Origin of the sequence: Micromonospora sp. NPDC048842, assembly GCF_040649935.1 — a bacterium.
Classification (GTDB): Bacteria; Actinomycetota; Actinomycetes; order Mycobacteriales; family Micromonosporaceae; genus Micromonospora; species Micromonospora hortensis.
The window spans coordinates 56,920-154,410 of sequence record NZ_JBEZGK010000015.1 but is presented as its reverse complement, the minus strand read 5'-3'; the positions used below and the strand labels follow the sequence as shown (position 1 = coordinate 154,410).

89 protein-coding genes, 2 tRNA genes and 1 pseudogene are annotated in these 97,491 nt (G+C 71.3%); 56 read left to right on the top strand and 36 right to left on the bottom strand.

The features are described from left to right. Nucleotides 1–112: 112 nt before the first annotated feature. The 5 genes from AB0C19_RS21875 to AB0C19_RS21855 form a co-directional block, all read right to left on the bottom strand. Nucleotides 113–1,177 (bottom strand): succinate dehydrogenase/fumarate reductase iron-sulfur subunit, encoded by a 1,065-nt coding sequence (locus AB0C19_RS21875; protein WP_238687710.1) that lies wholly within the window; start codon nt 1,175–1,177, stop codon nt 113–115. Further along, nucleotides 1,174–3,102 carry a fumarate reductase/succinate dehydrogenase flavoprotein subunit gene (locus tag AB0C19_RS21870; protein WP_238687709.1) on the bottom strand — a complete coding sequence of 643 codons (1,929 nt, stop codon included), beginning with the start codon at nt 3,100–3,102 and terminating at the stop codon, nt 1,174–1,176. The genes AB0C19_RS21875 and AB0C19_RS21870 overlap by 4 nt, the downstream gene beginning before the upstream one ends. Before the next feature lie 12 nt (nt 3,103–3,114). Continuing rightward, the gene (locus AB0C19_RS21865) at nt 3,115–3,921 is read right to left on the bottom strand and encodes a hypothetical protein (protein WP_112583731.1); all 807 of its coding nucleotides are present in this window, start codon (nt 3,919–3,921) and stop codon (nt 3,115–3,117) included. A 245-nt stretch (nt 3,922–4,166) separates the two neighbouring features. Next, nucleotides 4,167–5,573: a metallopeptidase TldD-related protein gene (locus tag AB0C19_RS21860; protein ID WP_357188064.1), complete on the bottom strand. Its 1,407-nt coding sequence runs from the start codon at nt 5,571–5,573 to the stop codon at nt 4,167–4,169. 58 nt (nt 5,574–5,631) lie between these two features. Beyond that, the gene (locus AB0C19_RS21855; RefSeq protein WP_357188062.1) at nt 5,632–7,068 is read right to left on the bottom strand and encodes a TldD/PmbA family protein; all 1,437 of its coding nucleotides are present in this window, start codon (nt 7,066–7,068) and stop codon (nt 5,632–5,634) included. Between the two features lie 570 nt (nt 7,069–7,638). On the opposite strand from AB0C19_RS21855, the gene AB0C19_RS21850 reads away from it, so the two are divergent. The 9 genes from AB0C19_RS21850 to AB0C19_RS21810 all read left to right on the top strand — a co-directional run bounded on the left by AB0C19_RS21850 (nt 7,639) and on the right by AB0C19_RS21810 (nt 16,598). Continuing rightward, the gene (locus tag AB0C19_RS21850) at nt 7,639–8,694 is read left to right on the top strand and encodes an ABC transporter ATP-binding protein (protein ID WP_357188075.1); all 1,056 of its coding nucleotides are present in this window, start codon (nt 7,639–7,641) and stop codon (nt 8,692–8,694) included. 55 nt (nt 8,695–8,749) lie between these two features. Then, nucleotides 8,750–9,832, top strand: coding sequence for a dipeptide ABC transporter ATP-binding protein (locus tag AB0C19_RS21845; protein WP_357188060.1), 1,083 nt, complete (start codon nt 8,750–8,752; stop codon nt 9,830–9,832). Next, nucleotides 9,829–10,836 (top strand): ABC transporter permease, encoded by a 1,008-nt coding sequence (locus tag AB0C19_RS21840; protein WP_357188058.1) that lies wholly within the window; start codon nt 9,829–9,831, stop codon nt 10,834–10,836. Before AB0C19_RS21845 ends, AB0C19_RS21840 begins: the two co-directional genes overlap by 4 nt. A gap of 11 nt (nt 10,837–10,847) precedes the next feature. Further along, nucleotides 10,848–11,834 (top strand): ABC transporter permease, encoded by a 987-nt coding sequence (locus tag AB0C19_RS21835; RefSeq protein ID WP_328652225.1) that lies wholly within the window; start codon nt 10,848–10,850, stop codon nt 11,832–11,834. 155 nt (nt 11,835–11,989) lie between these two features. After that, nucleotides 11,990–13,732, top strand: a complete 1,743-nt coding sequence (locus AB0C19_RS21830; protein ID WP_357188055.1) for an ABC transporter substrate-binding protein — start codon at nt 11,990–11,992, stop codon at nt 13,730–13,732. Nucleotides 13,733–13,795: 63 nt separating this feature from the next. Further along, complete coding sequence (gene pip, locus AB0C19_RS21825; RefSeq protein ID WP_357188053.1) at nt 13,796–14,749, top strand: prolyl aminopeptidase; 954 nt, start codon at nt 13,796–13,798, stop codon at nt 14,747–14,749. Nucleotides 14,750–14,822: 73 nt separating this feature from the next. Continuing rightward, nucleotides 14,823–15,053, top strand: a complete 231-nt coding sequence (locus tag AB0C19_RS21820; RefSeq protein WP_357188051.1) for a hypothetical protein — start codon at nt 14,823–14,825, stop codon at nt 15,051–15,053. Between the two features lie 76 nt (nt 15,054–15,129). Further along, the gene (locus AB0C19_RS21815; RefSeq protein ID WP_357188048.1) at nt 15,130–15,327 is read left to right on the top strand and encodes a hypothetical protein; all 198 of its coding nucleotides are present in this window, start codon (nt 15,130–15,132) and stop codon (nt 15,325–15,327) included. 857 nt (nt 15,328–16,184) lie between these two features. Next, complete coding sequence (locus tag AB0C19_RS21810; RefSeq protein ID WP_357188046.1) at nt 16,185–16,598, top strand: nuclear transport factor 2 family protein; 414 nt, start codon at nt 16,185–16,187, stop codon at nt 16,596–16,598. 88 nt (nt 16,599–16,686) lie between these two features. On the opposite strand, the pseudogene AB0C19_RS21805 reads toward AB0C19_RS21810, so the two are convergent. From AB0C19_RS21805 to AB0C19_RS21795, 3 genes and pseudogenes are all read right to left on the bottom strand, one after another. Next, nucleotides 16,687–16,845 (bottom strand): annotated as a pseudogene (locus AB0C19_RS21805) (DUF1737 domain-containing protein); the annotation flags it as partial. 28 nt (nt 16,846–16,873) lie between these two features. Then, nucleotides 16,874–17,794, bottom strand: coding sequence for an alpha/beta hydrolase (locus tag AB0C19_RS21800; RefSeq protein WP_357188044.1), 921 nt, complete (start codon nt 17,792–17,794; stop codon nt 16,874–16,876). Nucleotides 17,795–17,921: 127 nt separating this feature from the next. Continuing rightward, nucleotides 17,922–20,066 carry a prolyl oligopeptidase family serine peptidase gene (locus AB0C19_RS21795; protein ID WP_357188042.1) on the bottom strand — a complete coding sequence of 715 codons (2,145 nt, stop codon included), beginning with the start codon at nt 20,064–20,066 and terminating at the stop codon, nt 17,922–17,924. A gap of 87 nt (nt 20,067–20,153) precedes the next feature. Here AB0C19_RS21795 and mshB point away from each other — a divergent pair, with 87 nt between their 5' ends. From mshB to AB0C19_RS21780, 3 genes are all read left to right on the top strand, one after another. Then, a complete protein-coding gene (gene mshB / locus AB0C19_RS21790) occupies nt 20,154–21,080 on the top strand; it encodes an N-acetyl-1-D-myo-inositol-2-amino-2-deoxy-alpha-D-glucopyranoside deacetylase (RefSeq protein WP_357188040.1) in 927 nt (308 codons plus the stop codon). A gap of 17 nt (nt 21,081–21,097) precedes the next feature. Continuing rightward, on the top strand, nt 21,098–21,535 hold the full coding sequence (locus tag AB0C19_RS21785; RefSeq protein WP_357188038.1) for a hypothetical protein: 438 nt from the start codon (nt 21,098–21,100) through the stop codon (nt 21,533–21,535). A 115-nt stretch (nt 21,536–21,650) separates the two neighbouring features. Further along, nucleotides 21,651–22,115: a hypothetical protein gene (locus tag AB0C19_RS21780; protein ID WP_357188036.1), complete on the top strand. Its 465-nt coding sequence runs from the start codon at nt 21,651–21,653 to the stop codon at nt 22,113–22,115. Nucleotides 22,116–22,159: 44 nt separating this feature from the next. On the opposite strand, the gene AB0C19_RS21775 is transcribed toward AB0C19_RS21780, so the two are convergent. Then, nucleotides 22,160–23,131, bottom strand: coding sequence for a GNAT family N-acetyltransferase (locus tag AB0C19_RS21775; protein WP_357188034.1), 972 nt, complete (start codon nt 23,129–23,131; stop codon nt 22,160–22,162). Nucleotides 23,132–23,210: 79 nt separating this feature from the next. On the opposite strand from AB0C19_RS21775, the gene fdxA reads away from it, so the two are divergent. The 5 genes from fdxA to AB0C19_RS21750 are packed head-to-tail and all read left to right on the top strand — an operon-like array spanning nt 23,211 to nt 26,987. Beyond that, nucleotides 23,211–23,537: a ferredoxin gene (gene fdxA, locus AB0C19_RS21770; protein WP_030490464.1), complete on the top strand. Its 327-nt coding sequence runs from the start codon at nt 23,211–23,213 to the stop codon at nt 23,535–23,537. Then, entirely contained in the window at nt 23,534–24,637 is a 1,104-nt protein-coding gene (dapC, locus tag AB0C19_RS21765) for a succinyldiaminopimelate transaminase (protein ID WP_357188073.1), read from the top strand. Before fdxA ends, dapC begins: the two co-directional genes overlap by 4 nt. A gap of 22 nt (nt 24,638–24,659) precedes the next feature. Then, a complete protein-coding gene (locus AB0C19_RS21760; protein WP_357188032.1) occupies nt 24,660–25,679 on the top strand; it encodes a prephenate dehydrogenase/arogenate dehydrogenase family protein in 1,020 nt (339 codons plus the stop codon). Nucleotides 25,680–25,689: 10 nt separating this feature from the next. Further along, a complete protein-coding gene (locus AB0C19_RS21755; protein WP_357188030.1) occupies nt 25,690–26,340 on the top strand; it encodes an SIMPL domain-containing protein in 651 nt (216 codons plus the stop codon). Further along, complete coding sequence (locus AB0C19_RS21750; protein WP_357188028.1) at nt 26,340–26,987, top strand: nucleoside/nucleotide kinase family protein; 648 nt, start codon at nt 26,340–26,342, stop codon at nt 26,985–26,987. Before AB0C19_RS21755 ends, AB0C19_RS21750 begins: the two co-directional genes overlap by 1 nt. Here AB0C19_RS21750 and AB0C19_RS21745 read toward each other — a convergent pair. Further along, on the bottom strand, nt 26,984–27,541 hold the full coding sequence (locus tag AB0C19_RS21745; protein WP_354943066.1) for a sugar O-acetyltransferase: 558 nt from the start codon (nt 27,539–27,541) through the stop codon (nt 26,984–26,986). The two genes, AB0C19_RS21750 and AB0C19_RS21745, sit on opposite strands and share 4 nt — an antisense overlap. Nucleotides 27,542–27,617: 76 nt before the next feature. On the opposite strand from AB0C19_RS21745, the gene AB0C19_RS21740 reads away from it, so the two are divergent. Continuing rightward, on the top strand, nt 27,618–31,037 hold the full coding sequence (locus AB0C19_RS21740; RefSeq protein ID WP_357188025.1) for a S8 family serine peptidase: 3,420 nt from the start codon (nt 27,618–27,620) through the stop codon (nt 31,035–31,037). Nucleotides 31,038–31,088: 51 nt separating this feature from the next. Here AB0C19_RS21740 and dapD read toward each other — a convergent pair whose 3' ends face one another. Continuing rightward, nucleotides 31,089–32,048 carry a 2,3,4,5-tetrahydropyridine-2,6-dicarboxylate N-succinyltransferase gene (gene dapD / locus AB0C19_RS21735; RefSeq protein ID WP_357188023.1) on the bottom strand — a complete coding sequence of 320 codons (960 nt, stop codon included), beginning with the start codon at nt 32,046–32,048 and terminating at the stop codon, nt 31,089–31,091. Nucleotides 32,049–32,126: 78 nt separating this feature from the next. Here dapD and dapE point away from each other — a divergent pair, with 78 nt between their 5' ends. Continuing rightward, entirely contained in the window at nt 32,127–33,200 is a 1,074-nt protein-coding gene (gene dapE / locus AB0C19_RS21730) for a succinyl-diaminopimelate desuccinylase (RefSeq protein WP_357188021.1), read from the top strand. A gap of 50 nt (nt 33,201–33,250) precedes the next feature. Here the strand turns inward: dapE and AB0C19_RS21725 are convergent, their stop codons facing one another. Then, entirely contained in the window at nt 33,251–33,409 is a 159-nt protein-coding gene (locus tag AB0C19_RS21725; protein WP_357188019.1) for a hypothetical protein, read from the bottom strand. A gap of 154 nt (nt 33,410–33,563) precedes the next feature. Between AB0C19_RS21725 and AB0C19_RS21720 the strand changes: the two genes are divergently transcribed. From AB0C19_RS21720 to AB0C19_RS21690, 7 genes are all read left to right on the top strand, one after another. After that, the gene (locus tag AB0C19_RS21720; protein WP_357188017.1) at nt 33,564–34,418 is read left to right on the top strand and encodes a TIGR00730 family Rossman fold protein; all 855 of its coding nucleotides are present in this window, start codon (nt 33,564–33,566) and stop codon (nt 34,416–34,418) included. Then, a complete protein-coding gene (locus AB0C19_RS21715; protein ID WP_357188015.1) occupies nt 34,418–34,963 on the top strand; it encodes a TIGR00730 family Rossman fold protein in 546 nt (181 codons plus the stop codon). The genes AB0C19_RS21720 and AB0C19_RS21715 overlap by 1 nt, the downstream gene beginning before the upstream one ends. Nucleotides 34,964–35,163: 200 nt before the next feature. Next, the gene (locus tag AB0C19_RS21710) at nt 35,164–38,712 is read left to right on the top strand and encodes an ATP-dependent DNA helicase (RefSeq protein WP_357188013.1); all 3,549 of its coding nucleotides are present in this window, start codon (nt 35,164–35,166) and stop codon (nt 38,710–38,712) included. 81 nt (nt 38,713–38,793) lie between these two features. Continuing rightward, nucleotides 38,794–42,267: a UvrD-helicase domain-containing protein gene (locus AB0C19_RS21705; RefSeq protein ID WP_357188011.1), complete on the top strand. Its 3,474-nt coding sequence runs from the start codon at nt 38,794–38,796 to the stop codon at nt 42,265–42,267. A 226-nt stretch (nt 42,268–42,493) separates the two neighbouring features. After that, nucleotides 42,494–42,697 (top strand): cold-shock protein, encoded by a 204-nt coding sequence (locus AB0C19_RS21700; RefSeq protein WP_007464836.1) that lies wholly within the window; start codon nt 42,494–42,496, stop codon nt 42,695–42,697. Between the two features lie 223 nt (nt 42,698–42,920). Beyond that, nucleotides 42,921–44,234 carry a DEAD/DEAH box helicase gene (locus AB0C19_RS21695; protein WP_357188009.1) on the top strand — a complete coding sequence of 438 codons (1,314 nt, stop codon included), beginning with the start codon at nt 42,921–42,923 and terminating at the stop codon, nt 44,232–44,234. Between the two features lie 245 nt (nt 44,235–44,479). Further along, nucleotides 44,480–44,680 (top strand): hypothetical protein, encoded by a 201-nt coding sequence (locus AB0C19_RS21690; protein ID WP_357188007.1) that lies wholly within the window; start codon nt 44,480–44,482, stop codon nt 44,678–44,680. 107 nt (nt 44,681–44,787) lie between these two features. Here the strand turns inward: AB0C19_RS21690 and AB0C19_RS21685 are convergent, their stop codons facing one another. The 4 genes from AB0C19_RS21685 to AB0C19_RS21670 are packed head-to-tail and all read right to left on the bottom strand — an operon-like array spanning nt 44,788 to nt 47,941. Continuing rightward, nucleotides 44,788–45,225 carry an Rrf2 family transcriptional regulator gene (locus tag AB0C19_RS21685; RefSeq protein ID WP_357188005.1) on the bottom strand — a complete coding sequence of 146 codons (438 nt, stop codon included), beginning with the start codon at nt 45,223–45,225 and terminating at the stop codon, nt 44,788–44,790. A 1-nt stretch (nt 45,226) separates the two neighbouring features. Next, nucleotides 45,227–46,111, bottom strand: coding sequence for an ABC transporter permease (locus tag AB0C19_RS21680; RefSeq protein WP_145789226.1), 885 nt, complete (start codon nt 46,109–46,111; stop codon nt 45,227–45,229). Further along, nucleotides 46,101–46,880, bottom strand: a complete 780-nt coding sequence (locus tag AB0C19_RS21675) for an ABC transporter ATP-binding protein (RefSeq protein ID WP_112698544.1) — start codon at nt 46,878–46,880, stop codon at nt 46,101–46,103. The genes AB0C19_RS21680 and AB0C19_RS21675 overlap by 11 nt, the downstream gene beginning before the upstream one ends. After that, complete coding sequence (locus AB0C19_RS21670) at nt 46,877–47,941, bottom strand: ABC transporter substrate-binding protein (RefSeq protein ID WP_357188003.1); 1,065 nt, start codon at nt 47,939–47,941, stop codon at nt 46,877–46,879. Before AB0C19_RS21670 ends, AB0C19_RS21675 begins: the two co-directional genes overlap by 4 nt. A gap of 173 nt (nt 47,942–48,114) precedes the next feature. On the opposite strand from AB0C19_RS21670, the gene AB0C19_RS21665 reads away from it, so the two are divergent. The 4 genes from AB0C19_RS21665 (at nt 48,115) to nudC (ending at nt 52,977) form a co-directional block, all read left to right on the top strand. Continuing rightward, the gene (locus AB0C19_RS21665; RefSeq protein ID WP_357188001.1) at nt 48,115–49,230 is read left to right on the top strand and encodes an LLM class flavin-dependent oxidoreductase; all 1,116 of its coding nucleotides are present in this window, start codon (nt 48,115–48,117) and stop codon (nt 49,228–49,230) included. 10 nt (nt 49,231–49,240) lie between these two features. After that, entirely contained in the window at nt 49,241–50,551 is a 1,311-nt protein-coding gene (locus AB0C19_RS21660) for a pitrilysin family protein (protein WP_112600950.1), read from the top strand. 55 nt (nt 50,552–50,606) lie between these two features. After that, nucleotides 50,607–51,950 carry a pitrilysin family protein gene (locus AB0C19_RS21655; RefSeq protein ID WP_357187998.1) on the top strand — a complete coding sequence of 448 codons (1,344 nt, stop codon included), beginning with the start codon at nt 50,607–50,609 and terminating at the stop codon, nt 51,948–51,950. Nucleotides 51,951–52,017: 67 nt separating this feature from the next. Beyond that, the gene (gene nudC / locus AB0C19_RS21650; protein WP_357187996.1) at nt 52,018–52,977 is read left to right on the top strand and encodes an NAD(+) diphosphatase; all 960 of its coding nucleotides are present in this window, start codon (nt 52,018–52,020) and stop codon (nt 52,975–52,977) included. A gap of 127 nt (nt 52,978–53,104) precedes the next feature. Here the strand turns inward: nudC and AB0C19_RS21645 are convergent, their stop codons facing one another. From AB0C19_RS21645 to AB0C19_RS21635, 3 genes are all read right to left on the bottom strand, one after another. Beyond that, nucleotides 53,105–53,380 carry a hypothetical protein gene (locus AB0C19_RS21645; protein WP_091406149.1) on the bottom strand — a complete coding sequence of 92 codons (276 nt, stop codon included), beginning with the start codon at nt 53,378–53,380 and terminating at the stop codon, nt 53,105–53,107. A gap of 213 nt (nt 53,381–53,593) precedes the next feature. Next, on the bottom strand, nt 53,594–53,833 hold the full coding sequence (locus tag AB0C19_RS21640; protein WP_112583698.1) for a DUF397 domain-containing protein: 240 nt from the start codon (nt 53,831–53,833) through the stop codon (nt 53,594–53,596). Between the two features lie 74 nt (nt 53,834–53,907). After that, entirely contained in the window at nt 53,908–54,888 is a 981-nt protein-coding gene (locus AB0C19_RS21635; RefSeq protein ID WP_357187993.1) for a helix-turn-helix transcriptional regulator, read from the bottom strand. Nucleotides 54,889–55,102: 214 nt separating this feature from the next. Here AB0C19_RS21635 and AB0C19_RS21630 point away from each other — a divergent pair, with 214 nt between their 5' ends. After that, a complete protein-coding gene (locus tag AB0C19_RS21630) occupies nt 55,103–56,470 on the top strand; it encodes an MFS transporter (protein ID WP_357187991.1) in 1,368 nt (455 codons plus the stop codon). On the opposite strand, the gene AB0C19_RS21625 is transcribed toward AB0C19_RS21630, so the two are convergent. Further along, a complete protein-coding gene (locus tag AB0C19_RS21625; protein WP_030337579.1) occupies nt 56,460–56,702 on the bottom strand; it encodes a mycoredoxin in 243 nt (80 codons plus the stop codon). The genes AB0C19_RS21630 and AB0C19_RS21625 overlap by 11 nt on opposite strands. Nucleotides 56,703–56,794: 92 nt before the next feature. On the opposite strand from AB0C19_RS21625, the gene AB0C19_RS21620 reads away from it, so the two are divergent. The 3 genes from AB0C19_RS21620 (at nt 56,795) to AB0C19_RS21610 (ending at nt 59,826) form a co-directional block, all read left to right on the top strand. Then, complete coding sequence (locus tag AB0C19_RS21620) at nt 56,795–58,960, top strand: ATP-dependent DNA helicase UvrD2 (protein WP_357187989.1); 2,166 nt, start codon at nt 56,795–56,797, stop codon at nt 58,958–58,960. A 121-nt stretch (nt 58,961–59,081) separates the two neighbouring features. Next, the gene (locus tag AB0C19_RS21615; RefSeq protein ID WP_357187987.1) at nt 59,082–59,330 is read left to right on the top strand and encodes a hypothetical protein; all 249 of its coding nucleotides are present in this window, start codon (nt 59,082–59,084) and stop codon (nt 59,328–59,330) included. A 130-nt stretch (nt 59,331–59,460) separates the two neighbouring features. Next, nucleotides 59,461–59,826 (top strand): WhiB family transcriptional regulator, encoded by a 366-nt coding sequence (locus tag AB0C19_RS21610; protein ID WP_030337583.1) that lies wholly within the window; start codon nt 59,461–59,463, stop codon nt 59,824–59,826. 332 nt (nt 59,827–60,158) lie between these two features. On the opposite strand, the gene AB0C19_RS21605 is transcribed toward AB0C19_RS21610, so the two are convergent. From AB0C19_RS21605 to AB0C19_RS21595, 3 genes are all read right to left on the bottom strand, one after another. Beyond that, nucleotides 60,159–61,505, bottom strand: a complete 1,347-nt coding sequence (locus AB0C19_RS21605; protein WP_357187984.1) for an AarF/ABC1/UbiB kinase family protein — start codon at nt 61,503–61,505, stop codon at nt 60,159–60,161. Continuing rightward, entirely contained in the window at nt 61,502–62,614 is a 1,113-nt protein-coding gene (locus tag AB0C19_RS21600; RefSeq protein ID WP_357187982.1) for a TOMM precursor leader peptide-binding protein, read from the bottom strand. Before AB0C19_RS21600 ends, AB0C19_RS21605 begins: the two co-directional genes overlap by 4 nt. Nucleotides 62,615–62,850: 236 nt before the next feature. Beyond that, complete coding sequence (locus AB0C19_RS21595) at nt 62,851–63,021, bottom strand: DUF5679 domain-containing protein (RefSeq protein ID WP_167457767.1); 171 nt, start codon at nt 63,019–63,021, stop codon at nt 62,851–62,853. A 513-nt stretch (nt 63,022–63,534) separates the two neighbouring features. Here AB0C19_RS21595 and AB0C19_RS21590 point away from each other — a divergent pair. Both AB0C19_RS21590 and AB0C19_RS21585 read left to right on the top strand, forming a co-directional pair. Then, complete coding sequence (locus AB0C19_RS21590; RefSeq protein ID WP_357187980.1) at nt 63,535–64,068, top strand: M48 family metallopeptidase; 534 nt, start codon at nt 63,535–63,537, stop codon at nt 64,066–64,068. 191 nt (nt 64,069–64,259) lie between these two features. Continuing rightward, nucleotides 64,260–64,868, top strand: coding sequence for a hypothetical protein (locus tag AB0C19_RS21585; RefSeq protein ID WP_357187979.1), 609 nt, complete (start codon nt 64,260–64,262; stop codon nt 64,866–64,868). Nucleotides 64,869–64,950: 82 nt separating this feature from the next. Here AB0C19_RS21585 and AB0C19_RS21580 read toward each other — a convergent pair whose 3' ends face one another. Further along, complete coding sequence (locus tag AB0C19_RS21580; RefSeq protein ID WP_357187977.1) at nt 64,951–66,258, bottom strand: zinc-dependent metalloprotease; 1,308 nt, start codon at nt 66,256–66,258, stop codon at nt 64,951–64,953. Nucleotides 66,259–66,373: 115 nt separating this feature from the next. Between AB0C19_RS21580 and AB0C19_RS21575 the strand changes: the two genes are divergently transcribed. The 6 genes from AB0C19_RS21575 (at nt 66,374) to AB0C19_RS21550 (ending at nt 72,469) form a co-directional block, all read left to right on the top strand. Further along, on the top strand, nt 66,374–67,387 hold the full coding sequence (locus AB0C19_RS21575; protein ID WP_181518365.1) for a PDZ domain-containing protein: 1,014 nt from the start codon (nt 66,374–66,376) through the stop codon (nt 67,385–67,387). 96 nt (nt 67,388–67,483) lie between these two features. Beyond that, entirely contained in the window at nt 67,484–70,468 is a 2,985-nt protein-coding gene (locus AB0C19_RS21570; protein WP_357187975.1) for a UPF0182 family protein, read from the top strand. 190 nt (nt 70,469–70,658) lie between these two features. After that, on the top strand, nt 70,659–71,168 hold the full coding sequence (locus AB0C19_RS21565; RefSeq protein WP_357187973.1) for a SigE family RNA polymerase sigma factor: 510 nt from the start codon (nt 70,659–70,661) through the stop codon (nt 71,166–71,168). Further along, nucleotides 71,158–72,096, top strand: a complete 939-nt coding sequence (locus AB0C19_RS21560) for a hypothetical protein (RefSeq protein WP_357187971.1) — start codon at nt 71,158–71,160, stop codon at nt 72,094–72,096. The genes AB0C19_RS21565 and AB0C19_RS21560 overlap by 11 nt, the downstream gene beginning before the upstream one ends. A gap of 87 nt (nt 72,097–72,183) precedes the next feature. Continuing rightward, nucleotides 72,184–72,257: transfer RNA gene (locus AB0C19_RS21555), tRNA-Met, on the top strand. 135 nt (nt 72,258–72,392) lie between these two features. Further along, a tRNA-Met gene (locus AB0C19_RS21550) sits at nt 72,393–72,469 on the top strand. 118 nt (nt 72,470–72,587) lie between these two features. Here the strand turns inward: AB0C19_RS21550 and AB0C19_RS21545 are convergent. Further along, nucleotides 72,588–76,361: a S8 family serine peptidase gene (locus tag AB0C19_RS21545; protein ID WP_357187969.1), complete on the bottom strand. Its 3,774-nt coding sequence runs from the start codon at nt 76,359–76,361 to the stop codon at nt 72,588–72,590. Nucleotides 76,362–76,524: 163 nt separating this feature from the next. Between AB0C19_RS21545 and AB0C19_RS21540 the strand changes: the two genes are divergently transcribed. Further along, complete coding sequence (locus AB0C19_RS21540) at nt 76,525–76,773, top strand: hypothetical protein (protein ID WP_030336617.1); 249 nt, start codon at nt 76,525–76,527, stop codon at nt 76,771–76,773. Between the two features lie 57 nt (nt 76,774–76,830). On the opposite strand, the gene AB0C19_RS21535 is transcribed toward AB0C19_RS21540, so the two are convergent. Then, nucleotides 76,831–78,150, bottom strand: coding sequence for an extracellular solute-binding protein (locus tag AB0C19_RS21535; protein ID WP_357187966.1), 1,320 nt, complete (start codon nt 78,148–78,150; stop codon nt 76,831–76,833). Nucleotides 78,151–78,288: 138 nt separating this feature from the next. Between AB0C19_RS21535 and AB0C19_RS21530 the strand changes: the two genes are divergently transcribed. Next, nucleotides 78,289–79,122: a phosphoribosylaminoimidazolesuccinocarboxamide synthase gene (locus AB0C19_RS21530; RefSeq protein ID WP_357187965.1), complete on the top strand. Its 834-nt coding sequence runs from the start codon at nt 78,289–78,291 to the stop codon at nt 79,120–79,122. A gap of 15 nt (nt 79,123–79,137) precedes the next feature. Here the strand turns inward: AB0C19_RS21530 and glpK are convergent, their stop codons facing one another. After that, the gene (gene glpK / locus AB0C19_RS21525; RefSeq protein ID WP_357187963.1) at nt 79,138–80,622 is read right to left on the bottom strand and encodes a glycerol kinase GlpK; all 1,485 of its coding nucleotides are present in this window, start codon (nt 80,620–80,622) and stop codon (nt 79,138–79,140) included. 101 nt (nt 80,623–80,723) lie between these two features. Between glpK and AB0C19_RS21520 the strand changes: the two genes are divergently transcribed. Further along, the gene (locus AB0C19_RS21520; RefSeq protein WP_357187961.1) at nt 80,724–81,662 is read left to right on the top strand and encodes a ribose-phosphate pyrophosphokinase; all 939 of its coding nucleotides are present in this window, start codon (nt 80,724–80,726) and stop codon (nt 81,660–81,662) included. Between the two features lie 120 nt (nt 81,663–81,782). Here the strand turns inward: AB0C19_RS21520 and AB0C19_RS21515 are convergent, their stop codons facing one another. Continuing rightward, nucleotides 81,783–82,238, bottom strand: a complete 456-nt coding sequence (locus tag AB0C19_RS21515; RefSeq protein WP_357187959.1) for an ATP-binding protein — start codon at nt 82,236–82,238, stop codon at nt 81,783–81,785. 119 nt (nt 82,239–82,357) lie between these two features. Between AB0C19_RS21515 and AB0C19_RS21510 the strand changes: the two genes are divergently transcribed. Both AB0C19_RS21510 and AB0C19_RS21505 read left to right on the top strand, forming a co-directional pair. Then, nucleotides 82,358–83,482 carry a DUF5931 domain-containing protein gene (locus tag AB0C19_RS21510; protein ID WP_357187957.1) on the top strand — a complete coding sequence of 375 codons (1,125 nt, stop codon included), beginning with the start codon at nt 82,358–82,360 and terminating at the stop codon, nt 83,480–83,482. 23 nt (nt 83,483–83,505) lie between these two features. Beyond that, nucleotides 83,506–84,159, top strand: coding sequence for a response regulator transcription factor (locus AB0C19_RS21505; RefSeq protein WP_196924633.1), 654 nt, complete (start codon nt 83,506–83,508; stop codon nt 84,157–84,159). Nucleotides 84,160–84,166: 7 nt separating this feature from the next. On the opposite strand, the gene AB0C19_RS21500 is transcribed toward AB0C19_RS21505, so the two are convergent. From AB0C19_RS21500 to AB0C19_RS21490, 3 genes are all read right to left on the bottom strand, one after another. Beyond that, nucleotides 84,167–84,739 carry a DUF5709 domain-containing protein gene (locus AB0C19_RS21500; RefSeq protein WP_091406114.1) on the bottom strand — a complete coding sequence of 191 codons (573 nt, stop codon included), beginning with the start codon at nt 84,737–84,739 and terminating at the stop codon, nt 84,167–84,169. A gap of 88 nt (nt 84,740–84,827) precedes the next feature. Next, nucleotides 84,828–85,559: an ATP-binding protein gene (locus tag AB0C19_RS21495; protein ID WP_357187955.1), complete on the bottom strand. Its 732-nt coding sequence runs from the start codon at nt 85,557–85,559 to the stop codon at nt 84,828–84,830. Between the two features lie 59 nt (nt 85,560–85,618). Then, complete coding sequence (locus tag AB0C19_RS21490; protein ID WP_357187953.1) at nt 85,619–86,617, bottom strand: SDR family oxidoreductase; 999 nt, start codon at nt 86,615–86,617, stop codon at nt 85,619–85,621. A 223-nt stretch (nt 86,618–86,840) separates the two neighbouring features. Between AB0C19_RS21490 and AB0C19_RS21485 the strand changes: the two genes are divergently transcribed. Further along, the gene (locus AB0C19_RS21485) at nt 86,841–88,040 is read left to right on the top strand and encodes a glycosyltransferase (RefSeq protein WP_357187951.1); all 1,200 of its coding nucleotides are present in this window, start codon (nt 86,841–86,843) and stop codon (nt 88,038–88,040) included. A 33-nt stretch (nt 88,041–88,073) separates the two neighbouring features. Here AB0C19_RS21485 and AB0C19_RS21480 read toward each other — a convergent pair whose 3' ends face one another. Genes AB0C19_RS21480 through aroA form a run of 4 tightly spaced genes read right to left on the bottom strand, consistent with a single transcriptional unit; the run spans nt 88,074 to nt 92,268 of the window. Next, nucleotides 88,074–88,928 (bottom strand): hypothetical protein, encoded by an 855-nt coding sequence (locus AB0C19_RS21480; protein WP_238688493.1) that lies wholly within the window; start codon nt 88,926–88,928, stop codon nt 88,074–88,076. 59 nt (nt 88,929–88,987) lie between these two features. Beyond that, complete coding sequence (gene hisN, locus AB0C19_RS21475; RefSeq protein WP_357187949.1) at nt 88,988–89,806, bottom strand: histidinol-phosphatase; 819 nt, start codon at nt 89,804–89,806, stop codon at nt 88,988–88,990. A gap of 28 nt (nt 89,807–89,834) precedes the next feature. After that, nucleotides 89,835–90,911 carry a ribosome small subunit-dependent GTPase A gene (gene rsgA / locus AB0C19_RS21470; protein ID WP_357187947.1) on the bottom strand — a complete coding sequence of 359 codons (1,077 nt, stop codon included), beginning with the start codon at nt 90,909–90,911 and terminating at the stop codon, nt 89,835–89,837. A 55-nt stretch (nt 90,912–90,966) separates the two neighbouring features. Continuing rightward, complete coding sequence (aroA, locus tag AB0C19_RS21465; protein WP_357187945.1) at nt 90,967–92,268, bottom strand: 3-phosphoshikimate 1-carboxyvinyltransferase; 1,302 nt, start codon at nt 92,266–92,268, stop codon at nt 90,967–90,969. A gap of 103 nt (nt 92,269–92,371) precedes the next feature. Between aroA and AB0C19_RS21460 the strand changes: the two genes are divergently transcribed. The 8 genes from AB0C19_RS21460 to AB0C19_RS21425 all read left to right on the top strand — a co-directional run bounded on the left by AB0C19_RS21460 (nt 92,372) and on the right by AB0C19_RS21425 (nt 96,846). Next, nucleotides 92,372–93,082, top strand: a complete 711-nt coding sequence (locus AB0C19_RS21460; protein WP_357187944.1) for an SOS response-associated peptidase — start codon at nt 92,372–92,374, stop codon at nt 93,080–93,082. Nucleotides 93,083–93,278: 196 nt separating this feature from the next. After that, on the top strand, nt 93,279–93,671 hold the full coding sequence (locus tag AB0C19_RS21455; protein WP_091406097.1) for a WhiB family transcriptional regulator: 393 nt from the start codon (nt 93,279–93,281) through the stop codon (nt 93,669–93,671). A 51-nt stretch (nt 93,672–93,722) separates the two neighbouring features. Next, the gene (locus tag AB0C19_RS21450; RefSeq protein ID WP_357187941.1) at nt 93,723–94,340 is read left to right on the top strand and encodes an alpha/beta family hydrolase; all 618 of its coding nucleotides are present in this window, start codon (nt 93,723–93,725) and stop codon (nt 94,338–94,340) included. A gap of 235 nt (nt 94,341–94,575) precedes the next feature. Continuing rightward, entirely contained in the window at nt 94,576–95,400 is an 825-nt protein-coding gene (locus AB0C19_RS21445) for a sigma-70 family RNA polymerase sigma factor (protein ID WP_357187939.1), read from the top strand. Nucleotide 95,401: 1 nt separating this feature from the next. Further along, nucleotides 95,402–95,689 carry a mycothiol system anti-sigma-R factor gene (gene rsrA / locus AB0C19_RS21440; RefSeq protein ID WP_030490399.1) on the top strand — a complete coding sequence of 96 codons (288 nt, stop codon included), beginning with the start codon at nt 95,402–95,404 and terminating at the stop codon, nt 95,687–95,689. A 59-nt stretch (nt 95,690–95,748) separates the two neighbouring features. Beyond that, the gene (locus tag AB0C19_RS21435) at nt 95,749–95,913 is read left to right on the top strand and encodes a hypothetical protein (protein WP_210784647.1); all 165 of its coding nucleotides are present in this window, start codon (nt 95,749–95,751) and stop codon (nt 95,911–95,913) included. Between the two features lie 205 nt (nt 95,914–96,118). Next, nucleotides 96,119–96,340: a biotin/lipoyl-binding carrier protein gene (locus tag AB0C19_RS21430; protein ID WP_181518367.1), complete on the top strand. Its 222-nt coding sequence runs from the start codon at nt 96,119–96,121 to the stop codon at nt 96,338–96,340. Further along, nucleotides 96,337–96,846 (top strand): GNAT family N-acetyltransferase, encoded by a 510-nt coding sequence (locus tag AB0C19_RS21425; RefSeq protein ID WP_357187936.1) that lies wholly within the window; start codon nt 96,337–96,339, stop codon nt 96,844–96,846. Before AB0C19_RS21430 ends, AB0C19_RS21425 begins: the two co-directional genes overlap by 4 nt. A 42-nt stretch (nt 96,847–96,888) precedes the next feature. Here the strand turns inward: AB0C19_RS21425 and AB0C19_RS21420 are convergent, their stop codons facing one another. Beyond that, a complete protein-coding gene (locus AB0C19_RS21420) occupies nt 96,889–97,473 on the bottom strand; it encodes a TetR/AcrR family transcriptional regulator (protein ID WP_357187934.1) in 585 nt (194 codons plus the stop codon). Between the last annotated feature and the right edge of the window lie 18 nt (nt 97,474–97,491).

Sequence of the window (97,491 nt, the reverse complement as noted above, 5' to 3'; positions counted from 1 at the left end):
CTTATGCGGGGGGGGGGGGGGGGGGGGGGGGGGGGGGGGGGGGGGGGGGGGGGGGGGCGGTGGGGGGGGGGGGCGGTGGCTCCCGCCACGCCCCCCGTCTCTGTTCAGGTGGTTAGTGCTTGTTGTCCTGCTCCGGGTGGGCGAAGTTGAGGTGCTCCGGAGGCAGCGGGAAGGTCACGTCGTCGCCGAACGGCGACGGCGCGGCGGCCCGGTCGAAGGTGAGTTCGGTCAGCGGCAGCTTGCCCCGGTCGTCGACCGCCGGAGCGGTCGGGTGGGGCACCTCCCGGTGCCAGTTGACGCCGCTCTGCGCCTGCGCCTCAGCCCGCGAATCGTGGGAGCCACCCGCGTGCGAGTGCACCCCACCCCGGGCGGAGCCCGGCGTCGCCGAGCCCTGACGGGCGGTGGTCACGCTGGTCTGGGGCGTCTCGCCCCGACGGAAGATCTTGCTACCAAGCCACACAAGGGGATCGTACCTGCGGTCGACGACCCGTTCCTTCATGGGGATGATCCCGTTGTCAGTGATCTTGATGTGCTCGGGGCAGACCTCGGTACAGCACTTGGTGATGTTGCAGAAGCCGAGGCCCTGTTCGGCCTGCGCGTACTCCTTGCGGTCGGTCCGGGCGTCCAGCGGGTGCATGTCCAGCTCGGCCGCCCGGATGAAGTACCGCGGGCCGGAGAACGCCTGCTTGTTCTCCTCGTGATCGCGGATCACGTGGCAGACCGTCTGGCACAGGAAGCACTCGATGCACTTGCGGAACTCCTGCGAGCGCTCCACGTCGACCTGCTGCATCCGGTAGTCACCCGGGGCCACGTCCGCCGGAGGAGCGAACGCCGGGGTCTCCCGAGCCTTCTCGTAGTTGAACGAGACGTCGGTGACCAGGTCCCGGATGATCGGGAAGGTGCGCAGCGGGGTGACAGTGACGGTCTCGTCGTCGCCGAAGGTCGACATCCGCGTCATGCAACCCAGCCGCGGCTTGCCGTTGATCTCCATGGAGCAGGAGCCGCACTTGCCGGCCTTGCAGTTCCACCGGCAGGCCAGGTCGGGCGCGTCGGTGGCCTGCAGGCGGTGGATGACGTCGAGGACGACCTCGCCCTCGTTCACCTCCACCATGTAGTCCTGGAGGTCACCGCCGCTCTCGTCGCCCCGCCAGATCCGGAACTGACGCTTCCCGCTCATCGGTTGTCCGCCTCTCCAGCGTCGGCAACGAGGGCGTCGAAGTCGGCGATCTCCTCGTCGGTGAGGTACTTGGCCAGCTCGGCCCGGTCGAAGAGGCCGATCAGCTCCGGCCGCATCTTCGGCAGCGGCTTGCGGGTCAGCTGCACTGTGTCGCCGTCCAGCGCGCAGACCAGGTTGACCTGCCGCCACTTCGGCTCCATCGCCGGGTAGTCCTCCCGGGTGTGCCCGCCGCGCGACTCCTGCCGCTCCAGCGCCGCCTTCGCCGTGCACTCCGAGACCACCAGCATGTTGCGCAGGTCCAGCGCGAGGTGCCAGCCCGGGTTGTAGCGTCGGCCGCCGGCCGCGCTCACCTTGGCCACCCGCTCACGCAGCTCGGCGAGCCGGACCAGCGCGTCGGCCAGCTCACCCTCCCGTCGGATGATGCCCACCAGGTCACCCATGACCGCCTGGAGGTCCTGCTGAAGGGTGTACGGGTTCTCGCCGGTGTCCCGTTGCAGCGGCGCGAGGGCGGTCTCCACGGCCGCCTCGACCTCGTTCACCGCCACCTTCGGCCGGGCGGTCAGCCCGTCGGCGTAGCTGGCCGCGTGCCCGCCCGCCCGCTTGCCGAAGACCAGCAGGTCGGACAGGGAGTTACCACCGAGTCGGTTGGAGCCGTGCATGCCACCGGACACCTCACCGGCGGCGAACAGCCCGCGTACGTGGCCGAAGGCGGCACCCGAATCCGGGTCGACCTCGACGCCGCCCATCACGTAGTGGCAGGTCGGCCCGACCTCCATCGGCTCGGCCGTGATGTCGACGTCGGCCAGCTCCTTGAACTGGTGGTACATCGACGGCAGCCGGCGGCGGATCTCGTCGGCCGAACGTCGGCTCGCGATGTCCAGGAAGACGCCACCGGCGGGGGAACCCCGGCCGGCCTTGACCTCGCTGTTGATGGCGCGGGCCACCTCGTCGCGGGGCAGCAGCTCCGGCGGGCGTCGGTTGTTGTCCGGGTCGGTGTACCAGCGGTCCGCCTCCTCCTCGGTCTCCGCGTACTGCTTGCGGAAGACGTCGGGGACGTAGTCGAACATGAACCGCTTGCCGTCGGAGTTCTTCAGGACGCCACCGTCACCACGCACCGACTCGGTGACCAGGATGCCCTTCACCGAGGGCGGCCAGACCATGCCGGTCGGGTGGAACTGGAGGAACTCCATGTTGATCAGCGTCGCCCCGGCGCGCAGCGCCAACGCGTGCCCGTCCCCGGTGTACTCCCAGGAGTTCGAGGTGACCTTGTAGGAGCGTCCGACGCCGCCGGTGGCCAACACGACCGCCGGCGCCTCGAAGAGGATGAACTCGCCCGACTCGCGGTAGTAGCCGAACGCGCCGGCCACCCGGTCACCGTCGAGCAGCAGCTCGGTGATGGTCGTCTCGGAGAACACCCTGATCCGGGCGTCATACGAGCCGAACTCCCGCTGGTCCTCCTGCTGCAGCGAGACGATCTTCTGCTGGAGGGTGCGGATCAGCTCCAGGCCGGTCCGGTCGCCCACGTGCGCCAGGCGCGGGTACTCGTGGCCACCAAAGTTGCGCTGCGAGATCTTGCCGTCCTTGGTGCGGTCGAAGAGCGCACCGTACGTCTCCAGCTCCCAGATCCGCTGCGGCGACTCCTTCGCGTGCAGCTCGGCCATCCGGAAGTTGTTGAGGAACTTGCCGCCGCGCATGGTGTCGCGGAAGTGCACCTGCCAGTTGTCCCGGCTGTTCACATTGCCCATCGCGGCGGCCGCGCCGCCCTCGGCCATCACCGTGTGCGCCTTGCCGAACAGCGACTTGGAGATGATCGCGGTCTTCTTGCCGGCCAGCCGGGCCTCGATCGCCGCGCGCAGACCGGCGCCGCCGGCCCCGATGACGACGACGTCGTAGTGGTGTCGTTCGATGCGAGTGGTTGTGGTCATGTCAGGGGCCCTTTAGTTGATGAACCGCAGGTCGGAGAACCAGCCGGCCGCGAGCGCCATGATGTAGAAATCGGCCAGCGCCAGGGTGCCGAGGGTGATCCAGGCGAGCTGCATGTGCCGGACGTTCAACGCCGAGACGAACGTCCAGGCCTTGTACCGCACCGGGTGCTTGGAGAAGTGCTTGAGCCGGCCGCCGATGATGTGCCGGCAGGAGTGGCAGGAAATCGTGTACGCCCAGAGCATCACCACGTTGAGCAGCAGGATGATGTTGCCCAGCCCGAAGCCGAAGCCCTTCGGCGAGTGGAAGGCGAGAATCGCGTCCCAGGTGTTGATCAGCGAGATGATCGCGGCGGCGTAGAAGAAGTAGCGGTGCAGGTTCTGCCCGAGCAACGGGAAACGGGTCTCACCGCCGTACTCCTTGTGCCCGTCCGGGACGGCGCAGGCCGGCGGCGACAGCCAGAACGACCGGTAGTACGCCTTGCGGTAGTAGTAGCAGGTGAGCCGGAACAGCAGCAGGAACGGCAGGGTCAGCGCGGCGTCCGGGATGATCCACCAGCCGGGCAGGAACCGGCCGAAGTGCGAGGCTTCCTCGACACACCGGTCGGTCACGCACGGGGAGTAGAACGGGGTCAGGTAGTGGAACTGGTCCACCCAGTACCACTTGTGCATGAAGACCCGGACGGTCGCGTACGCGACCCAGGCGCTGAGCCCGATCACGGTGATCAGCGGGGCGAACCACCATCGGTCGGTACGCAACGTCTTCGCCGCGATGGCGGCGCGCGCCCGCGCCCCCCTCGGCCTCGTTGCCGTTGAAGTCATTCGAGTCGTCTCCTCGACGGGCCCGTACGGGCGGGCTGGTCTCTCTCCGGTCGGCACGCGGACCGGCGAACCCGCACCCGCTGCCACGTCATGCGCACACCAACGACCACGCCGGATCGACCGACGCAGCTAAGTGACACACGTTACGCCGATCTCCGCGAGCCGTCCGCGCAAGGGAGTGGTCCGTGTGTCTGGCCTGCGGAAAAGCCCTCGACGCGCCGGTTTGGCGCCCCCGGTCGAGAACGTCAGCCGGAGGCTCCTCCGGTGAAGTGCCAGGACGCCAGCCGCAGCGACGGCGCCGCCCACCAGGCACCGTCCACCCGGTCCGGTTGGCGCACCGCTCGCGCCCCCAGCCCGAGCACCGCCCCCGGCCCGAGCGCCCGCGGGTACGACTCGGTGAACCGCAGGTCACGGACCGCCCGAACGACAGTGCCGTCCTCGATCAGCCAGACGCCGTTGCGGGTCAACCCGGTGACGACGAGGCTCTTCGGGTCGAGCACCCGGGTGTACCAGAGGTCGGTGACCAGCAGCCCTCGGCGTACGCCGGCCACCAACGCGGCGGTGTCCGCGTCGACGACAGCCCCGGCCGCCGCGCCGGTGGTGCTCCGGCCCACCGCACTGGCCGGACCCGCCACCGCGCCGGTGAGCCGCAGGTTGCGCGGCATCGGGCCCCAGGTGGCACCGCCCGCGACCGCGTGCCCGGTGGACTCCACGCCCGCCTCGGCGGCGGTGCGGCGATCGTGCGCCACCGCGCGGGTGGTGCCCGCCTCGACCAGCGTCAGCGCCCGTCGGCCGATGCCCTCCGCGTCGAAGGGCAACCCGGACCCGCCCAGCGGGTCGTCCACCACTGTCACCGCCCGGTCGAACTGGGCGGCGCCCGGCTCGGCGAACGACTGCCGCTCGGCGTACCGCTTGCCGTTGAAGCCGTAGAAGGACAGGTTCTGCAGGAGGTCCGCCACGGCGGCCGGCTCGAACACCACCTCGTAGTGCCCCGGCGGCAGCTCGACCGGCTCGGCCGCCGCCTGCGCCTTGGCGGCCGCCTGCGCGCCCAACTCGGCGCCGTCGAGGTCGGACAGCCGGTCGGCGCTGCGCCGGGCCACCCCGTCCGCGCCATCGCGGCGGGCGATGCCGTCCATCGCCGCCTCCACCGAGCGCCCGTACGCCGAGTGCCCGGCCGAGTTGGCGAACGCCGACGAGCGGTGCGCGGTGCGGCAGTAACCGGCGGTGCTCAGGCCCCCGGCGGCGGCCACGAACGCCCCCACCCGATCGGCCCGCTGATCCGGCTCGGCGTGCGCGGTGGCCTCGTCGATGGGCGGCGCGTCCGGCGTGGGCATGGGCGGGGCCAGCCCCGGCCAACCCGCGTCGGGCGGGCAGAGCCGCGCCGCGGCCAGGGTGCGCTCCACCAGAGCGGACAACCCGTCGGCGGTGACCACGCTGCCGCCACCGGCAGCCGTCCGACCGTCGACGTGCACCCGCAGCCGGACCCCGACGGTCGACTCGGAGACGTTCTGGTGGATGCCCGAGTTGGCGAACCGGGTCAGCGCCAGGTCCGCCCGCGTCACCACCGCCTCGGCCTGCGCGGCCGGCCCGCCAAGACGCCGAACCAGCTCCACGACCTGCCCCGCCAGCTCGACCTCGCTCCTCGCGCTCACGCTGCGCCGCCTTTCGTTCGCGACTGCGGGGCTCGCAAGCCCGGCTCGCTCCTCGCGCTCACGCTGACACCCCGACGCGGACGTTGCGGAACCGGGCCGGCGCGGCCGGGTGGCCGGTGTGCCCGACCTGGCCGGGTTGGCCCTTGCCGCAGTTGGGCGTCCCCCAGGAGACCGTCTCGCTGGAGAGCATGTCCATCGAACGCCAGAACAGCGGGCCGATCCCGGTGTACGTGGGGTTGCGCAGCATCCGCCCCCGCCGCCCCTTCTTGATCTCCCAGCCGACCTCGCAGCCGAACTGGAAGTTGAGCCGCTTGTCATCGATCGACCAGGACCGGTTGAGGTCCATCAACACGCCGTCGTCGGTGGCCGCGATGATCTCCTCCAGTGTGTGCGGGCCGGGTTCCAGGCCGACGTTCGTCATCCGCACCATCGGCAGCCTGGCCCACCCGTCGGCCCGTACGCTGCCGCCGTAGTCCAGGCTGGCCATCGCGGCGGAATCCCGGCCGGCGAGCACACCCACCCAGCGACCGTCGCGGACCGCGTCCCGCTTGACCGCCGGGGAGCCCTCGTCGTCGAAACCGAAGCTGCCCAGCGCCCCCGGGATCGTCGGGTCGATGGTGATGTTCATCAGCTCCGAGCCGTAACGCAGCGAGCCGAGTTGGGCCAGGTCCAGCCAGGACGTGCCGGCGAACGCCGCCTCCCAGCCGAGGATCCGGTCCAGTTCGATGGCGTGCCCGACCGACTCGTGGATCTGCAGGGCCATCTGCTCGCCGCCGAGGATCAGATCCGTCTCGCCGGCGGGGCAGAGCGGCGCGGTGAGCAGCGCCCGGGACTCCTCGGCGATCTGAGCGGCGTGCGCGGCCAGATCCAGCGACTCGACCAGCTCCCACCCTGTGGTGCCGTACTGGCCGCGGTAGCTCGGCCAGGACCGGCGCTGCGTCTCTCCGTCACCGATCGAGGTGGCGGAGATGCCACCGCCGCACTCGCGGATCCGCTGGTCGATCCGGTGGCCCTCACTGGAGACGAACCACTTCGCGGTGTCCCAGATCTGATACAGGCCCTCGGCCAGGTCCGCGCCGTGCTCGGCCATCGTGCGGGTCGCGTCGACAAGCAGATCGCCCTTATTTGACAGGGGCACCCCGAGCGGGTCGATCTGGCAGCCGGAGACCCAGCTCGCGGTTGCTGCCTGGACCGGAACCAGGTCGACCGAGGGGCCCGGCACCCGCGCGCTCGCCATGGCGGTCCGCGTCGCGCGCCGGCCGGCGTCGCGGGCGGCGGCGTCCGACAGATCGGGTACGGCGTGGAAGCCCCAACTCGCCCCGACCAACGCTCGGACCCCGAGCCCGATGCTCTCGTCCTGGGTCAGCTCCTCCACGTCACCGTTGCGCGCGGTCATGGACTCGTAGCGGCGGTGCATCACCCGGGCGTCGGCGTACCGGGCGCCCGCGTCGAGGGCGGCCTGGACGGCGGCGGTGGCCGCGTCGAACTCGGTCATGGACCGACCCTAGGCCAGCCGACCGACACCCGTCAGGCCAGCAGATCCTCCGGCCGAATGGTGCCCCACACCGGATCCGTCGCCCCGCCGCTTCGGAACCACAAGATCGCGCACCATCCTGGTTGTAGTGGTGTCGGCGCGTCGGCGATGCCACTAGATCCTGGTTCGAGCGTGACCTTGGCGGCGGTGGGCGCACCAAACCCCACTCCTACTCTCCGGGGCGGTGTTCGTCGTCAAGATCCGCGCAATATCGGAGACGTTGCTGTCTCCTCGCGTGTCGGAGGCAGCAACATCGGGGAAGTTGCGGAGATCTTGGCGCGGTGCGCGGTGCGCGGTGCGCGGTGCGCGGTGCGCGGTGCGCGGTGCGCGACATGAACGGGCGTGGATGGCGAGGTGACGGGGGTGCGCCGCCGATGCCGACTCGTTACGCTCGGGCCCGCTGACACGTGCCGGCTTTGTAGCTTATTTTCACCCTCGGGACTTTGCTGTAAGTTCTCTTCGTCACTGAGGGAGGTGGCCGTGGACAGCTCGGAACCCTCGCCGTCCGGGGACCCGGACGACCGTCCCGCCGTGCCGGCACAGCGCTCCGACCAGGATGCCTACCTGCGGGTGCGTGATCTGCGGGTCCGGTTCGACACCGAGGACGGCGTGGTGCGCGCTGTCGACGGGGTGTCCTTCGCCGTTGAGCGGGGCCGCACCCTGGGCATCGTCGGTGAGTCTGGCTCCGGCAAGAGCGTCACCTCGCTGGCGATTCTCGGCCTGCACGATCCGAAACGGACCACCGTCAGCGGGGAGATCTCCGTGGGTGGCCGGCAGGTGGTCGGCCTCGCGGACGATGAGGTACGCCGACTGCGTGGCCGGGACATGGCGATGATCTTCCAGGATCCACTGTCGGCGCTGCACCCGTACTACACGGTGGGCCGGCAGATCGCCGAGGCGTACCGGGTGCACCACCCGAAGGCCAACCGGCGCGAGGCCCGTCAGCGGGCGGTCGACATGCTGGACCGGGTCGGCATTCCGCAGCCGGCGCGCCGCTTCGACCAGTACCCGCACGAATTCTCCGGCGGCATGCGCCAGCGGGCGATGATCGCGATGTCCCTGGTCAACGACCCGGCGCTGCTGATCGCCGACGAGCCGACCACCGCGTTGGACGTCACGGTGCAGGCGCAGATCCTGGACCTGCTCGCCGACCTGCAAGCCGAGTTCCACTCCGCGATCATCCTGATCACCCACGACCTCGGCGTGGTCGGCCAGGTCGCCGACGACGTGCTGGTCATGTACGGCGGGCGGGCCGTCGAGCGGGGCAGCGTCGAGCAGGTGCTCCGTGCGCCGCAGCACCCGTACACCTGGGGGTTGCTCTCCAGCGTGCCGTCGCTGCACGGCGACGCGGACGCGGACCTGGTGCCGATTCCCGGCAACCCGCCCAGCCTGATCAACCTGCCGTCGGGCTGCGCGTTCCACCCCCGCTGCCGGTACGCGGACCGCCCCGGCAGCCGCTCCCGCACGGAGGTGCCCGAGCTGCGCGCCGCCGGGGCTGATGGCCACCTGGTCGCCTGTCACCTGAGCGCCGAGGAGCGGGCCACGTTCTACGCCGAGGACGTCGCACGAGTGGGGGTGGCTGTGTGAGGGCGAGGAACGCAGCGCAGCGGAGTACCGCAGTCCCGAACGGAGGACCGTGGAGATGACCGATGAACCACTGCTGCGGGTACGCGGCCTGAGCAAGCACTTCCCGGTACGCCAGGGGCTGCGCGCCACCGGCCTGGTGCGGGCGGTGGACGGGCTCGACTTCGACGTGCGCCCCGGCGAGACGCTCGGCCTGGTGGGGGAGTCGGGCTGCGGCAAGACCACCACAGGTCGGATGCTGGTGCGGCTGCTGGAGCCGACGAGCGGCAGCATCGAGTTCGACGGGCGGGACATCACGCACGCCGGCCGCCGCGAGCTGCGCCCGCTGCGCCAGGAACTTCAGATCATCTTCCAGGACCCGTACGCCTCGCTGAACCCTCGGCACACGGTGGGCCGGATCGTCGCGATGCCGCTACAGGTCAACGGGATCAAGCCGCCGGGTGGGATCAAGGCCCGGGTGCAGGAGTTGCTGGAACTGGTCGGGCTGAACCCGGAGCACTACAACCGGTACCCGCACGAGTTCTCCGGTGGTCAGCGTCAGCGCATCGGCATCGCCCGCGCGCTGGCCCTGCGGCCGAAGCTGATCGTCGCGGACGAGCCGGTGAGCGCGCTGGACGTCTCGATCCAGGCACAGGTCGTCAACCTGCTGCGTGACCTGCAACGCGAGCTTGGCCTGGCCTTCGTGTTCATCGCGCACGACCTGGCAGTGGTCCGGCACTTCTGCCAGCGGGTCGCTGTCATGTACCTGGGTCGGATCGTGGAGATCGGCGACCGGTCGGACATCTACGAGCGCCCGCAGCACCCGTACACCCGGGCGTTGCTCTCGGCGATCCCGGACGTCACCCAACTCGGCCCGGCGGGTCGGATCCGGCTGACCGGTGACGTGCCCACCCCGCTGGACCCGCCCTCGGGTTGTCGGTTCCGCACGCGGTGCTGGAAGGCGCAGGACATCTGCGCCACCGAGGAGCCGGCGCTGATCCCGCGCGACGGTGGTCGGCAGGCCACCGCGTGTCACTTCCCCGAAGGGGAAGCGGTCAGCACGGGCCCCGAAGGGGAAGCGGTCAGCAGAGGCCCCGAAGGGGAAGCGGTCAGCACGGGCCCCGAGTCGACTGCCCAGGTCACCGAGGAGGTGCCGTCGTGAGCCTGTCCCCGGTGGAGGGTGTGGCGCTCGCTGAGATCGAGTCCGGTGGCGACGAGGGCGGAGCCGCGACCAAGGGTGTCGTCGGACGCTCACCCGGTCAGCTCGCCTGGCTGCGGCTGCGCCGCGACCGGACGGCGATGGTCAGCGGCGTACTCCTGATCTTCTTCCTGCTGTTGGGGTTGGCCGCCCCGCTGATCGAGATGGCCTACGGGATCGGCCCGCGGGAGCAGTTCCAGAACATGCTGGACGGCTTCGGCATGCCGCTGGGGTACGCCGGCGGGGTCAGCGGCGAGCACTGGTTCGGTCTGGAGCCGGGGCTGGGCCGGGACATCTTCATCCGGCTGATCTACGGGCTGCGAACCTCGCTGTTCATCGCGTTCGCGGCGGCCCTGATCACCGCGACGATCGGGATCGTGCTGGGCGCGCTCGCCGGCTACCTCGGTGGCTGGCTCGACGCGGTGATCAACTGGATCACCGACCTGACCCTGGCCATGCCCTTCCTGATCATCGCGCTGGCGCTCACGCCCACCATCACGCTGCGCTTCTACGGTGAGCGGGGGCAGGTGTCGTCCGCCTTCGGGGTGGGGGTGCTGATCGCCGTCTTCGCCATCTTCGGCTGGACCAGCACGGCCCGCCTGGTCCGGGGGCAGGTGATCGCGCTGCGCGAGCGGGAGTTCGTGGAGGCGGCCAAGGCCAGTGGCGCCGGGCTGGGGCACATCATCTTCCGGCAACTGCTGCCGAACATCTGGGCGCCGATCCTGGTGTCGTTCTCCCTGGCGGTGCCGCAATTCATCACCAGCGAGGCGGCGCTGTCGTTCATCGGCGTCGGCCTCAGCGACGAGACGCCCAGCTTCGGCCGAATGATCTACCGCAGTCTGGACTTCCTCCAGACCGACCCGGCGTACGTGTTCTTCCCGGGCATCACGATCTTCGCGCTGGTGTTCGCCTTCAACCTCTTCGGCGACGCGTTGCGGGACGCGCTCGACCCGAAGTCGTCCCGGTAGGGGTCAAAATCATGGCGCGATTTCTGCTCAAGCGACTCTTCTCCGCCACGCTGACCCTCTTCGCGGTGAGCGTGTTGACCTTCCTGATGTTCTTCGCCCTGCCGCGCGACCCGGTCAGCAGCATCTGCTCCAAGAACTGCAACCCGGAGCGGCTGGAGCGGGTCCGCGACGACCTGGGCCTGAACGACCCGCTGATCAGCCAGTACGCCGGCTACATGAAGGGCATCGTGACCGGTCGGGACCTGGGCAGCGCCCAGGGTGGCCGGTGCGACGCGCCCTGCCTGGGCTGGTCGTACGTCACCAACGAGGCCGTCTCGGACACCATCGCCCGGGTGCTGCCGGTGACGTTGAGCATCGTGATCCCGGCGGCCATCCTGTGGTTGCTGCTCGGCGTGGGGCTCGGCATGGTGTCCGCGCTGCGGCGGGGCACCTGGCTGGATCGCCTGGCGATCGGCTTCTCGCTGACCGGCGCGTCGTTGCAGCTGTACTTCGTGGGCGCGGTGCTGCTGCTGGTGTTCGTCTACAACCTGCGGCTGTTGCCGGTGCCGAGCTACACCTCCCTCTTCGACAATCCGGCGAAGTGGGCCAGCGGGTTGGTGCTCGCCTGGGTGGCGCTGGCCTTCCTCTTCTCGGCCATCTACGCCCGGTTGTCGCGGGCGCAGATGCTGGAGACGCTGTCGGAGGACTTCGTCCGGACCGCGCGGGCCAAGGGCCTGGCCAAACCGAAGGTGTACGGGCGACACGCGCTGCGCGCGGCGATCACCCCGGTGGTGACCATCGCGGGGCTGGACGTGGGCGGGGCGCTGGGCGGGACGGTGATCACCGAGACGACGTTCGGCATCCAGGGGTTGGGGCGTACGGCGGTGGACGCGGTGCGCTCGGGCGACCTGCCCACCATCATGGCCACGGTGCTGATCGCCGCCGTCTTCGTGGTGCTGGCGAACGTGCTGGTGGACCTGCTCTACGCGGCCATCGACCCCCGGGTGCGGCTGCGCTGACCCGGCGATGTCCAGCGCGTGACCGGCGGCTGGGCTGTGGCGAAATTTATCGACAACTGTTACACAACTCGTAGGTTTTCTTCCTTACGATCCTCGGGACGTCGGCGGTTCTCGCCCCGACGAAATCGCACGGCACATGGTGGAGGGAGTACTTCATGAGACCACGCGTGGCGGTTGCCGCAGGCGGCGCGATCGCACTGGTTGTGGCATTGGGTGCGTGCTCGAAGAACACGGGCGAGGGCACCACTGTCGACACCGAACGGCAGCAGACCGGGGTCATCGCGACCGACCCCAAGGACTCGCAGGGGCCAGCGGCCGAGGTGAGCGGCGCCGCGAAGGGCGGCACCTTCACCATCATCCGGGAGTCGCCGATCTCCCACCTCGACCCGCAGCGGACGTACTCGTTCGCCGGTCTGATGGCCAACCCGCTCTTCGCCCGCTACCTGACCACCTGGAAGGACGACGGCAAGGGCGGCCTGGTCCTGGTGGGCGACCTGGCCGAGACGCCGGGCAAGAACGTCAACAACGACTGCAAGGTCTGGGAATTCACTGTCAAGGACGGGGTGAAGTTCGAGGACGGCCGGCCGATCACCTCCAAGGAGATCGCGTACGGCATCGCCCGCTCCTTCGACCCGGACCTGTCCGGCGGTCCGACCTACATCCAGGAGTGGCTGGCCGACACCCCGCAGTTCGACACCAAGTGGGACTTCAAGAAGAACAAGACGTCGCTCCCGCCCGGCCTGAGCACGCCGGACGCCAAGACGCTGCGCTTCGAGTTCGCCAAGCCCCGCTGTGACCTGCCGTTCGCGGTCTCGCTGCCGACCACCGCGCCGCTGCCGGCCGACAAGGACACCGGCGTCGACCTGGACAAGCAGCCGTTCTCGTCCGGCCCGTACAAGGTCGCCAAGAACCAGGTCGGCGTGCAGATCACCCTGGACCGCAACACCAACTGGGACCCGAACACCGACCCGGTCCGGCACCAGTACCCGGACCAGTTCGTCTGGAGCTTCGGCCCGACCGCGGACGCCGCCAACAACCGGGTGATCGCCGACAACGGCGCCGACCAGAGCGCGCTCGCCTTCAACACAGTGCCCGCCTCGCTGGTCGCCAAGGTGGCCGGGGATGCCACGCTCAAGTCGCGCAGCATCCTCTCCCCGACCCCGAGCGCCAACCAGCTGGTCATCAACAACCAGCGGGTCACCGACCTGAAGGTCCGTCAGGCGCTCAACTACGCAATCGACCGCGAGGGCTTCATCAAGGCGATGGGCGGGCAGACCGTCGCCGCGCCGCTGACCACGCTGATGCCGCCGGCCACCATCGGCTACAAGGCGTACGACGCGTACCCGGCGGGCGCCAACGGCAATGTCGAAAAGGCCAAGGAGCTGCTCGGCGGAAAGACTCCGGAGCTGGTCCTCGGCGTCGCCGACAACTCCACCGAGCAGCAGCAGGGCGCCCAGCTCAAGGCCAACCTGGAGCGGGCCGGCTTCAAGATCACGCTGCGGAACATCTCCGACGACGCGAAGCTCGACGAGATCAAGAAGAAGAACAACCCCTGGGACCTGTACATCGGTAACTGGGCTGCGGACTGGCCGAGCGGGGCCTCGATCCTGCCAGTGCTCTACGACGGCCGCACCATCAAGGCCGAGGGCAACAGCAACCAGGCCTACTTCAACGACCCGGCGATCAACACCGAGATGGACCGCATCTCGGCGCTGCCCGCAGCCGAGCAGGGCCCGGAGTGGGCCAAGCTCGATGAGCGGATCATGAAGGAGCACGCGCCGGTGGTGCCGCTCTTCGTCGACGTGGCCTACAACGTGCACGGGTCCAAGGCGGGCGGGATCTTCATCTCCAGCGTCTTCGGTTACCCGTCGTTCGTGAACGCGCACGTCAAGCCGTAAGTCTCACCGCAGACCAGCAGGGTCCCCTTCCGACAGCGTCGTCGGGAGGGGACCCTGCTGTTCATGGACTGGTACCCGCCCATCGAGCCGTACGACTCCGGGATGCTCAACGTCGGCCACGGTAATGAGCTCTACTGGGAACTGTGCGGTAATCCCGACGGCAAACCCGCAGTGTTTCTGCACGGCGGCCCCGGCGGTGGCCTGCTCCCGGACAATCGACGGTACTTCGACCCGTCCGGCTACCGGGTCGTGCTGTTCGACCAGCGGAACTGCGGTCGCAGCCGGCCCTTCGCGGGCGACCCGAAGACGTCACTGGAACACAACACCACCCCGCACCTGGTGGCGGACATCGAACGGCTTCGCGAGCACTTGGGGATCGAGCGTTGGCTCGTCTTCGGCGGCAGTTGGGGAAGCACCCTCGGCCTGGCCTACGCGCAGGCCCATCCCGAGCGGGTCACCGAACTCGTGCTCCGTGGCGTGTGGTTGGTCCGCAGGTCAGACGAGGCATGGGCGTTCACCCCGGCGGGCGCGGCGCACCTGTTTCCCGCCGAGTGGGCGGACTTTCGTGCTGCGATCCCCGTCGCGGAACAGGACGACCTTGTCGGCGCCTATGGCCGCCGCATCACCGACCCCGACCCCGCGGTCCACGGCCCGGCGGCCCGCGCCTGGATGAGCTGGGAGCTCTCGGCCAACACCCTGCTGCCGATGACGCCGCCCGGCATCGACGACGCCAGCCTGTTGGCGTTCGCCCGCATCACACACCACTACATCAGCAACGGCGGCTTCCTCGCGCCGGAAGGTCTCCTGGCGGGCGTCGACCGCATTCGACACATCCCGACGGTCATCGTGAACGGCCGTTACGACATCAAGACGCCGCCGAACCAAGCCTGGGACCTGCATCGGGTCTGGCCTGAGGCGAAGTTCCACATCGTGGAGGGCGCGGGCCACAGCGGCTCCGAACCTGGCACCCGCAGCCTGCTCATTCAAGCCACCACCCAGTTCCTCGCGCCAAGGTGATCATGACCCGGTCCAGCGGCTCCGGAAGATCCTCAACGTCGGGCTGCACAAGCGTTACGTCCTGCTGTACCGCGTGACGACCTTCACCTTCCCCGACGCCGAGGGCCGGGACATTGTTCGGGCCGACGTGTTCCTCGCCGACCTGGAGAAGGTCGACCTGCCCTGCCAGTTGGTCGCGGAAGGCTCTCGCCAGGGCACGAGCGGGGGACCGGTGGGCTGGGTCTCGCTAACCCCGTACAAAGACATGCAGACCAGTCTTCAAATCCACATCAGCGACAAGCTGAGGTCCCTGACCCGCCCCTGACTTCCGACGTGGCTGACGAGGCCACCGCGTCGCTGCTCGGTCGTGATGCCCAGCCTGCTGACTGGTCGAGCGTCGGGTGGGCATTGCGCGGTTTCCAGCGGCGGCCCGAAGCCGAGGATGCAAGGGTGCGGCTCCGGCGGCCGGCACGCACGCGCCGGTGGTGCCGCTCTTCGTCGACGTGGCCTACAACGTGCACGGGTCCAAGGCGGGCGGGATCTTCATCTCCAGCGTCTTCGGGTATCCGTCGTTAGTGAACGCGCACGTCAAGCCGTAGGTCACACCAAAGGCAACGCGGCAGGTGGGTACGGAGGAGTTCAGCTCCAACGTTCAGGCTGGTGGATCGTCTCGATAGAGGTCTTCTTTCACATCTCGGCCGCCCCACCGGGTCGCGACGAGTTGGGGCCGCGGACCGGTTGGCTTGGGTACCCAGCCGTACCGCCTGTTGTCGGGCGGAGCGTTGTCCCAGTCGGCGATCAACGCGAACGGATCCGGGAGTCGATCAAACTCGTCGTCACAGGTTTCCCGGACGACCGCCGACGGGTAGAAGCGCGTCTCCTGAGCCACCCCGCAGTCGTCCGTCCGGGAGGCGACCAGGGCGCCGCAGCTTTCGCAGGCCACACACGGGCTCCACCCGTCCAGGGACCAGCAGCCGGTGAGAACCAGGTCGTGGACGAATCGCGTGGCCCGTGTATCGCCAGGTGAGAGCACGAAGGTGCCGACGACTTGATCACGGCCATACGCGGCGCCTGCGGCTGGGTCCCTCGATGGTTGCGATCCTCGAACGCGCGGACGACTTCAGTACCGCGACCTGCGAACTGTGGCTGCCGATCGAGCCAGCGTGACATCCCGAGCCTTGATGTTGATCTGAACGAGCCGCGTCGATCGTGCGGGCTTGATCGCGATCAAGGACTGGCCGGAGTTTTTGGTGAAGGCCGCAAGATCACCGTGGCTTGCCGCAGCGCGAACGAGAGATCTTGGACAGTTTCCGTTCCACGCTAACGGAAACTGTCCAAGATTCACGTTCCGGCGTCGCCGGAGATCAGCGGAGATGGGGTACGCCGGGCGACATCCCCGATGACGTACGCGGCGCCCACTACGCGGCGTGGACGCTGATGCGCCAAGCTCACGAGATTGTCGCTGGTGCAGGCTAGGGTCCGCGCCGTGGACGACACCTCGATGACCCGGCAGACCGCCCACGCCTATGTCGATCTTTTGGAGCGCCGCGACTGGCCTGGGTTGGCCGCCCTGCTCACCGATGACGTGGTCTATGAGATGCCGCAGACTCGGGAGCGCATTCGCGGCGCTGACGCGTTCCTACGGTTCAACACCGAGTATCCCGGCGACTGGCACCTGCGGCCGCGACGGGTGATCGCCGATGGTCGCCTCGCTGCCCTGTTGCTCGACGTTCGCGTCGGCGACGAGCAGCAGGACGCGTGCGTCTGGCTTGAGATGTCCGAGCATGGGCTGATCAGCAAGATCACCGACTACTGGCCCGAGCCGTACGACCCGCCCCAGGGCCGGGAACACCTCGTGGAGCGTTGGTGATCGTCAGCCTGCCGCAGCGGGCCAGGTGCCGCGGGCGTGGCGGGTTCACGGCAGATGGGTACGGAGGACGTCGAACTTCAGGGCGTCTCTACCCGGCGCTTCCCTCGGAGCCGACAGAGCGCGACAGCACCAACGCTTGAGCGGCGATGACGCGTTCGCCGTCGAAGGTCAGCGCCGGCGACCCGTGTAGCCGATAGCCCTGATCGAGAAGCGCGCTCACGCGGGCGCAGAATTCAGCATCATCGGGCCACGGGCTGGCCGAGCGGTGCCTGCGGTCAGGAACGACCGATGGAGCGGTCCAGGAAATCGTGGATCATCGGCGCCGCGACGTCGAGCTTGTCTTCCAGCAGGAAGTGGCCGGTGTCGAGCAGGTGAAACTCGGCCGACGTCAGGTCGCGCCGATAGGGGTGGGCACCATCGGGCGGGAAGATGGCGTCGTTCTGGCCCCAGAGGATCAGCGTTGGGGGCTGGTGGTCGCGGAAGAAGGCATGGAATTCCGGGTACAACGTGACGTTGCTGCCGTAGTCGTAGAACAGATCCAGTTGGATGTCCGCGTTGCCGGGGCGGGCGAGCTGCGTGTCGTCGTGCAGCCACATGTCGGGGTCGAGCCGGCTGAGGTCCTTTACTCCTGCCGTGTACTGCTGCTTCACCGTGTCGGAGTTGAGGATGAACGCGATGGCCTGGCGGCGCTCGTCGGTCTTCTCCGCCCAGTAGGCCTTGATCGGATCCCAGAACGGGCTCAGACCCTCTTCGTACGCGTTGCCGTTCTGCACGATGAGCGCGCTGATCCGCTCGGGCCCCTTGAGAGCCATCCGGAACCCGGTCGGTGCTCCGTAGTCGAAGCAGTAGAGCGCGTAGCGATCCACGCCGAGCTGGTTGAGCAGGCCGTTCATCAGGTCGGCGAAGTTGGCGAACGTGTAGTCGAACGTCGACCGGTCCGGGCTGGCGCTGTGGCCGAAACCCGGGAAGTCCGGCGCGATCACCCGGTAGCGGTCCGCGAGCAGGGGGATCAGGTGGCGGAACTGCGCGGAGGACGTGGGGAATCCGTGCAGGAGCAAAACTGCGGGCCCGTCGGCCGGTCCGGCTTCGCGGTAGAAGATGTCGATCCCGTTCACTGTCGCCGTACGGAAGTGCGTGACCGGAAGTTCGCCTTCCTGAACGGCGGCGACCGAGGGTTTCTGCGCGATGCCAACCATCCTGGAGTCCTTTCAGCACAAGGGAAAGCGGTGTATCACCGGGGTAACCACGCCGCCGGGTGCCGCTTCGGTCAGCATGGCATTCGGCAGAGGGCTCGGTGTGCCGAACCCAGTTATCGAATGCTGCTCACAGCAGGTGGGTGCGGAGGAAGTCGAGCTCCAGGGGAAGCAGACGCTCGGCGGTGCCGTTCGCGGCCAGGTGGGTGGCCCCGGTCAGCGGCAGCACGGCGTGCGGTCGGCCGGTGCTCAGCAGGGCCGCGGAGAGCCGGAGCGTGTGCGCGGCCACCACGTTGTCGTCGGCCATCCCGTGCACCAGCAGCAACGGGCGGGCCTGGTCCGGGCCGGTGACCGGCTCGGCGGCCAACTCGACGAGCGAGTGGTGCGCGTAGATGTCCTGGCCGTCTTCCGGCAACCCCAGATAACGCTCGGTGTACGCGGTGTCGTACAGCGCCCAGTCGGTCACCGGGGCACCCGCGATTCCGCACCGGAACAACTCCGGGTGACGCAGCACCGCAAGCCCGGCCAGCCACCCGCCGAACGACCAACCGCGCACCCCGACCCGCCCCAGGTCGAGGTCCGGGTGCTTGCCGGCGAGCGCGGTGAGCGCGTCGATCTGGTCGGTCAGGATCACGTCGGCGACCCGCCGGTGGATCGCCTTCTCGAACGACGGCGCCACTCCCGGTGTACCCCGGTTGTCGATGGTGACCACAGCGAACCCGGCGTCGGCCCACCACTGCCGCTCCAGCCACGCGGCCCGCGCCGCAACGACCTCCTGGTGCCCCGGGCCGCCGTAGATGTCCAGCAGCACCGGCAGCCGCCGACCCGTCACGTGGTTGTCGGGGTAGAGCACCGCCGCCGGCAGCCGCCGGTCGGTCACCCGTTCCAGCAGTGGCAGCGGAGAGTACGGCGGGGTGGCGGCGAACGAGCGCAGCGCGGCGATCTCCTGATCGCCGCGGCGCACCGTCCAGCGCACCCCGGCGTGGTCCAGCGACGCGACGCCGACGGCCAGCACGTCCCCACCCACCGCGGCGGTGTACCAGCCGGAGTCGGTGGTGAGCCGGCGCGCGTCCACCCCACCACCGATGGTGGTGCGGACCCGGAACAGGTGCCGCTCGCTCGGCTCGCCGTCGCTCGCCTCCACCAGCAGGTCGGCCGGGCCGGTGGCGGCCGGAAGCCGACCCACCACCCGTCGTACGTACAGCGACGGCGGGGTGAGCAGGGTGCCGTCCGCGAAGAGACACCGGGCGTCGTACCCGTCGTGGGCCAGCTCCCCACCGACCAGCACCCGGCCGTCCGGCAGGTGCGCGGGGGTGCCGGCGATCGGCTCGACCCAGCGGGGGTCGGCCAGCTCGGCGTGCACCTGCGTCTCACCAGTGCGCGGGTCCACCGCCAGCACCAGCCCGTGCTGCTGCGAGCGGCGCAGCACGGTGATCAACGGACTGCCCTCACCCCAGCTGACCCCGGTCAGGTACGGGTAGGTCTCCCGGTCCCAGTGCACGTCGACCCAGCCGTCGTCCAGGTCCAGCAGGTGCAGGCTGACCTCCGCGTTGGGGCCGCCGGCCCGGGGGTACGCGACGGCGGTCGGGGGGCTCGCCGGCTCGGCCGGGTCGTGCAGGTGCCACCGCTCCAGGCGGGACTCGTCGACCCGGGCGGCGAGCACCGACCGGCCGTCGGGCGCCCACCAGTACCCCCGGAACCGGCCGAACTCCTCCGCCGCGATGTGCTCGGCCAACCCCCAGCTCACGCCGGCGTCCTCGCCGGCCAGCAGGGTGTCGGTGCCGTCGGGGTCGATCACCCGCAGCTCACCCCGGCGCACGCCCTCGGCCGCGTCCGTCACGTACGCCAGCCGCTGCCCGGTCGGGTCCGGACGTGGGTCCAGCACCGGGCCGACGGCCGCCACCTCCACCACGTCGCCGTGCACCAGATCGGCCCGGAACAACCGCCCGGCCAGCGCGAAAACCGCAACCCGGCCGGCCGCGTCCAACGCGTACGAGCCGATGCCGGCGGCGCTGAGCCGCAGCCGCTCGCGGAGCGCGCGTTCGCCGGGGGAGAGGGAACGGACATCCCCGCCCTCGCCGAGCAGGGTGGCCGGGTCGGCGACCAGCCGCTCCTCGCCGGTGGCCGCGTCCAACAGCCAGAGCGCGTCCGCCGGATCCTCGGGCCCGGCGGAGCGCAGGAAGATCACCCGGGAGCCGTCCTCAGCCACCGAGACAGCGCGTGGCGCGCCGTGGCTGAACCGGCGGGTGCGGGCGGCCAGCTCCGGAAAGTCCACAGCCCAAATCGTAGAGCGGGAGCGGGGGTGATGTGGCCGACCTGGGCGGACGCGTCAGCGTCGGCCGGGGGAGAACCGCCAGTTAGAGTGACCGTCGTGACGATGCTGCCCGACCGCCGCCTGCTGCTGGTCCACGCGCACCCCGACGACGAGTCGATCGGCACCGGCTCGACGATGGCCCACTACGCCGCCGACGGCGCGCACGTCACGCTGGTGACCTGCACGCTCGGCGAGGAGGGCGAGATCCACGTGCCCGCGCTGGCGCAGCTCGCCGCCGCCGAGGCCGACCAGCTCGGCGGGTACCGGGTGGCCGAGCTGGCCGCCGCGTGCGCCGCGCTCGGCGTCGGCGACCACCGTTTCCTCGGCGGCGCCGGCCGCTACCGCGACTCCGGGATGATGGGGCTCGCGACGAACGAGCACCCCCGGGCCTTCTGGCGGGCCGACCTCGACGAGGCCGCCGGGCACCTCGTGGAGATCCTGCGAGAGGTACGCCCGCAGGTGCTCGTCACGTACGACCCGAACGGCTTCTACGGCCACCCCGACCACATCCAGGCGCACCGGGTGGCCATGCGCGCCGTCGAGTTGGCCACCGCCGAGGGCTGTGCCCCGCTCAAGGTCTACTGGACGGCCATGCCGCTCAGCGTCCTGGAAGCCGGAATGACGCATTTCGCCGAGTCGTCCGACAACCCGTTCGGTGGCATCGAGGACATCGCCGACCTGCCCTTCGGCACCCCGGACGCTCAAATCGCCGCCCGGATCGACGGCACCGACCAGCACACCGCGAAGGAGGCCGCGATGCGGGCGCACGCCACCCAGATCCCGGCCACCTCGTGGCTCTACTCGATCGCCGGCAACTTCGGTGGCGAGTTCATGGGCGTGGAGTTCTTCACTCTCGCGGTCGGTGAGAAGGGCCCGGGCACTGGGCCGTACGGCTGGGAGGACGACCTCTTCGCCGGCCTGCCCGCGGAGACCGCCCCGGACCGGTCCCCGGTCGCGGCGGCGGGTCTCCGGTGACAGTGCCGGCCGCACCGATGACGGTCGTGGAGGACCAGGAAGCCCCGCCGCCGGCGGGGCCGCCGCCGCGACTGCTGGACCTGGGCGTCCGGCTGGTCGGTGGGATCGTCGTGGTCCTCGCCGGTGTGCTGACCGGCGTACTGGAGCTGCTGCTCGCCACGCTCCGCGTCGGCGGGCAACTGATCGGCGTGTCGGTGCTCCTCGCCATCGGCGCCAACATCGTGCTGAGCTGGTTCGCGTACGAGGCGGTCGGCCGTCGCTGGGCGGTGGCGTTGCCGGCGGTGCCGTGGTTCGCGCTGATGGCGGTCGCCGCCATCCGGACCAACGAGGGTGACCTGTTGCTGGCCGGCGACAACTGGGTGGGGCTGGCCATGATCGTGGCCGGTGCGATGACCTTCGCGGTGATGGGCTTCCGGCAGATCCTCGCCCCACAGCCGCCCATGCTCGGCGGTTGACGCCGGGCTGGTTTCGGGTTGCTGCCGGGTGATGACGTCTCCCAGGTAAGGGTGGTAGATATTCCTGCCAGGGATGCGAACCCCGCGACGGGGCGTATGGCAGGAGGGTCCGGCGATGGACAAGCGGTGGCGTGACATCGGGGTGCTCGCAGCGGCACTCTTCGCGGTCAACGTGGTCGCCCGACTGATCATCCGGTTCGGCTTCGAGGGTGACGACACCGCCGCCGACCGGGTGTCGCTCGCGATGTTCGTGGTGATCGGGCTGATCCTCGCCGTGGTCGCCTTCCGCTGGGGTCGTCGCCGGCCGCTGGCGGGCTGGGCCGCTGACATGGCCCTCGTGGTGCCGGTGGCGATGCTGCTGACCGTGCTGGTCGGGCCCCTGCTGGTCGGTCACAACCCGTTCGACGGCGGCGCGGCGACGTTCTTCGCCCAGATCTGGCTCTACCTGCTCGCCACCGGCGCCGGGTTGCTGATCGGCTACCTGGTGCTCATCGCGCTCGGCCGTGACTACCGCTCTCAGCAGCTCAAGCGGTACGCCGAAGTCAAGGCCGCCAAGCCCCGCCGCGTCGTCCGCCGCTGATCACCGCCCAGCCCGATCAAGCGGTGCCGGGCTCGCCTCGCGGGTCAGTTCGAGGCGACCCGGGTCAGGTAGGTGTGGTGGGTGACGAGGCCGAGCCGCTGGTAGAGCGCGACCGCCGCCGCGTTGCGCTGCTCGACCTGGAGGAACGCGTGCGTCGCGCCGCTGGACGCGCCCCAACTGACCAGTTCGTGGATCACGCGGCTGGCCAACCCCTGGCGGCGGGCCGCCGGTACCACCTCGATCAGGCTGAGGCCCAACCAGCGCCCCTGGCCGGTCACCGTGCCACGGCCAACGGCCACCAGGGCCTTGTCGGCGTACACGTGGGCGAAGCGGACCTGGTCCACGGCGGTGAGGACGTGCCGGGCGGCGTCCGGCAGGCCGCCCTTGCGGCCGGCGGCGATGGCCAGCCACTCGTCGCTGGGCGCGGTGGTCAGCTCGACGACCGCACTGGCCCACCCGTCGGCCTGGCCGGTGGCGGGCGTCGACGCCAACAGGGGCAGCGGCGCGGTCTGCACCAGCGTCGGAGGGCGGGTGCCCCAGCCACGGGAGTCCAGCTCGGCGCCGACCGGAGCGGCGAGGGGCAGCGGTGTGTTGATCAGCGCGGGTTGGCCCAGCTCGGCGTACCAGCGCTCCACCGCGTCGACAGCGGCGGCCAGTGGTCGGTCCGGGTCGCCGATCGGCAGCGCCGAGTTGGCGCGCCCGGTCCAGCCCTCGGCCGACCGGAGCAGCCAGTCACCGAGTCGGCCCCGGATCGGTGCCGGCCACGCCTCGTCGGCGGCCCGCTCCAACGCCACGACCGCCGCGGCGGTCGGCCGACGGGTCGGCGGAACGCGCTTGGCGCGGTGGACCTGCGCCACCGGGACCCGAAGCGGCCCCTGAGCGGTGGCCAGCGTGAGATGAGTCTCGCTCAGCTCCACCAGCTCGCCCAGGGCATCGGAAAATTGCGGGCGGCCCTCGCGAATCCCCACAATCCGGCGGACCACGATCCGGTGTCCCACATCCTGCTGTCGGAGCACGATCGACCCCCTCCCCGGCGAGATACTAGGCTCATACCGTCGCGGGAGATCGCGGCGAGTCTTGCGGAGGAGAAGACCGGTGACCTACATCATCGCCGAGCCGTGCGTAGATGTGCTCGACAAGGCATGCATCGAGGAGTGCCCGGTCGACTGCATTTACGAGGGCAATCGGATGCTCTACATCCACCCCGACGAGTGCGTCGACTGTGGTGCCTGTGAGCCCGTCTGCCCCGTGGAGGCGATCTTCTACGAGGATGACGTCCCGGAGCAGTGGAAGGACTACACCGGCGCGAACTACGAGTTCTTCGAGGACCTGGGCTCGCCCGGTGGCGCCTCGAAGGTCGGCAAGGTGGAAAAGGACGCCACCTTCGTCGCCGCGCAGCCGCCGCGCGGCGAGGGCCACTGAACCGGCCCGCGCCGGTCTCGTCGCGGCTGCCCGAGTTCACCTGGGACACCCTGGACGCCGCGGCCACGTTGGCCGCGGCGCATCCGGAGGGTCTGATCAACCTCTCCATGGGTACGCCGGTCGACCCGGTGCCCGAGGTGATCCGGCGGGCGTTGTCTGACGCGTCCGATGCTCCCGGTTACCCGCTGACCGCTGGCACCCCGGCGCTGCGGGCCGCCATCGCGGCGTGGGTGTCCCGAGCCTGTGGCGCCGGCGTCGACGGTCTCGGCGTGCTGCCGACCATCGGCTCGAAGGAGCTGGTGGCCTGGCTGCCCACGCTGCTCGGCATCGGCCCGGGTGACGTGGTGGTGGTGCCGTCGATCGCGTACCCCACCTACGAGGATGGCGCCCGGCTGGCCGGTGCCACAGTCGTTCGCACCGACTCGCTCACCTCGCTCGGGCCGACCCCGCGGGTGCGGTTGGTCTGGGTCAACTCGCCCGGCAACCCGACCGGCCGGGTGTTGCCCGCGGCGCACCTGCGCAAGGTGGTCGACTGGGCCCGCGAACGTGGCGCTGTTGTCGCCAGCGACGAGTGCTACCTGCCGCTGGGCTGGTCGGCCGACCCGGTCTCGGTGTTGTCTCCGCAGGTCAGCGGGGGCAGCTATGCCGGGGTGCTGGCCGTGCACTCGCTTTCCAAGCGGTCCAACCTCGCCGGCTACCGGGCTGGCTTCGTCGCCGGTGACCCGGCGCTCGTCGCCGAGCTGCTCAAGGTCCGCAAGCACGCGGGCATGATCGTGCCCGCGCCCGTGCAGGCGGCCATGGTGGCCGCCCTGGAGGACGAGCGACACGCCGAGGAGCAGCGGGAGCGTTACCGCGTTCGGCGGGAGGTTCTCACCGCGGCGTTCACCGGTGCCGGGTTCACCGTCGAGCACTCCGAGGCTGGCCTGTACCTCTGGCTGACCAGGGGTGAGGACTGCTGGCAGACGGTCGACTGGCTGGCCCGACGTGGCATCCTGGTCGCCGCCGGCGTCTTCTACGGCCCGACGGCCGGGCAGCATGTCCGGGTCGCCCTGACCGAGTCCGACGAGCACATCGCCGGCGTCGCGGCACGTCTCGCCTGATCGCGGCTCCGGGCGGTCGAGCATGGTGGACAGGCCAGGGGCACGGGTCCGGGCGGCGGTCGTCGGCACCGGCCTGATCGGCGGCTCGGTGCTGCTGCGAATGGTCGCCGCCGGCATCGACGTGGTCGGGTGGGACCCGGACGAGGCCACCCGGCGGGAGACCCGCCGGGTGGGCGTACCCGCGCCGGACCGCCTGGTCGAGGCGGTGACCGACCGGGACGTGGTCTTCCTGTGCGGGCCGCTGCCGACCCTGCCGGCGACGCTGGTCGAGGTGGCGGCGATGACCGGTGAGCGTTGTGTGCTGACCGACGTCGGTAGCACCAAGGAGCAGGTGGCGGCGTTCGCCGCCGCGCAGGGGCTGACGCACCGGTTCGTGCCCGGCCACCCGATGGCGGGCACCGACCGGGCGGGCTTGACGGCCGCGCGAGCCGACCTGCTCACCGGCGCGGCCTGGGTGCTGTGTCCGGCGCCCGGAACGGCCACCACCGCCTTCCGTTGGCTGGCCGAGCTGCTGGTGGAGGTCTTCGAGGCCCGGGTGGTGCCGATGTCCGCCCCGGAGCACGACTCGGCTGCCGCGCTCGCCTCACACGTGCCGCACCTGCTCGCCGGCGCGCTGGCCGGCGCCGTGCAGCGCGCACCACTGCGCGACGCGATCCTCGCGCTCGCCGCCGGCAGCTTCTCCGACGGCACCCGGGTCGCCGGGACCCCGGCCGATCGGACCGCCAACATGCTGCTCGGCAACCGGGATCGGGTGCTGCGTGAGCTGGCCGAGGTCACCGCGTTCCTGGACGATCTGACCGCCGCTCTGCGCGCCGATGACGCCCCGGGGCTCATCGCGCGCTACGACGAGGCGCGGGCCTCCCGGGTGGCGCTGCGCGATCGGCGGTTCGACGCGTACGACAGGCAGTTCCCGGCCGGTGGTGACCACGCCGCAGAGGTGTCCTGGTTGCGCGAGCTGGGCGTGGCCGGCGGCTACCTGACCGGCCTGCACGTCGACGCGGACAGCGTCTCCTACGCGGCGCGGCGCCCCGTCGCTGACTAGGCTGAGGGGCATGGCGATGGACGGTCCGGTGGTGCAGGTGCGCGGCGAGGCGTACCGGGAGGTGCCGCCCGAGCTGGCCCGGTTCGCGGTCACCGCGACAGCCCGCGACCGGGACCGGGAGGCGACGCTGACCCGGTTGGCCGAGCGGGCCGCGGCGGTCCGGGTGCTGCTGGACGGCTCCGGGCCGGCGGTGGCGCGGCGGGAGACCGGCGACCTGCGGGTGCGGCCGGAGACCCGGCGCTCGGGTGAGCGGGTGGTCGCCTGGCACGGCAGCGTCACCACCACCGTCACTGTCACCGACTTCACCACGCTGGGTGAGCTGATGCTCCGGCTCGCCGACCAGGACCAGGTCGAGGTGGCCGGCCCGTGGTGGGAGCTTCGCCCGGACAGCCCGGCCCATCGTGCGGCACGGCACGCCGCGATCAGCGACGCGCTGTTGCGGGCCCGGGAGTACGCGGAGGCGCTGGGCGCCCAGGTCACCTCGTTGATCGAGCTGGCCGACGCGGGCCCCGCCGACCGGCCGATGTTCGCCCGTGCGGCCTTCGCCTCGGGTGGTGGCGCGGGCGGTGGTCCGCCGGAGCTTGAGCTGGACCCGCAGCCGCAGACTGTGCAGGCTGCGGTGCAGGCGCGGTTCACCATCAGCGACCCGGTTCTGGGCTGATGCCGCAGGCCCGGGTGCTGTCCGCCGACGAGTTGGTGGCGCGGGCGTTGGTGCTCGCCGAGGCCGGCCCGCGACAACTGCTCGGCATCGCCGGCGCACCGGGCGCCGGGAAGTCCACCCTGGCGGAGCGGATCGTCGCCGAGATCGGGTCGGCCGCCTGCCTGGTGCCGATGGACGGCTTTCACCTGGCGCAGTCGCAACTGGTCCGCCTGGGTCGCGCCGACCGCAAGGGCGCGGTGGACACCTTCGACGCCAATGGGTACGTCTCGCTGCTGCGCCGGTTGCGCCGGTTGGAGCCGACGTCGGTCTTCGCGCCGGAGTTCCGCCGGGAGCTCGATGAGCCGGTGGCCGGCGCGATCGAGGTGGCGCCGTCGGTCCGGCTGGTGGTGACCGAGGGCAACTACCTGCTGTTGCCGGACTTCCCCTGGCAGGAGATCCGACCGCTGCTGCACGAGGCGTGGTTTCTCGACCTGGACGCCGAGGTGCGGCACCGCCGGCTGACCGCCCGGCACGAGGCGTTCGGTCGGTCTCCGGAGCAGGCACGGGCGTGGGCGCTGGGCAGCGACGAGTCGAACGCCGCCCTGATCACCCCCACCGCCGACCGGGCCGACCTGGTGGTCCGCCTGTCGGATCCGCCGACGGTCTAGCCGAGTTCGCGGACCGGCCGGGCCGGGTTGCCGACGGCCACCACGTTGGCGGGCAGGTCCCGGGTGACGACAGCGCCCGCGCCGACGACGGTGTCCGCGCCGATCGTCACGCCGGCCAGCACGATCGCGCCACCGCCGAGCCACACGTTGTCGCCAATGGTGATCGGCTTGGCCGCCTCCCACTTGTCCCGTCGCGGGCCGGGCTCGACCGGATGGGTCGGGGTGAGTAGCTGCACGTTAGGGCCGACCTGGACGTCCGCGCCGAGGGTGATCCGAGCGACGTCGAGGAAGACAGCGTTGTAGTTGACGAAGCTGCGCGGGCCGATCCGGATCTGCCAGCCGTAGTCGCAGTAGAACGGTGGGCGGATCCAGGTGTCCTCGCCCAGTTCGCCGAGGAGATCACGCAGGGCCGCGATCCGGGCCTGCGGATCGGCCGCGGGACTGGTGTTGAAGCGCTCCATCAGTCGGGCGGCCCGGTCCAGGTCGGCGATGATCTCGGGATCGTCGGCGATGTATGGCTCACCGGCGAGCATCTTGTCCTTCATGGAGGTCACCGCCCGATCATGCCGGCCCGGTTCGTCGGCTCGTGGCGGGTCCGTCATTTTTTGGCCTTCATTTTACATACCCGGTATGCAATTCTGGGTTGTCAATGTGACTCCATCCATCAAGACGCTTGACGAGGAGGATCCGTTGCACCAGGGAAGAAAATTGGCCGCTCTCGGCCTCGTGTTCGCGCTGGCGCTCTCCGCGCCGGCTCCCGCCTCAGCCACGGCCGCCGTGCCCGCCCCACCGGGCGACACCGACCAACAGTCCACTCCGGGTGGACACCCGACCAACCGCTCGACCACTGTCACGCTGATCACCGGTGACCGGGTCACCGTCACCGCGTCCGGTGCCTCGGTCCGGCCCGGCGCCGGCCGCGAGGACGTGCAGTTCCTGGTCCAGCGCGAGCGCGGCCGCCTCACCGTGACGCCGACGGACGCGGTGCCGTTGCTGCGCTCCGGTCGGGTGGACCGGCGACTCTTCGACGTCAGCGGGCTGGTCGAGGCAGGTTACGACGACGCCAACCGCAACACCCTGCCGCTGCTGGTGGAGTACGGCTCGACGGGTACCGCCAAGCGTGCCTCGGCCGCTCTGCCCGGCACGCGGCTGACCCGCGACCTGCCGTTGATTCGCGGTGCCGCCCTGAACAGCGACAAGTCCTCCCTCGGCGCGGTGTGGGAGACGGTCGCCACCGGTCCCGCTGGGGCCCGGCTCGACGCGGCGGGGGGCGTCGAGCGGATCTGGCTGGACGGTCATCGACGGGTGACCCTCGACCACAGCGTGCCGCAGATCGGCGCGCCCGCCGCCTGGGCGGCCGGGTTCACCGGTACGGGGGTGTCCGTCGCGGTGCTGGACACCGGCGTCGACGCCACCCACCCGGACCTGGCCGGCAAGGTGGCCGAGGCGCGCAACTTCACCGAGGTCGCCGACGCTCGGGACACTGTCGGCCACGGCACCCACGTGGCCTCGACCATCGCGGGCAGCGGCGCCGCCTCCGGTGGCAAGTACCGGGGTGTGGCGCCGGACGCGACGCTGCTGGACGGCAAGGTCTGTGAGGACGCGGGCTGCACCGATTCGGCGATCCTCGCCGGGATGCAGTGGGCCGCTGTGGAGAAGAAGGCCGCAGTGGTCAACCTGAGCCTCGGCGGCTGGGACACCCCGGAGGTCGACCCGGTCGAGGAGGCCGTGCAGACCCTCACCGCCCAGACCGGCACCCTGTTCGTCATCGCCGCCGGCAACGACGGCTCGGACGGTTCGGTCGGCTCCCCGGCCTCCGCTGACGCCGCGCTCGCCGTGGGCGCTGTGGACCGCGACGACGAGCTGGCCGAATTCTCCAGCCGGGGACCGCGAGTCGGCGACGACGCGCTGAAGCCGGACATCACCGCGCCCGGCGTCGACATCGTCGCCGCGCGGTCCGCCACCGGCGTCATCGGCGATCCGGTGGGGGACCGCTACGTCACGCTCTCCGGCACCTCGATGGCGACCCCGCACGTGGCCGGGTCGGCCGCGCTGCTGGCCCAGCAGCACCCGGGATGGCGGGCCGACCGGCTCAAGGCCACCCTGATGGCCGCCGCCAAGCCGCACCCGGACCAGACCGCCTACCAGCAGGGTGCCGGGCGGGTCGACGTGGCACACGCGATCACCCAGCAGATCACCACCGACCCGGTGAGCGTCTCGTTCGGGCGTACGCTCTGGCCGCACGCCGACGACGCCCCGATCACCCGTACGGTGACCTGGCGCAACGACGGCCCGGCCCCGGTCACAGTGGACCTGAGCATCGAGGGCGCGGGCCCCGGCGGTCGGGCGCTACCGGCCGGCCTGTTCGTTCTGGGTGCCAGCCAACTCACAGTGCCGGCGGGCGGCACGGCCGCCACTACCGTCACCACTGACACCCGGCTCGGCGACGCCGACGGTTACTGGACCGGTCGGATCGTGGCCCGCTCCGGTGCGGCGGTCGCTGTCACTCCACTGGCGGTGCACCGGGAGGTCGAGAGCTACACGCTCACAGTGGAGCACCTGAACCGGGCCGGCGCTCGCACGGCGGACCACTGGACGTCCCTGGTCGGGCTGGACACCTACAGCTTCTGGGACGTCGCCAGTTCCGACGGGGTGGCCACAGTGCGGGTGCCCAAGGGGCACTACGGCCTGACCGGCCTCGTCTTCGAGCCCGGCCCGGAGGATGAGCAGCGCGGGATGTCCCTGCTGGCACAGCCCGAACTGACTGTCGATCAGGACACCCGAATCGTCGTGGACGCTCGCCGGGCCAAGCCGGTACGGACGACGGTGCCGGACCGGACCGCCGTCCCGCAACTGATCGACCTCAGCGCCAACTTCACCGCCGACGACGGCAGCGGGTACGGCGTCGGGCTCTGGGCGGAGACGTTCACCGGCCTGACCAGCGGTCAGCTCGGCAAGCCGGTCTCCGCCGACAAGTTCGTCGCCACCGTCAGCAGCAACTGGACCACGCCGGACTCGGCCAACAGTCCGTACCTGTACGCGCTGGCCGAGGCGATCCCGGGCCGAATGCCCACCGGGTTCGTCCGCGACTACGCCCGACGGGACCTGGCCACCGTCGTGCACCAGTTCCGCGGTGGCTACCCGGGCATGAAGGCCGAGCGGATCGTGCTCCCCGAGTTGGAGTACAACGTCGGCTACTCGGCCGTGATCCTGCCCACCGTCGTGCCCGGCCAGCGGGTCGAGTACTACAACACCAAGGGCGTGAAGTGGGAATCCGAAATCCTCTTCGGAACTGTGGACGAGGAAGGGTGGTTGACCCCGAAGGCAGCGCTCGTCTCCACCTCCACCGCGTACCGGGCCGGGCGGACGGTCCAGGAGATCTGGAACCAGGCTCCGTACGGACCGTCCTTCCCGAACCCGCGCTGGCCGCAGCAGAGCGTCACCCGGGTCGGCGACACCATCCTGGTCGACGTGCCGATCTTCAGCGACGCGGCCGGGCACCCGGGCTTCTCGCTGAGCGACAGTGAGCACACCAAGCTCTGGCGCAACGGCAAGCTGGTCGGCGAGAGCGAGTACGCCGGCTACGGGGAGTTCGCGGTGCCACCGGGTGCGGCGGACTACCGGCTCGTCACGTCGTCGAAGCGAAGCTTCACCGATCTGAGCACCGAGGTGGAGTCCAGCTGGACCTTCCGGTCGAGGCACGTCGCCGGTGAGACGCCGGCCCGACTGCCGCTGTCGGCGGTGCGCTTCGCGCCGCCGCTGCGGGTCGACAACAGCGCTCCGGCCGGTCAGGGCTTCGTCGTACCGGTACGGGTGCAGCGGCAGCCCGGCTCGCCGGCCACCCGGGTGGAGAAGCTCACCGTCGACGTCTCGTACGACGGCGGAAAGACCTGGGGCAAGGCGAAGCTGGTCCGCACCTCGGCCGACGGCTGGTCGGCAGTGTTGCGGCATCCGGCCGGTGCCGGCCACGTGTCGCTGCGGGCCACCGCGCGGGACACCGCCGGCAACACGGTGACCCAACGGATCATCCAGGCGTACCGGTTGCGCTGAGGCGTACCCCGTCCGGGTCCGCGGCCGAGCGCCGCGGACCCGGCGGGGCCGTCAGTCGTTGGCGTGCAGGGCGGCGTTCAGCTCGATGCCCCGGCCGGTGCGCGGCCGGGCCTCCAGCGCGCCGGTGACCGAGTTGCGCCAGAACAGCAGGCCGTCGACGCCGGACAGCTCCCGGCCCTTGACCACCCGGCCGTCGGGAAGCGTGATCTTCGACGCGGCGGTGATGTAGCAGCCGGCCTCGACCACGCAGTCGTCTCCGAGCGAGATCCCGACGCCGGCGTTCGCGCCGACCAGGCTCCGCTCACCAATGCTGATCTTGTCGGTGCCGCCGCCGGAGAGGGTGCCCATGATGGAGGCCCCGCCGCCGATGTCGGAACCGTCGCCGACCAGCACGCCCTGCACGATCCGCCCCTCGACCATCGAGGTGCCGACGGTGCCGGCGTTGAAGTTCACGAAGCCCTCGTGCATCACAGTGGTGCCGGCGGCCAGGTGGGCGCCGAGGCGGACCCGGTCGGCGTCGGCGATCCGCACACCGGCGGGCACCACGTAGTCGGTCATCCGGGGGAACTTGTCGACCCCGTACACCGCCAGGTGCCGGCCGGCGGCCCGCTCGATCACCCGCAGCTCGTCCACCCGCTCCGGGGGGCACGGCCCGGCGGACGTCCAGGCCACGTTGGCCAGCTTGCCGAAGATGCCGTCCAGGTTGAGCTGGTTGGGTCGCACCAGGCGGTGCGAGAGCAGGTGCAACCGGAGGTACGCGTCGGACGCGTCCTTGATCGGGTCGTCCAACGAACCGATCACGGTCACTACCTGCACGGTACGCAGGCCAGGCAGGGACCGGTCACCGAGCGCGGCCGGCGGCAGGTCGAGCACGTCCGCCTTGTCCTCGCCGGCGACCAGCGGCAGCTCGCCCAGGCCCAGCTTGCCGGTCGGGTACCAGGTATCGAGCACCTGTTCGTCTGCGGTGACCGTAGCCAGGCCGATGCCCCAGGCGGAATCTGCGGACGTCACTGTTACACCTCTCGGTCACGGCCGGGCTGACCTCGGCTCGCTCCTCGCGCTGACAGACCTGAAGGTACCGTGCGAACCATGGAGAACCCGCTGACCCCCGAGGTCCTCGCCGATCCGGTGCAGCTGACCCGCGCTCTGGTCGACATAGAGTCCGTGTCCCTCAACGAGAAGGCGATCGCCGACTGTGTCGAAGAGGTGCTGCGGGGCGTACCGCACCTGACCACGCACCGGCACGGCAACACGGTGATGGCGCGTACCGACCTCGGTCGGTCGCAGCGTGTCGTGCTGGCCGGGCACCTCGACACGGTGCCGTTGAACAACAACTTTCCGTCGACGATGCGCGGCGACCTGATGTACGGCTGCGGCACCTCCGACATGAAGTCCGGCACCGCGTACGCGCTGCACCTGGCGGTGACGCTGCCCGAGCCGCGCTACGACGTGACGTACTTCTTCTACGAGGCCGAGGAGATCGAGTCCCGGTACAACGGGCTCAACCTCGTCGCCCAGGCGTTCCCCGAGTGGTTGCAGGCGGACTTCGCGGTGCTGCTGGAGCCGACGTACGGCATCGTCGAGGCGGGCTGCCAGGGCACCATGCGCTCGGTGGTCACCACGACCGGCGTACGCGCCCACTCGGCGCGCTCCTGGCACGGGGTCAACGCCATCCACGCCGCCGGGGAGGTGCTGCGACGCCTCCAGACGTACGAGGCGCGCCGAGTCACCATCGACGGCTGCGACTACCGCGAGGGCATGAACGCGGTGCGGATCAACGGTGGGGTGGCCGGCAACGTGGTTCCCGATCTCTGTGAGGTCGAGGTCAACTACCGGTTCGCCCCGGACCGCACCCCGGCCGAGGCGGAGGCGCACCTGCGCGAGGTGTTCGCCGGCTTCGCGTTGACAGTCACCGACACGGCCGCCGGTGCCGCGCCCGGGCTTGACGCGGCCCCCGCGAAGGAGTTCCTGGCGGCGGTCGGCGCCGCGCCGATCGGCAAGCTGGGCTGGACGGACGTGGCCCGGTTCGCGGCGATGGGCATTCCCGCGCTGAACTTCGGCCCGGGCGACCCGAACCTCGCCCACCACCCCGACGAGCACGTCGAGATCAGCAAGATCCGCGACGGCGCGGCGACCCTGCACCGCTGGCTGGCCCCGGCCTGACCCTGGTCGCCCCGTCGCGTCCGGTCGTTCCGGTGATCAAGAGGTTTGCGTCAGCCTGGCCCGTTGTCGGCGACGCAAACCTCTTGATCGGTCCCGGAGGGGGTGGGGATGGGGTTCTGCTGGCGGATGCGGCGGCGTTCGGCCACCACGTCTCGGATCCGTCGCTGCATCTGGCGACGGATCCGGATCATCTCGCTGTTACTGATCACGCTGTCTCCTCCCCCGAAGGCGCGCGCCGGGGCATACCCGGTATGTGAATAGTAAGACGTACGGGAGCGCCGAATAGTTGCCCTTGATCCCGAACAATTTCTCGGCGTCCCCGCCCCGCGCACCCGGCCGGTGCTGCTCCACTACGGTTGCCCCATGAGCCAGAGCAACGGGCGGGAGGCCGGTCGCGGTCCGGGACAGGAGCGGCATCGCGGTGCGGTCACCCTGCGCAGAGGGGCGATCCCGAGCAGCACCGCCGACCAGCGACTGCTGGATTCACGGGGGCGGGGTGACTGGAAGACCAAGGACGCCTGGCGCGCGCTGCGCATCCTCGCCGAGTTCGTCGAGGGTTTCGACACCCTCGCCGACGTGCCGTCAGCGGTCAGCGTCTTCGGCTCCGCGCGCAGCGCGCCGGACAGCGCCGAGTGCCAGTTGGCCGAGCAGTTGGGCGGTGCACTGGCCCGAGCCGGCTACGCGGTCATCACCGGAGGTGGGCCCGGCGTGATGGAGGCCGCCAACCGGGGCGCCAGCGAGGCCGGTGGGCTCTCCGTCGGGCTCGGCATCGAGCTTCCGTTCGAGCAGGGCATCAACGACTGGGTCGACCTGGCCATCGACTTCCGCTACTTCTTCGCCCGCAAGACGATGTTCGTCAAGTACGCCCAGGCGTTCGTCGTGCTGCCCGGCGGGTTCGGCACCATGGACGAGTTGTTCGAGGCGCTCACCCTGGTGCAGACCGGCAAGGTCACCCGGTTCCCGGTGGTGCTCATGGGCGTCGCCTACTGGCAGGGCCTGCTGGACTGGCTGCGCGGCACGATGGCCGCCACCGGCAAGATCGGGCCGGTCGACCTGGATCTGATCTGCCTCACCGACGACGTCAACGAGGCGGTCCGGTACATCGTCGAATCGGAGGCCGCTCTCTCCGCCGAGCAGGAGGCGGTCCGCGAGGAGGCTGTCGCGCGCACCGGCGCAGACCAGCAGGCCGCCGCCGAGCAGGCTCGGGATCACGACTGATGGCGGCGATCTGCGTCTTCTGTGCCTCCTCTCGTACCCTCGATCAGCGCTGGTTGGACCTGGCCGCCGAGACCGGCGCGGAGCTGGCCCGGCGCGGGCACACGCTGGTCAGCGGTGGTGGCTGCGTCGGCATGATGGGCGCGCTGGCGGACGGCGCCCGATCCGCCGGTGGGCGCACCGTCGGCGTGATCCCGCAGTCGCTGGTCGACCTGGAGGTCGCCGACCTGGCCTCGGACGAACTGCTGGTGACCGACTCGATGGCCAGCCGCAAGACCCTGATGATCGACAAATCGGACGCCTTCCTCACCCTGCCCGGCGGCTTGGGCACGCTGGACGAGCTGTTCGAGGTCTGGACCACCGCCACACTCGCCCTGCACACCAAGCCGATGGTGCTGATCGACACCGACGGGTTCTACCGCCCCCTGCTGGACTGGCTCGACGCGCTGGCCGACCAGACCTTCCTCAAGCCCGCCGGCCGCGACCTCCTGACTGTCACCACCACCGTCAGCGAGGCCCTCGACGTCCTGGAATCCCACCTGACCTGACCCACCCCACCCCACCCCACCCCACCCCGCCCCGCCGCGTCCCGGCCCGGTCCCGGCCCGCTCGCGGTGATCATGAAGTTAGCGACGTCGCTCTCGGCGTGTCGCGCCGCTAACTTAATGATCGACGGTGGTGGATGTTGGGGTGAGGGGGGAGCGGGTGGGGATTGGGTGGTGTCGTACGGGTCTGATGGGATGAGCTGATGCAGGCGTACCGGTTGGTGCGGCGGCCCGGGAGGCCGGCGCGGGGGGACGGGTCGACGCCTGACAGCGCTTCCGTGCCCGCCAGCGGCGGCACGTCCGGGGGCGGTGTCGGCACGTCGGTTGGGCCCGATCGCGTGGCCGGGCCCGAGCTGACCTTCGGCGATGGCTGGCGGGCCGACCCGGTGCAGGCCGAGGTGGTCGGGCACACCGACGGGCCCATGCTCGTGCTCGGCGGCCCGGGCACCGGCAAGACCAGCACGCTGGTCGAGGCGGTCGCCGCCCGGGTGGCCGAGGGGGCCGATCCCGAACGGATCCTGGTGCTGACCTTCGGCCGCCGAGGCGCCACAGCACTGCGACAGCGCATCGAGGCCCGGATCGCGCAGGACGGCCACCGGGTGCTGCGCGAGCCGCTGGTGCGCACCTTCCCGGCGTACGCCTTCGGGCTGCTCCGCCGCGCCGCCGCCGAGCGGGGCGAACCGTCGCCCCGGCTGCTCACCGGCCCCGAGCAGGATCTGATCATCCGTGAGCTGCTGGACGTGGTGGGCGAGGAGCCCGAGGACGACCCGGTCGGCTGGCCCACCGACCTGCGCCCCGCCCTGCGCACCCGGGCGTTCGCCGGGCAACTGCGCGACCTGCTCATGCGCGCCGCCGAGCGCGGCGTGGGCCCGATCGACCTGGCTCGGCTGGGTGAGAGGCTCGGCCGCGCCGACTGGCCGGCCGCCGCCCGCTTCCTGCGGGAGTACGTCGCAGTGCTCGCGTTGCGCGACGTCAGCAACCGGGGCTCCATCGCGTACGACCCGGCGGAGCTGGTCCGGGCGGCCACCGGGCTGCTGCGCGACGACGAGGAGTTGCTGGCCGCCGAGCGTCGTCGGCTCGCGTACGTCTACCTCGACGAGCTGGCCGACACCGACCCCGCCCAACTGGAGCTGCTCTCGGTCATCGCCGGCGGTGGCAAGTCGCTTGTCGCGTTCGCCGACCCGGATTCCTCCACGTACGCCTTCCGGGGCGCCGACCCGGCCGGGGTGGCGACGTTCCCGCACCGGTTCCGGACGGCATCCGGTGCGCCGGCCGCGCAGGTGCTGCTGACCGCGTCGTACCGGGCCGGGCCGGGTCTGCTCGCGGCGATCGCCCGGCTGGGTCGCCGCCTGCGGGGTCCGGCCGCGCACCGTCGGCTGCACCCCCTGCCGGACGCGCCGCCCGGCGTGGTCGAGGTGCACACCTTCCGCTCGGCGACCAGCGAGGCTGCCTGGCTGGCCCACGCACTGCGCTCGGCCCACCTGCTCGACGGTGTGCCCTGGTCACGGATGGCGGTGCTGGTGCGGTCCACAGCGTTGCAGTTACCCACCCTGCGACGGGCGCTGCACGCTGCCGGCGTACCCACAGTGGTGCACGGTGAGGATCTGCCCCTGCACCTGCAACCCGCGGTCGCGCCGCTGCTGCTCCTGCTGCGCTGCGCGCTGGAGCCGGAGCGACTCGACGAGGAGGCGGCGGTCGCGCTGCTGCACTCGCCGCTCGGCGGGGCCGACCCGCTGGCCGAGCGGCGGCTGCGGCAGGGCCTGCGCGCGCTCGCCCTGGCCGGTGGTGACCGACGCCCCTCCGGGGAGCTGATCGTCGAGGCATTGCAGGACCCGGAGGAGTTGGGCGGCATCGAGCGGCGCTGGGCGGAGCCAGCGCAGGCGGTGGCCGGGCTGCTGGCCATCGCACGCGAGGTCGCCGCCCGGCCGGGTGCGACCGCCGAGGACGTGCTCTGGGCCGTCTGGCACGCCAGTGGTCTCGCCGAGCGGTGGGCCGGCGCGATCAACCAGGGGCGTCCGGAGGCCGGCGAGGGCGATCTGGCCCGGCGTCGGCGGGCCGAGGCGGCCGACCGAGACCTGGACGCCGTGCTGGTCCTCTTCGACGCGGCGGCCCGGTTCACCGATCGGCTGCCCGGCGCGCGTGCCGAGGTCTTCCTCGACCACGTGCTCGCCCAGGACCTGCCGGCCGACACCATCGCTCCGACAGCCGACCGGGGTGCGGCGGTACGCCTGCTCACCGCGCACGCCGCGAAGGGCCTGGAATGGGACCTGGTCGCTGTGGCCGGCGTGCAGGAGGGCATCTGGCCGGACCTGCGGCTGCGCGGCAGCCTGCTCGGCTCCGAGCGACTGGTCGACGTGCTGGCCGGCCGGTCGGTCGACGGGGCGACAGCGGCGAACGTGGTGGGTCAGACCTCGGCGTTGCTGGACGAGGAGCGCCGGCTTTTCCACGTCGCCATCAGCCGGGCCCGGCACCGGCTGCTGGTCAGCGCCGTGGCGTCTGCCGCCGTCGGCGGCGACGACCACGAGGAGCAACCCAGCCGGTTCCTGCACGAGCTGGGCCCGAGCACACCGCCGCCGACCCCGCCGCCGACGCCGCCGATCGCGCCGCCACCGACCCCGCCGACAGCGCCCGGCCCGCCGCCCGGTCCCCGCACCGAGGCACCCTCCGCCGGCAACCGGGGTGCTGCGGCGAGCGAGACCGGCGACGAGGAGCCGGACCGCCCCGGAGCACTGCCGGTGACCCGCCCACCCCGGGCGCTCACCCTGCCGGCGTTGGTAGCGGAACTGCGTACCGCCATCACCGACCCGGCCGCTCCGGCGGCCCGGCGGCGCGCCGCGGCGGCCGAGCTGGCCCGGCTCGCCGCCGCCGGGGTGCCCGGCGCGCACCCCGACGACTGGTGGGGGTTGCGGGTGCTCTCCGACGACCGGCCGCTCGTCGACGACGGCCACCCGGTGCGGGTTACCCCGTCGGCAATGGAGAGTGCGCTGCGGTGCAGCCTGCGCTGGCTGCTGGAACGGCACGGCGGCAGCGGCCCGACCAGCACCGCGCAGGGGGTGGGCAACCTGGTGCACGCCGCCGCGATGCTCGCCGAGGACGCCAGCGCCGACCGGGGCGCGCTGCTCGACTACGTTGCCGCCCGGTTCGACGCGATCGAGCTGGCGGCCCGGTGGATGGCCGGGCCGGAGCGGGAACGCGCCGAGGCGATGGTCGACAAGCTGCTGCGCTGGCTGGCCACCAATCCACGACGGTTGCTCGCCATCGAGCACGAGTTCGCCGTCCGCCTGGACGACCCGAACCGGCCCATCGACCTCGCCGGCCGGGTCGACCGGCTGGAGGTCGACGAGGCCGGGCGGCTCGTGGTGATCGACCTGAAGACCGGCAAGTCCACAGCTGTCACAGGCACCGACCTTGCCGAGCACCCGCAGCTCGGCGCCTACCAGGCGGCGGTGGAGGCGGGGGCGTTCGCCGAGTTCGGTGACGAGTCCGGTGGTGCGGCGCTGGTGCAGCTCGGCACCTCCGCCAAGGACGCCAGGGAGCAGAATCAGCCGGCAGCCAGCGAGGGGCCGGCGGCCGGTTGGGCGACGGCGCTGGTCCGGCGGACCGCCGATACGATGGCAGCCTCCACGTTCGCCGCGGTGGCCAACTCGAAGTGCCGGGTCTGCCCGGTGCGCACCAGCTGCCCGGTCTCCGGGCAGGGTCGCCAGGTCGTCGAGCCGCCCACCGTCCGACGAACAGGTGAGGGCGAGGAGTGAGCGTGCGAGCCCCGCAGTCACGAACTGAGATGGCACCGTGAGGGCGAGGAGTGCGCCGGTGTTGGGAACTGAGACGGCACTGTGAGTCAACCCACCCTGTTCGGCGCGGGCCCCGCGCCGACGCCCCGACTCGCGGACTCCGGCCCCCGGTACACACCGGTGGAGCTGGCCAAGCTGCTGCGGTTGCCGGCGCCCACCCGGGAGCAGGCCGCGATCATCGCAGCCCCGGTGGAGCCGCTGCTGGTGGTCGCGGGCGCCGGGTCGGGCAAGACCGAGACGATGGCCGCCCGGGTGGTCTGGCTGGTGGCCAACTCGTACGTGCGGCCGGAGCAGATCCTCGGGCTGACCTTCACCCGCAAGGCGGCCGGCGAGCTGGCCCACCGGGTACGGACCCGGCTCGACCAGCTGATCCGCCGAGTCGGCAGGCAGGGACGGGATCCGCTGGACGATCCGCTCGCTGGTGAGCCCACCGTCTCCACCTACCACTCGTACGCGGGGCGGATCGTCACCGAGCACGGGCTGCGGGCCGGCTACGAGCCGTCCACCCGGCTGCTCACCGAGGCGTCCCGCTGGCAGTTGGTCGACCTGCTGGTGCGCAACTACGACGGCGACATGTCCGAGGTGGACCGGATGCCGAGCACCATCACCGACGCGGTGCTGGCGCTGGCCGGGGAGCTGGACGAGCATCTCGTCGCGCCGGACGACCTGGCGGCCTGGACCGGTCGGTTCTTCGCCGAGGTGCAGTCCCGGCCGGGCCGGGTGTACGCCGACGTGCGCAAGGCGCTCACCCTCCAGCAGACCCGGTTGCGCCTGTTGCCGCTGGTGCGGGCCTACGCCCGGCGCAAGGAGGACTTCGAGGCGATGGACTTCGCCGACCAGCTCGCCCGGGCGGCCCGGGTGGCCCGGAACCACCCGGGGGTCGGCGTGATCGAGCGGGACCGCTTCCGGGTGGTGCTGCTCGACGAGTACCAGGACACCAGCCACGCCCAGGTGGTGTTGCTCAACGCGCTGTTCGGTGGCGGGCACCCGGTGACCGCGGTGGGCGACCCGTGCCAGTCGATCTACGGCTGGCGGGGGGCCAGCGCGGGCACCCTGGACCGGTTCCCCACCGAGTTCGCCCGCGCCAACGGTGAACCGGCCCCGGCGCTGGGGCTCACCACGAGTTGGCGCAACCGCCCGGAGATCCTCCGGGTGGCGAACGCGCTCTCCACCCCGCTGCGGGCGGCGGGTGCCCGGGTGCCGGAGCTGCGCTCCGCGCTGACCGTCCGGGATCCGATCCCGCACCGCAGCCCGGGCGGCGCGGCCGGCGGCACCGTGCACTGCGCGATGCTGCCCACGTACGCCGACGAGGCCGACTGGATCGCCGACAGCGTGCTCGCCGCCTGGCGGGGGGCGGCCGGGATGCCGGGCGCGGCCCCGGAACACATCCCGGTGGACCGCCGTCCGACGACCGCCGTGCTGGTCCGGGTGCGCAGCCAGATCCCGGCGATCGAGTCGGCGCTGCGTGAGCGGGGCCTACCGGTCGAGGTGGTCGGGCTGGGCGGCCTGCTGGACACCCCCGAGGTACGCGACGTGGTGTGCACGCTGCGGGTCCTGGCCGACCCGACCGATGGCGCCGCGCTGCTGCGGTTGCTCACCGGCGCCCGGTGGCGGATCGGGCCACGTGACCTGGTGGCGTTGCACCGGCGAGCGCGGGCGATCGCGAACGCCCGGCGACAGGTGGCCGCCGACGAGGCCTCGGAGATCAGCCCCGACCTGTTGGACGAGGCGACCCTGGTGGAGGCGTTGGCCGACCTCGGGCCGGCGCAGGCGTACTCGGCGGAGGGGTTCGCGCGGCTGCGCGCGTACGGCCGGGAACTGGCGCTGCTGCGCTACCGGCTGGACCAGGCGCTGCCGGACCTGATCGCGGACATCGAGCGGACCATCGGCCTGGACGTGGAGGTCGCGGTGCGGGCCGGCCGGGACGGCGCCGGCGACGCGGGCCTGGCCCGAGGGCATCTGGACGCGCTCGGCGACGTGGCGGCCCGGTTCAGCGGGGAGACGCCCGGCGCGACCCTGTCCGGGTTCCTTTCCTACCTGGCCGCCGCCGAGGACGAGGAGCGCGGTCTGGCGCCGGGCGAGGTCGAGGTGGTGGAAGGCGCGGTGCAGGTGGTCACCGCGCACGCCGCCAAGGGCCTGGAGTGGGACGTCGTCGCGGTGGCCGGGCTCAGTCGTGGGCTGTGGCCGGGGCCGGTCCGCAACTCCGACCACTGGCTGGGTGGGCTGGGCGTGCTGCCGTTTCCGCTGCGCGGTGACGCCGACGGGCTGCCCGAGTTGGCACTCGACGAGGCGGGGGACCAGCGGGCCGTGGCGCGGGCGGTGACCGACTTCACCGACGCGTGGCGGGCCCACGACGAGCGGGAGGAACGCCGGCTGACGTACGTGGCGGTGACCCGGCCGCGCCGGCTGCTGCTCTGCTCCGGTTACTGGTGGGGAGAGGGCACGAAGCGACCGCGAGGTCCGTCGGTCTTCCTGCGTGAGGTGTACGACGCCTGCCTCGACGGCGGTCCGGGGCACCTGATCGACGCGTGGGCGCCGGAGCCGACTCCCGACGCGACGAACCCCACGGCCGAGGTGGTGCTCCGCGCGGAGTGGCCGGCCGACCCGCTGGGCGGTCGCCGGCCGGCGTTGGCCGAGGCGGCCGGGCTGGTGCGTCGCCTGATGGCCGACGGACCGGCGGCGGTGCTCCCCGGGCCGGTCGGGCCGGTGCTCGCCGGGCCGGTCGGGCCCGTGTCGCCGGTCGGGTCGGAGGTCGGGCCGGTGCTTGCCGGGCCGGTGCCGTCGATCGAGGCCGAGTCGGTCGAGCCGGAGGTGGATCCGGAGGTGGCGCGCTGGCAGCGCGAGGCGGACCTGCTGTTGGCGGAGCGCGCCGAGCTGACCCGGCTCTCCGGTGCGGTCGAGGTGGCGCTGCCCGGGGCGCTGAGCGTCACTCAGCTGGTCGCGCTGCGGCGCGATCCGGCGGCACTGGCCCGTACGCTGCGTCGCCCGGTGCCGGCCGAACCCAACCCGTACGCCCGTCGAGGCACCGCCTTCCACGCCTGGTTGGAGCAGCGCTTCGGCGCCGACCGCCTGTTGGACCTGGACGAGCTGCCCGGCGCGGCCGACGACGATGCCGCACCCGACGAGGCTCTGGTCGAGCTTCAGGAGCGGTTCCTGGCCAGCGAGTGGGCCGACCGGTCACCGGTGGAGGTGGAGGTGCCCTTCGCCACTGTGATCGCCGGAGTGGTGGTGCGGGGCCGGATGGACGCGGTCTTCGCCCGGCCGGGTGGCCGGTTCGACGTGGTCGACTGGAAGACCGGCGCGCAGCCCTCCGGGCCGGCGGCCGACGTCGCCGCCGTGCAGCTGGCGGTGTACCGCCTGGCCTGGGCCGAGTTGGCCGGCGTGCCGGTCGACCGGGTGGGCGCGGCGTTCCACTACGTCCGCCATGGGGTGACTGTCCGGCCTGCCGACCTGCTGGATGTGACGGGCCTCACCGCCATGATCGCCCAGTTGCCCGAGGATTCTGCCCAACATTGACCATGGCGGGGAAAACCGTGGTAGGTTGACCGGGTTGCAGTTTTGGTTACCAGAGACTCTGTGTGCGCCTGGCGGGATTGTGGCCCCAGGCGCTCTTTGTTGTGTCCGGAGTTCTCCGGGCGGGGCGACCAGAAGCGACAGGCGATTCGCGCATCCCCGCGCGGAGCGCTCCTCTTCGGGCACGCAACACGTGCGTGTCCGACGTTCCGTCAAGGAGACGAAACACATGGCTATTGGCACCGTGAAGTGGTTCAACGCTGACAAGGGCTTCGGCTTCATCACCCCCGACGGCGGCGGCGCCGACGTTTTCGCCCACTTCTCGGCGATCCAGTCCTCCGGCTACCGGAGCCTGGACGAGAACCAGCGGGTCGAGTTCGAGGTGACCCAGGGCCAGAAGGGCCCGCAGGCGGAGAACATCCGCCCGCTCTGATCTTCGGATCGGTCAGCATTACCTGTCGCGCCCTCCGGGTGTGACGGTGACGGGACCGGCCCGCCCCGCTGCCACCTGCCTACGCAGGCGGCGGCCCGGCGGCGGGCCGGCCTGTACTCCCTTTCGGTTCGTGCTTGTGAGTCCTGGCGGCCTTTTTCCGCTGGTGACAGCGCCGACTTCGGCGCCCTCCCTCGACACGTGCCGCGTCGAGGAAGGCTTCCGCATGACCACAGTTATTCCCTCTTTCGCTCATACCGGTCTGGCACCGGCGCTGCTCACCGCGCTGACCGCGCAGGGCATCACCGAGCCGTTCCCGATCCAGTCGGCGACGCTGCCCGACTCGCTCGCCGGCCGGGACGTGCTGGGCCGGGGTCGTACCGGCTCCGGCAAGACCCTCGCCTTCGGGCTTCCGCTGCTGTCCCGCACCGCCGGCCGTAAGGCGCGCCCGGGCCGCCCGCTGGCCCTGGTACTGGTGCCGACCCGCGAGCTGGCTCAGCAGGTCACCACCGCGCTGGCCCCGTACGCCCGCGCCGTCGGGCTGCGCTGCGCCACGGTGGTCGGCGGCCTGTCGTTGCAGCGGCAGGCGGACGCCCTGCGCGCCGGCACCGAGGTTGTCGTCGCCACCCCCGGTCGGCTGCACGACCTGATCAACCGTGGCGACGCCCGGCTCGACCAGGTCGAGATCACGGTGCTCGACGAGGCCGACCAGATGGCCGACATGGGCTTCCTGCCGCAGGTCACCAAGCTGCTGGAGCAGGTCGCGCCGCAGGGGCAGCGGATGCTCTTCTCCGCGACCCTGGACGGCGGCGTGGACCGGCTGGTCCGTCGCTTCCTGAGCAACCCGGTCACCCACTCGGTCGACCCGGGCACCGCGACTGTCACCGCGATGACCCACCACGTGCTGCACGTCGACGCTGCGGACAAGCCCGACGCGTTGACCCGGATCGCCGCCCGTGAGGGCCGCACCATCCTGTTCATGGGCACCAAGCACCGCGCCGACCGGCTGGCCCGCCAACTGCTCTCCAAGGGCGTACGCGCGGCAGCGCTGCACGGCGGCAAGTCCCAGCCGCAGCGCACCCGGATCCTGGAGCAGTTCCGCAACGGTCAGGTGACCGCCCTGGTCGCCACCGACGTGGCGGCCCGTGGCATCCACGTGGACGGTCTGGACATGGTGGTCAACGTGGACCCGCCGACCGAGGCGAAGGACTACCTGCACCGGGGCGGCCGTACCGCCCGGGCCGGCGAGTCCGGTTCCGTGGTCACCCTTGTCCTGCCGGAGCAGCGCCGGGACGTGTCCCGGCTGATGGCCACCGCCGGTATCCGGCCCGAGTCGGTCCAGGTGCGCGCGGGTGACGGAGCGCTGGCCCGGGTGACCGGCGCCCGCGAGCCGTCCGGTGTGCCGGTGACCATCGTCGCTCCGCCGGCGCCCGTCTCTCGGGCCCGTACCTCCGCTGGCTCGGCCGCCGATGGTGGCGCCCGTCCGGCGCACCGCGCGTCGGGCCGGTCCCGTCGGCCGCGTCGTCCCCGTACCGTCTGACCTTCTGCGCGTCGACCGACCCGTCCCGCTTCGGCGGGTCGGGTCGGTTTTGTCTGCACGGAGTTCCGGGCCGGTCGGCTGTCCGTGCGGCCCGACCGGTCAGCCGGCCGCGCCGGGTGGCCCGCTCTGCTGAGTCGGTAATCAGCCTCCGCTGGGTCGGCTGGCCGACTGCGCCCCGGCCGGTCGTGGTCGAGGCTGACCGACGGGGGATGTCGGGCGGGGGGCCCGGCAGGGGAGGGGTGACCATGGCGGGCGAAGCCGGCTCGGGCGCACTGCGTGAACTGATCCTGGTGGTCGCGGTCGCGCTCGCCGGGTTGTTGCTCGCCATGGTCGCGGCCTTCGCGCCCTGGCATGCCACCCCGGCGGGTAACGCTCCCGCCGGTCTGGTGGAGTTGCACAGCCCTGGCGACACGGGCCTCGCCCCGGCGACCGCACACGTGGGCTGAGCAGCGACCGTCCTATCGGTGCCGGCGGAGGGGCAGGCCCGGTCAGGATCGGTGCGAGATGTGGTCGGGTCGGCGGGGCACCGGCCCGGCCACATCACCGTCGCCGCTCAAGATGTGGTGGGGGCGTGGGTGAGCAGGTCGGCCAGGGTGGTGCTGTCGACCACAGTGGCGATCGCCCCGTGCACCGCCAGCCAGACGTCGGTGAGCCCGGCGGCCACTCCGTGATAGCCGGCCCGCTCGGCCGGCAGACCGCGCACCGTGGTGAGCGAGCCGCCGACCGCACGCAGCACGTCTCCGACGGTGATCTCGTCGGCTGGGCGGGTCAGCGCGTACCCACCGTCGGCGCCGCGATGGCTGTGCAGCAGACCGGCCCGGCGCAGGTCGAGCAGGATGCCCTGGAGGAAACTGAGCGGAATGTCCTGCACCTCGGCCAGGCTGGCCGCCTTCACCAACTCGCCGACCCGGTCGCCGTCGCCGCCACCACTGGCGGCGGCGACGGCGAGCATCGCCCGGAGCGCGTAGTCGCTGCGCGCGGAGACGAACACGTCACTGACCAGCCTGGTCCAGTACGCCCCAGCGGCGCCTGATCGCCTTGTCCGCAGCGCCGAACGCGGTGTCTACGAGAAGCCCGACGACCAGGATGACGATCATGATGGCCATCAGCCGTTCCGCGTCCGAGAAATCCCTGGCGTAGGTGAGCTGAGCGCCGATCGACGTTCGCGCGGCGATGACCACGAGCAATTCACCGGCCATCAGACTGCGCCACGCGAAGGCCCAGCCCTGCTTGAGGCCGGCGACGATCGCGGGCAGGGCGGCTGGCGCGATCACGTACCGGTACAGGTTCAGACCCCGGGCACCCAGGTTGCGACCGGCACGCTGCAGCAGCGGCGGGACGTAGTCCACGCCATGGATGACACCGTTGGCGATGGACGGCGCTGCGCCGAGCACCACCACGAAGAAGATCGCCTGTTCGCTGAGTTCGAACAGCAGGATCGCCAGGGGGAACCAGGCAATCGACGGCATCGTCTGCAGCGCCGTGATCATGGACCCGATGGCGGCCCGGAGCACCTTCGACCGAGAGACGCCGAGGCCGAGCAGCAGCCCGACGGCCACTGCGGCGGCAAAGCCGATCACCGCACGCCGTGCCGTGGTCGCCAGCCCGTCCCAGAGCGCCGAACTCAGGAAGTAGTCGGCGAGGTCGGCGAAGACCGGCCCCGGGCCAGGCAGGGCCCACGGGTCCTTCCAGCCGGTCCACACCACTGCCTGCCAGATCCCGATGGCGATGGCCAGCGCTGCCAGCTTTGGCCAGGTGGCCGCCCAGATCCGGGCGCCCCGGGAGACCTCTTTGTCCCGGCCGGCGATCTCCAGCGCGTCGAGGCCGGTGATCTCGGCGTCGGTACGTGCCGAACTGGTGAGGGTGTCACTGGCCATGGCGGCCCACCTCCGTACGGAGCCGCTCGGTGACCTCTGCGGCGATGGCGGCGACCTCGGGGGAGTCGATCCGGCGAGGGCGCGGGATGTTCACCTCGGTGGAGTAGATGATCCGGCCGGGTCGGCTGGAGAGCAGGATGATCCGGTCGGCCAGCCGGGCCGCCTCGCGGACGTTGTGCGTCACGAAGAGCACCGAGAGTTTGCGCTCGGACCAGATCCGTTCCAGCTCGTCGTGCAGGATGTCCCGGGTCATCGCGTCCAGCGCGCCGAACGGCTCGTCCATCAGCAGCACCGGAGTGTCCAGGGCCAACGTGCGGGCGAGCGCGACCCGCTGCCGCATTCCGCCGGAGAGCTCGTGCGGGCGCTTGCGACCGAAGTCGGCAAGGTGCACCGTCCGCAGCAGCTCGGCGACCCGCTCCCGGCGTTGGGCCCGGGGGAGCCGACGCAGCTTGAGGGGCACTTCCACGTTGGCGTCGACGGTCAGCCACGGAAAGAGCGCAGGCTCCTGGAACATCAGGCCCGGGTTGGCGTCGCCGGCCAGGGTGATCTGTCCACCACTGACCCGGTCCAGCCCGGCCACCAGGTTGAGCAGGGTGCTCTTGCCGCAGCCGGACGCGCCGACCAGGCAGACGAACTCGCCCGGTGCGACGTTCAGCGAGACACCGTCCAGGGCCAGGACGGCGTTCGCCCCGCGCCCGTACACCTTGGTCACGCCGGAGAGCGCGACCGCTGTGGTCGCGCTCTGCGGCGTCGTCGTTGTCGACGTCATGGCTGGACGACCTCGGGCTTGCCCTGCGCCTTGAGCGCGTTGTTGAGGTACTTGAGCTCGTACAGGCCCTTGAGGTCGACCGGCTCGGTCAGGTCCACGTCGACGGCGTGGTCGAGGCCGGCCTTCAGGGAGGACGAGATCGGGTCGTTCGTGAACTCCAACGTCGGCCACGCCTGCTTGATCAGCTTCAGGTCCAGTGGCTTACCGGTGATCTTGCCGATCGCGTCGGAGATGGCCTGCTGCGCCTCGTCCGGCTTGGTGTTGACGAACTCGTTGGCGGCCACCTGACCGTCGACCAGCCTCTGCACCACGTCCGGGTGCGCCTTGAGGAACTTGGTGCTCACCAGCAGGTTGGTGATGACGAACTTCTTGTCCGGCCACAGGTCACGCTCGTCGACGAGCACCTTGCCGCCGGCGTTGATCAGGCGGGAGACGAACGGCTCGGGCACCCAGGCGCCGTCGATCGCGCCGCTGTTGAACGTCTCGATGGTCTGGGAATTCTCCTGCGGAACGATCTTGACGTCGCCTCCACCCTCCTTGGTGGTGGTGAGGCCCTGCTGCTTGAGCCAGTACCGGATCGCCACGTCCTGGGTGTTGCCCAGCTGCGGGGTGGCGATCTTCTTGCCCTTCAGGTCCTGCGCCCCGGTGATGCCGGGCTTGACCACGAGTGCCACGCCGCCGGACGCCGCGCCGGAGATGACCCGGACTGCCTCACCCTTGGACTTGGAGAAGGCGTTCACTGTCGGGTTCGGACCGATGTAGGTGGCGTCCAGCGCGCCGGAGAAGACCGCCTCGATGGCGGCCGGGCCGGCGTTGAAGGTCTTCGGGTCCAGCTTGACGTTGGTGCCGAGCTTCTCCGCGAAGATGCCCTTCTCCACGCCGACGACCGCCGGCGCGTGGGTGATGTTGGGGAAGTAGCCGAGGCGCAGCGTCACCGGGCCGGAGCTGCCGCCCGCGCCCTCGCTGTCGTCGCCGCACGCGGCGGTGCTGCCCAGGGTCGCCGCGCCGACCACGGTGAGGGTGGCCAGGGTGACCAACCGACGCAGGGGGAGCCGTCTCATCGTCCATCCAATCCGCAGTATTCCTACTTAGTTGGTAGGAAGAGTGGGCCAGGCTGCGGTCAGCGTCAAGACCCATCCACATGACGGGATGGCGCGTCTCAGTTATGTCGGTATTTCCTACCAGCTTGCTAGGGTAATCGGCATTCGGTCACCGGCAGAGAGGCGACTTCGCGATGACCTTCCACTGGTTCCTGCCCACCTCCGGCGACGGCGACCAGGTCGGTGCCGCCACAGTCACCGCGGGCGCGGCGAGGCACGACCGGGCCGCGACGGTGGCCTACCTGGCCGAGGTTGGCCGGGCCGCCGAGACCAACGGGTTCACCGCCGTTCTCACCCCGGTGGGCGCCGGCTGCCCCGACCCGTGGATCGTCTGCGCGGCGGTCGCCCAGCACACCGAGCGGCTCGGCATGCTGGTCGCGGTCCGGGCCGGTTTCGCGCTGCCCACCCTGATCGCCCAGCAGGCCGAGGCGTTCCAGGCCGTCTCGGGTGGCCGGCTCTCGCTCAACATCGTGACCGGGGGCGACCCGGCCGAGCAGCGGGCGTACGGCGACTTCCTCGGGCACGACGACCGCTACGCGCGCACCGGCGAGTTCGTCGAGGTGCTTCGCCGTGCCTGGGCCGGCGGGCCGTTCGACTACGCCGGGAAGCACTACCGGGTCGACGGCGGCGGCCTGGCCACCCCGCTGGCCGCGCCGCCGCCGGTCTACTTCGGCGGCGCGTCCCCGGCTGCCGAGACGGTGGCCGCCCGCCAGGCCGACGTGTACCTGATGTGGGGTGAACCACCGACGTCGATAGCGGCCCGGGTCGCCCGGGTCCGGGCGCTCGCCGCCGAGCACTGCCGCACAGTGCGCACTGGCCTCCGGCTGCACGTCATCGCCCGTCCGACCAGCGCGCAGGCGTGGGCCGAGGCGGACCGGCTGCTGGCCGGGATGAGCCCGGAGCGGATCACCGCCGCCCAGGCCCGGTTCCGCCGGATGGACTCGGTGGGTCAGGCCCGGATGGCCGCGCTGAACGCCGGCCGCACCGACGGGCTCACCGTCGCACCGAACCTCTGGGCCGGCGTCGGCCTGGTCCGCGAGGGCGCCGGCACCGCGCTGGTCGGCAGCTACGCCGAGGTCGCGGCTCGAATCGACGAGTACGCCGCGCTCGGCGTCGACGAGTTCATCCTCTCCGGCTGGCCGCACCGCGAGGAGGCCGAGCGGGTCGGCGCCGAGGTGCTGCCCCTGGTGACAGCCCCGGTCGCGGCGGCTCCGGGAAGGTCGCGGGTGGCGGAGGTGTCGACGCGCTAGGGTCGACTCCGTGGCGGCGCGGAGATCCAGAATTCCAGCGACGAAGTATCCGGTCGAGCGGTTCACCCTCGACAACGGCCTGCGGGTGGTGCTCACCCCCGATCGCAGTGCCCCGGTGATCGGGGTGGCGGTGGTCTACGACGTCGGCATCCGCTCGGAACCGGAGGGGCGTACCGGCTTCGCCCACCTCTTCGAGCACCTGATGTTCCAGGGCTCGGAGAACCTGGAGAAGCTGGCCCACTTCCGGCACGTGCAGGGCGCGGGTGGCACCTTCAACGGTTCCACCCACCTGGACTACACCGACTACTTCGAGACGCTGCCGAGCAACGCGCTGGAGCGCGCGCTGTTCCTGGAGGCGGACCGGATGCGTGGGCCCCGGCTGACCGAGGAGAACCTGCGCAACCAGGTCGACGTGGTCAAGGAGGAGATCCGGGTCAACGTCCTCAACCGTCCGTACGGCGGCTTCCCCTGGCTCACTCTGCCGCCGGTCATGTTCGACACCTTCCCGAACGCCCACGACGGCTACGGCTCCTTCGACGACCTGGAGTCGGCGACCGTCGCCGACGCCGCGGACTTCTTCCGCCGCTACTACGCCAGCGGCAACGCCGTGCTGGCCGTCAGCGGCGACATCGACGTGGCCGAGGCGACCGAGCTGGTCACCCGGCACTTCGGCGACGTGCCGGCCCGACCGGCACCGCAACGGCCCGACTTCACCGAGCCCGACCTGAGCGCCGAGCGGCGCACCTCGTACACCGATGCCCTGGCGCCGCTGCCGGCGGTGGCCGGCGCCTGGCGCGTGCCCGACCCGGTCACCGACTTCGCCGGCTACCTGCCGTACGTGGTGCTGGCCGAGGTGCTCACCGACGGCGACGCGTCGCGGCTGGTCGAGCGACTGGTGCAGCGGGACCGTACGGTGACCAGCCTCGGCGGATACCTCGGTTTCATGGGCGACCCGTTCGACGTCCGCGACCCCACAGCGCTGCTGTTGCAGGCGCACCTGCCGCCCGGTGGTGATGTGGACAAGGTGCTGCGCACCATCGACGAGGAACTGGACCGGCTGGCCACCGACGGGCTGACCGACGGTGAACTGGCCCGCACCCAGGCCCGGATGGCGACCCACCTGCTGCGGGACACCGACGCGGTGCTCGGTCGGGCGCTGCGGATGGCAGTGCTGGAGCAGCAACGCGGTGAACCGGGTCTGCTCAACGAACTGCCCCGGCTGGTCGGCGAGGTCACCGAGGAGCAGGTCCGGGCCGCCGCGGCCACAGTGCGCCCGGAGCGCCGGGCTGCCATCGAGGTCATTGCCGGAGGCGTTCGGTGAGCGCGAGGAGCGAGCCGGTTTTGCGAGCCCCACAGTCGCGAACGAAGGTGACACAGTGAGTATCGCTACTTCTCCTGCCGGCCCGCGTACGCTGCCGCCGCTCGGGCCGACCCGCAAGCTCAAGGTGCCCAAGCAGGCCGAGCGCACGCTGCGCAACGGGCTCACAGTGATCGCCGTACGCCGGCCCGCCGTACCCCTCGTCGAACTGCGGCTCTGGGTGCCGTTCGGCCGGGTCCACCTGGCCCGCGGCGCGATGCTCTCGCAGACGATGCTCTCCGGCACCGAGTCGATGACCAGCGTGCAGATCGCCGCCGAGTTGCAGAAGGTGGGCGGCGGGCTGTCCGCGGGCGTCGACCCGGACCGGCTGATGCTCTCCGGCGCCGGCCTGGTCACCGGTCTGGACCGGATGCTGGAGCTGCTGGCCGAGGTGCTGACCGGCGCCAGCTACCCCGGTGACGAGGTGGCCACCGAACGGGACCGACTGGTCGACCGGATCCAGGTGGCGCAGAGCCAGCCTTCGCACCTGGCCCGGGAGGCGCTGCTCAAGCGGATCTACGGCCGGCACCCGTACGCGACGCAGACGCCGGAGCCCGGCCAGATCCGTGCCGTCCGACCGGCGGCGCTGCGCACCCTGCACTCGGAGCGGGTCCACCCGACCGGCGCGCAGTTGGTGCTGGTCGGTGACGTACAGCCGGAGAAGGCACTGGACGCGGCCGAGCGGGCGCTCGGCGGCTGGTCGGGTGCCGGGCGGGTGGCCGAGTTGCCGGCGACCCCGCCGTTGGAGCCGGGGCCGCTGCTGCTGGTCGACCGGCCGGGCTCGGTGCAGTCCTCGCTGCGGATCGCGCTGCCGGCGGTGTCGCGCACCGACCCGGACCACGCCCCGCTGCAACTGGCCAACCTGATCTTCGGCGGCTACTTCTCCTCCCGGTGGGTGGAGAACATCCGCGAGGACAAGGGCTACACGTACGGCCCGCACTCGGTGATCGAGCACTCCGTCGCCGGGTCGGTGCTGGTCGCCGGCGCCGACGTGGCCACCGAGGTCACCGGCCCGGCGCTGCTGGAGACGACGTACGAGCTGGGTCGGTTGGCGTCGCTGCCGCCGAAGCCAGAGGAGTTGGAGCAGGCCCGGCAGTACGCCCTGGGCACCCTCCAGCTCGGCATGTCCACCCAGGCCGGGTTGGCGGCGTTGACCAGCGCGTACGCCGGCAACGGTCTGCGCCTGGACTTTCTCGCCGAGTACGCGGCGAGGTTGGCGAAGGCGAGCATCGACGACGTCGCGCAGGCGGCGGCCCGCTATCTGGCCCCGGCTCGGGCGGCGATAGTGGTGCTCGGCGACGCGGAGCGGATCACTCCGGGGCTGGCCACGCTGACCACTGTTCACACCGAGCAGAAGGCGTGAGTGGGCGGAGCGCTGGCGTGAGCGAGCGGGGTGGGCGAACCATGGGGCTCAGTAGCGGAGCGGCGGCGTGAGCGGGGAGGCGGCGCCGCCTCTGGCGCGGTCCACGCTGGATCGGGCCGCGCACCGGCGGGGTGACTCGCAGTGGTTGACCGAGGCGTGGTTGCGCGCCCGGGTGCTGCTGCTCGACTCGACCGACGAGGGTCGGACGCTGGCCCGCACCGAGACGTCGCCTCCGACATTGGTGCTGTTCGGGTCGGCTGACGTGCCCGCCGGGTCGGAGTCGATGGCGATGTTCCTGGGTGTCGAGCCGGACGGGGTGCCGGTCTTCGCTGTCGACGCGCCTCTGCCGGCGATCCCGGGGACCCGGGCGGTCCACCTCCGGGAGGTGGGTCACCTGCTCGCCGACCGCGAGGCCGGCATCTTCACCACCGCGTTGGCGCTGGTCAACTGGCACACCCGGCACGGTTACTCGACGAGCACCGGCGCGCCGACCGCTATGGACGAGGCGGGTTGGTCCCGGGTGGACCGCAACGGTGGGCGGATCTGGCCGCGTACCGACCCGGCGATGATCGTGCTCGTCCATGACGGCGTGGACGGCCCGGACGGCCGCTGCCTACTCGGCAACAATGCCGGCTGGCAGGGCACCCCGGGTGGTCGCCGCTACTCCTGCCTGGCCGGCTACGTGGAGCCAGGGGAGTCGGCGGAGGCGGCCGTGCTGCGCGAGGTCCGGGAGGAGGTGGGCATCGGGGTCGAGCGCATCGGGTACGTGGGCAGCCAGGCCTGGCCGTTCCCCGGCTCGCTGATGCTGGGCTTCCTGGCCACGGCGAACCCGACCGAGCCGGTGCGGGTCGACCCGTCCGAGATCGCGTACGCCAGGTGGTTCTCCCGCCGGGAGATCGGGGCGGCGTTGGCCGGGCAGACGGTGGACGTGGGCGACGGGGCCCGGCTGATCCTGCCGCCTCCGTCGTCGATAGCGCTGTTCCTCATCCACCGCTGGCTGGACGGCTGGGTGGACGCCGACCGCTGAGCACGGTCCCGACCCGTGGCCGCCGTTGCCGCGGCGGTCACGGGCCGGGAACACGGGCCGTCATGGTCGGCGGGTGCGAGTTACGCGGCGGGGGAGCCGGTCCGACCACGACGGACGACCTGTGAAATCAGGTGCCGGTGCGGCCCGGTCTGTGTCGGAAGGCGGGCCGCGACTCGATCAGCGGGAGGACCTTGACCCGTTGCTTGCCGGCGCGGACCGCGCCGACGGTGGCCAGGGCCCGGGCCAGCAGCAGCGCGGCGTCCCGGTCCTCGGCGTGCACGATCTGCCGGCGCGGCTCGGGCGTGGTCGTCTCGTCGCGAAGTCGGTGGCCGTCCGCCCAGGCGGCGGCGATGTCCCCGTCAGCGACGGCGCGGATGTCGGTGCGAACGATCAGGAACCGCATGAGGGTCTCCGGATGAACCGCGACGGATGAGCCAGTGTGGAAGTTCCACGTACTCGAGGGCCATGTTACGCCCCGTGTTCGTCCCAGCAACTGAAACGCGCCTATCGGTTTCGAGCCTCGTCCGATCGGCGGATGGCTGCTCAGCGGGGTCGCCGGGTCGCAAAGCGACGGGGCCGCCGGCAGTGCGCCGACGGCCCCGTACCAGTCACCGGATCAGTTCAGATCGAACTGGCCCTTCTTCGCCCCGGTGATGAAACCGAGCCATCCCGCGCGGTTGAACAGCAGGACCGGGCCGCCCCGGTCCTTGCTGTCGCGCAGGGCGACCGCCGACGGGCCGGTGGCCAGTGGGGCGACCTCCACGCAGTTGGAGGTCTGGCTGCGTGTGCTGGTACGCCACGGGGCGTCCGCCAACGAGTGGGCGGAGACGGACGGCGTGTTGCGGATTTCGTTCATGGCTCTGCTCCTGATGTGCAGCGATCCGATGGGACGAGTGGTGCCGCACGTACCGACGGAGGGTCCCCCGTGGATCACCGGTCCGTCAGTCGCCCCGAATCCCGGCGGCGTTGGGTCGGCGCCGTTGCCGGCCCGAACGCCACTGTGGATGGGGGCGTCGCCTCGGTCAGCCGTCCCGTCGCCTCGATCAGCCAGGAGAGGGTGTCCGAGGCGTTAAGTGCCGCCGTGCATAGCCACTCGAACACCACTTTATAGCTATTTAGGGTGATTGACTCGGTCGACATGACGTCGGTGAAGCCACCTTCGATGGCCAATGTCTCCGGATCGAGGGGATCGGCGAACCGATAGACCGAGAAGGCGGTCGGCGGAAGGTACCAATTGCCGATCTGGGTATCCCGGGGGAGCACGTGCAGGGCCACGTTGGGTAGCAGCGCCAACTCGCAGAGCTGGAGCAGCTGCTCGTGCAGCACCTCCGGTGGCCCGGCCCGGCGGCCGAGAGCCGCCTCCTCCAACACTGCTGTGTAGCGGGGAGCGTGCGGCTCGCGGGTCAGCAGCGACTGGCGGGCCAGCCGCGCCTGCACCTCGGTCTCCGGCTCGTCGCCAGGCTCCGGCTCGCCCGCGCCCGCGTTAACCTGACGGGCCGACATGATGCGGAGTTGGGCGTACCCGGGGGTCTGCAACAGGCCCGGCACCAGGACCGGGTTGTACTCGGAGATCTCCGCGCAGCCCGCCTCCAACTCGGCCCAGCCGCGCTGTTGCTGCGTCATCACGGGGAAGTTCTTCAACCAGCCGCGCATGTCGCCGGCCTCGTTGGTGATGCCCAGCAACTCGTCGTGCAGCGCCTGGTCGGCGCCGTAGAGGTCGAGCAGGTCGCCGACGTCCTGCGGGTCCGGTCGGCTGCGGCCGTTCTCCAAGCGGGACAGTTTGGACGCGGAGGCCCAACCGATACGCTCGATGACCTGATCGCCGGTGAGGCCCGCGGCCTCACGTAGGCGGCGCAGCTCGACGCCCAACCGGCGACGACGCAGGATCGGGCTGGGTGCGGCAGGAGGCACAGTGTCCTCTTTCCCGTCGACCGCCGCAGACGCGACGGTAACTGTATGAAATTCGCCCCCCACGGTCAGTATGGACGGCGCGACCGGTGTCGGAGGTTCCGGCGAGGGCGTGTCTTGCGAAAATCGCACCACGGGAATGCCGGATGACGACGGACCCGCGGTGGCGCCCCGTCGACCTCGCCCACCCGGGCACGCCATCCCGCCGGAGGGACCCATGCGCACGATCCTGCGCCGACCCGACTTCCGCCTGCTCTTCGGCGGCCTGCTGGCCAGCATGACCGCCGAGTCGATCCTGCTGCTCGCACTCGCCATCTGGGTCAAGGATCTGACTGGCTCGAACGGGTTGGCCGGTGCCACGATCTTCGCTGTCATCGCGCCGATGACGCTGGCGCCGCTGGTCGGCTGGGTCGTCGACCGCTACCCGCGCCGACCGTTCTTCGTGGCCGCGAACGTGCTGACCGCGGCCCTGCTCGCCCCGTTGTTCACCGTCCGCGACGCGGGCGACGTCTGGGTCGTCTATCTGGTGGCCGCCCTGTATGGACTCTCGTCCATCACGCTCGGCGCGGCGCTCAGTGGGCTCATCCGCGAGATGGTGCCGGTCGAGCTGCTGGCCGACGCGAACGGCGTGCTGCAGACCGTACGTCAGGGGATCCGCCTGGTCGGCCCGCTGGTGGGCGCGGCGCTCTACGCGGCGCTCGGGGGGTGGGCGCTGGCCGGCATCGGCATGGTCGGATTTCTGACCGCGGCGGCGGTGGTCACCGCGCTGCCCACTCCGCAACAGCTGCCACCCGCCGTACGGCTGCGGTGGCCGGCCGAACTGGGCGCCGGTCTGCGGCACCTGGCCGGCGAACCGGCCCTGCGACGGGCCCTGCTCGGCTACGGGCTCGGGTCACTGGTGATGGGCTTCAGCGAGTCGCTCATCTTCGCCTACGTCGACCAGGGGTTGAACCGGGATGCCACGTTCGTGGGGGTGCTGGTCACAGTGCAGGGCGTCGGTGGGTTGCTCGGTGGACTCTGCTCACCGACGCTGGTCCGCCGGCTCGGAGAGGTCGGTACGCTGGCCGCCGGGGTCGCCTTCTTCTCTCCGGCCGCGCTCGCGCTCGCGTTCCCCGATCTGCGGCTCGGCGTCGCGGCGGTGCTGCTGGCCGGGGTCTCGCTCCCACTGACGATGGTGGGTCTGCACACGCTGATCCAGCGCCGCACGCCGCCTTCGCTGGTCGGCCGGGTCGCCGCAGCCACCCAGGCGGTGGTCAGCGGGCCGCAGGCGGTCTCCATCGGGGCGGGTGCCCTGCTGGTCGGGTTTCTGGACTACCGGCTGCTGTTTGCGCTGGTCGGGGTGGCCACCCTGGCCGCCGGCAGCTACCTGTGGCGGGGCCGGCACCTGAGCGCGCCGGCCGGGGCCCGCCCGCCGACGCCCACCCGCCGCCCGACGCTCCCGGCACCTCGCCGTCCGGCCGAGGACGCCGACCGACCCGGGCTTCCGACACCCACCGACCGTGGCCATTCGTTCCCGAACACGACGAGCGGCCGCCCCGGGTGGGGCGGCCGCACACCGAGAATGAACCGGAAGATCAGGCGTTGAGCGTCTCCAGGTGCTGCTTCACCTGGGTGATCGAGGGATTCGTCAGGGCACTGCCGTCCGCGAAGCGCAGCGTCGGCACCGTCTGGTTGCCGCCGTTGACGCTCATCACGAACTCCGCGGCCTTCGGGTCCTGCTCGATGTCGACCACCTCGTACCCGATGCCCTCCCGGTCGAGCTGCGACTTCAGCCGGTGGCAGTAGCCGCACCAGGGGGTGGAATACATCGTCAGCATCCTCGGATCCTCCAACTCCTCCGGCCGCGGCTTGCGGATCAAGCCGAGGCTGTTCGCTGCAACGCTGGGAGGAGCTGAGATGATTCCTGGTTGTGGTGGTTCACTCAGGGTCGGAACAGGTGCTCGCCGGGCTGGACCCGGAGCAGCGCTCCGCCGTGACCGCACCTGCCGGCCCGGTCTGCATCCTTGCCGGCGCCGGCACCGGCAAGACCCGGGCGATCACCTCCCGAATCGCCCACCGGGCGCTCTCCGGGGAGATCTCCCCCCGGCACGTGCTCGCTGTCACCTTCACCGCCCGCGCCGCCGCCGAGATGCGACACCGCCTCACTCTGCTCGGGGCGAGCGGTGTCCAGGCGCGGACATTTCACGCCGCAGCGCTGCGCCAGGTGCGGTACTTCGCGCCCCGGCTGCTGGCCGGCCGCGCCATGCCCGAGCTGCTGGACAGCAAGGTACGACTGGTCACCCTCGCCGCCGCCCGGGTCGGCCTGCGTACCGACCGGGCCGCCGCCCGCGACCTGGCCGGCGAGATCGAGTGGGCGAAGTCGTCGCTGGTCGAGCCGACGGACTACGTGGTGGCGGCGGCCCGGGCACTGCGCGACACACCGCACGAGCCGACGAAGGTAGCCGACGTGTTCACCGCGTACGAGCAGCTCAAGCGCTCGAACGGCGTGATCGACTTCGAGGACATGCTGCGGGCAGCGGTGTGGGGCATCGAGGAGCACCCGGACGTCGGCGAGCAGATCCGCACCCAGTACCGGCACTTCGTGGTCGACGAGTACCAGGACGTCAACCCACTCCAGCAGCGGTTGCTGGACGCCTGGCTGGCCGGCCGCAACGACCTGACAGTGGTCGGCGACGCCAGCCAGACGATCTACTCGTTCACCGGGGCGACCTCGGCGTACCTTGTCGACTTCCCCCGCCGGCACCGCAACGCCACAGTGGTCCGGCTGGTCCGCGACTACCGCTCCACACCGCAGGTGGTCGGGCTGGCCAACGCGGTGATCTCCCAGGCCCGCGGCACCGAGGCGCGCCTGCGGCTGGAGTTGAGCGGGCAACGCCCACCCGGCCCCGAGCCGGACCTGCGGATCTTCACGGATGAGCCGGCCGAGGCGAACGCGGTGGCCGCGCGCTGCCGTTCGCTGATCGACGCGGGCACGCCGGCGAAGGAGATCGCCGTGCTGTTCCGCGTCAACGCGCAGTCCGAGGCGTACGAGAAGGCGCTCACCGAGGCCGCGGTGCCGTACGTCGTGCAGGGCGCGGAGCGGTTCTTCGAACGGACCGAGGTGCGCCAGGCGATGGTCGCGCTGCGTGCGGCCACCCGCTCGATCCCGGGGGAGACACCGCTGCCGGCCGCCGTCGTCGAGGCGCTCAGCGCCGTCGGCTGGGCCCCGGACGCGCCCCCGGCCGGCGGCGCCGCCCGCGAGCGATGGGAGGCGCTGTCCGCGTTGGTACAGCTCGCCGAGGAGTACGCGGCAACCCCCGAGGTGGTGCCGATCGGCGAGGCCGCCTCGGTGGAGCGCCCGGTCACCCTCACCGACTTCACCGAGGAGTTGGCGCGCCGGGCCGCCCAGCAGCACGTGCCGACGGTGGACGGCGTGACGCTGGCGTCCCTGCACTCGGCCAAGGGGCTGGAGTGGGACGCGGTCTTCCTGGTCGGCCTCGCCGAGGGCACCCTGCCCACCATCTACGCCAAGACCGTCGAACAGGTCGAGGAGGAGCGCCGGCTGCTCTACGTCGGGATCACCCGCGCCCGGGAGTGGCTCTGGCTGTCGTACGCCGCCGCGCGCTCGCCGGGCGGACGGGCCCGGCGGCCGTCGCGGTTCCTGCCCCAACTGGACCGCTCCGGCGGCACGGAACGGGCGACCGGCGGCGCCGATCCGGCCCGCCGTCCCGAGCGACGGCGCACCCAGATCGTCTCCTGCCGGATCTGCGGCGCCACCCTGCTCGCCGGCCCGGACCGCAAGCTCGGCCGCTGCCCCACCTGCCCGTCCGACATAGACGATGAGCTGCACGAACGGCTGCGCGAGTGGCGGCAGCGGGTAGCCGGTGCGCAGAAGGTTCCGGCGTACGTGGTCTTCACCGACGCGACGCTCGTCGCGTTGGCCGAGCGGCGACCGGGCCGGTCTGAAGAGTTGATCGCCATCGCCGGTATCGGCCCTCGCAAACTGGGTCTCTACGGGGAGTCGGTGCTGGCCCTCGTGGCCGGTGCCGGGGTGGACGATGTCTGCCCGGAGAAAACTTTCGAAATCTCGTCGTAAATTCGTTTGCCCTCGCCCCGGCGCGAGGAATAGCCTCAGAACACACCACGCGAGCGGCGCCATTCCGGCTGCTCACGAGGTCGGTCCAGTCGATTCGAGGAACGTGAGGGAGGTGGGTCCCGTGAAGATCTTCACCTATGAGCGTCTGGCGGCGATGCCGTCTGTCTGCGCTCCGCTGTCGGCTGTCCGAGTGGCCCTCGTGGCTTCACGACCGTCGGTTCCACAGGTGCACCAGGTTCAGGCCGAGCTGATCCTGACCGTCGCGCCTGCTGGAGTCGAGGGGACCAGTGGCTTCACGGGCAATGGCATCCGGGTCGCCAAGAAGCGCATGGATGTCCGCGGCGTTCCACCTCGAGGTAAACCGGTCTGACCATCAGACTCCGGCTCACCTCGAGGCCGCGGAACCCGCTTACCGGGATCCGCGGCCTCAGTTTTTTGCCCGCCGTAAGTACGTCGGAATGCGATCCACGAGATCGAAGTGAGAGAGAGGTGACCGGGAGATGAGTCTGGCGTTGGCCCCCCTCGACATGAGCGTCGAGATGGAGGCGAACCTGCCCTGCCGGAAGTTCGACCCCGACCTGTGGTTCTCCGACTCGCCCACCGAGCTCGAGCTGGCCAAGTCACTCTGCGGGGACTGCCCGCTGCGTGTCGAATGCCTGGCCGGAGCCGTTGAGCGAGCGGAGCCGTGGGGCGTCTGGGGCGGCGAGATCTTCGAGCGTGGCGCGGTTGTCCCGCGTAAGCGGCCCCGTGGCCGTCCGCGTAAGGAGGACGTCGCCCGTGACGCCGCGCTTCGGGTCGAGGCCGAGGCGCGCCTGGCGGCCAGTGGGCTGTCCGAGGTGCGTGGCGCGGTCCGGCTGGCAGCCTGACATGTTCCCGACCCGTTCCAACTACGCCGGTGGCACACCGGCAGTGAGTGAGAAAACGATGTTGAACGTTCCGAGTGGAGCCTTCGAGATGCAACTACTCCACGAAGCGTTGACCCGGGCTCGAATGCGCCGGCCTCAGGCCGGTCGTACCACCACGAGCACTGAGGCAACCCGATCCGCCCGTACCGTCGCCATGACCGGCCGCAACCAGGCGGCTCGCGACCTGGGTGTTCTCTAGTACCACCCCACGCAGAAGGGCGGGTGCCGACCGGCACCCGCCCTTCCCCATGTGTTCAGCCGCCCTGGGCCTCGACGTGGTCACGCCTCGACGGTCAGGCGACCGGGGCGAAGCCGGGCAGCCAGCGCTCCAGGATGCTCCGGTAGGGGGCCTTCGCCTCCAACTGGCAGAGCACCCCGATCGACCCGAGCGTCACCCGGTGGATCAGCAGGTACGACGGGGGCAGGTTGAGCCGCTTGCTCAGCTGGTACGTGGGGGAGCGAGGACTGGCCAGTCGACCCGCCTCGGCCCGTAGCCAGGCCCGCGTGAACCGGAAGCCGTCCGCCGCGATGGGCTCCAACATGGGGCGGAGGAAGTCGAGCACCCCCTCGGCGTCGATCTCCTCGGCCGAGCCGATGAACCCCTCCGACCGCAGCCCCGCCACCACCTCGTCGGCATCGCCGCGCAGGGCCATCGCGGCGATACGACCGATCGGCTCCGGGGTGCCCTCCGGCATCCGGGCCACCGCACCGAAGTCGATCACCCCGAGTCGACCGTCGGGCAGCAGCCGAAAGTTTCCCGGGTGCGGGTCGGCGTGCAGCAGCCCGGCCCGCTGCGGCGCGGAGAGGTGCAGGGTGGCCATCAACCGGCCGGCCTCGTCCCGATCCTCCTCGGTGCCCTCGCGGATGATGTCGGCCAGCGGGGTGCCCGTCACCCATTCGGTGACCAGCACCCGGGGCGAGGCATTGATCACTTCCGGGATGAAGATCTCCGGGTCGTCGGCGTACGCGGCGGCGAAGGTGCGCTGCGACTCGGCCTCCAACTCGTAGTCCAACTCCTCGGTGATCCGTTCGCGCAGCTCGGCCAGGAGCGGCTTGACGTCCAGGCCGGGCTGGATGGCTCGGAACATTCCGCCCAGGCGGGAGAGCTGCTTGAGGTCGGCGAGCAGGGCATCGCCGGCCCCCGGATACTGGATCTTGACCGCCACGTCGCGGCTGTTCGGTTCGCCCGACTCGTCGAAGCCTGGCTCGCGCCAGCGCGCCCGGTGAACCTGGCCGATGCTCGCGGCGGCGGCCGGGACGTCGTTGAACTCGACGAAAAGGTCCCGCCAGTCGGGGCCGAGCTGCTCGGTCAGCACCTTGTGCACGCTGGCGACCGGCAGCGGTGGCGCCGCCTCCTGCAACTTCGTCAGCGCCTGCCGGTAGGGCGCGGCGATCTCCTCCGGCAACGCGGCCTCGAAGACCGACAGTGCCTGACCGAACTTCATCGCCCCGCCCTTGAGCTGGCCCAGCACGCTGAACAACTGTTCGGCGGTGCGCTGCTGAATCTCCGCGGAGATCACGTCGGAGGCCAGCCCGGTGACGCGCTTTCCCATCCCCAGAACGGTCCGGCCGGCGAAGCCGAGCGGCAGGGCGGCGAGCTTGGCGGTGCGGGACACGGCGCGGCGCGGGATGTCGGTCACCCGGTCATTGTTACCGACCGGAGGGCCCCGCTGCTGCTCTGCGGCTGGGCTGGTGCGGACACTCGGCCTCCCGAGCACCCACACGCCGGGTGTGGCGGCCAACCCCGACGACGAAAACGGCCCGCACCGGTGATCTCCATGGCACTGCCCAGCGTCTCCGGCTGGCCGCCGTCCAGCTGCGCCAGCGCCTCGGCCAGGGCGTACCCGCAGGCGACGAGCAGCGTGCCGGTCGTTGCGGCGGCCACCGGGTCGGCGGCGGCGAGTTGCGCGGCGAGCCGGGGCCAGTCCGGGTCGCGGTCGGCTCGGTGCAGCTCGACGCAGTGCAGGCAGGGCCCGGCGGGTGGGCGGACCAACGGCCCGATCACCGGCACGCCCTCGCGCAGTGTGACCAGCAGGTGCGGCTGCCGACGCTGGGCGAGACCGGCGGCGAGCAGCGCGGGAGGCCGGTCCGTGCCGAGCTGGACCACCAGGTCGATCCGTAGGGCGCGGCTCGGGCGGGTGCCGGTGCCCGGTGCGACGCGGTCGACCGCGGCCCGCACCGCCGGTGCGAGCGGTCGACCCAGTTCGGCGGCGGGGATGCCAGTGCCGATCAGGTCGACGGGGCGTACCGAGCCGGTGAGCTGGGGAATCACCCGCCCCACGCCGGACTGGGCCAACGCCACCGTCAGCGGCCCGCCGAGCGCCCCGGCGCCGGTGAGCAGGACGCGGGCGGCGCGCCGCCTACGCAGGACCTGCGCGGGAGTGCCGGGCAGTCGGGCGGCGGCCAGGGCGAGCGCGCCGGCCTCCGCCGCGAGCCGGGCGCGGACCGGGCCGGTCAGGTCGCGGGGGAGCAGGCTGTGCGCGGGCACCAACAGGCCGGCGGCCCGCAGGGTGTCGAGCAGGGTACGCGCGTCGTCGGCACTGACCTGGGCGGATGCCGCCTGGGTCACCACGGTCCGCTCGCTGCGGGTGCCGTCGAGCAGGTCGAGCAGGTGGGCGGCGCGGGGGTTGGCCAACTCCAGTAGGGCGGCCGGCCCAGGGCCGATGCCGAGTTGGAGAGTGTGCCGGTCTCGCCAGAGCCGGTTGAGGCCGGGCAGCAGGGTGGGGCGGGGCAGTACGGTGCGACTCATGGTCACGAATCGTGACCGCATCTTCGCGTTCAGTCGATCGTTGTCCACAGGCGGTCAGGCCGCTGTCCAGCGCTATCCACAGGATTTGGCAGGTTTTCCACAGCCCCTCGCGCCTGTTGTCGGTCACCCGACAGGGCATCACCCGACAGGGCATCGCAGCAGTGGCACGAACTCCCGATTCGGCAACGGGGGTGGGGTGGCCAGCCGGCCACCCCACCCCCGTTCACCCGTTCGGGTCAGACCTTGGCCTTGCCCAGGATGCGGTTCACTGTTGTGCCGCACACCGGACACTTGCCCTTGGCCATGTTCATTCCGGTCTTCGAGACCTCGACGTGCCCCTCGAAGTCCCGCTTCTCCTTGCACTTCACGCAGTAACCGTTGTAGGTCGTCTGGGCCTGGTCGGCCACGGTGCCCTCCTCGTCTCGTCCGCCGGTCAATGCCGTCCCGGCGGGGTGCCCGGCGGCGGGCCACACGGGGCGCCGGCGCTGGGTCTCACTCCGCGGCCACCTTCGTGACCGCTGGTCCGCGGACCCTACCCAGGTCTGGGCGGTTCCATGTCAGCTGTGCATCGACACTGTGAGCAAGTCGACGTCGAGAGTGTGCATGGCGAAATAGGTCGGATAAGTCAGTTTGGCGGGGACACGCCGACCAAACCCTGACAGCCACCCGTGCGAGTGCCCCCGCGGCGGCATCCGGGGCGGTGATCACCTACGGTGGAGACGTGCCGCGCACCGGCGTCATCGGCGTTCACCAAGGGTGACGAGATGGCGCGATGACGCTGCGGTCAAGAAATTTTCGGGACGCGTGGCGACCAATCACCATTTTCCGGGCGCGCGTCGTGCGGTTGACTCTTGCGGACCCCTGGTCAGTGGGCATTAGCTTGCCTTCGTGACACGTAGTCGAGGCTGCGCGGGCCAGTGATGGCGGGGACGCGCAAGCCGGTCGTCGAGGTGCGGCGCAGTCAGCGTCGACGACGCACGGTGTCTGCGTACCGTGACGGTGAGCGAGTGGTCGTCCTCATCCCCGACCAGTTCTCCCGTGCCGAGGAGAGCGAGTGGGTCGACCGGATGCTCGCCCGGCTCGCCGCCCGGGAGGGCCGCCTCGCCCGCTCCGACGACGAGCTGCTGGCTCGGGCCAATCGGCTCATCGACCTCTATCTCGCCGGATACGCCGCGAAGGCGGTGCCGGCCAGCGTCCGATGGGTCACCAACCAGAACGGTCGGTGGGGCTCCTGCACGCCGGCGGACCGCAGCATCCGAATCTCACACCGCGTCCAGGAGATGCCCGAATGGGTGATCGACTACGTGTTGCTGCACGAGTTGGCGCACCTCATCGTGCCCAGCCACAACGCCCGGTTCTGGGCGTTGGTCGGTCGCTACCCCAAGGCGGAACGCGCCCGCGGCTACCTCGAAGGGGTCGCCGCTGCCTCCTCCTGCGCGCCGCTCCCCACCTGATCCACCCCCGCTCCGAGCCTCTGGACGCCGCGCGACGAGATCCACTCGCCTTCCTGAATACCGCGCTATCCGAGTCTCCCGGACACCGCGACTTCAATGGAACCGAGTCGATCATGTCGCTGAGCCCCGCGCCGGGTCGTGGGTCGGGCCGGGTGAGGTGGTTGGGTGGGGTGGGGCGCTAGGGTCGGGGGATGGCGCGACGGGTTGTGGTGGCGTTACTCGGGCCGGTGCACTGGTCGCCGCCCGGCGTCGACCTCGCGCAGTGGCGAGCGGCGCTCGCGGAAGACGTAATCGACCTGTTCGCCACGCTCAACGAGGTGGAGGTCGCTGTCGCGGTGACCCCGGCTGACCGGGCCCTGGCCGATGCGCTGGTGTGGCCCGGCACTTCGGTGTACGAGGTGGCCGAGCCGACGCCTAACGCCGTGTTCGCCGCGCTGGAGGGGTACGACCAGGCGGCAGTGCTGGTCAGTGACGTGCCTGACCTGCCCGCCCTGACCGTTGGCAAGCTGCTCCGCCCACTCACCAGTCGGCCGGTCGCCGTGGCGCCGGTCGAGGGCGGCGGCCCCGGTCTGCTCGGGGTCGCGGTACGACTGCCCGCGCCGGACTGGCTGCCGACGCTGGAACTGGACACGGCGACGCCGGCCGAGGCGCGCGCCAACGCCCCGCGCCCGGGTGACGTGGCGGTCACCACCGGCTGGCGGCGACTGCGCGGCCCGGCCGACCTGGCCACGCTGGACCCGGCCTTCGAGGGTTGGGAAGCGACCCGCGCCCTGCTCTCCGGGTCGAGCCGACCCACCTGAACCGTCGGCACCGCCGAACGCGCCGTGGGTACCCGCCGTCGATCTGCGGGCACCCACGGCGCAGGCCGTCGATGCGCGGACGTCAGGACTTGGTGTCGCCCTCGCCGTCGGTCTCGTCGGACGGGCCGGGCTGATCCGACTGGCCGGGGGCCTTCTCCTCCACCCCGCCGGGGGCGGAGAAGTCGAAGCTGTCCAGCTCGCTGAGGTCCATGTCGTTCATCGCGAAGGCGACCGGGTCGGCGAAGTCGTCGTCCGACGGGAGCAGGTCCGGGTGGCCCCAGACGGCGTCGCGGCCCTCGATGCCCCGGTGCTGGGTGAGCGCGGCCCAGAGCGCCGCGGCCTCGCGCAGTCGGCGGGGGCGCAGTTCCAGACCGACCAGCGCGGCGAAGGTCTGCTCGGCGGGACCGCCGGCGGCCCGGCGACGGCGGAACGCCTCGCCCAGCCGGACGACGTTGGGCAGCCGGTCGCTGGCGGCGCTGTCGACGACGTGGCACACCCAGCCCTCGACCAGGGCGAGCGCGGTCTCCAGGCGGGCCAGTGAGGCCTTCTGCGCCGGGGTGTCCTCCGGGGTGAAGATGCCCTCCAGGGCGATCGCCTGCATCGACTCGGGGTCGGTCGGGTCGACCCGGCCCATCGCCTCCTCGATCGCCTCCCGGTTGACCCGGATGCCCGAGGCGTACATCTCGACAGCGCTGAGCACATGCCCACGCAGCCACGGGACGTGCTGGAACAGCCGCTGGTGGGCGGCCTCGCGCAGCGCCACGTAGAGGCGGACCTCGTCCTCGGGCAGTTCCAGGCCCTCGCCGTACGCCCGGATGTTGGCGGGGATCAGCGCGGCAGTGCCGGCCGGGCCGAGCGGCAGCCCGATGTCGCCGGCGGAGAGCACCTCCGCGGCGAGCGAACCGAGGGCCTGGCCCAGCTGACCGCCGAACAGCGCGCCACCGAGGGAGGCCACCATCGACTGCATCGGGCCGAGCTGGGCGCGCGCCTCGGGTGGCACCAGGTCGCCCATCGCGCCGACCATCCGGCTGGCGACCGGGTCGCACAGCTTGCGCCACACGTCCAGTGTCTTGAAGATCCACTCGTTGCGGTTCCACGCAACGGGGTTCTGGATACCGGAGGGCCACGCCGAGGCGGGCTCCAACCACAGGTCGGCGAGGCGCAGCGCCTCCTCGACCGCGTTGCGCTCGTACATCGACACCGCCGGGTCACCGGCGGCCGCGAGCTGGCTGGCTGCTACCTGCCGGGCCAGGTCCCAGTTGACCGGCCCACTGCCCGGAGCGGAGAGCAGGTGCTGCAACTGCGACATGAACTGCTGCATCTGCGCGGGATCGTTGGGGTCTGGTGGCTGCCCACCCGGGAGCGCGAAACCGAACGGAATATCAGGCACGACATCTACGGTACGCGGACCGCGCCCCAGGTAGCCGCCGCTGGCGTTGCGCTGAGGGCGAAGTCGCGTGGCGCATCCGGCGGGTGACCCGCAGCCGGTCGGTACGCTCTGCGGCATGAGACGTCGTGGCCTGACGGTCCTGCTCGGTGCCCTGTTCACCGCCCTGCTGAGCATCGGGGTGCTCCGGGTACCGATTCCGTACGTGGTGCTGGGCCCGGGGCCGACTGTCAACACCCTCGGCACGACCGACGGTAAAGAGGTCATCCAGGTCTCCGGTCGGGAGACCTCGACCTCGGCCGGCCAGTTGCGGCTGACAACGGTGGGGGTGCAGCCCACTGTGCGGTTGCGAGGGGCGATAGCTGGTTGGTTCTCCGACGACGAGGCGGTGGTGCCGCGTGAGCTGGTCTACCCGCCGGGGGAGTCGACGGAGCAGGTCGAGCAGCGCAACGCCGAGGACTTCAAGGCGTCGCAGACCAGCGCGGAGACCGCCGCGCTGCGGGAGTTGGGCTTTCCGGTGCAGGTGGTGATCAAGACGGTGGCCGGGGACGGCCCGGCGGCCGGGGCGCTGAAGGCCGGCGATGTGATCACCTCGGTGGACGGCCAGCCGGTGCCGGTGGCCGCGAAGGTCACCGAGCTGGTCCGGGCCAAGCCGGCGGGCACGGCGTTGACCATCGGCTACACCCGTGACGGCGTGCCGGCCACCGCGACGGTAACCAGTCAGGAGCAGGACGGCCGACCGCGGATCGGTGTCGAGATCGATCAGCAGCAGCCCCACCCGTTCACGCTCGGCATCGACCTGGGGGACATCGGTGGGCCGAGCGCCGGGCTGATGTTCGCCCTGGGGATCGTGGACAAGTTGACCCCGGCCGACCTCACCGGCGGCCAGATCATCGCCGGTACCGGCACCATCGACGACGAGGGCGCCGTCGGCCCGATCGGCGGGATCGCCCAGAAGCTGGTCGGCGCCAAGCGCGCCGGGGCGAAGGTCTTCCTGGTGCCGGCGGACAACTGCGCCGAGGCGGTCCGCAACCCGCAGCCCGATCTGCCGCTGTTGCGGGTGGGCTCGTTGGACGAGGCGATGACCGCTCTGGAGACGTTGCGGGCGGGTGGTCAGCCGACGCGTTGCTGACCGGTGTGACCGTGCCCCGCCACGCTCAGGAACACCCCGTACTCTGGGTGCCTGGTCGGAGCCGATCATATCGAGCGTGCGGAGCCAACAGTGGTCATGCGTAGCAGCAGCCCCCTCCCGAGGATGAGCCGGCGCGGGCGCGTCACCATCGCGGTCCTGGTCGGGGTGTTCGTGCTCTTCACCCTGCTCGGCTGGGGTGTCCAGGCGTGGACCGACTGGCTCTGGTTCGACGAGGTTCGCTACACCGAGGTCTTCACCGGCGTCCTGCTCACCCGGCTGGTGCTCTTCCTCGCCATCGGCCTCGGCATGGCGCTGATCGTCGGCGGCAACCTCTGGCTGGCCTACCGGTTGCGCCCGCGACTGCGTCCGCACTCGGTGGAGCAGGCGACGCTGGAGCGCTACCGCATGGTGCTCAGCCCGCGTCTCGGCACCTGGATCTCGCTGACCGCCGCTGTTGTCGGGCTCTTCGCCGGTCTCTCCGCGCAGAACCGGTGGAACCAGTGGCTGCTGTTCCGCAACGGCGGTGACTTCGGCATCAAGGACCCGGAGTTCGGTGTCGACATCGGCTTCTACGTCTTCCAACTGCCGTTCTGGCGTTACCTGCTCGGGGTCGCCTTCACCGCTGTGGTGCTGGCCGTGATCGGCGCGCTGGCGGTGCACTACCTCTTCGGCGGGGTCCGCCTGCAGGGCGTCGGCGACCGGATGAGCAACGCGGCCCGCGCGCACCTGAGCACCCTGGTCGCGGTCTTCGTGCTGTTGAAGGCGATCGCGTACGTGTTGGACCGGCGGGCCATGCTGCTGGAGTACAACGAGGGCGCCAAGTTGTACGGTGCCGGCTACGCCGATGTCAACGCGTTGCTGCCGGCGAAGGAGATCCTCGCCTACATCTCGATCGTGGTCGCCATCGCGATCCTCGTGTTCTCCAACGCCTGGATGCGCAACCTGGTCTGGCCGGGGATCTCGCTGGCGCTGCTCGGCGTGTCCGCGGTGGCCATCGGCGGCATCTACCCCTGGGCGGTGCAGACCTTCGAGGTCAAGCCGAGCGCCAAGGACAAGGAAGCGCCGTACATCCAGCGCAGCATCGACGCGACGCGGGCGGCGTTCGGGTTGGGGGCCACCGAGACGACCCCGTACGCGGCGAACAACCTCACCCCACCGGGGAACCTGGCCACCGACACCTCTGTGGTGTCGAACGTGCGGCTGCTCGACCCGCAGTTGGTCAGCGAGACGTACACCCAGCTCCAGCAGGTGCGTGGCTTCTACGACTTCGGTCCGAAGCTGGACATCGACAGGTACGGGGTGAACGGCAAGGTCTCCGACTACGTGGTCGGCGTCCGGGAGATCAACTACGGCGAGCTGACCGACCAGCAGAACACCTGGATCAACAGGCACACCGTCTACACCCACGGGTACGGGCTGGTGGCCGCCCCGGCCAACCAGGTCGTCTGCGGTGGGCAGCCGTTCTTCGTCTCCGGCTTCCTCGGCGAGAAGACCCAGGAGGCGTGCTCCTCCCAGACCGAGCAGATCCCGGCCAAGCAGCCGCGCATCTACTACGGCGAGCGGATGGCGGCCGACGACTACGCCATCGTCGGGCAGTCCGACCCGAACAAGAAGGCCGAGTTCGACAGGCCGGTCGGTGAGGGCGGCGGCGAGTCCTACACCTACACCGGTGAGGGCGGCGTGGAGATCGGCTCCTTCACCCGGCGACTGCTGTACTCCATCAAGGAGCAGGAGTCGAACTTCCTGCTCTCCGAGGCGGTCAACAAGGACTCCAAGCTGCTCTACGTGCGTAACCCGCGCGACCGGGTGGAGAAGGTCGCGCCGTTCCTCACCCTGGACGGCGACCCGTACCCGGCGGTGGTCGACGGTCGGGTGCAGTGGATCGTGGACGGCTACACCACTGCGGCCTCCTACCCGTACGCGGAGAAGGTCAACCTGCAGACCGAGACCACCGACGAGTTGACCAACCGGGGCACCTTCCAGTTGGCCCGCGAAGACGTCAACTACATGCGCAACTCGGTGAAGGCCACGGTCGACGCGTACGACGGCACTGTGAAGCTCTACGAGTACGACGACACCGACCCGGTGCTCAAGGCGTGGAACAAGGCGTTCGGCGGCGACCTGGTGCTGCCGAAGGCGGAGATCCCGGTCGAGCTGAGCGAGCACCTGCGCTACCCGGCGGACATGTTCAAGGTGCAGCGCAACCTGCTCACCAAGTTCCACGTGACGAACCCGGGTGACTTCTACTCCGCACAGGACTTCTGGCAGGTGCCCAACGTGCCGGACGCCCCGGACAGCGGTCAGAAGCAGCCTCCGTACTACCTGTTCACCCAGTTCCCCGGACAGGAGAGCCCCCGGTTCCAGCTCACCTCGGCGGTCACCCCGAACGGCCGGCAGAACCTCGCCGCGCTGATCTCCGGGTCGTACGTCGACGGGCAGCCCCGGCTGGAGGTGCTGGAGTTGCCGGATCAGACCCGGATCTCCGGCCCGGTGCAGGTGCACCAGCAGATGACCAACAACGCGAACATCCGTCAGCAGCTCAACCTGCTCTCCAGCAACCAGGCGCAGGTGCAGTACGGCAACTTGCTCTCGTTGCCCTTCGCCGACGGGATGCTCTACGTCGAGCCGGTCTACGTGAAGAGCAACCAGCAGGACGCGTACCCGCTGTTGCAGAAGGTGCTGCTCTCGTACGGTGACGGCGGCTCCTTCGTGGCGCTCGCCGACAACATCAACGACGGCATCAAGCAGCTGGTCGAGCAGGGTAAGAAGGCCGGGCAGGGCACTTCGCCGCCGCCGACGACCGGGGGCAACCCGACGACGCCGACGCCGACTCCGACGCCTTCGGGGACGGCGGCGCCAACGCCGACCCCGAGCGCCGGCACGCCACCGCCGACCGGTGACCTGGCTGCCGCCGCCGACCGAGTGCAGACCGCGATCACCGAGGTCCGGGCCGCGCAGACGTCAGGCGACTTCGAGCGGTACGGGCGTGCGCTGAAGGCCCTCGACGAGGCGCTCACCGCGTTCCAGCAGGCGCAGCAGGCCGCTGGTGCGCCGGGTGCCAGCCCGAGTGCCGGAGGCTGACCCGCCACCGCCAGCAGTTTCTCCCCGAGCCCCCGTCGCTCGGACCGCATCAGGTCCGAACGGCGGGGGCTCGGCCGTTGTCTGATCTGTGCGTATCTGTCACGTCACCGACAGCACCCTCCGCGCCCGCAACCTGCGGCGCCGGTCCGCCGTCCTCAATGCAACGGGGTGGGGACGAGGGGGAACAGTCGTGCGGGACGCGCAGAGCTTCGATGACTTCTACCGCAGCACCGCCCGGCGGACGCTGCGGTACGGCTATGCGGTCGCTGGCGACCACAGTGAGGCGCAGGACCTGGTGCAGGAGGCGTACACCCGGGCCTGGCGGCAGTGGGGGCGACTGTCGTCGCATCCGGCGCCGGAGGCGTGGCTGCGGCTCGTGGTGGCCCGGCTGGCCACCGACCGCTGGCGGCGCCTGCACCGCTGGCGGGTGGTGCTGAGCCGTACCGGACCGCCGGCGGTCGCACCCCCGCCCAGCGAGGACGGGGTGCTCCTGGTCGGAGCGCTCCGGCAGTTGCCCGCCAAGCACCGGCAGGCGCTGGCCCTGCACTACCTCTTCGACATGTCCGTCGAGGAGATCGCCCGGGAGACGGACGTCCCGGTCGGCACCGTGAAGTCCTGGCTGTCCCGAGGTCGGTCCCGGCTGGCCGCGCTGCTGCCCGACCTCAGCGCAGTGGAGTTGGAGGCGAACGATGTCAGTTGAACTCTCTGACCTGTACCGGTCGCTCAGCACCGTCGCGGACGGGCACGAGCTGACCCATCCCGAGTCACTTCGGCGGTTCGCCGACCGGCGGGCCCGAGCCCGGGTAGCCGGTTCGACGCTCGCGGTGGCGCTTCTCGTGGGCGGGGTCGCCGTCGGTGGCCGACTGGCGTACCCGGCGGACGGCTCCGCACCGCTGCCACCGCCCGCCGACATCCCCGGCCCGCTGCCGACCGGGGCGACCGCGACCTCACGACCGTCACCGACGCCGACCCCGGCGTCGACACCGTCGTCCCCGCCGCCGTCGCGGACCAGCCCGAGCGGTACGCCGTCGCAGCCGGCCACCGGATCCGCGGCACCTCGGCCGCCCACCTCGATCCCGGACCGCGCCTTCTTCGTGCTGGCGGCCCCGAACCGGACCGGACTGGAATCCTCGGGGGAGGGTCCGGCACTGCCGACGCTGTGCGGGACGCCCCTGCCCAGCGACTCGGCAATGGTCCAACGCCGTGGTCGCTACCTGGCCTACAAGTTGGCGGAGACGCCGACGGGGCACGTGCCGGACGGCAGCTACCGGCACACCATCACCATCTACCGGGCAGGCCGCGCCGACGACGCGTTGCGGGAACTGCGGCAGGCCGTGCGCGGCTGCCCCGACCAGAAGCTGTCCGACGACAACAGGACGTGGCGACAGCGGCTGCTGGCCTCGGGGGCGTACGGGGACGGGTCGGTGCTGTTCGAGATGCGGGCGCCGATGCCGGACGGGATGGGCGAGCCGGGTACGGAGGAGGTTCGGCTGATCCGGGCGGTCCGGGTCGGCGATGTGGTGACGGTGCTCTGGGAGCAGGGTTGGGAGCACACGGCGGTCGTTCGGTCCCAGGTCGATGCTGACAGTCGACGGGCGGTCGCGGCGATCGAGAACTGGCTCGACTGACTACGACCAGGTCAGAGCTGTCCGTGTCGGTGGTATCGGAGTCGCTTTGCGGTGTCCCGGGTCGGTGCGCTACGGTTAGCGAGCCGACGCGGGGTGGAGCAGCTCGGTAGCTCGCTGGGCTCATAACCCAGAGGTCGCAGGTTCAAATCCTGTCCCCGCTACGAGAGAAACACCAGTTCGAAGCCCGTCTCCGGTTCGCCGGAGGCGGGCTTTCGACATTCCGGGGTGCCGGCCACAGCGGATGGCGACCCCACTGATCATCGCCCGGAACGGGTGAGTTAGTCTTAACCAGTCGACGCGGGGTGGAGCAGCTCGGTAGCTCGCTGGGCTCATAACCCAGAGGTCGCAGGTTCAAATCCTGTCCCCGCTACCACTGAAAGTGATATGAGTCCGGCCCCCACACTGTGGGGGCCGGACTTGTTTGGTGCCGTTGTCGGAAATGAGAGGCCCGGAGGGGCCGGCACCTCGTCGGCGCCGACCCCCGGCGGGTTCTACCGCAGGCCGAAGGCCCGGGTGACGGTCTGGGTGACGCCGCCGCCGTTGCGCTGCTTGGCGGTGACCCGGATCGACACGAAGTCGGCCCGGTGCGGTGCGTTCAGCGACGTCTGCCAGGTTCCCTTCTTCTCCCGCAGGGCCTGCCGCTGCCAGGTCGCCCCGTCGTCATAGGAGATCTCCAGCTGAAGTGACGACACGGCGTCCCGAGCCGCGGTGCTGCCCACCACCACGGGCGTGATCGAGAAATCGGTTCGGCGCTTCGTCCGACCCGCGAAGTCCACGTCCGTTCCGTAGTCCAGTTGGACCAGCGGGATGGCCTGCACCTCGGTGCTGCCGCCGGAGACGAAGCTCCACTCGGTGTGCGTGGCGGTCGAGTACGGGCTGAACTCGGGCTTGCCAGTGGTCTCGACGACCAGTCGGTACGGCAGCTTCTCCGGCGACAGGTCACCCGCGCCGACCTCCGGCCAGCCGTCGAACTGGGTCAGCTGCTTGTCGCCCTGATAGAACGTGGCGATCTGCGACATGCTCGCCCCGCCGCTGTGTGCGGCGCCCGCGTCGCCGAACCCCTGGATGTAGGCGCTCATGGCGGTCTCACCACGGAACGGGATCTCGGTGCTGAGCAGCCGAGGCCGGGTGATGGGCCCGAACCAGCGGTCCTTCTGGACGCTGCCCGGCCGGTACGCGATGGCCTCCGTGTTGGACCGTGCCCAGTCGGCGACGTCGGCGTACTGCATCCACTTGATGCCGCCACCCGCAGAGACCCAGTCGGTACGCGGCCCCGGCGCGACCGGCTCGAACGGGAACGGCCGTGCCGCCGCGTACTCGTACGGCGGGAAGTCCATCCGGGTCTCGCTGGACTGCTTCCCCGGAGGCGGGGAGAAGGTGAGATCGATCCGGGCGAGGTTGCGCGGGTCGGTATTGGCGGACGGGTCCTTCGGCACCCCGCCACTGTGGTAGTCCACCAGGTCGTACAGGTACTTCGCCCTGGGGTGGGCGGCCACTACCAGTCGCACCGGGGTGCGGCCCGCGGCGGTGATCTTCTGGATCAACGCCTCGCCCTCGTCCATCGTCACCGAGGCCACCGGGACCGGTCCGGTCGTCATGGCGTCGGGGTTGCCGTACCAGTCGCTCTTGCGACCCGCACGGTCGTTGACCACGACGAGCATCGCCGCACCGGCGGTGTGCGCCGCCGTCGCCTGGTCAGTGGGGGTCACCGAGTCGTTGCCGCGGACGACCACGGCCTTGCCACGGGCGGAGACGCCGGCGTAGTCGGCGGTGCCGCCGACGCCCGCGAAGACGGCGTCCAGGCGCGAGGTGCCGTCGGGCAGCGGCGGGGAACCGGGCTGCGCGAGCGGGTCGCCGAGCTGCCGGCCGTGGTAGCTGATTGCCAGTGGCGTCTGCGCGGCGCGGATCCGGGTGGTGAAGACGAAGCTGCCCTTGCGCACCTTGTCCCCGGTCGGCAGGGCCCACAGGCTGTCGTAGGCGGCACCCGGCCAGAACGTCTCGCGCAGGGCGCTCCAGTCGGTGGGCGTCGGCTCGCTCGAGGTGAAGGAGCGGTAGACGTCGATTCTGCTGTTGACGACGGCGGTCGGCTGGGGTGTCGCCACCTTCACCTGGCGGGCCCGCGCGGCGTCGAGTTCCACGACCCGGTTGGTCGTCAGGTCCACCTCGGGAACGGTCAGCATCGCGAGCCCGAGGGAGCGGGGCCCGTGCAGACCCTCCACGTCCGCCGCCGTGACGACTGTGTAGGAGCCGGGCGCCAGGCGGGCGGTGAGCTTTCCGTCCGGCACCCACATGAAGGCGGAGCCGGTCTCGGCGTTGACGACCTCGACCTCACCGCTCATGGGCCGGCCGGCGCGGTCCTTCAGGTGGATGGTGAGGTCGTACTTCCTGGACTCGACGGCGACCCCGACGGCCGTGTGCACCTCGCCGGCGGCGAAGCGGGCCGTGACCTGGGCGGAGTACCTGCCGGCGGAAAGGCCGGCCGGGGCCACCACGACGTCTACCGTCGCGCTGGCCCGAGCGGGCACCGTGACGCGGTCGGCGGTTGCCGTGAACGTCTGCGCCGGGGCGGCGCCGTGGTCGACGGAGAGCGCCAACGCGATCGGGCTGTCAGTGGTGTTGGTGTAGGTGATCGTCCGCGTGATGGGCTGTGGTGTGGTGGCCCAGCCGACGAGTCCGGCGTCCACCGACCCGGACGCGGTGATCTGGTCCTGGTGGTAGGCGGCGGCGACGTTCAACCGACCGCTACCGGCCTGGTAGGCGTCGTAGTCGGGAGTGCGGACGCTGGTGCTCATCAGCGCGTCCTTGATCTGCCGCGCGCTCCACGTCGGGTGCTTCTGCACCAGCAGGGCGGCCGCCCCGGCGACGTGCGGCGCAGCCATCGAGGTGCCACTGTCGGCGTAGTAGTAGCCCTCACCCCAGGGAATGTGCTGCGAGCGCGCCGCCAGCACGTCCACCCCGGGAGCGGTCATGTCGGGCTTGAGGGCCTCGTCGTTCATCCGGGGCCCGCCGCTGGAGAAGCCCGCCAGGTGGTCGGAGGTGTCCACCGCGCCGATGGTCAGCGCGGCGTCAGCGGTGCCCGGCGCACCGAGGGTGTACGGGTCTGGTCCGCTGTTGCCGGCGGCCACGACGAAGAGCGCACCCGTCTCGGCGGTCAGCTGGTTGACGGCCTGGCTCAGCGGGTCGTCCTGGGTGTGCCAGGCGCTCACGCCGAGGCTCATGTTGATCACTTTGGCGTGCTCGGCCCGTGCCGCCCACTCCATGCCCGCGATGATCCCCGAGATGGACCCGCTGCCGTACTCGTCGAGGACCTTGCCGATCACCAGGTCGGCGTCGGGGGCCACGCCCCGTTCCTTGCCGCCGGAGGCGGCGCCCGTCCCGGCGACGGTGGAGGCGGTGTGGGTGCCGTGCCCGTTGCGGTCGATCACGTCCTGGCCGGGGATGAAGCTCCGGGAGGCCACCACCTGGTCGGCGAGATCCGGGTGGGTGGTGTCCACCCCGCTGTCCAGGACGGCGACCCGGACACCGCTGCCGGTGCCACCAGCGGCCCACGCCGCGGGGGCGCCGACCTGGGCGGTGGTGTCGGCCAGGGTGGCCTTCGCCTTGCCGTCGAGCCACACCTTGTCGACGCCGGCCGCGAAGGAGGGTGCCGGGGTGGCAGCGCTGCGGCCGGTCGGCGACTGTCCACTGGTGAGGGCCGACCAGAAGTTCGCGGCCTGCGATCGGCGGGTGCGGATCGCCTCACCACTGACGGAGGGGAGCTCCATCGTGGTCCGCGCGCCCGGCAGGGTGGTGCCGGTCCTGAGCTTCGCCGATCCCGTCGTGCGGGTGACGATCAGGGGGAGTTCGGCGGTCCGCGCGTCGTCGTAGCCCTGGGCGATGAGCTGGGTGACGTCGAACAGTTGCTTGTCGAGTCGACCGGTGGCGAGGTACGGCAGCGCCTCGTCCGGGTACACGTAGGTGTCCTGGCCCTCCGTCGAGACGCGTACGGAGCCGGTGGCGCCCGGGGCGCGCTTGACGTCCACCGATCCGGCTGCGCCGTGGACGCCCGGGGTCACCGTCACCTGGTCGCCGGTGATCAGCGTGACAGTGACGGGGGTGCGGTCCGCGCTGCCACTCGGAGCGGGTCTCGTCGGCGGCGGTGGGGGTGGCGGGGCGCCGTGCGCCGCCGTGGGGGTGAGGAGAGCGGCGACGACTGTGACGCCGACCGCTGCCGCCGCAGATCTTCGGGTGCGAGAGATCCGCGCACTGTCTACAGAGTTGAGCATGAGGCGAATCCGATCACCTCGAGAGATTCATGTAAAGATCATCATCTTTGCCGGGATGTTGCTAGCGCGTTGCGCACCGCCCGGGGAGCTTTCGGACCATCCGGTCCCGTGATTCGGCGTGGACCGACGTGCCGAGGTTGCGCCCTTCGGCGAGGATGGGCACATGTCTTCATTCGGTAAGTGGTGGGGCCGCCTGAGCGCGGTCTTCGGTGCGGTCGTACTGGCGGTCTTCGTGCCGGTCGCGGCCTGGGCGTCCACGGGCACCGGCGAACTCGTGGTGGAGGCCGCCCGTCGGCGAGGCCGCAGCGGCTTCGGGGTGCTTCCGCTGCTCTGCTGCCTGGTGGTGGTCGCGATCGTCGTGTTCCTGGTGTTGCGTCTGATGCGCAACCGCCGGGGTGGCCCCCCGCGCTGACCGGGCCCGAGGCGTCGGCGGGTCACCAGCGGCCGGCTTCGAGCCGGCCGCCGGTGCTCACACCGCCAGGGCCGCGATGGCCTGGGACAGGAAGCGCGCGGTGGCCTCGCGGGTGCCGTCGCGCTTGACGCGGATGCGCTCGGCGGCGGTGACCAGCAGGGTGCGCACCTTGGCGTGCCCCTTGGGCGGCGGCGCCGGCGCCGGCCCGAGCAGATCGGCGATGCTGGCGCCGAACTCGGCGGCACGTCGCTGGGCCGGGTCGGTGATGCTGCCCTCGGCGTAGCGGCGCACCGCGGCACTGGCGTTCAGCCCGCGCTCGTGGCCCAGAATCGCGCCAACCTCACCATTTGTGGTCAGAAAGTTGATCACGTCGGCGACCGTTTCCGGGTGGCGGGTGCCCCGGAACGCTGCCCAGTACATCGACGCTCGCGCCCACTGAGCCCCCGGCGGGCCGGGCACGCCGACGATGCCCAACTCGGACTCGGTGAGCCGTTGCAGCTCCGGTAGCTGGTGCGACCAGGCGAAGGACGCCGCCGTCACCCCGCTCACCACCAGCTGCCTGGCCGGCTCGCCGCTGTCGGCCTGCTCGACCAGGGCCGCGCTCGGCGTGGCTCGGCCCCGGCGGGCCCGCTGCCACAACTCGAACCACGCGATCAGCTCGTCCGCGCCGAAGCCGAGCTGGTTGCCCCGGTAGAACTCGCCGCCCTGCGACCGCAGCCAGAGCCAGAGCGCCCGGTAGTCGCCCGACCCGTCCATGGTGCCGGCCACCCGGCGGTTGCTGGCCTCGGTGACCTGCGTGGCCCAGGAGATGTAGTCGGCCCAGGTCATCCCGGCGCGGGGCTCCGGCATCTCCAGCTCCCGCAGCAGATCCCGGTTGAACACCACAGCGGCGTGGGTCTGCCCGGCGGCCACCGCCATCGTCCGCCCCTCCACGGTGCCGTAGCGGATCAGACCCTCCGGCAGGCCCCGAAGATCCAGGTGATGATCGGTGAGGTCGAGGATGACCTGACGTTGGCTGTACTCGGTCAGCATGGCGTCGTCGATCTGGATCAGGTCCGGTACGTTGCCGCCGCCCGCCTGGGTGGCCAGCCGGTCGTAGTAGCCGTCGGCGCCCTGCCAGGTGACCCGGAAGGTGACCCGGGGGTTGCGATCCGAGTAGAGCCGCAGCGCCTTCTCGGTGAGCTCGGCCCGCTTGGTGCCACCCCACCAGAAGACCGACAGCTCGACGGGCCCGTCCTGGGTCGAGGTGGCGGCGCCGTCGCTGCACCCCGCCAGCCCGCCGGACGCGAGCAGAGGTGCGCCGAACAGCGCGCCGAGCAGTCGGCGCCGGCCCGGGTCGGCGCCGAGGCGGTCGAGCTGCTGTCGAACAACGGGCACGGGGCTCTCCTGGACCTACGGGGGTGGCGGTCGGACCATTCACGCAGGCAGCACACGAAGGTGTCAACGTCCGTCCGGTCACCCTCGGCTGGGTGGTCGAATCAGGCCCCTCCAATGTCGCGTGGTGTACTAGGGCGCGTGGAACTTCTGCACTCGGGCAAGGTCCGGGACGTCTACGCCGACGGCGACGACCTGATCCTGGTGGCCTCGGATCGCATCTCGATCTACGACGTGGCGCTGCCGACGCCGATCCCGGACAAGGGCCGACTGCTGACCGCGCTCTCGCTCTGGTGGTTCGAGCAGCTCGCCGACATCGTGCCGAACCACGTCATCTCGGCCACCGACGTGCCCGCCGAGTTCGCCGGGCGGGCCATCCGCTGCCAGCGACTGGACATGGTCCCGGTCGAGTGCGTCGCCCGCGGTTACCTGACCGGCGGCGGCCTGCGGGAGTATGAGCAGACCGGCGCGGTCTCCGGCGTGCCACTGCCGCGAGGGCTCGGCGAGGCGTCGATCCTGCCCGAGCCGATCTTCACGCCGTCGAGCAAGGCCCCGGCGGGCGAGCACGACGAGCCGATCACGTACGACGACGTGGTGGACAAGGTGGGTCAGGCCACCGCCGAGCGGCTCCGGCAGATCACCATCGACATCTACCGGCGCGGCGCCGAGTTGGCCGCCGACCGGGGCATCCTGGTCGCCGACACCAAGATCGAGCTGGGTTGGGCGCCGGACGGCACCCTGGTCCTCGCCGACGAACTGCTCACCTCCGACTCGTCGCGATTCTGGCCGGCCGAGTCGTACCAGCCGGGCCGGGTGCAGTTCTCCTACGACAAGCAGTACGTGCGGGACTGGGCCACCGGCAGCGGCTGGAACAAGCAGGCCCCCGCCCCGGACATGCCGGCCGAGGTGGTCGAGGCGACCCGGGCTCGCTACATCGACGTCTACGAGAGGCTCACCGGCAACCGCTGGGAGTGACCGCCGCGGCGGCGCTCACTCAACCCAGTCGAGGGTGCGCTGCACGGCCTTGCGCCACTGGCGCAGCTCCTTCTCGCGCAGGTCCGGGGCCATGGCCGGCTCCCACTGCGCGTCGGAGCGCCACTGCGCCCGCAGGGTGGCCAGGTCCGGCCAGAAGCCGACCGCCAGACCGGCCGCGTACGCGGCGCCCAGGCAGGTGGTCTCGGTGATCCGGGAACGGACCACCGGCACGTCGAGCACATCGGCGAGGAACTGCATGAGCAGACCGTTCGCTGTCATCCCGCCGTCCACCCGGAGACGGCGCAGCGCCACATCCGAGTCGGCGTTCATCGCGTCGACCACCTCGCGGGTCTGCCACGCCGACGCCTCCAGCACCGCCCGCGCCAGGTGCCCCTTGGTGATGTAACCGGTCAGGCCGGCGATCACCCCGCGGGCGTCGCTGCGCCAGTGCGGGGCGAACAGCCCCGAGAACGCCGGCACCACGTAGCAGCCGCCGTTGTCGTCAACGGTGCTGGCCAATTCCTCCACCTCGGCGGCCGTGGAGATCAGGCCGAGGTTGTCGCGCAGCCACTGCACCAGCGAGCCGGTGACCGCGATGGCGCCTTCGAGGGCGTACGCCGGTGGTTGGTCCTTGATCCGGTAGGCGACCGTGGTGAGCAGGCCGTGCGTCGACGGGACCGGGCTGGCGCCGGTGTTGAGCAGCAGGAAGCTGCCGGTGCCGTAGGTGCACTTCGCCTCACCCGGCTGAAAGCAGGTCTGCCCGAACAGGGCGGCCTGCTGGTCGCCGAGCGCACTGGCCACCGGCACCCCGGCGAGCACCCCGCCGGCCGTGCCGTAGACCTCGGCGGAGCAGCGGATCTCCGGCAGCATCGCCGCCGGAACACCCACCGCGTCCAGCAGCTCCGGAGCCCAGTCCAGGGTCGTGAGGTCCATCAACATGGTCCGGCTGGCGTTTGTCACGTCGGTGACGTGCTCGCCGGTCAGCTTCCAGATCAGCCAGCTGTCCATGGTGCCGAAGAGCACCTCGCCGCGCTCGGCGCGCTCGCGCAGGCCGTCGACCTCGTCGAGCAGCCAGCGCAGCTTCGGCCCGGCGAAGTAGGTGGCCAGCGGCAGGCCCGTGCGGGCCCGGAACCGCTCCTCGCCGTACGCCGAAGCAAGCTCGCGCAGCAGCGGCCCGGTCCGGGTGTCCTGCCAGACGATGGCGTTGGCCACCGGGCGGCCGGTGGCCCGGTCCCAGACGACAGTCGTCTCCCGCTGGTTGGTGATGCCGACCGCGGCCAGCCCGGACGCGTCGGTGCCGGCGGCCCGCAGCGCCTCGGTGACCACCTGCTCGACGTTGTCCCAGATCTCCTCGGCGTCGTGCTCCACCCACCCCGGTCGGGGGAAGATCTGCCGGTGCTCGCGCTGGGCCACGGCGACGATGTCCCCGGCCCGGTCGAAGACGATGCACCGCGAGGAGGTGGTGCCCTGGTCGATGGCGGCGACGTACTGGGGGGTCACCGCAGCACCGTACCCGGACGGCGGCGCGGCGCGACAGGCGTCATCACGGGTTCCGGCCCGCCGCCGTCGGCGGGCGTCGGCTTCCCCTACGATGTGCGAACGTGCGCGACATCGCAGTTTTCAGTGGAACCGCCCATCCCGACCTGGCTGCCGAGATCTGCGCCCACCTGGGGGTGCCGCTGCATCCGGTGCGCGTCTCCCGGTTCGCGAACGACTGTCTGGAAGTCCAGTTACAGGCCAACTGCCGGGAGCGGGACGTCTTCCTGATCCAGCCGTTGGTGCCGCCGGTGCAGGAGCACCTGGTCGAGCTGCTGCTGATGATCGACGCCGCCCGGGGCGCCTCCGCCGGTCGGATCACCGTGGTGCTGCCGCACTACGCGTACGCCCGGTCGGACAAGAAGGACGCGCCACGGATCTCGATCGGCGCACGGCTCGTCGCTGACCTGCTCACCTCGGCCGGTGCGGACCGGGTGCTCGCCATGACCCTGCACTCGCCGCAGGTGCACGGCTTCTTCAGCGTCCCGGTGGACCACCTGCACGCGCTGCGGGAACTGGCCACCCACTTCCGGCGCTACGACCTCAGCAACACGGTGGTGGTCTCGCCCGACCTGGGCAACGCCAAGGAGGCTGCGGCCTTCGCCCGGCTGCTCGGCACGCCGGTCGCGGCCGGGGCGAAGCAGCGGTTCAGCGACGACCTGGTCAAGATCAGCGCGGTGATCGGCGAGGTGGCGGACCGGGACGTCATCGTGCTGGACGACGAGATCGCCAAGGGCAGCACCGTGGTCGAGCTGATGGAGCATCTGCGCGGCCTGAAGGTCCGGTCGATCCGGCTCGCCTGCACGCACGGCCTCTTCTCCGGCGACGCGTTGCAGCGGCTCAGCGACCAGGACGGCGTCCTGGAGATCGTCTGTACCAACACGGTGCCCATCCCGGCCGACAAGCGGGTCCCCAAGTTGCAGGTCCTGTCGGTGGCACCAGCCCTGGCCGAGGCGACGCGCCGAATCCACAACGGAGAATCCGTCTCCGCCCTCTTCGCCTGATCCACCCCCGCGCCCTTACCGCGCGATCTTGCACTTTGTGTCGTCGGAATGAGTGGTTTCGGGCGATTCGTCGGGACAGTAAGTGCAAGATCGCGCGCTGAGGGGGAGGGGTGCTCGGGGTTAGCGCGGGGTGGGGTTTTGGGTGGTTAGGCCCGTCGTGATGCGGACTGTGGTGCCGGCGGTGCCGGTGGCCACCTCCATCGCGTCGGTCAGCTCACGGGCCAGCCAGAGGCCCCAGCCGCCGGCGGTGTCCGGGGCGGGCCGACTGCGGTCGCCCAGCCGTTGCGGGCTGATCCCGTGCCCGTGATCGGCGACCTCGCAGACCAGCACACCGGACTCGTGCCAGAGCCGCAGCCAGCCGCGCCCACCGCCGTGCCGTACCGCGTTGGTGATCAATTCGTTGATCGCGAGCACGAAGTCGTCCAGCCGTTGGCCGCTGAGACCCGAGGCATGCGCGCAGGAGGTGACCGAGTGTCGAATCTCGGTCACCTGGGCCTGGTCAAAGGCTTCGGCGATCAGGAGGGCAGGTTCGATGGGCACAACCGTACGCGGTGCGTGCGGATCTGCGTTCGTCATGGGCCCGTCCCGGCGGCACATCTCGGAGTAATTCGCGGCTTTTCCACCGTACGTCAGGGTTTCCCGAACCGCACTCGCTGCTCGCCGTGCGCCGGCTCGGTTGTGGCATCCTGACCGCCATGCCGTCGCCGCCGGGTGGGTTCGAGGTGCCGCTGTGGCGTGCGCTGACCGTGTTCAGGCTGGCCTCCCTGGCGTACGTCTGCGCGCTCGCGGTGCGCGACGCCGACCGGTACGCCCACCCGTACGCCGTCGGCGCCCTGATCCTGCTGATGATCGCCTGGACCGGCGCGACGGCGATCGGGTACGCCCGACCGGCCTGGCGGCGCTGGCCGCTGCTGCTGGCCGACCTCGGTGTGGTAGTTGCCATCGTGCTGGCCACCCCCTGGGTGGTCGGCCGGACGGCGCTCACCCATGGCGTACCCACCCTGGGGGTGGCCTGGATGGCCGGCCCGGTGCTGGCCTGGGCCGTCTCCGGCGGCCGGCGGCGGGGCACCGTCGCCGCGCTGCTTGTCGCTGGCGCGGACCTGGCCACCCGGGAGCGGATCGGCCAGTCCTCGTTCACCGGGGTGATCCTGATGCTGCTCGCCGGGGTGGTGGTCGGGCACGTGGCCCGGCTCGCGGCGAGCGCCGAGGAGCGATTGCAGCGCGCTGTGGAGTTGGAGGCCGCCACCCGGGAGCGGGAGCGGCTGGCCCGGGACATTCACGACTCGGTGCTCCAGGTGCTGGCGCTGGTGCAGCGGCGCGGCGCCGACCTGCCCGGGGAGGCCGGTGAGCTGGCCCGGCTGGCCGGCGAGCAGGAGGTTGCCCTGCGGGCGTTGATCGCCGGCGCCGGCCCGGCCGCCGCGAGCCTCCCGGACGGCGGCGAGGCGGTGGACCTGCGGACCCTGCTCGGCCGGTACGCCTCGGCGGCGGTGGCGCTCTCCGCCCCGGCCACCCCGGTGCCGCTGCCCCGACGGGTGGCCGGAGAGTTGGCCGCCGCGACCGGCGCGGCCCTGGACAACGTGGGGCGGCACGCCGGCGGGCGGGCCTGGGTGCTGATCGAGGACGAGGGGGCGACGGTGACCGTGTCGATCCGCGACGAGGGGCCTGGTATCCCGGACGGTCGGCTGGACGAGGCGGCGGCCCAGGGTCGACTCGGCGTGACCCAGTCGATCCGGGGCCGGGTGGCCGATGTGGGCGGCACGGTTCGGATCGTGTCCGCCCCCGAGGCGGGCACCGAGATCGAGCTGAGCGTGCCGAGGTGACAGCGGCGAACCCGATCCGGGTGATGGTGGTGGACGACCATCCGATGTGGCGGGAGGGCGTGGCCCGCGACCTGACCGAGGCCGGTTTCCTGGTGGTGGCGACCAGCGGCGAGGGACGACAGGCCATCCGGGTGGCCGCCGCCGCCCGGCCCGACGTCGTCGTCCTCGACCTGCAACTACCCGATATCTCCGGCGTCGAGGTGATCCTGGGATTGCGCGCGGCACTGCCCGCCGTACGGGTGCTGATGCTCAGCGCCAGCGGCGAACAGCAGAGCGTGCTCGACGCGGTCAAGGCCGGGGCCACCGGTTACCTGGTGAAGTCGACAGCGCCCGCCGAGTTCCTGGAGGCGGTGCACCGCACCGCGGCCGGCGACGCGGTCTTCACCCCCGGACTGGCCGGCCTGGTGCTCGGCGAGTACCGCCGGCTGGCCGCCGGACCGGGGCGGGGGACCGGCCCGGCCGGCGCTGCCGAACCCGCGACGCCCCAGCTCACCGAACGGGAGACGGAGGTGCTGCGGCTGGTGGCGAAGGGGATGTCGTACAAGCAGATCGCCCAGCGACTCGGCCTGTCGCACCGCACTGTGCAGAACCACGTGCAGAACACCCTGGGCAAGCTGCAACTGCACAACCGGGTCGAGCTGACCCGGTACGCCATCGAACGCGGTCTGGACGACTGAGCGGACGTCAGACCGAGCGCGGCGGCTCCGTCTCGTGGATGGCCAGCTCCTCGGCCGTCGCCCCGCCCCCTGCCGATCCGGCGTCGTACGCCACCGAGTCGGTCTCCTGGTCGGTGTGCGACCCCTCGTCCGGTTCCACCAGCCGGCCTACTGTGGCGTCGGCCACCGTGCCGAGCTGACCGTGGTCGTAGAGCGAGACCGGCGAGTTCGGGTCCGAGGTCGGCCCGGGATCCATCACGTCGGCGTCCAGCTGAGCCTCCGCCGCGGCTTCCAGGTTGTCCGCCTCGAAGGCGATCTTCGGGTCGATGGTGCCGGCCAGCGGGTCGTCCGCCGGGCGCTCGTAGACCTCGCGGTCGAGCTTGTAGTCAAGCGACTCACCGTCGAGCTGCTCCTCGGCGGTCGTTCCGAACCGGTCCACCGCCACCGGCGTCCGATCGCCGGGCAGTTGGGCCGGGTCCGGGCCGTCCGCCTCGCGCCCGGTCAGGACGTCGTCGTTGGCGGTCGAGTCGTCATCGGCGGTGTCGGGCAGCCCTTGCGCCTCGGTGTCGGACAGGGGGGTCGGGTACTCGTTGTCGCGCATGTCTGATCACTACCCGCTGCCCTGCCGCCATAACCGGGCGGGCTCCGGCGGTACGTCGCCGAACCGGGCGTCGATGGCGAAAGCCCCGTCAGGCGGCCTCGTCGTCGGGGTGCAGCACACACCAGACGACCTTGCCGTCCGGTACGGCGCTGCTGCCCCAGCGGCGGGTCACGGTGTCGATCAGCAGCAGGCCCCGGCCGCCGATCCGGGTCGGCGGGGAGATCCCGGGGAACGTCGGCTGACGCGGGGAGTGGTCGTGAACCGCCAGGTGCAGGGTGGTCTCCCGAGGTGCCAGCCGAACGGTCATCGGGGTCCGGGCGTGCGCCACCACGTTGTTGACCATCTCGGTGATCGCGATGCACGCCGGGTCGGTGAGCGTCGGCATGCCCCAGCGCTCGCAACCGGTGGTGACCAGCTCGCGCGCCTGCCGGGCGGCTCCCACCGCCGGAGCCAGGTCGGCGGTGAGCACCGCCGCCAGTGGTGTCGCCGCCACAGCAGCCAGCGCCCCGTCGAGCGTCGGCCAGGCCGGCACCCCGGCGAGCGCGGCGTCCGGATGGGCAGGCCCGTCGACCGCCGGGTCACACAGCAGCAGGTCCGCTGCGGGCCAGTCGGCGACCTCCCGGCGTACGTCGGCGAAGACGCCGCGCCCGGCCGGGTCGACGACGCGCAGGCCGGTCACGTCGGCCACCACCGGGCCGGGCCGGGCCAGCAGACGGGCGAGCAGCGCCCCGCGTACCGCCTCGGCGCCGGCGGCATCGAGCACACCGGTCAGCCGGACCACCGCTGACGACTCGTCGATTTCCACGAGACAGCTCGACATGATCGCCCCATTGTGCGCGCCGGTGACGGTAAGCGCATTCGGGCGTTCGACATCGGCCATCAGCGGTCCGACCGGGAGCGGCGGTTGATGGCCGCCAGGGTGCCGACAGCGGTGCCGGCGGCGGCCAGCCCGAACGCGGCGGTCATCCGCACCAACTGTCGCCGTCGACCGTGCCAGTCGCCGTCCTGACGCGCCTGAGCATCGGGGTGGAACACGTTGCCGCTGCTGTCCACCCGGGCCCCCGGGCCGAACTGGGTGCGGTGGGCGTACCAGCCGAGGGTGCGCTCGACCAGCGCGGGCGCCAGCCGCCACTGCAGGCCGATAAGTCGGGCCGCGCCCCCGGCGTACGCCTCGCGGCGAGGCCGGCGCAGCAGCCGGACGATGGTCTCGGCGACCACCTCCGGCGGGTAGATCGGAGGAGGCGGCATCAGCTCCCGACCGCTGTGGTTGCCGGTGTGCCGGAAGAACGGGGTGTCGATCGTGGCTGGTAGCACCGTGCAGACGGAGATGTGACCGCGACCGGTGACCCGCAACTCCTGTCGGACGGTGTCGGCCAGCCCGCGGATGCCGTGCTTGGAGGCGTTGTACGCCGACTGGTACGGCATGGCCACCTCGGCCAGCACCGAGGCGTTGTTGACCAGCACACCACCACCGGCGGCGCCCAGGTAGGGCAGTGCCGCCTTGATTCCGTGCACCGCCCCGAGCAGGTTGACCTCCAGCACCCGGCGGAACTCGGCGACCGGGATCTCGTCGAACAGGCCCACGGCGCTCACCGCGGCGTTGTTCACCCAGGCGTCGATCCGGCCGAACTCGGCCGCCGCCTGCTCGGCCAGCCGCCGCACCGACTCCAACTCGGTGACGTCGGTCGGTACGACAAGCGCCCGGCCGCCCAACTCCCGGCAGTGCTGCGCGACCTGTAGCAGGGCCGGCTCGCTGCGGGCGGCCAGCACGACGGCGGCACCCCGGCGGGCCAACGCGTACGCGGTCGCCGTGCCGATCCCGCTGGACGCGCCGGTGATCACCACGGTCGAATCGTCGAGACTGCGGGTCAGCGGCATTCCTGAGCGGTACCCCCGGCCGGGCCTGGTCACACCGACGATGGCTTGTCGATCATCGTCGAAGCGTGCCGTCGCGTGTCGCGTGTGCTTGCCGTGGCGCAAGTGTCGGTGGCACTCGCGCGGACTCTTCCTGATCTGCCAGGTTTCGGCTCAGCCCCGCGGGGTTAATGGGACGCTCGACCGGGAGGACCACCGCCGAGGAAAGATCGCAGGGAGGTGACCCATGCGCGTCGGCCTCGTCTGCGCGCACGCCAGTTCCTACCGCCACGCCGACGGCCCGCCGGTCGGCACCCGACAGCACACAGCGAGGGTCGCCGCCGAGCTGGCCGAGCGAGGCCATGACGTACGGCTCTACGTGCGCCGGGACGACCCGGCACTGCCGGCGGCTGTGAACGTCGACGGCTACCAGGTGCACCAGGTGCCCGCCGGCCCGCCCACCCCACTTCCCACCGTCGAGCTGATCCCGTACGTGACCGAGGTCGGCCGCTGGCTGGCCGACGAGTGGTCGGGTTCCTGGCGGCCCGAGGTGGTGCACGGGCACTACTGGGTCGGTGGCCTGGCCGCCGCGCACGCCGTTCGGGAGACCGACATTCCGGTGGTGCAGACGTTCCACTCGCTCGGCATCGAGCAGCTGCGCCACCTGGGCGGCCACTACGACGGGCCGGGCCAGCGGATCACACTGGAGCGCGCGTTGACCCGGGCTGTCGACATCGCCGTGGCCCAGTCCAACGACGAGGTCGACGAGCTGACCCGGATGGGTCTGCAACGCAGCTCGGTCGCGTTGGTGCCGGCCGGCGTCGACATCGACCTGTTCCATCCCGATGGCGAGGCAGCACCGCGCGAACAGCGGCCCCGCATCCTCTCGGTGGGCTCGCTGGCCGCCGGGCACGGCCAGGAGGACCTGATCCGGGCGATGCGGCTGGTCGGTGACGCCGAGTTGGTGATCGCCGGTGGGCCGCCGGCCGACCAGTTGGCCAACCACGCCGAGACACGACGGCTTCGCGAGCTGGCCGAACAGCTCGGCGTCGTCGACCAGGTCCGGCTCGTCGGGGCGGTGCCGCACGACCAGATGGCCACCTGGTACCGGTCGGCGGACGTGGTCGCCTGCACGCCGCACTACTCTTCGGCCGGTCGGGTCTCGCTGGAGGCGATGGCCTGCGGGGTGCCGGTGATCGGTTACGCGATGGGCGGCCTGGCGGACGCCGTCGTCGACGAGGTCACCGGCCGCCTGGTGCCCCCCGGTGACGTACGGGCACTCGGAGTGTCGCTGCGCCGGCTGCTCGCCGACAACGCCGGTCGGTTCGCGTACGGGCACGCCGCGGTGGACCGGGTGCGCAGCAGCTACACCTGGGAACGGACCGCCGGTGCGTTGGAGCGCCTCTACGAACGGGTGGTAAGTCGCCGCAAGCCGGTCGAGGCCTAAGCCGGCAGCTCTGTTGTGGTGCGTGCCGGACGGTCAGCCCGGCCGGCCGGCACCGACCATGGCGGGGTCCCGACGGCGTGCCACCGAGCGGTGTTGCTGCGGTTCGGCGTACCGGGTCAGGCCGATCACCGCGGCCAGGGTCACCAGGAAGCCGACAGCGGCCAGCCACTCCCGCCCCGGCCAGATCTTGTCGTTGAGCAGCAGCAGGCCGACGATCGCGGCCGGCACCGCCCCGGCGGCGTCCATCGCGGCGACAGCGGCGGTCGTCGAGCCGCGCTGCATGGCCAGACCGAGCAGCAGCTGACCCACTATCGAGTGGGCGATCAGCAGGTAGAACAGCGGGTCGGCGAGGAACGCCTCGGCGGACGGCGCGGATGCCAGTGGCCGGGCGGCGACCGCGGCCGAGCTGAACGCCAGCCCGGCCAGTGAGCCGAGGGCCACCGAACCCGGTGCCCCGTGCAGCCGGACGGCAAAGAAGCCGAGCACCGCTATCACGCCCAACGCCACCAGCAGGGCGATCGAGCCGGCGGTGCCGAGCTGCTTCGACGGCGCCGGCCGGGCGGACAGCACCAATGCGGTGATCCCGGCGAAGAGCAGCGCCAGCAGCACCACCTCCGCCGCCGGCAGCCGCCACTTCAGCACCAGCACCCCGAGGATGGCGGTCACCCCGAGCCCGGCGGCCACGCTGGCCTGCACGAGGAACAGCGGCAGGTCCCGCCGGGCCAGGAAGGCGAGCACGAAACCGCCGATCTGACAGCCGAGACCGACCAGATACGTCCGGTGCCCGGCGAGGCGCAGCAGCAGGCCCGGATCGAAGGTGTGGTGGACAGTGGTGCGGGCCGCCGCCACCGACTGGAGCAGGTTGGCGAAGCCGTACGCGACGATCATCGCCGCGAGAAAGCACCAACCGGAGGAGACCACCTGGCGAGGATAGAGGTTGCCGGGGGTCAGCGCTCGGCTGGTCGATTGAGGCGGACGAGGATGTCGGCGTGCAGTACACCGTTGGTGGCCACCACGCTGCTGTCGGTGCCCGGAGCGCCGGCGGGGGCCGGTTCTCCGGCCAGATCCGTGACAGTGCCACCCGCCTCCGTGATGATCGGCACCAGCGCCGCCACGTCCCACAGTGACAACTCCGGCTCGGCCATCACGTCCAGTGCCCCCTCGGCCAACAGCATGTAGCCGTAGAAGTCGCCGTACGCCCTGTTGCGCCAGCTGTCCCGCATCAGGTCGAGCACTGCGTCGAGCCGCCCGGCTTGCTCCCACCCGTTCAGTGACGAGTAGCAGAAGCTGGCGTCCGCGATCCCACGCACCGCTGACACGCCGATCCGCTCGCCGGCCGTGGGGCCCGGCCCGGCGTACGCGCCCGCACCCGCGCTGGCCCACCAGCGTCGTCCGAGCGCTGGTGCGGAGACCACGCCGACCGCCGGTCGATCGCCGTCGTAGAGCGCGATCAGGGTGGCCCAGATCGGCACGCCGCGGACGAAGTTCTTGGTGCCGTCGATCGGATCGATGATCCACCGGCGGCCGTTCGGGTCGGCGGACGACTGCGCGCCGTACTCCTCACCGAGCAGCCCGTCGGCCGGTCGGTGCTCGGCCAGCAGGGCGCGGATCTCCCGCTCCACTGCGGTGTCCGCGTCGGAGACCGGGGTCAGGTCGGGTTTCGCCTCGACCCGCAGGTCGAGCGCGCGGAACCGGGCCGTGGCAATGGCGTCGGCCCGATCGGCGAGCAGGTGGGCGAGGGCGAGGTCGTCGGCGTACCCGGTCATGCCGGCAACCTAGCCCACGCCCGTCGGGTCACTCGTCGGGGCCGCGCCGGTCACCCTCGCCGGGACCGCGCTGGTCGTTGTCGCCGCGCGAGTCACCCTCGCCGGCCCGAGAGGCGAGCAACCGACGGTACGACGCCAGCCGGCGCGGGTCGGCCTTACCGGCGGCCACCCAGGCGTCCAGCCCACAGTCGGCCTCATCGGCGGTGTGGGGGCAGTTCGGTGGGCAGTCGACGGTGCCCTCGACCAGGTCCGGGAAGCCGTGCAGCAGGCTGTCGGCGGAGACGTGCGCCAGCCCGAAGCTGCGGATCCCGGGGGTGTCGATGATCCAGCCCGGGTCGGTGTCGATCCCGGGTACCGGTGGCAGCCGCAGCGCCACCGCGCTGGTCGAGGTGTGCCGACCCCGGCCGATCGCGCTGACCACGCCGACGGCGCGCAGCGCATCCGGAACGAGGCGGTTGACCAGCGTCGACTTGCCCACCCCGGAGTGCCCGACCAGCACCGATACCTTGCCACTGAGCAGCGAACGGAGCGCGTCGAGGTCGGAGTCGGGGCGGTTGAGCACGTACGGCAGCTCCAGCTCGGTGTAGTAGCCGAGCACCTCCTCCGGCCCGGCCAGGTCGGCCTTCGTGAGGCAGAGCAGCGGCTCGACGTCCGCGTCGTACGCGGCCACCAGGCAACGGTCGATGAACCCGGTGCGCGGCGGTGGGTCGGCCAACGCGCTCACGATCACCAACTGGTCCGCGTTGGCCACCACTACCCGTTCCAGTCGACCCTCGGCGGTGGTCTCGTCGTCGTCTGCGGTACGGCGCAGCACCGAGCGGCGTTCGGCGATCCGGACGATGCGGGCGAGAGCGCCCTCCGCGCCGGACGTGTCCCCGACCAGGCTGACCCGGTCACCCACCACCACCGACTTGCGGCCCAGCTCGCGGGCCCGCATCGCGGTCACAGTGGGCAGCTCGGCCCCCACCACGCCGCGCTCGGCCCCGGCCAGCACGCACTGGTAGCGCCCCCGGTCGACGGCGATGACGAAGCCGTCCACCGCGTCGTTGTGCTGGGGGCGGGTGCGCGTACGCGGGCGCGACGACTTTCCGGGCCGGACCCGCACGTCGTCCTCGTCGTACTCCCGCCGCTTGGTCGCCAGGACCTGTCCTCTTCTCGCGTCAGCTCTTGCCGGTCACCATCGCTGACCATAGTGCCGGGAACTCGGGCATGGTCTTGGAGGTACACCCCACGTCGTCGACCTCGATGCCGGGGACGGCCAGCCCGGCCACCGCTGCGGCGTGGGCCATCCGGTGGTCGTGGTAGGTGCGGAAGACGCCGCCGCGCAGCGGTCGGGGCCGGATCTCCAACCCGTCCGGTGTCTCGGTGATGTCCGCCCCGAGCCCGCCGAACTCGCGCGCGAGCGCGGCGAGCCGGTCGGTCTCGTGGCCACGGATGTGCCCGACACCGGTGAAGACCGACGGCGAGTCGGCCAGCATGGCCAGCGCGGTCAGCACGAGGGTCAACTCGCCCACGTCGGAGAGGTCGGCGGTCAGACCGTGCACCACGCCGGTGCCACGGACTGTCAGCCCGTTCGTGGAGAGGGTGACCTCGCCGCCCATCCGCTGGAGCAGCGAGCGGAGTTTCTCGACCGGCTGCGCGCTGCTGTGCGGCCAACCCTGCAAGGTGACCTCGCCGCCGGTGACCAGGGCGGCCGCGAAGAACGGCACCGCGCCGGAGAGGTCGGGTTCGATGTCCCAGCCGCGCCCGGTGAGCGGGCCGGGCTCGACGGCCCAGACGTCGGGGGTGCTGTCGTCGACCGCCGCGCCGGCGGCCCGCAACATCCGCACAGTCATCCGTAGGTGCGGCGCGGAGGGCACCGGCGGGCCGACGTGGCGGACCACGACGCCCCTGTCGAAGCGCGGGGCGGCAAGCAACAACGCGGAGACGAACTGGCTGGACACGGACGCGTCGAGCACCACCTCGCCGCCGGTGACCCCACCGGTGCCGAGCACCGTCAGCGGCAGGCTGCCGGCGCCGGTGACGTCGATCCGGACGCCCAGCGAGCGCAGCGCGCCGACCAGCGGGCCGAGCGGGCGGGTGCGCACGTACGGGTCACCGTCGAAGGTGACCTGCCCGTCGGCCAGGCCCGCCACCGGTGGCACGAATCGCATCACGGTGCCGGCCAGCCCGACGTCGACGTGGGCGGGGCCGGCCAGCGGGTGCGGTCGGACCAGCCAGCTCTCGTCGTCGCTGATCGAGACGTGCGCGCCCATCGCCCGCAGGCCGGCGGCCATCAACTCGGTGTCGCGGGCGCGCAGTGGCCGGGCCAGGGTCGACGGGCCGGCGGCAAGCGCGCTGAGCACCAGGGCCCGGGCGGTCATCGATTTGGAACCGGGCAGGCGCAGCGTCGCCGCCACCGGGTCGGATGCGGTCGGTGCGGTCCACGGCTGCGGCGGCCGGGTCGCGGTCAGGTTGCCCACGGTTACATTCTGCCGTGTCGGCGGATGGGCGGCGGTGCCCGGCACTCGTACTCCCGGTTGGCGGGACAGCCGACGGGGCCTCCGACGCGTTAGCGTGTGCCCCATGTGCGGCAGGTACGCGACGACCCGGAGCTCCGGCGAGCTGAGCGCGCTGTTCGAGTCGTCCGACGACTCCGACGGCCGGGTCCGGGCTGACCACAACGTCGCGCCGACCGATCCGGTGCCGCTGGTCCGGGTCAGTCCGGAGGGGCACCGCAGCCTCTGCGTCGGTCGCTGGGGTCTGCTGCCGCACTGGTCCCGGTCCGCCTCGGGAGCCGCCCGGATGATCAACGCGCGGGCGGAGACGGTGGCCACCAGTCGGGCGTACGCCGGTTCGTTCTCCCGTCGCCGGTGCCTGGTCCCGGCCGACGGCTGGTACGAGTGGGTCCGGCTGCCCGACGGCGGGCGACAGCCGTACTTCATGACTCCTCGGGACCGCTCGGTGCTCGCGCTGGCCGGCATCTGGTCGGTCTGGGAGTCCGACGCCGAGACCCGGCTCACGTTCAGCGTGCTGACCACCGCGGCGCTCGGCGACCTCGCCGAGGTGCACGACCGGATGCCGGTGTTGCTGCCACCCGAGCGGTGGTCGTCGTGGCTCGGGCCGACGGACGAGCCGGAGCGGTTGCTCGCTCCGGCGTCGGCGGAGCAGTTGGCGGGGTTGGAGATCCGCCCGGTGGGTGCGGCGGTGGGAGACGTTCGTAACGACGGGCCACAGCTGACCGCGCGGGTGGCGGTGGCGCCGACTGTGTCACCGCAGGAGCTGACCCTGTTCTGACGCTGCCGTGCATTGTCGGCCGCCGATTTGCCAGGGTTCCGAGCGATTCGTCTCCTGGCTGTTCAGTCATGTTCCCGGCAGACCCTTGTCCCGGTGTTGCGAAGTGCGATAGAACACAGCGCCGGTAGTGGCTGTCGGTCCGCACGGGGCGGACGACGTCCACAGCTTTTGCCGGTCCCACGGGGGAGGTGGGTGGATGACACGGGCACGTATGCCGCGCCCGCACGAGGTGGCGGCGGCGCGGCGAGATCCGCGACTGCTGCGGGCCGTGCGAGAACGGCGGCAGGACGACGCATGGCGCACCAGGGGAACCTGCCAGAGCGTCGATCCGGAGACATTCTTTCCGGCACCGAACGAGCCGGCGGACGCCGCCGTCGCGCTGTGTCGCAGTTGCGACGTACAGGGGTCCTGCCTGGCCTGGGCCCTCGACGTCGGTGACTGCCACGGCGTGTGGGGTGGCACCACGCCACGGGAACGACGGGCGATGCTGGTCGCCTGGCGCGGCGAGGTCGAACCCGATCCGGACGCCATCGACGACGCCGGCCCGCCGGTGCGCGATCGCCTGCTCGCCCTGGTCCCGCTGAGCTGATCGGCGGCCAGGTTCGCACCCGACGCCCGTCCGGCGGCGCAGAATAGGCCGGTGCCAGCCAGCAACGAGATCGACACCCCGCGTGGTCCGGCGTTGATCGACACCGACCTGCCGGTCCGCCCGGCCACCGCCCTGCTCGTCCTCGGGCACGGCGGGGGCGGCAGCGTCGACGCGCCCGACCTGCTCGCGGTCCGGGACGCGTCGGTGGCGGCCGGCCTGGCGGTGGTCCGGGTGACGCAGCCCTACCGGGTCGCCGGTCGACGTGCGCCGGCACCGGCAGGTCACCTCGACGAGGCCTGGGCGGCGGTGCTCGCCGAGCTGCGTGACCGGCACGCGGGCGTGCCGACGGTGGTGGTCGGTGGGCGTTCCAGCGGCGCACGGGTGGCCTGTCGGACGGCCCGTGCGGTGGGCGCGGTGGGTGTGGTCGCGTTGGCCTTTCCACTGCACCCGCCCGGCCGGCCGGAACGCTCGCGCGCCGCCGAACTGGGCACCGGCCTGCCGACGCTTGTCGTCAACGGCGACCGGGATCCGTTCGGGACGCCGGAGCCGGGACCGGCCGTGCAGGTGGTGAGCCGTCCCGGTGAGACGCACGACCTGCGCCGCGATCCGGCCGGCACCGCCGCCGCCGTGCGCGACTGGCTGTCCGCCCACGGCTGGGCGGCCAGCTGATCCGTCGCGGCCGGCTCGCCGGGACGACCGTTTCCGGTGCGGGCACGGGTCGTTGCATCCGTTGGTGCCGCCGGCCCGAGCAGGGCCGGTGACACCAGTCCTCCCAGGCCCTTCCTGGTCCCAGCGCCGGCCGCCGTCGGGGCCGGGACCAGGAACGGGGAGGACCGGCCGGAATGCCCCAGTGGTCATCTCGCGTTACTACCCCCGGACGACTTTTCTGCGAGGGGGGTGACCGGTGCCAACCGAGACACGAAGCCTGGAACGGGACGAGCGGGACGCCCGGCAGCTGAAGCGGCTGCTGGATGGCCCGGAGTGGCCCGCGACGGCGGGACCGGGCGCGGTGGGTGCGGTGAGCACGGGCACACCGGCCGGAAGTGAATCTGCGGGCAGGTCCGTGCGCGTATCCTCGGCGGGAAAGCATCCGACGCGAGGGGATGTGCGGTTGACCACCGAGAAGACGGACGAGCGCAGGGCCCGATTCGAGCGGGACGCGATGCCATTCGTCGATCAGCTCTACGCTGCTGGGCTGCGGATGACACGCAACCCGGCGGATGCCGAGGACCTGGTCCAGGAGACGTACCTGAAGGCGTACGCGGCCTTCCACCAGTTCGAGCAGGGCACGAACCTCAAGGCCTGGCTCTACCGGATCCTGACCAACACCTACATCAACTCCTACCGCAAGCGGCAGCGCCAGCCGATCCAGGCGCCCACCGAGGAGATCACCGACTGGCAGCTCGCCGAGGCCGAGTCGCACACCTCCAGCGGGTTGCGCTCGGCCGAGACCGAGGCACTGGACCGGCTGCCGGACAGTGACGTCAAGGAGGCCCTCCAGCAGTTGCCGGAGGAGTTCCGCCTGGCCGTCTACCTCACCGATGTCGAGGGCTTCTCCTACAAGGAGGTCGCGGACATCATGGGCACGCCGATCGGCACCGTGATGTCGCGTCTGCACCGGGGCCGTCGTAATCTGCGCAAGCTGCTCGAGCGCTACGCGGGGGAGCGGGGCTTCAGTGCGGCCCGCTCGGCGAAGGGCTCGACCGCCGCTGCCGGCCGGGAGGTGTGACGTGAGCTGTGGGGAGCCGCACGAGACGGACTGCCGCGAAGTGCTCGCGGAGGTGTATCTCTACCTGGATCTGGAGTGCGCCGACGAGCGCCGCTCGCTGATCCGGCACCACCTGGACGAGTGCGGGCCCTGCCTGCGCGAGTACGGGCTGGAGCAGGAGGTACGGGCGCTGGTGGCGCGTTGCTGTGGCAACGAGACAGCGCCGGATCAGCTGCGTGAGCGGCTGCGGGTCAAGCTCACCGAGCTGGTGGTCTTCGAGACCAGCGACTCTCGTGAGCTGGCCGACTGAGTGTTCGAGGTGGCCGATCGAGCGTCGGCACCAACTGGCAAGACCGGTGGCCCGGGTCGATGTCGACCCGGGCCACCGGTGTACCCGGCCTCGGCCGGCTGAGCGGCGACGGGCAGTCGGCCCGTCGACCCGTTCAGGAGTTGGGACGCTTGCCGTGGTTCGCGGCGCTCTTCTTACGAGCCTTCTTCTTCCGGGACTTCTTCGCCATGCTGACCTCCTCGTGATGGGTCGGATCCGTCCTGCGCACGACCTCGGCGCGGATGCGGCCACCGGCGGTCCGGCGTCGGGTCCGACCCGCTGATGGTAGTGCGGTCGACACCCGCCGCCTTCCCCAGGGCGGGCCTGTCATCCCGGCTGTGCCGCTGCGCGCCCACCGCCGGTCGACGCATGATTGGATACGTCGGCAGGCACGTCGCGAAAAGGGAGGGCCTGGACATGGCCGAGGAGATCCGCGCCGAGATGGTGGCCAACGTCTGGAAGGTCGTTGCCACGGCGGGTGACACGGTGACCGAGGGCGACACCCTGGTGATCCTTGAGTCGATGAAGATGGAGATCCCGGTCGTCGCCGAGTCCGATGGTGTGCTCCAGCAGCTCGTCGTCAACGAGGGCGACGTCGTGCAGGACGGTGACCTGATCGCGGTGATCGCTTGACCGGGTTGCGGGTCCGTGCGGCCGAGTCGGCCGACTTCCCGGCGGTGGCCCGGCTGACAGTGGCCGCGTACGAGGCGGACGGCCAGCTCAAGGGCGAACACGGGTACGGCGAGGTGCTGGCCGACGTGTCGACCCGAGCCGCCAGCGGCGAGGTGCTGATCGCTGTCGACGAGGTGACCGGGGCGGTGCTCGGCTCGGTCACGTTCGTGCTGCCGGGCACCCCGTTCGCCGAGTTGGCCGGGCCGGGCGAGGCGGAGTTCCGGATGCTCGCTGTCGACCCGGGCGCTCAGGGGCGGGGTGTGGGTGCCGCACTGGTCGAGGCGTGCGTCGATCGGGCGACCGAGTTGGGTTGCACGGCGGTGGCGATCTGCGTCCGGGCCGGGATGGCCGATCCGGCGCATCGGCTCTACTCGCGGCGCGGTTTCGTCCGTTCGCCGGAGAAGGACTGGTCACCGCTGCCGGGTGTGGACCTGCTCGGCCTTCGGCTGGAGCTGACGCGCGGCTGAGCCGGCGATCGACGAGCCCGGGGCCGCCACGATCACGCCCGGTCAGGCGTTGGGCTGCGTGCCGATGGCGGCCAGCAGCTCGTCGGCGACCTCCAGGGCGAGCTTGCGGCGTTCGTCGTCGCTGATGTGCGGCGCGCGGACCGCGAACCAGCTGGTGTGCACCGCGAAGATTGACAGCGCGGCGCGCAGTTGGGCGGCGGGGGAGTCGTCGCCCCGGCAGAGGGCGTCGGCCAGCTCCAACATCCGACCGCGCATCTTCTGCCCGGAGGAGAGGCTCTTGAGTGCCGTCTGGTTCTGCTCGAAGAAGCGCATCACCGACGGCTGAGTGCCGTCGAACATCGTGTCGGCGTACCGGGAGATCAGCTCGCGCCGGGTGGCCAGGGTGGCGGGCTGGGTGGCGGCCCAGGCGATCAGCGCGTCCATCCCCTCCAGCCGGTCCTCGACGAAGCTGGCGACGATGTCGTCCTTGCTTTTGAAGTGGTAGTAGAGCGCGGCCTTGGTGACATTGAGGCGCTCGGCGATTTCCCGGAGCGAGGTCTTCTCGTACCCCTGCTCGGTGAAGAGTTCGAGCGCGACGGCCTTGATCCGTTCCCGCGTTCCGCCGCCTGTGCTCTCGCTCACGCACACCCTCCAAATGGCTTGACC

Coding starts and splice junctions, on each gene's coding strand:
- AB0C19_RS21875 (WP_238687710.1), bottom strand. CDS start 1,177: ATGAGCGGGAAGCGTCAGTTCCGGATCTGGCGGGGCGACGAGAGCGGC.
- AB0C19_RS21870 (WP_238687709.1), bottom strand. CDS start 3,102: ATGACCACAACCACTCGCATCGAACGACACCACTACGACGTCGTCGTC.
- AB0C19_RS21865 (WP_112583731.1), bottom strand. CDS start 3,921: ATGACTTCAACGGCAACGAGGCCGAGGGGGGCGCGGGCGCGCGCCGCC.
- AB0C19_RS21855 (WP_357188062.1), bottom strand. CDS start 7,068: ATGACCGAGTTCGACGCGGCCACCGCCGCCGTCCAGGCCGCCCTCGAC.
- AB0C19_RS21845 (WP_357188060.1), top strand. CDS start 8,750: ATGACCGATGAACCACTGCTGCGGGTACGCGGCCTGAGCAAGCACTTC.
- AB0C19_RS21835 (WP_328652225.1), top strand. CDS start 10,848: ATGGCGCGATTTCTGCTCAAGCGACTCTTCTCCGCCACGCTGACCCTC.
- AB0C19_RS21830 (WP_357188055.1), top strand. CDS start 11,990: ATGAGACCACGCGTGGCGGTTGCCGCAGGCGGCGCGATCGCACTGGTT.
- pip (WP_357188053.1), top strand. CDS start 13,796: ATGGACTGGTACCCGCCCATCGAGCCGTACGACTCCGGGATGCTCAAC.
- AB0C19_RS21800 (WP_357188044.1), bottom strand. CDS start 17,794: ATGGTTGGCATCGCGCAGAAACCCTCGGTCGCCGCCGTTCAGGAAGGC.
- AB0C19_RS21785 (WP_357188038.1), top strand. CDS start 21,098: ATGACGGTCGTGGAGGACCAGGAAGCCCCGCCGCCGGCGGGGCCGCCG.
- AB0C19_RS21780 (WP_357188036.1), top strand. CDS start 21,651: ATGGACAAGCGGTGGCGTGACATCGGGGTGCTCGCAGCGGCACTCTTC.
- AB0C19_RS21760 (WP_357188032.1), top strand. CDS start 24,660: ATGGTGGACAGGCCAGGGGCACGGGTCCGGGCGGCGGTCGTCGGCACC.
- AB0C19_RS21755 (WP_357188030.1), top strand. CDS start 25,690: ATGGCGATGGACGGTCCGGTGGTGCAGGTGCGCGGCGAGGCGTACCGG.
- AB0C19_RS21750 (WP_357188028.1), top strand. CDS start 26,340: ATGCCGCAGGCCCGGGTGCTGTCCGCCGACGAGTTGGTGGCGCGGGCG.
- AB0C19_RS21740 (WP_357188025.1), top strand. CDS start 27,618: ATGCAATTCTGGGTTGTCAATGTGACTCCATCCATCAAGACGCTTGAC.
- dapE (WP_357188021.1), top strand. CDS start 32,127: ATGGAGAACCCGCTGACCCCCGAGGTCCTCGCCGATCCGGTGCAGCTG.
- AB0C19_RS21720 (WP_357188017.1), top strand. CDS start 33,564: ATGAGCCAGAGCAACGGGCGGGAGGCCGGTCGCGGTCCGGGACAGGAG.
- AB0C19_RS21715 (WP_357188015.1), top strand. CDS start 34,418: ATGGCGGCGATCTGCGTCTTCTGTGCCTCCTCTCGTACCCTCGATCAG.
- AB0C19_RS21710 (WP_357188013.1), top strand. CDS start 35,164: ATGCAGGCGTACCGGTTGGTGCGGCGGCCCGGGAGGCCGGCGCGGGGG.
- AB0C19_RS21700 (WP_007464836.1), top strand. CDS start 42,494: ATGGCTATTGGCACCGTGAAGTGGTTCAACGCTGACAAGGGCTTCGGC.
- AB0C19_RS21695 (WP_357188009.1), top strand. CDS start 42,921: ATGACCACAGTTATTCCCTCTTTCGCTCATACCGGTCTGGCACCGGCG.
- AB0C19_RS21690 (WP_357188007.1), top strand. CDS start 44,480: ATGGCGGGCGAAGCCGGCTCGGGCGCACTGCGTGAACTGATCCTGGTG.
- AB0C19_RS21680 (WP_145789226.1), bottom strand. CDS start 46,111: ATGGCCAGTGACACCCTCACCAGTTCGGCACGTACCGACGCCGAGATC.
- AB0C19_RS21675 (WP_112698544.1), bottom strand. CDS start 46,880: ATGACGTCGACAACGACGACGCCGCAGAGCGCGACCACAGCGGTCGCG.
- AB0C19_RS21670 (WP_357188003.1), bottom strand. CDS start 47,941: ATGAGACGGCTCCCCCTGCGTCGGTTGGTCACCCTGGCCACCCTCACC.
- AB0C19_RS21665 (WP_357188001.1), top strand. CDS start 48,115: ATGACCTTCCACTGGTTCCTGCCCACCTCCGGCGACGGCGACCAGGTC.
- AB0C19_RS21645 (WP_091406149.1), bottom strand. CDS start 53,380: ATGCGGTTCCTGATCGTTCGCACCGACATCCGCGCCGTCGCTGACGGG.
- AB0C19_RS21640 (WP_112583698.1), bottom strand. CDS start 53,833: ATGAACGAAATCCGCAACACGCCGTCCGTCTCCGCCCACTCGTTGGCG.
- AB0C19_RS21630 (WP_357187991.1), top strand. CDS start 55,103: ATGCGCACGATCCTGCGCCGACCCGACTTCCGCCTGCTCTTCGGCGGC.
- AB0C19_RS21625 (WP_030337579.1), bottom strand. CDS start 56,702: ATGCTGACGATGTATTCCACCCCCTGGTGCGGCTACTGCCACCGGCTG.
- AB0C19_RS21610 (WP_030337583.1), top strand. CDS start 59,461: ATGAGTCTGGCGTTGGCCCCCCTCGACATGAGCGTCGAGATGGAGGCG.
- AB0C19_RS21600 (WP_357187982.1), bottom strand. CDS start 62,614: ATGAGTCGCACCGTACTGCCCCGCCCCACCCTGCTGCCCGGCCTCAAC.
- AB0C19_RS21590 (WP_357187980.1), top strand. CDS start 63,535: ATGGCGGGGACGCGCAAGCCGGTCGTCGAGGTGCGGCGCAGTCAGCGT.
- AB0C19_RS21585 (WP_357187979.1), top strand. CDS start 64,260: ATGGCGCGACGGGTTGTGGTGGCGTTACTCGGGCCGGTGCACTGGTCG.
- AB0C19_RS21575 (WP_181518365.1), top strand. CDS start 66,374: ATGAGACGTCGTGGCCTGACGGTCCTGCTCGGTGCCCTGTTCACCGCC.
- AB0C19_RS21570 (WP_357187975.1), top strand. CDS start 67,484: ATGCGTAGCAGCAGCCCCCTCCCGAGGATGAGCCGGCGCGGGCGCGTC.
- AB0C19_RS21560 (WP_357187971.1), top strand. CDS start 71,158: ATGTCAGTTGAACTCTCTGACCTGTACCGGTCGCTCAGCACCGTCGCG.
- AB0C19_RS21545 (WP_357187969.1), bottom strand. CDS start 76,361: ATGCTCAACTCTGTAGACAGTGCGCGGATCTCTCGCACCCGAAGATCT.
- AB0C19_RS21540 (WP_030336617.1), top strand. CDS start 76,525: ATGTCTTCATTCGGTAAGTGGTGGGGCCGCCTGAGCGCGGTCTTCGGT.
- AB0C19_RS21515 (WP_357187959.1), bottom strand. CDS start 82,238: ATGACGAACGCAGATCCGCACGCACCGCGTACGGTTGTGCCCATCGAA.
- AB0C19_RS21510 (WP_357187957.1), top strand. CDS start 82,358: ATGCCGTCGCCGCCGGGTGGGTTCGAGGTGCCGCTGTGGCGTGCGCTG.
- AB0C19_RS21505 (WP_196924633.1), top strand. CDS start 83,506: ATGGTGGTGGACGACCATCCGATGTGGCGGGAGGGCGTGGCCCGCGAC.
- AB0C19_RS21500 (WP_091406114.1), bottom strand. CDS start 84,739: ATGCGCGACAACGAGTACCCGACCCCCCTGTCCGACACCGAGGCGCAA.
- AB0C19_RS21495 (WP_357187955.1), bottom strand. CDS start 85,559: ATGTCGAGCTGTCTCGTGGAAATCGACGAGTCGTCAGCGGTGGTCCGG.
- AB0C19_RS21490 (WP_357187953.1), bottom strand. CDS start 86,617: ATGCCGCTGACCCGCAGTCTCGACGATTCGACCGTGGTGATCACCGGC.
- AB0C19_RS21485 (WP_357187951.1), top strand. CDS start 86,841: ATGCGCGTCGGCCTCGTCTGCGCGCACGCCAGTTCCTACCGCCACGCC.
- AB0C19_RS21480 (WP_238688493.1), bottom strand. CDS start 88,928: ATGATCGTCGCGTACGGCTTCGCCAACCTGCTCCAGTCGGTGGCGGCG.
- hisN (WP_357187949.1), bottom strand. CDS start 89,806: ATGACCGGGTACGCCGACGACCTCGCCCTCGCCCACCTGCTCGCCGAT.
- AB0C19_RS21460 (WP_357187944.1), top strand. CDS start 92,372: ATGTGCGGCAGGTACGCGACGACCCGGAGCTCCGGCGAGCTGAGCGCG.
- AB0C19_RS21455 (WP_091406097.1), top strand. CDS start 93,279: ATGACACGGGCACGTATGCCGCGCCCGCACGAGGTGGCGGCGGCGCGG.
- AB0C19_RS21435 (WP_210784647.1), top strand. CDS start 95,749: ATGTCGACCCGGGCCACCGGTGTACCCGGCCTCGGCCGGCTGAGCGGC.